Here is a 111,235-nt window from a genome sequence, read left to right on the forward strand (position 1 = left end):
TCAACAACTTATGCAGCAGTTCGCCCGTTTGTTCGGGAGAGTGTGCCCGCCACGATTAAAGAAGCCGTCTGACATTCTTAGTTAATTGCATTCTTACTGATTGAAGCTGTGATTCTTAGCTAACGATGCTAGCTCCACCGCCGCCGACCAACGCCACGCTGGAGGCACTGTGATGGGGGCTGCGCTGGCTGCGCTGGCCCCAACGCGCCGGTTCAAACTGCCCCACCAGACTCAGTACTGATGCGCTGGCCAGCGCTTCTTCATCGCTCATCGCTGGCAGCAAGCCGGCCATGCGCTGCGCCAACATCGACTTACCGGTGCCCGGCGGGCCGACCATCAAGAGGCTGTGCTCGCCGGCCGCAGCGATCTCCAGCGCGCGTTTGGCGCCGGCTTGGCCCTTGATGTCACTGAGATCGGGCTGGGCCGCAGCCTCGACGCGAGCCAAGGGCGAGGCAGTCCTCAGCGATGCATCGCTGCCAGGCTGCAGTGCCGCGACCAGGTCCAGCAGATGGCTGACACTGAGCACCCTGACACCACTCACCAAGGCCGCCTCGGCGGCGCTGGCTTCGGGCAAGATCAGGCAGCGGGTCGATTGCTCCTGGCGCAGCGCCAAACTCATGGCGAGAGCGCCGCGTACCGGCCGCAATTCACCGCCCAAGGACAACTCGCCCGCGCACTCGAAACCCTCAAGCCGGGTCGCGTCGATCTGATCGCTGGCGGCCAGCAGGCCGAGCGCAATGGGCAGATCGAAACGCCCGCCCTCCTTGGGCAATTCGGCGGGTGCGAGGTTGACGATGATGCGTCGATTGTGCGGGAAGCTCAGCCCACTGTTCTGCAGCGCCGCCCGCACCCGCTCGCGAGATTCCTTGACTTCGGTCTCGGCGAGGCCCACCAAAGTGAAGGAAGGAAGCCCGTTCGCCAGATGTACTTCGACGCTGACGGCCGCAGCACTCAAGCCGTCCAAGGCGCGGCTGTGAACGATCGCCAATGACATGGGGCTCTCCCGGACCCCGTGATGCTGGGGCCAGCCTGGCAATTGTGCACGGGAGCGGACGACAAGCGGCGACATGCACAGTGGTGGTGCGCGCACCTGCATGGGGCGTAGCGGATGTCGATCCAACTTGGTGCAATTGGCCTTCAATTGCGGGGCTGTGTGGCCTGTGTGACTTGGCACGAAAGCTGCAAAGGGGGAGTAGGTCCCGTAGAAATTTTGATCCACCCCTTTTCAATCCCAAAGCTAGGAAACCTGCCATGAAGTCGATATTTGCTGTGCTTGCTGTCACGCTGACTCTGGGCGCCACCATGGCTCAGGCCGAAGAAGCGGCAAAGACCGAAGCCGCCCCTGAAGCTGCCGGCCCTCTGTCCTTCAACGTCAGCTTGACCTCGGACTATCGTTACCGGGGCATCTCGCAGTCGCGTCTGAAGCCTGCTTTGCAAGGTGGCGCCGACTATGCGGCTGCCAATGGCTTCTACATCGGCACTTGGGCGTCAACCATCAAGTGGATCAAGGATGCACCCTACAACGGCGGCGCCAATGTCGAAATTGATGTCTACGGCGGCTACAAGACCGAAATCGCCAGTGGACTGACCTTGGATGTGGGCGCGCTGACCTATGTCTACCCAAGCAATGATCTGCCCACCAGCGCCAACACGACCGAAATCTACGGCGCCTTGAGCTACGGTCCGGTGACGGCCAAGTACTCGCACAGCGTGACCAATTTGTTCGGCACGGCCGACAGCAAGGGCAGCGGCTACTTGGATGTATCGGCCACCTTTGACGTTGGCGGCGGCTTCACCGTGGTGCCGCATGTGGGCTACCAGAAGGTCAAGAACAACAGTGCCGGCAGCTACACCGACTATTCGCTGACGCTGAACAAGGACTACGCCGGCTTCACCTTTGGTGCCGCCGTTGTGGGGACTAACACCGATGCCTATGTGGGTGGCCCTGATGCCAAGAACCTGGGCAAAGACAGCCTGGTCGTTTCGGTGAAGAAGACTTTCTGACCGGCTTGCACAAACAATCAACGGAGATAGACATCATGAAATTGATTACCGCCATCATCAAGCCTTTCAAGCTTGATGAAGTTCGCGAAGCCCTCAGCGCCATTGGCGTGCAGGGCCTGACCGTCACCGAGGTGAAGGGCTTTGGGCGCCAAAAAGGCCATACCGAGCTGTACCGCGGCGCCGAATATGTGGTGGACTTTCTGCCCAAAGTGAAGATCGAAGCTGCCGTTGATGACGCTGTGGTCGAGCAGGTGATCGAGGCCATCGAATCTGCCGCCCGCACCGGCAAGATCGGCGACGGCAAGATTTTTGTCTCGCCGCTGGACCAAGTGGTGCGAATCCGCACCGGCGAGACCGGCAACGAAGCCCTCTGACGCAAATTCCCGTGGAGAAAAAGATATGAAAAAACTTCTCGCCTGCCTCGCTCTGGCCGCTGCGGTGCTCGCACCTGCTGCCTGGGCTCAACAAGATACGGCTGCATCGGCCGCCACGGTGAGCGCTGCGGTGCCCGCCGCTTCGGCCGTAGCTATGCCTGCGGCGCCAGCGGATGCGGCATCAGCACCTGCTGAAGCCGCTTCTGCCGCAGTGGCCCCAGCCCCTGTCCCCAACAAGGGTGACACCAGCTGGATGCTGCTGTCCACGCTCTTGGTCATCATGATGACGATTCCGGGCCTGGCCTTGTTCTACGGCGGCCTGGTGCGTAGCAAGAATATGCTGTCGGTGCTGATGCAAGTGATGGTCGCCTTCTCGATGATCGTCGTGCTGTGGGTGCTGTACGGCTATAGCTTTGCATTCACCGAGGGCAATGCCTTCGTCGGCGGCACCGACCGCCTGTTCATGAAGGGCATTTGGGACAACGCGGCCGGCACCTTCGCCAATGCGGCGACCTTCAGCAAGGGCGTGGTTATTCCCGAGATTGTCTTCGCCGCATTCCAGGCTACGTTTGCCGGCATCACCGCTTGCTTGATCATTGGCGCCTTCGCCGAGCGCATCAAGTTCTCGGCGGCACTGATGTTCCTCGCCTTGTGGTTCACGTTCAGCTACCTGCCGGTCGCGCACATGGTCTGGTTCTGGATGGGCCCTGACGCTTACACGGCCGCCGGTGTGGTGGATGAGATGAATGCCAAGGCCGGCTTCCTCTGGCAAATGGGCGCGCTGGACTTCGCCGGCGGTACGGTGGTGCACATCAATGCGGCGGTGGCCGGCCTGGTCGGTGCCTACATGATCGGCAAGCGTGTCGGCTACGGCAAGGAGGCCTTCACGCCGCATAGCTTGACGCTGACCATGGTCGGTGCATCCTTGCTGTGGGTCGGCTGGTTTGGTTTCAACGCCGGTTCCGCCTTGGAAGCCAACGGCTTCGCCGCGCTGGCCTTCATCAACACGCTGGTGGCTGCGGCTGCTGCCGTATTGGCCTGGTGCCTGGGTGAAGCGCTGCTCAAGGGCAAGGCCTCGATGCTGGGCGCGGCTTCTGGTGCGGTAGCGGGCTTGGTGGCTGTGACGCCGGCAGCCGGCAACGTCGGCATCGGCGGCGCGCTGGTGATCGGTTTCATTGGCGGCTTTGCCTGCCTGTGGGGCGTGACGGGCTTGAAGAAACTGCTCGGCGCGGATGACTCTTTGGATGTGTTCGGTGTTCACGGCGTGGGCGGCATCGTCGGCGCTTTGCTGACCGGTGTCTTCAACTCACCCGCCTTGGGTGGCCCGAGCCTGGTGGGTGACTGGGTCACGGTCACGATGGTGACGCAAGAGGCGTTCTCGATCGCCGGCCAAGTTTGGATTCAGGCCAAGGCCGTTGGCTTGACCGTGATCTGGTCGGCCGTGGTCTCTTTGGTGGCTTACAAGCTGGTTGATCTGGTGATCGGCCTGCGCGTGACGGAAGAAGAGGAGCGCGAAGGTCTGGACATCAGCTCGCATGGCGAGACCGCGTATCACAAGTAAAAACTAGGAGAAGGCGGCGCGGCCTGATTGAGGTTGCGCTGCTCAAGCAAAAGGCTGCCCTCGGGCAGCCTTTTTTTGTTGCCGCGCCCACAGGCTAGCTGCGTTCAGCGGGCGCCTCCGGTTTGGGCCTGGCCTTGAGCAGGACCTCGGTCAGCTCCAACAACTTGGCCGGGCTGAAGGGCTTGGGCAAAAAGAAATTGGCGCCGGCCGCCAAGGACTTGGCTTTTGTCTGCTGCGCCGCGTCGGCGGTCAGCATCACGATCAAGGTGTGTGCGAGGGCCGGATCTTTGCGGATCTGTGCGCACACCTCGATACCGTCCAAGCCGCCCGGCATCATCACATCCAAGTAGACCAAGTCCGGATGGACGGTGCGCGCCAACTCCAGACCCAAGGCGCCATTGGGCGCTTCATAGAGCGTGTGCCCACTGTCCTCCAAGGCCCAGCGAACCAAACGACGGATGTCGGCGTGATCTTCAACGACGAGTATTTTTGACATCAGATGGCGGACCCTAGAAGCAATGACCCTAAGCATAGACTTGTTCGGCCGGCCTTGGTTTTCAGAACAACGGCCCCATATCGACTTGTCTCTAGAATCAATCAACCCAGCTCCGAGTACACCCATGGTTCCCCACCTGATTACCGCACTGACCGGCCCGATCAATGAGTTGGAACAACGCGTGCTGGAGTCCATGCCGGCGATTGAGCGTTGGTTCAGACTCGAATGGATGGAACATACGCCGCCCTTCTACAGCTCGGTGGATTTGCGCAATGCCGGCTATAAATTGGCGCCGGTCGACACCAATCTGTTTCCGGCGGGTTTCAATAACCTGACGCAAGACATGTTGCCTTTGTCGGTGCAAGCGGCGATGGCGGCGATCGAGAAAATCTGCCCCGAGGCCAAGAATCTGCTCTTGATTCCGGAAAGCGCCACCCGCAATAGTTTTTATTTGAGCAATATCGCGACGCTCAAACGCATCTTTACCCAGGCTGGCCTGAATGTTCGGCTGGGTTCGCTGGACCCCAACATCACCGAGTCGACCACGTTGAACCTAGCTGATGGCAGCACCTTGATGTTGGAGCCCTTGGTCCGCAATCGCGGCCGCCTGGGGCTGAAAGACTTCGATCCCTGCACCGTGCTGCTCAACAATGAGTTGACCCATGGTGTGCCGCGCGTGCTTGAGCATTTGCATGAGCAGTATCTGTTGCCGCCCTTGCATGCCGGTTGGACCGTGCGCCGCAAGAGTCAGCATTTCAAAGCCTATGAAGAAGTGGCCAAGAAGTTCTCCAAGCTCTTGGGCATGGACCATTGGTTGATCAATCCTCTGACGGTGGCGGTGGCGGGTGAGGATCTGCGCACGGGCGTCGGCCTGGAGGCGCTGCAGACGCAGGTCGATGCGGTCTTGAGCAAGACGCGGCGCAAGTACAAGGAATACGGCATCCAAGAGAAGCCGTTTGTGGTGATCAAACCAGACGCAGGTTCGCATGGCGCGAGCATCATCACCGTGCGCGATGCCAAAGAGCTAAGCGGCAGAATCAGCGGCTTGCAGCTCGCCGAGCAGCCGATGCAACTGTTGGTGCAAGAAGGCGTGGTTACGCACGAGCGGGTCAATGATGCAGTGGCCGAGCCGGTGGTCTACATGATGGACCGCTATGTCGTGGGGGGCTTCTACCGCGTGCATGCTGACCGGGGTGTCGATGAAAACCTCAACGCACCCGGCGCCAGCTATGTGCCTTTGGCATTTGCGCAGGCCTCTCAATTGCCACGTTTGGGTGAAAAGCCCGGCTCAAGCGGTCCGAATCGCTTTTATATGTATGGGGTGATCGCGCGCCTGGGCGCGGTGGCGGCCAGCTATGAGTTGGAAGTGACCGACCCTGAGGCTGAGGTTTACGCTTGAGACGCTTTGCCCAGACAGCTTCAGCGTCGATTTGACGCGGTGCAGCAAAGTGAGCGCAGAATAGCGCTTTTGGCTTGGCGGCGCAGAGCGCGCGGCAACACCACGTGAGTTCTTCCACTACTGCTCCTTCGGCGGGCCATTCGCCCACGGCCATGGCCGGCCTGACCCTCGGCGCGCTGGGCGTCGTCTACGGCGACATTGGCACCAGCCCACTTTATGCACTGAAGGAAGTCTTCCATGGTGGTCATGTAGCGCCGACGCCGGACAACATCCTCGGCGTGCTCTCGCTGCTGTTCTGGACCATGACCATCATCGTCTCGGTCAAGTATGTGCTGCTGATCCTGCGAGCCGACAACAACGGCGAGGGCGGCTTGATCGCAATGCTGGCCTTGGCCACCAATGCTGTCAACGATCAGCCCAAGCTGCGCCGAACCTTGATGCTGGTGGGCTTGTTTGGCACGGCGATTTTCTATGGCGACGCGGTCATCACGCCGGCCATGACGGTGCTGGGCGCCGTCGAAGGCATCGATGTCTATGCGCCACAACTGCATGACCTGATCCTGCCCTTGACGCTGATCGTGTTGGTGGGCCTGTTCGCTGTGCAGCGCCTGGGTACCGGCGGCATCGGCAAGGCCTTCGGCCCTGTCATGTTGGCTTGGTTCGGCAGCTTGGTGCTGCTGGGCCTGCCTCACATTCTCGACAACCCCCATGTGCTGGTGGCCATCAACCCGGCTTATGCGCTGGCGTTTTGTCTGGAGCATCGTTGGGTCGCCTTTGTGGCTTTGGGCGCGGTTGTGCTGGTGGTGACCGGTGGCGAGGCGCTGTATGCCGACCTGGGTCACTTCGGCAAAAAGCCTATCCGCATGGCCTGGTTCAATATCGTCATGCCGGCGCTGGTGATCAACTATTTTGGCCAAGGTGCCATGCTCCTGGATCACCCGGAAGGCATTCAGAATCCCTTCTTCATGCTGGCGCCGGCCTGGGCGGAAATCCCGCTGTTTTTACTGGCCACGGCGGCTGCCGTGGTGGCCTCGCAGGCCTTGATCACGGCCGCTTTTTCGGTCACCAAGCAGGCGGTGCAAATGGGCATCTTGCCGCGCATGCGCATCTTGCACACCTCCGAGCGCGATACCGGCCAGATCTATGTGCCCTTCGTGAACTGGGGTCTGTTTGTCTTCATCATCCTGGCGGTGGTCTTGTTCGGTTCCAGCAGCAAGCTGGCCGGCGCTTACGGTATTGCGGTCACAATCGACATGACCATCACGACGGTGATGACCTTCTTCGTCATTCGCTATGGCTGGAAATACCCGCTGGCCTTGTGCTTGGCCGCGACCGGCTTCTTCTTCGTCATCGACCTGACCTTCCTGGCCTCGAACATGCTCAAGCTGGTCGCGGGAGGCTGGTTCCCGCTGATGATTGGCATCGGCATGTTCACCTTGATGCTGACCTGGAAGCAGGGCCGGCGTCTGCTCAGCAGCAAGCTGCGTGAGGATGCGATCGATCTGAAGAGTTTTCTCGACGCGGTGTTCCTGAGTCCGCCGGTGCGGGTCGAGGGCACGGCCGTGTTCTTGTCGGCCGAGGCCGGCGTGACGCCCAATGCGCTGCTGCACAATTTGAAGCACAACAAGGTGCTGCATGAGCAGAACCTGTTTGTGACGGTCAAGCACCATGAAGTGCCTTGGGTCGGCTTTGATAAGCGCGTGCAAGTGGAGGCCTTGGGCAATCAATGCTGGGCGGTGAGCCTGCATTTCGGCTTCAAGAACGAGCCCGATGTGCCCGACGCGCTGCGCCTGCTGGAGCAAAACGGCGTCGTCTTGGAAGACATGGAGACCAGCTACTTCCTGTCGCGCGACATCGTCATTCCCACCATTGGCAATGGCGGCATGGCGATGTGGCGCGAAAAGCTCTTCGCCAGCATGCACCGCAACGCGGCTGCGGCGGCCGACTTCTTGCATCTGCCGACCAACCGGATCGTGGAGTTGGGCTCCAAGGTCGAAATCTAGGCGCCGCCTGGGGCGGTCAGTTCAGCTACATCAGCGCCTCGCTGCTGCTGAGCCCATGGGCGGCCAAGTGGACGACGCTGCCCGGCGGTATCAAACTCCAGCCGTCTTGCTCGTCGGCCAGCGGCTCCGAGGCCACCACCAAGCCGCTGCGGTCGTCATGGCGTAAATACAGCGTCGGCGCGCGCTGGTCGCTGGAGAAGCGAAACGCGTGCACCTGCTGGCCATCGGCCAAGGCGCCGGCAAAGCGCAGCGGTTCATGAATGTTCAAGACATGCATCATCGCCAGCGTCTCGTTGAGGATTTGGCTGACCGCCTGCGTGACGGTTTGACCGGCCTCAATGCGCGCGATGATCAGCAAGAACAGGAGTTCGGAGTCGGTGGCGCCACGCCGCTCGGCATAGAGATGATCCGGCAGACGCGCCTCCATCGCGCGGCGAATTTGTCCGTAACCGCCAATCTGACCGTTGTGCATGAACAGATAGGGGCCATAGCGAAACGGGTGGCAGTTCTGCCTTGCGATGCCGGTGCCGGTGGCGGCGCGCACATGGGCGAAGAACAGATGCGAGCGCACATTGCTGCACAGCGCCAGCAGGTTCTCGTCTGACCAGGCCGGCATCACCTCGCGGTAAATCCCGGGTGAGGTCAGCTCGCCATACCAGCCCACGCCGAAACCATCGCCATTGGTGACGGCCTTGGCCTGATCGGCCCGCAAGGATTGGCGCACCAGCGAATGTTGCGGTTTGCACACCAGCTCATCCAAGAAAATCGAAGGCCCCAGATAGGCGAGAAATCTACACATCGGCGCAAGTTCCTTTCAATCTCTAGCGCTCAAACCCAGCGGTGCGGCTCTCGCCTGCGCCACATCGTCCGTGCAGCTATGCTGTGCGCATGCAGCGCTGCCTCAATGATCTCTCAGTCTCAAGCATGGTGGCCGGTTTTGTGGCGGTCTTGGTCGGTTTCACCAGTTCGGTGGCAATTATTTTTCAGGCCGCACAAGCGCTGGGCGCCACAGCGGCTCAAACCAGCAGCTGGATCTGGGCTTTGGGCCTGGGCATGGGGGTCACGAGTCTGGGCTTGTCGTACTGGACCCGACAGCCGATTTTGACCGCGTGGTCAACCCCGGGCGCTGCCTTGATCGCCGCCACTGCGGGCGTTTCCATGCCCGAGGCCATCGGCGCATTTTTGCTGAGCTCCGGTCTGATCTTGTTGTTTGGGCTGACCGGTTGGTTCGAGCGCTTGATGGACCGCATCCCTCTGGCCGTGGCCGCCGCCTTGCTGGCCGGTGTACTGGCACGCTTCGGCCTTGACGCGGTGCTGGCGGTCAAGTCGGCGCCGACCTTGGTCTTGCTGATGGCCGGCGCCTACCTCTTGGGCAAGCGCTGCTGGCCGCGCTATGCGGTGCCGGGCGTATTGCTCGCCGGCATGGCGCTTGCCTTTGGGCAGGGGCGGGTTCAGATGGCAGCCGTTGACTGGGCTTGGGCGCAGCCGGTCTGGACCGCTCCGAGTTTCAGCCTCGCTGCCTTGATGGGTGTGGCCATCCCCTTGTTCTTGGTCACCATGGCCTCGCAGAATTTGCCCGGCGTGGCGGTGCAGCGCGCAGCCGGCTACCGCACACCTGTTTCTGCCACCTTGGCCGTGACCGGCTTCACCGGCCTGTTGCTGGCCCCTTTTGGCGGCTTTGCCTTCAACCTCGCGGCCATCACGGCGGCGATCTGCAACGGCCCCGAGGCGCACGCTGACCCCGCGCGGCGCTACACCGCAGCCATGTCGGCCGGTCTTGTGTACATTGCCGTGGGTCTGGCCGGCGGCGCGGTCGTCGGGCTGCTGGTCGCCTTTCCGCGCGAGTTGGTGGCGGCGGTGGCGGGCTTGGCTTTGATCTCCACCATCGCCGGCGGCTTGGCCACCGCCTTGAAGGAAGAAAAACACCGCGACGCGGCCTGCCTGACTTTTTTGGTGACCTTGTCCGGCCTCCAGGTAGCCGGCATCGGTTCGGCCTTTTGGGGCGCCGCTGCGGGTGGCCTGGCCTTGTCCGTGCATCAATTGCGTTCGAAATAAGAGGAATGATTGTTATGAAACTGCTCTTCGTTGCCGACCCCTTGGCTTCCTTCAAAACCTATAAGGACAGCACTTTTGCCATGATGCGCGAGGCGGCCAAGCGCGGGTATCAGCTCTGGACCTGCGAGGTGCAGGACTTGATCTGGCGCTCGGGCGGGCGCGTGATGGCACAGCAGGCCCGCGCGATCACCTTGACCGGAGATGCGCACAACTGGTTCACCGAAACCGAGCGTGCGGATCTGGTCGTGGCCGAGGTCGATGCGGTCTTGATGCGCAAAGACCCGCCCTTTGACAGCGAGTTTTTCTACGCCACCCATCTGCTGGAACAGGCTGAACGGGAAGGCGCGCGCGTCTTCAACAAGCCGCAGGCGCTGCGCGACCATCCCGAGAAGCTGGCCCTGATGCAGTTTCCGCAATACTGCCCGCCGACCTTGGTGACGCGCAGCGAGGCGGCGATCCGCGCTTTCCACGCCGAGCATGGCGACATCATCCTCAAGCCGCTGGACGGCATGGGCGGCACCGGCATCTTCCGTGTCGGGGCCGATGGCATGAACCTTGGCGCCATCATCGAGACCCTCAACAAGGGCGGCGCCGAGACCGTCATGGTGCAGCGTTACTTACCCGCCATCAAAGACGGCGACAAGCGCGTGCTGGTGATCGGCGGCGTGCCGGTGCCCTTTTGCCTTGCGCGCATTCCGCAGGGCGGCGAGGTGCGTGGCAACTTGGCGGCCGGCGGCAAGGGCGTGGCCCGGCCCATCAGTGAGCGCGACCGCGAGATCGCCGAAAGCGTTGGCCCCATGCTGGCCGCGCGCGGCCTCTTGCTGGTCGGCCTGGATGTGATCGGTGACAGCCTCACCGAGGTCAACGTCACCAGCCCGACCTGCTTCCAGGAAATCACCGACCAGACCGGCTTTGATGTGGCGAAGATGTTTGTCGGCGCCTTGGAGAAAGCGCTGCAACATGCATGACTGTGTGCTGATCTGCCTCGCGCAAAAGGACTAGGTCGGGGACACCCTGTCTCGCTTTGGGGTTTGGGCTTTGGGCTTTGCGCGTTGAGGGGTCGCAGCGTGGAGTCGATGGATGACTGGGTACCAAAATATTCGCACGACGATTTGAGCTAGCTGGTGTCGGCCCATAGCCGATGTAGATCCAGACAAACCCTAATTTGGTATTAGGGGGGTGATCAGCTATCCCCCCCTAAACAAGGGGGGATTAAATCGGATTTGATTGACGTGTCAGCTTGTGTGAGCTTGGCCAAAGTGGAAAGATCAGTGCAAGCACAAAGGTCTTGTGTGACACACCGCTCAGGAGTCCAGCCATGACAAGTTCCGCGAAGAAGTCCCTAGCCAAGCATGCATTCAAGTCGTTTGCAATCGGTTTGACTTTGTTTCCTTTGTTGGCTGCAGCGCAAGCTCAGAAAGCTGCGGCACCGACACCAAGTCTGGCTGGACCGTCCTTGGTCGAATCCTCCAGAGGTGCTTTGTTCACTGGTAACGGCTACAAGCCGAATAGTGCTGTGTCGGTTTCTCTGCGCAGTCCCTCGGGTGTTGAATCGCATGTGTCGACCGTGGTGGCGGCTGATGGTTCGATCAGCTATCGGGTTGATTCACCGCTACCTGGTACTTATGGCCTGAAGGTTCTCGACTCGGGTGGCAAGGCGCTGTCGAGCACCGAATTTCATGTCGTGCGGTAAATACAGGGCTGAGTTGCAATAGGCCCAAAGGGCACACAGCGGGTCCCAAATTGAAAGCTTGGTAGCTGCGTAATTAGCCTGCATGTGCTTGGGTTCATTGCCATCTTTACTCATGCATTTGGTCTCTTGCTTTCGGCTGGATTGAAACTCAAATGAGACTTTTCAGCCCAGTTTGCGGTTTGTTGAACCCGTTGTTGCGCTCGCCAAGCAGCCCATACGGGATTGCCTTTGTTCAACAAGCGCATCGGTCAACAACTGAAAGCTGGCTTAAAAAATGGAGCGAATTCATGTCATTGAAGTCTAAATTGAGCGCCGCCGTTGCTGTCACCTCCTCGCGCTCGACCCTTTGCAGTGGTTTCGAGCCCAATCGACCGGGTGCAGGGGTTTTGCTCGTCATTGGGGGACTGGCTCGGCGCCTGCTGTGGTGCCTTTTGCCATTGGCGGCGGCAGCGACGGCGCAGGCGTCTGACATCGTGTTCACGTCAAACCGCGAAGGCGGCATCTTTCAGTTGTACCGAATGGCCGAAGACGGCAGTAGCGTCAAACGCGCAACCGCTGAGGCGATGGAGGCCCAGCAATTTGACCTGTCACCTGACCGCAAAAAGGCTGTGTTCGTCTCTGTGCGTGCAGGGCAACCGGATTTGTATATTGCCGATCTGCGCACCGGGCAAGTGACCCAGTTGACAAACGATGCGGCAATGGAGGCCACACCGATCTGGTCCCCAGACGGCAAGAGCGTCGCCTACCAGTCGTATCTCAGTAGACGCCCAGCGCTCTACATCATCAATGTAGATGGCACAGGACATCGCAAGCTTACTGATGAGAAGGGCGAGGAGTCGATGCCGGCGTTCTCTCCAGACGGACGCAAGCTTGCGTATGTCGTCACGATGGGTCGGCGTCAGGCGCAAATTCGCACGGTCGATCTGGAGAGCGGCAAATCCACAGTCATTGGCGCGGAGCCGTCGGTAGGCCTTGAGAGTGGGCCGCGCTGGTCCCCGGATGGCAGTCACTTGGTTTACGTCATGCTGAAAGACGATGTGACCCATATCTACACGATGCGGGCTGATGGGTCCGAGCGCCGTGCGCTCACCACCGGCGAGGATAAAAACAACGAACCAAACTGGTCGGTTGATGGCCGACAAATAGTTTTCTTGTCCATACGCAAACCATCGAATCGACAGGCTATTTACGCAATGAGCGAGGACGGCTCTCGGCAGCGTGAGTTGGTGGGTGGCCCCGAAGAGCATATGTTGGCTCGATGGACACCGGATCACAGAAGCTTGTACTTCATGCGATTCCACCGTGGGGCCGGGCAGATTTTTGTTGCATCTGCCGATGGTTCTGACATCCGCAAAGTGTCGAGCGGCTCGGGCTATGACGCCGAATTCGCCTTTGTGAGTGACGCAAACAAGGCGCCAACATTTGCGGCGCGTTGATCCCGGCGGTACGCCGTTGGTCTTTATATTGGCTCACTTACTCTAAGGAATAGGCATCATGAAGAACGAACGCCAAACCCAGTCGAGATCCGGTAGGAAAGAGAAGTTGATTGTGATGGCTTGTGTTGCCTTGTGCTCCGGCACAGCATTGGCCGCAAGCAAGACCTATACATTGGATGCCGATTTTTCATTGGGCATTCTGGAAAACCTGAACTACACGGCGGTCAGCAATCAACTCCAGGTCAATCTGGTTGGCGCTGGATCAAAATACATTTTTGTCGCCAACCACAATGAAGACACGGTGTCTAAGTTCGACACCGAGCTGAACAAGGAAGTTGCGCGCTACCGCACCTTTGCCGGCACCGGCAATGGCGGCGGCAACCCCTCGCGGATCGCCATCGACGTGGATGGCAACGCCTATGTCCTGAACCGCGAACCCGGCCACAATAATCCGCCTCAGCTGCTGAAGATACTGGTCGACACAGCCGTTGACCGCAATAGCAATGGCATCATCGAGACATCAACCGATCTGAATAACGACGGCATTATTTCGGGCGCCGAAATTTTGCCCTTCACGGCCAATAACGATGCCGGCGATGCGGTTTTCGCCGATGAACGCATCGCATGGGCCAAGCGCTTGCCCGCAGGCACGAGCTTTGGACGTTCGCTCTGTATTGCGCCTGACGGCAAGATCTGGGCCGGTGTTTGGAATCAGGCGCGGTATTACCGGATTGATCCCAGCAACGGCAATGTGATTCCGCTTGCGAATGGCAGTCCTTTTGTGCAGATGACAGCTTGGAATCCCTACGGTTGCACCGTAGACAAGAACGGCATTCTTTGGAGCGCAACACTTTCGCAGCGATTGGGTAGGGTAGACACCGCAACCGGAGCCGTCAGTCATTTCGATGGGCCTGGCAGTACCTACGGTATTTCTCAGGGTGGTGGAAAGGTGTTTCAGGCCAACACGAGTGGAAGCACGTTTCACGTATTCGACCCCTCCACCAATACATTTGCTAGCCCTGCGGCCTTGAGCTTCGGCAGCTACGGCATCGCCGTGGATGGCGCCGGCAATGTCTTGTCCAGTAACCCGAATGGTGGTGTTGCCAAGCATTCTCCGACCGGGACCTTGCTGTGGCAGCGCGGAGCGCAAGCGGGTACATCTTTCCCATTCGGGGTCATGATCGATGGCAACAATGACGTCTGGGTGATGAACCTGAATACCAACAATATGTCCAAGTACAAGGGTACCGACGGCACGCCATTGGGCTTGTTTCCGACCGGAGCTTATCCCTATGTATACACCGATGGTTCCGGTTTGACGACCAAGAACACCACCAACAACAAACAGGGGACTTGGACGGTCGTTTACGACAGTGCCGCTGCTGGCACACAGTGGGGCAAGGTCAACTGGAGCGACTTTGTGCCCGGCGGTGCGAGTGTGGAGGTGTCTACGCGTGCGGCCGATACGCAAGCCGCGCTTGATCTGCAGGCCTACATGCCTGTGACGAAAAACACCAGCTTCGCTGCTGCGGGCCGTTTTATTCAGGTGCGCACTCGTATGGTCAATAACACCAACAATGAGTCGCCGATTCTGTTTGATCTGACCATCAACAGCAAAGTTCTGGTCTGCGATGTCGACGGTGACGGCGACATCGATACGGCCGACCTCGGTTTGATCCGAGCCGGCGTCGGGCTAGTGCCGGTCGCAAATGACCCGCGCGATGCAAACGGCGACGGCAAGATCACCATCAACGATGTGCGTGCCTGCACCCTCAAATGCACCAAGGCCGCTTGTGCGCCTTGAGTGAAGCTGACTTTCGAGCGCTCAACTTTTACTTAGGATTCAAGATGAAGAAATTTATTGCAAATTCCCTTGTCGCCGTCAGCGCGGTGTTGGGTGCGGGTTCGGCCATTGCCTCGCCCATAGTTGTCAGCTTCGCAAGCTCGGCTCTCAATCAACATATCAATGTTGGTGAGACGGTCACCATTGATGTCAACATCAGCGGCCTTGGAGCCGAAGTGCTGTCTGGCTACGATCTGAATTTTCTCTACAACGGATCTATCTTGAACTGGCTTTCAACGGACGAAAGCTCGGTACTTTCTCAGTTGGGCGCGTCGCCATTCGTTTTGAATGATCCATTCGCCGCAGGCAATCTGGGCATGTTCGCTTCTGCAACGGTCGGCGATGCAACGCTTTTAAACGATCAGGCCGATGACTTCTTGCTCTTCCGTTTCAAGTTGACCGGCAGTGCCGATGGGGTAACGTCATTCGGCCTGGGTGGAAATTTGGACAATGAGCGCAACTTTACGGGACTGCAATTTGGTACGCTGAACGTCGATGTTGGCGGCCTTTGCGTTGCGGTTGGTACTGGCCAATGCGAAGTGCCTGAACCTAGGTCCTACGCACTTGTTGGCTTGGCCATGTTTGCTGCATTTGCCCCCACTGCAATGCGCCGCCGCAAGGCCAAGTAGATTTGCAGGTTTGATGTGAAAAAGGCCGCGCCCTACAGCGCGGCCTTTTTGCTGTGCAAGCGCAGGATATTTTTAAGTGGGGAGGGCGGCAAATTCTCGCTCAGCTTCTGTGCATCGCCGGACCGATGCCTTGGCCTGTTTGGGCTGGCTATTCCGGATATGCTGCGCAACGAAATCACCGTCAAGAAAAGGACATCCATGATCAAGACTCGTGCCGCCGTTGCCTGGAAAGCTGGCGCCCCATTGACGATTGAAGAGGTGCAACTCGACGGCCCGCGAGCCGGCGAGGTCTTGGTCGAGGTCAAGGCGACCGGCATCTGTCACACCGACTATTACACGCTGTCCGGCGCCGACCCGGAAGGCATCTTCCCGGCCATTCTCGGGCACGAGGGTGCCGGCATCGTGCTCGAAGTCGGCGAGGGCGTCACTTGGCTCAAGCCCGGTGACCATGTGATCCCGCTCTACACGCCGGAATGCCGGCAGTGCAAGTTTTGCCTCTCGCGCAAGACCAATCTTTGCCAGGCGATCCGCTCGACGCAAGGGCGCGGCTTGATGCCTGACGCGACCTCGCGCTTCTCCATCGACGGTCAGCCGATCTTTCATTACATGGGAACCTCGACCTTCTCGAACCACATCGTTGTGCCCGGCATTGCGCTGGCCAAGATCCGCGAGGATGCGCCTTTTGACAAGGTTTGCTATATCGGCTGTGGCGTTACCACCGGGGTCGGCGCGGTGCTGTTCACGGCCAAGGTCGAGGCCGGCGCCAATGTGGTGGTGTTTGGCCTCGGCGGTATCGGCCTGAACGTGATCCAGGGCGCAAAAATGGTGGGCGCTGACAAGATCATCGGCGTCGATCTGAACCCGGCTCGCGAGGCAATGGCGCGCAAATTCGGCATGACGCACTTCATCAACCCGAAGAACGTCGCCAACGTGGTGGACGAGATCGTGCAGTTGACCGATGGCGGCGCCGACTACAGCTTCGAGTGCATCGGCAATACCAAGGTCATGCGTGACGCATTGGAATGCACGCACAAGGGCTGGGGCCGCTCCATCATCATCGGCGTGGCCGAGGCGGGGGCCGAGATCAGCACCCGGCCGTTCCAACTGGTGACCGGGCGCAAATGGGAGGGCTCGGCCTTCGGCGGCGCGCGTGGCCGCACCGATGTGCCGCGCATCGTCGATTGGTATATGGACGGCAAGCTCAATATCGACGACCTGATCACCCACAAGCTGCCGCTTGAGCGCATCAATGAAGGCTTCGAGTTGATGAAGCGCGGAGAGTCGATCCGCGCGGTGGTGGAGTTCTGAGCATGTTGGACGGGCTTGAGTTGCTGTCGGAACATGGCTGCTTTGGCGGCCGGCAGCGTTTTTACCGCCATGCTTCGGCCCAGATTTGTTCGCCCATGCGCTTTGGCTTGTTTGTGCCGCCTCAGCCGCGCGCCTTGCTGGTCTACCTTGCTGGCCTGACTTGCAACGAGGAAACCTTTGCGATCAAGGCCGGTGCGCAGCGGCTGGCTGCCGAGTTGGGCCTGGCCTTGTTGACACCCGACACCAGCCCGCGCGGCCTTGGTGTGGCGGGTGAGGCGGACAGCTGGGACTTTGGCGTCGGTGCTGGCTTTTACCTCGACGCCAGCGAGCAACCCTGGGCCAGTCATTGGCGCATGGAAAGCTATCTGTTGCATGAACTGCTGCCCGGTGTGCAACAGGAACTTGGGTTGACAGCGCAAAGCACCGGCCTGTTCGGGCACTCCATGGGCGGCCACGGCGCCTTGACGCTGGCGCTGCGCCATCCCGGTGCGTTCCGCTCGGTGTCGGCCTTTGCGCCTGTCTGTGCGCCGCTGCAATGCCCCTGGGGGCAAAAAGCCTTCGCCGGCTATCTGGGTGCGAATCATGCGGCCCATGCCGCTCATGATGCCAGTGCCCTTATGCTGACCCAGACCCGCCCACCATTCGAGGCCGCCATTTTGATTGACCAAGGGCTGGACGACCCCTTTTTGGCGACCCAGCTGCTGCCCGAGGCCTTCGAGGCGGCTTGCCTGGTCGCCGGGCAAAACCTGACCCTGCGGCGGCACGCAGGTTTCGATCATGGCTATTACTTCATCACCAGCTTTGTGAACGATCATCTTCGCCACCACGCGGCGCAATTGCTTGCCTGAGCTGGCGCTCGACTTCGGCGCTGGCCAGGAATTTGGTCATGCATTCATCGCGCAGCGCGGGGTAGCTGAACGCTTGACCGTTTCCGTGATGCAGCTGCATTAGCAGAATTAGCTGGTCATCGACTGCCAGTTTCCCGCCTTTCACGGCGCCCTCAGCGGTGCACTCTTGGGCAAGTACATCTCGCCCAAGCCTTCCACACTCAAGAGTCACGTGTCACTCTTGGCTTGCCTGGACGCAGCGTGGTGGTGCTGCTGAAGAGCCTGCGCAGAATCACGTCCAGGGTCAAGCGGGTATTCATGCGCACCCGGCAAGCTCTCGCGGAAGCCGAAGAAGCCGCAGGGCGGGCCCGGTGGAAGGGCGATGTGAGTCGAGTGTTCCTTGCTTGCAATTGCTAACAATTGCGCCGTCAACAGGCTGAACCTAACACCCGTTGTGCATGGGCCAGGCGACTGAGAGCAGCAAAGTACAAAGAAGTCGTGAGCTGCTTCAGCGCTGGATGGCAAGACCTTGATTGGAGTTCTGAGATGACCAAGTTTTCTGTGGCTGCTACGACTGTCGTTGGTGCTGTGATTGCTGTTTTCGCCGCTCAAGCGAGCATGGCTCAGGACAAGGCTGCTGTGGCCACACATGCCGCTGCTCCTGCTGCTGTGAGTGCGGCAACTCCTGCTGCGACGCCAGCGACAGCGGCGGCTGTGACGGGTGCTGCAACTGCGAACAAAGCCACACATGCCAAGCCAGAAGTCAATAAATCTGTAGTCAAGGCAGAAGCCGCTGCCAGCGCGCCGGTGACGCCGGCGCAGCCTGCCGCAACCGCTGTTGCCGCCGTGGCCAAGCCCACAGGAGCGCCGAAGAAGTAATCGTTTAGGCAGACGGGCCTGCAATCAAAAAAAGGGGTGATGCCAGGCATCACCCCTTTTGCCGTTCAAGCGAGCGTCAAGCTTGCTTTTGCTTGCGGCGCAAGGCCAAGGCGCCCAGGCCCAGGGCCATCAGCGCGTAGCTTGTTGGCTCGGGCACGGCGGCGGTGATGTTCAACGTATCGATGCCCATATAGTCCGAGTTATCGCCAGCAGGGCCACCGTTGTCAACGAAGTAACGGAAGGCCAGTGCGCCATTGGTGGTGCCGGCCAGGCCGCTCAGTGTGACGCTGTATTTGGTCCACTCTTCAGGGTAGGTGCTGAGATCCAGATCAGGGTTGACGCTGACCAGCAAGGTGGTGAAGCTGCCCACATCGGAGGCAGAGCTGCCGACGTTGGTGCCGCCGGCAGCGCTGAAGCGCAGCTCCAGGCGGTCAGGGTAGATCGAATCGGTGATAGTGCGAGTGTAGAAGCTGATCTGGTCGCCGTTGTGAAAGCTCATTGTTGGCAGGATCAGCCAATTGCTGATGGTGCCTGCGCCGGCGGTGCTGTTGTAGTTGGCGGCCGCATAGGAATTGGCGGCACCGGCTTGGGCGGCAAAAGTAGTGGGCGTTGGATTGCCTTGAAACCAAGTCGTCGAGCCAACCGGATCGCTATTGTTCTGAATGGTCCAGGCTCCGGGGATGCCGGCGTCAAAGCCCTGGCTGTAGTCGGCATGAGCGCTACCGGCAAAGGCCAGCGCCAAAGCCGAAACGATTGCTGGCACGCTGGCCTTGGCAAACAAAGAAGTTGAAGTCATTTTTGCATTCCTTCTGAAGCAGATCCGCAAGGATCAAGTTTGGCTTGCGCCGGTTAAGTGAAGCGGGCCGGGCTGATCGGCCGGATCGGGCATTTTGTTGTGCACCCCATCTTGCTCACCGCATAGCTGGTTTGTACCGGCGGTGGCTATGTGACGAATCCGTGAAACCCCGCACACCCCCCTCATATGCGGGCCCCGGATATTCCCGGGGGTCATGTCTTGCGGAGCTTGCCAAAGCCCGGGGTTAAACCCGCATTTCCGCGACTTCTCGCCAGTCAACGACAATGGCGGGCTATGGCAGTCCTATCTATTTCCAACGCCCATCTCGCTTACGGCCATGTTGCCTTGCTCGATGGTGCTTCGTTCTCGCTCGAAATGGGTGAGCGTGTCGGCCTGATTGGCCGCAACGGCACCGGCAAATCGTCGCTGCTGAAAGTCCTCGCTCAGATGGAGAAGCTCGATGACGGCCTGCTGCAGTTGCAGCAAGGCCTGACCAGCGTCTATGTGCCCCAAGAGCCCATCATGGACCCCGAGGCAACGATTTTCGACGCCGTGGCTGAGGGCGTGGCCGAGGCCAAGGCCTTGCGCGCACGCTACGAGATCCATGATCCCGAGGATGACCTCGAGTGGGTGGCCGAGCGTATCGAGCATATCGGTGCCTGGAACTGGGAGCAGCGGGTCGAGGAGTCGCTGCAGCGCCTGGGTCTGGACGGCTCGCGTCTGATCGGCTCGCTCTCGGGTGGTTTGAAGAAGCGCGTGGCGCTGGGCCGCGCGCTGGTCGCTCAGCCCGATGTCTTGCTGCTTGACGAGCCGACCAACCATCTGGACTTGGACGCGATCACCTGGCTGGAGGAGTTGCTGAACAACTTCAAGGGCTCCTTGCTCCTGATCACCCATGACCGCAGTTTCTTGGACAACGTGGCCAACCGCATCGTCGAGTTGGACCGCGGCCAGCTGCGCAACTATCCCGGCAACTTCGCCGCCTTCACCGCCGCCAAGCTCTATGAGCTGGAGAACGAGGCGCTTTACAACGCCCGCTTCGACAAGATTCTGGCGCAAGAAGAGGTCTGGATCCGCAAGGGTGTCGAGGCCCGCCGCACCCGCAGCGTGGCGCGGATTCAGCGTCTGGAGACGATGCGCTTGGCGCATGCTTCGCGCCGCGATGTGCAGGGCAAGGTCAAGTTAGACATCGACACCGGCGGCGCCAGTGGCAAGATCGTGGCCGAGCTGGAAGACGTTTGCAAGAGCTATGGCGACCGCATGATCGTGCGCGACTTCACCGCCACGATCCTGCGCGGCGACAAGGTCGGCCTGGTCGGTGCCAACGGCGCTGGCAAGACGACGCTGCTGAAAATGATTCTGGGCCAGCTGGCGCCGGACAGCGGCACGGTCAATATGGGTTCCAAGATCAACGTCGCTTACTTTGACCAGATGCGCGATGTGCTGGATCTGGAGGCGACGCTGGCCGACACCATCAGCCCCGGCAGCGAATGGATCGAGATCGGCAACCAGCGCAAGCATGTGAAGAGTTACCTCGGCGACTTCTTGTTCTCGCCGGCGCGTGCCAATTCGCCGGTCAAGAGCCTGTCCGGTGGCGAGCGCAACCGCCTGCTGCTGGCGCGTTTGTTCGCAAGGCCCGCCAATGTGCTGGTGCTGGACGAGCCAACCAATGACCTCGATATCGAAACCCTGGAGCTGCTCGAAGAGCTGCTGGCCGACTATGACGGCACGGTCTTCCTGGTCAGCCATGACAGGCGCTTCCTGGACAACGTCGTCACGTCGACGATCGTCAACGAGGGCGATGGCCGCTGGCGCGAGTACGAAGGTGGCGTGCAGGACTGGCTGGTGCAAAGCAAGCGGGCCGCCGCCATCAACGAGCAAAAGGCCAAGCAAGCACCTGCGCCCGCAGCTGCTCCGGCGCCGGCCGCAGCGCCGGCACCCGTGGTGGCCAGCAAGAAGAAGCTCAGCTACAAAGAGCAGCGTGAGCTCGATGAGTTGCCGGCCAAGGTGGCCGCACTCGAAGCCGAGCAAGTGCAGATCAATGCGCTGCTGAATGGCGCCGAGCTGTACTCGCAAGGCGCGGCGCGGATTGCGGAAGTGACCGAGCGCGGCGGCCAGATCGACACCGAATTGCTGGCGCTGATGGAACGCTGGGAAGCTCTGGACGCGAAGTGAGCACAGCAGACGCGGCCGGAATGCTGCAGGCCGAGTGGCTGGCGCTGCAAGCCAACTACGAGCAATACGAGCGCGCTGCCTTGGGCGTCAAGTTGTTGGCGGTGCTGCTTTGCGCCCTGGCTTTCGGTATGCCTTGGCTCTGGGTCTTGATGCTGGTTCTGTGGTTGCAAGAAGCGATCTTCAAGACCTTTCAGGCGCGCTTGGGCGAGCGCTTGTTGCGGGTCGAGGCGCTGCTGCGTGATGCTGCCGCCCAGCCCGCGCAAGCGATGCAGTTGCACAGCGAGTGGTTGGGCTCCCGGCCACGCGGCAAGGCCTTGCTGGGCGAATATGCGCGCAGTGCTTTGCGGCCGACCGTGGCCTTGCCCTATCCGGTCTTGGCGGTGCTGAGCGCGCTCTCTTAGAGCTGCACCGTCACGCTACTCAGCCCGGCAAAGCTGACCGTAACGCGGTCGCCGGGATGCAGGCCTTGCTGAACCAGCCAGGCCCCGGTCGTCACCACGCTGCCTGCCGGCAGGCTCGCACCATGCCTTGTCGCATGTTTGAACCATGCCGATAAACCCCAGGCGGGGTCGCCCAAGCTATGGCCGCCGACGCAGTGCAGCGCGGGTCCGTCGTTGACACGCAACTCGCAAGCCTGCTGCGACCAATCGCGCACTTGATAAGGCAGCCACTCGCCCAGTGCCAGGGCGCCATGCGAGAGAAAGTCGGCTTGGCGCAGCAAGGCGGGCGCTTCACCCGCTTCCTGCCAGCGCGAGGCCACCAGCTCCACCGACACAGCCATGCCGTCGATGCAGTCGCGGGCATCCGCGAGGCTCAAGCCCGCCGCCAAGGCGGGTGTGACTTCGCGGCCCAGGCGCAAGGCGATCTCGGCTTCGACGCCGGGCTTGTATAACTGCAGGTCACTGAAATTGGCCGGGCTGGGGCGCACGCCGGCCGGATCCAGTGGCGCGTGCGTCAGCGTCACTTGTCGCGAGGCGCCGCCGCTCTTCCAAAATTGTGGGCGGCCCGGTTCTAACCAGCCCAAGACCTGCGCAACCGCTTGTTGAGCCGCGTAGGCAGCGGCCTCATCGGGCACGGTGCCCAGCCAGTCGGCGGCGGTGATGCGCTGTTTTTGCTGCCAAGCTGTGCTGAGGGCCTGACTCAAATCGCGCTTCAGCATGATGTCTTCAAATCCTGGTCAATTTGGATGCGGGGATCAGCGCCTGATTGCCAGACAGTTGCACCACCAATTCCCCGTGGCTGACGACCACCACCTTGACGGTTTCGGTCTTGTCCAAGTATTTGACCTTGTCACCCACCTTCAGACTCGGGATCACCGGCAAGACAATCTTCGGCGGCACGCGGCCGGCAGGCTGCCCGGCTTTCATCGCGGTGCTCAGGCGCGCGTGCAACTCGGGGCGCTCCTTGGCCAGTGCTTCGAGAGCTTGCAGCATGGTGGACTTCAGTTCCGCCGCGGTAAAGGGCTTGCGCAGCAGAAAGTTGGAACCTGCTTCTATGGCATCGGCCTCATGTTGCGGCGTGACCTCAAAGCTCAGCAGCGCCAAGCGGCAACCGGGCTTGACCTCATTCAAGCGCTCATGCAGGGCAATGCCTGTCATCGCGGCCTTCGGGAACCAGTCGGTGATCAGGAAATCGGGCTTGAAATCCAGTCCTATGGCCAAGCCTGCCTCGGGGTCGCCGGCGCAGCGAATGCTATCGGCCGGTAAACCAAAGCCTTCCAGCAATTGGCGTGCAAAGGTTTGAACGCCGGCAAGGCCATCTACCACTAGAAATCGAAGTTCGGCGGACATGGGCAAGGCAACGGAGGCTGGCTGGTGAAGAGGGTCTGATGGTAACGGCTTGTTCAGACCGCTGCTGAGCGTAGCGTCTGCAAACGTCGCCAAAACTGTGCATCTTGCGCGGTGGCGAAGTTGATGCGCATCAGCGTGCTGCTTTGGCGGCTGGCGCTGAACAGCATGCCGGGCGCGGTCAGCCAGCCCTCATCCATCATGATTTGCGCCAGCTTTTCGGTGTCCATGCCCACATCCACCCAGCCAAACAGACCTTGTGGCGGCGCCACGAAGCGGCAGCCCGCTGCCTCGGCCAGCTTCATGCTGCGCTGGCGGGCGGCGTCCAGCAGGGTCAAGACCCGTTCGGCATGACGGCGCAATTGCCCTTGTTCCAGGCAGTGGGCGACGGCCCTCTCAAGCAAGGGGCTGGTGGTCAGGCTGCTCAGCAGTTTCAAATTGGTGAGCTTGTCGACCCAGGCCGGGCTGGCAGCCAGGTAGCCGACCCGCCAGGCCGGCGTCAGAATTTTAGAAAACCCGGACACGTAGATGGTGCGGCGCAGACCGTCCAGCGCCGACAAGCGCGGCGCATGGTTGGGCGCCAAGAAGGCGTAAGTGTCGTCTTCGACGATCTGGAAGTCGCCTTGTTCGGCCAGCTTGAGAATTTGGTGTGCATTGGCCAGCGACAAGCTGTTGCCGGTCGGGTTGTGCAGCACCGACACCGTCACATACATGCGCGGGCGATGCTGCTCGATCAGGCGCTCCATCACGGCCAGGTCTGGCCCGTTCGCGCCGCGTGGCACCGGCAGCAAGCGCATGCCGGCGTGTGTCAGGCGGGCAAACTCGATCGCCCAGCCAGGGTCATCCACCAAGACCGCATCGCCGGGTTGCAGCACGGTGCGGGTGATCAAGTCCAGCGCATGAGTGGCGCCCACGGTGGTGACGATCTGCTCGGGTGGGCAGGGGATGCCCAGATCGGCAAGGCGCAGGCCCAAGGCCTTGCGCAGCCGGGCATCGCCGGCCGGCTCGCCATAGTGCAGGGCCAGTTCCTCGCTGCCGCTGCCGGCTTTCAGCACTTGGCGCATCGCGCCTTGCAGCATGGGCAGATCCAGCCACTCGGCGGGCAGGGTGCCGAGGCCCGGCGCGCGCTTGGCGTCGGCCTGAAACATGCCGCGTATCAGCGCGGTGGCGTCAACCGGCACGGGCTGCTGGGGCTGCGCCTTGGCTTGCCATGTGCTCGTGCTGACGTGCTTGTCGCGCACAAAAAAGCCGCGCTGCTTGCGTGCTTCCAGCAGACCGCCGGCCAGCAGTTGGTCATAGGCGGCCACCACTGTATAGGGGCTGACGCCATGGTGGCGCGCGCATTCACGCACCGAGGGCAGGCGAGCGCCGGGCAAGAGCAGGCGCTGCTGGATGCGCTCGGCAAAGCGTTGCGCTAATTGCTGCGCCAAGGGTTGGCTGGCCTTGCGCGTGAGAGGGCTGGCGGGGCTGCCTTCTGTGTTGGTCATTTTGCCGATACAGATTGATGAATTGACTGTCAAAGTGTACTGCAGCTGTATTGGTTTGCGGCTGCATACTGAAACCCTGATTTGAGAGTTTTGGAGCCCCCTGCCATGTTGATCTTGCCGACCTTGCCGACCTTGTTGGGCGTGATGAGCTTTGCCATGGTCACCTCAATCACGCCCGGCCCCAACAATATGATGTTGCTGGCCTCGGGCGTTAACTACGGTTTCAAAAAGACGCTGCCGCATATTGCCGGCATCAGCATCGGCTTGATGGTCTTGTTGCTGGCGGCCGGCTTGGGGCTGGGGGCCTTGTTGCAGCAGTGGCCGCAGCTCTATCTGGGGCTCAAGCTGGTCGGCGTCAGCTATATGGTGTGGCTGGCCTGGAAGCTCTGGCATGCCGAGGCGCCATCCGAGCCCGGCCTCGATCAAACCAGCCCAGCAGCGGCGGGTTTGATGGGCTTTTGGGGTGCGGCGGCGTTTCAGTGGGTCAACCCCAAGGCTTGGATGATTGCGATCGGCGCGGTGGCGGGCTTCACGGCGCCGGATGGCGGTTTTTCGGCGATGCTGAGCCTGGCCCTGGTCTGTGCGCTGGTCAATGCGCCTTGCGTGGGCCTGTGGGCCTTGGCCGGCGCCAAGCTGAGCCGCTTCCTGGCTGAGCCCTCGCGCCGGCGGGCCTTCAATGCGCTGATGGCCTTGTTATTGCTGGCCAGTATCTGGCCGATGTTGGGAGCTTGAGAGATGAGGACCTTGGGGATTCTGGGCGGCATGAGTTGGGAATCGACCGCACATCTATACAAGCTGCTGAACCGGGACGTGGCCGCCAGGCTCGGCGGCCTGCACAGCGCCGATCTGCTCTTGCGCAGCGTTGACTTTGCCGAAATCGAGGCGCTGCAGCGCGCCGGCGACTGGGCCGCAGCCGGCCAAATGCTGGGCGAGGCCGGGCGCGGGCTGAAGGCGGCCGGTGCCCAGGGCCTGTTGATCGCCACCAACACCATGCACAAGGTGGCCGACGAGGTGGAGCGCCTGAGTGGCCTGCCCTTGATTCACATCGTTGATGCGACGGCCGCTGCCTTGAAGGCCGCCGGCGTCAAACGGGCCGGTTTGTTGGCTACCCGCTACACGATGGAGCAAGATTTTTACCGGGGCCGCATGCAGGATAGGCATGGGATAGAACTCCTCGTGCCCGAACAAGCGGACCGCGACGAGGTTCACCGCGTGATCTTTGAGGAACTGTGCCGAGGTCAAGTTCTGGAAGGCTCTCGCGCTCGCTACCAGCGTATCGTCGGCGAGATGGGAGTCGCCGGCGCTGAAGGCGTGATCCTCGGCTGCACCGAAATCTGCTTGTTGCTGGACCCCTGCGCCGGCAGCCAAACGCCTTTGTTCGACGGCACCGCCTTGCATGCCAAGGCGGCGGTCGATTGGATGTTGGGTGGTACAACGTCGGCTTAGCCGGCAATTTTCAGCCGCAAACATCAAGCGAGACACCCATGAGCTCAGTCTGGACCCAAGCGCGGCGCGCCGCGCGCATGAACCCCTCGATCATTCGAGAAATCCTCAAGGTCACCGAAAAGCCCGGCATCTTGTCGATGGCCGGTGGCCTGCCCTCGGCGGACACTTTCCCGGTTGCCGAATTGAAGGCCGCCTGCGACAAGGTCTTGAGCGAGAACCCCAAAGAAGCGCTGCAATATGCGGCCAGCGAAGGCTTTGCGCCGCTGCGCGAATGGGTGGCGCAGCGGGTCACAAGCTTGGGCATGCAGGTCGCGCCCGACCAAGTGCTGATCACCAGCGGCTCGCAGCAAGGCCTGGATTTGGTCGGCAAGATTCTGTGCGATGCAGGCGCACCGGTGGCCGTCGAGACCCCCACCTATCTGGGTGCGCTGCAGGCCTTCACGCCTTACGAGCCCATCTTCACCAGCCTGGACAGCGACGAGCAGGGCGTCGACCCGGCCGCCATTGCCCGGCTGCCGCACGATGCCCCCGGCACGCGCTTCGCCTATTTACTGCCCAATTATCAAAATCCGACCGGCCGGGTGATGAGCTTGGAGCGGCGCCAAGAAGCGGTTGCTGCGGCCAAGGCTGCTGGTGTGCCCATCGTTGAAGACAACCCCTACGGCGACCTTTGGTTTGACGAGCCGCCGCTGCCATCGCTGGCCTCGATGTGGCCCGAAGGTGTGATCTATCTGGGCTCCTTCAGCAAGGTCTTGACGCCGGGCTTTCGCCTGGGCTTCATGATCGCGCCGCCCGAGTTGTATCCCAAGCTCTTGCAGGCCAAGCAAGCGGCCGACTTGCACACACCGGGCTTCAATCAGCGCGTTGTTTACGAGGTGGTGCGCAACGGTTTCCTGGACGAGCATGTGCCCAAGATCCGCGCCCGTTACAAGGCCAACCGCGACGCGATGGCCGAGGGGCTCAAACAACATCTGCCGCCGGGCTGCGAATGGCAAACGCCAAAGGGCGGCATGTTCTTCTGGATCCGCCTGCCCGAGGGCTTGAACGCGATGGACTTGCTGCCCAAGGCGGTTGACGCGGGCATCGCCTTTGTGCCCGGCGCGGCCTTCTATGCCCATACGCCGGACCCGCGCGCGATGCGTTTGTCCTTCGTGACCTTGACGCCGCCGCAGATCGAAGAGGGCGTTGCCATACTCGGTCGGGTCTTGCGGGCTGCACTGGATGATATCGGTGCCGAATCAGCGCCATGAGTTTGCAGACCAGACGATTCGCGCAGGTTGATGTTTTTACCGCCATGCCCTTGTTGGGCAATCCCTTGGCGGTGGTGATAGACGCCGAGGGACTGAGTGACGCGGCGATGGCCAGCTTTGCCCGTTGGACCAATTTGTCGGAAACGACGTTTTTGTTGCCGCCGACCGACCCTCAAGCCGATTACCGCGTGCGTATCTTCACGCCCGGAGGCGAACTGCCCTTTGCCGGTCATCCGACGCTGGGTTCGGCGCACTGCTGGCTGGCGGCTGGCGGTGTGCCACGCAACAAGGGCGAGTTGCTGCAGCAATGCGGTATCGGCCTGGTGCGCATCAAGCGCGTGGTTGAACGCAGCGGCAAGGAGCGACTCGCCTTTGCTGCACCGCCGCTGCGCCGAGGTGGCCCGGTGTCGGCCGCGCTGCATGAGCAGGTCTTGCGCTCGCTGCGTTTGGCCGCCGAAGAGGTGCTCGATGTGGTGTGGGTGGACAACGGCCCACCCTGGATCGCGGCCCGGCTGAAGAGCGCCGAGGCGGTCTTGGCCTTAACGCCAGACTTCAACGCCATGGCCGGCATCGAACTCGGCGTCATCGGCGCCTACCCGAGTGGCTCTAAACAGCAGTTCGAGGTGCGCGCCTTTGTGCCTGGCATGGGTGTGCCCGAGGATCCGGTCACAGGCAGCTTGAATGCCGGCCTGGCGCTGTGGATGCTGGAAGCCGGCTTGTGCAGCGACAACTATGTGGTGGCGCAGGGCAAGATGCTGGGCCGCGCGGGCCGCATCCATGTTCAGCGCAGTGGTGCCGACGTCTGGATAGGCGGTGACGTAACGCCGATGGTCAACGGAGAAGTACGACTGTGAATTTGGCGTTCGACCATCTGGTGATTGGCGCTGCCAGCTTGGCCGAGGGCGAAGCCTGGTGCGAGGCGACCTTGGGGGTGAGGCCTGTTGGCGGCGGCAAGCATGGCTTGATGGGGACGCATAACCGTTTGCTGAATATGAGTGGGCCGGCCTTCCCGCGCTGTTATCTGGAGATCATCGCCATCGATCCGGATGCCCCGCCGCCTGGGCGGGCGCGCTGGTTCGATCTCGATTCGCCGGCTTTGCAAGAGCGTTTGCGGGTCGAGGGGCCAGGGCTGATTCATTGGGTGGCCAGGGTTGACGGCGATCTGGACGCGCAACTGAATCATTGGCGTGAGCAGGGCGTTGATGCGGGCGAGGCGGTCGCGGCCTCGCGCATGACGCCGGCCGGCGAGCTGCGCTGGCGTATCGCTTTGCGGCGTGACGGCAAGCGGCTCTCGAAAGGTGCTTTGCCTTTGCTGATCGAGTGGGGCGAGGTGCATCCGGCAGATGGGCTAGCCGGCGCGACCGTGAACCTGTGCAAATTCGAGCTGAGCTTGCCGCAGCCGGCGCTGCTGGCGGGTTTGCTTGTCGAGACCGGAGAGGCGCATGTGCACGCTCAGCTGCAGACGCCATTGGGGCTTGTTTCGCTGCAATTGATGACTTAAAGGTTGAACAACGATGGCGCAAACCGAAGAGCTGTTTCGAGAGGACTCCACCTTGCGCGAATGTGCAGCCAGACTGCTGCGCATCGATGAGCGCGGCCTGCTGCTGGATCGGACGGTGTTTTATCCCTTGGGTGGCGGGCAGGCTGGCGATGCGGGCGAGCTGCTCTTGGCCGATGGCCGAGTGATCGCCATTGCCGACACCCGCAAGGGCAAGGGAGAGGGCGCTGAGGGCGAAATCTTGCACCTGCCGGCACCCGGTCAGGAAGCCTTGCTGGCCGGCCTGCAGGCGGTGCTTGCTGTGACGGCCCGCCTGGACTGGCAGCGCCGCCATGCCTTGATGCGCTTTCATTCGGCCACCCATCTGCTGTGCGCGCTGGTGCCGCATCCGGTTGATGGTTGCTCAATTACGCCGAGTTATGCGCGGCTGGACTTCCATATGACCGAGGCTTTGGGCAAGGAAGAGTTGACGGCGGGGCTGGCCCGCTTGGTCGCCGGTGCGCACACTGTCAGCCATAGCTGGATCAGCGAAGCCGAGCTGGATGCCAACCCGGGTCTGGTTCGCAGCATGAGTGTGCAGCCGCCGCGTGGCATGGGGCGGGTGCGGGTCTTGAACATCGAGGGCGTGGACCTGCAGCCTTGTGGCGGCACCCATGTTGGCAATACCGCCGAAATCGGACCTGTCATTGTCACCAAGATTGAGAAGAAATCGGCCTCGACCCGCAGGGTCGTGCTGGGCTTTGCCCAGCCATGCGAAGCATGAAGGCCGGCTTCGTCGGGGAACACTCATTTCGGCTGAGCCGAAGTGGGTGGTCACCAGAATAGTCAAAAGGTTACCTCGACCCGCAGGGTCGTGCTGGGCTTTGCCCAGCCATGCGAAGCATGAAGGCCGGCTTCGTCGGGGAACACTCATTTCGGCTGAGCCGAAGTGGGTGGTCACCAGAATAGTCAAAAGGTTACCTCGACCCGCAGGGTCGTGCTGGGCTTTGCCCAGCCATGCGAAGCATGAAGGCCGGCTTCGTCGGGGAACACTCATTTCGGCTGAGCCGAAGTGGGTGGTCACCAGAGTAGTCAAAAGGTTACCTCGACCCGCGTGGGCTGAGGCCGCGCACGTGGCGCCGGAAGGCGGCGCGTGGCTGCGGAGGGCTCAGTCGCAGGCTGAAGGCGTTTCGTTATTTACTAGCCACTCCTAACATCATGAAAATTCTTGGTAAAGCCACGTCCATCAACGTCCGCAAGGTGCTCTGGACTTGCACCGAACTTGGCCTCGACTTTGAGCGTGAGGATTGGGGCTCTGGCTTCCAGGCGACCGACGCGCCCGAGTTCCTGGCCTTGAACCCGAATGCGATGGTGCCGGTCTTGATCGACGGCGACTTTGTGTTGTGGGAGTCCAACAGCATTTGCCGTTACTTGGCGGCGCGCGAGCAGCGCCTTGATTTGCTGCCGTCGGCGCCGCGCGAGCGCGCCATCGTCGAGCAATGGATGGACTGGCAGGCCGGCGAATTCAATAACGCTTGGCGCTATGCCTTCATGAGCTTGGTGCGGCAAAGTCCGGCGCATCAGGATGCAGGGCTTTTGGCAGCCGGCGTCGCGAATTGGAATCGCCATGTCGAAATCCTGGCGCAGCGCCTGAGCCAGACCGGCGCCTACGTGGCGGGCGACAAATTCAGCCTGGCCGATGTGGTCTTGGGCCTGTCGGCGCAGCGCTGGTTGATGGCGCCCTTGGATGGGCATGGTCGCCCCGAGTTGCCGGCCATTGCCGACTACTGCGCTCGTTTGGCAGAGCGACCGGGTTTCTTGCAGCATGGCCGCAACGGCATGCCCTGAACCCGGCCGGACGATAGGCGCCTAAATCACTCGTTACGGAAGTTGTCGTGGCAGGCCTTGCAGGTCTTGCCGGTATTGCCGACTGCTGCCTTCAGGGTGTCCAGATTGTTCGCCTTGGCGGCGGCCACGAGCTTGACGGTCTCGGCCTGCAGCGCCTTGGCGCCTTCATCAAACTTGGCGCGCTCGGTCCAGACGCTGGCCTTGGGCGTGCCCTTGTCCGTGCCATGCGTGCCTTCCGGAAAGGCAGAGAAAGGCAGCGCAGCCAGAGCCGCCACGACCTCAGCGTTGGCTGTGGCTGCAGCGCCATCAAACGGGACCTTGCCCTGCGCCATCGCGGCAATGCGACCGAAATGGGTGCCCATCACCGTGAAGGCGGCCTTGCGATATTTGACGGCGTCTTCAGGTTTGGCGAACTGCGCGTGAGCGGGCAGGGCGGCGCAAAGGCCTGTCAGGCAGGTCACGGCGATCAGGATTGTTCTCTTCATGCTGGCTTCCTTGGGTTGCTGTTTGGCGATGGGGTCTGGCCGGCAGGCTTGTGCCTATGGCCCGCTGCAGTGTAGACAGCATCCCTGATCTTTGCAGCCCGTGTTTCATGCGTTATCGTTGTCGGCAACAAACGGAGTGACTATGCGCAATGAATTGCTCAGGCCGGTGCGAATCTGGGATTTGCCGACGCGTTTGTTTCATTGGGCTTTGGTGCTCTGTGTGCTGGGCTCGGTGATCAGTGCCAAGGTTGGCGGCAATGCCATGGTCTGGCATATGCGGCTGGGCTACGCGGTGCTGGCGCTGGTGGCTTTCCGGATTCTGTGGGGCGTGGTCGGCGGGCGCTGGTCGCGTTTCAGCAGCTTTGTCTATTCACCTGCGGCGCTGCTGCGCTACTTGCGCGGGCGCCCCAAGGATGATGATCATTTCGAGGTGGGCCACAACCCGCTGGGCGCCTTTTCGGTGCTGGCCATGCTGGCTTGGCTGCTGGTGCAGGTGGGCTCCGGCCTCATCGCCGACGACGAAATTGCCAGCACCGGCCCGCTGATTCGCTTTGTATCGGGCGAGCTCAGTCTGGCCTGGACCTCGTATCACAAGAGCTACGGTCAGTGGGGTTTGTTCGTTTTGGTCGGCCTGCATGTGGCGGCGATCGCCTTTTACCGCTTGCGCCATCGCAACGATCTGATCGGGCCGATGTTCAGTGGCGACAAGCAATTGCCCACAGCCGTGCCGGCGGCGACCGACAGTTTGGCGACGCGACTGTTCGCCCTGACTCTGCTGGGAGCCTGCATTGCGGCGGTCTATTTGCTGGTCAGCCTGGAAACGGTTTGATGGAATTGGCATGAGTACACTGCAGCCTGCTGTCAACCTTGTTTCATGAATAGCCCTGATATTTCACTCATCACGCCCGCTTCGGCCGACGATTGGGAATCGACCCGTCAGATCCTGCGCGACTATGCCGCCAGCCTTGACATTGATTTGTGCTTTCAGGACTTCGAGGCCGAACTGCAATGTCTGCCGGGTCAATATGAAGCGCCCGGGGGCATCATGCTCTTGGCGTTGGTGGACGGTCAGGTCGCAGGCTGCGGTGGCTTTCGGCCGCTGCTCGATGTGGATTACGCCAATGCCTGTGAAATGAAGCGCCTGTTTGTGCGGCCGGCATTTCGGCGCTTCGGTTTGGGGCGTTTGCTGGCGCAAGGCTTGATCGACGCGGCCACCCAGGCCGGCTACTCGGCCATGCTGTTGGATACGCTGGACGATATGGAATCGGCCCGCGGCTTGTACGAGAGTCTGGGTTTCGAGTCGGTGCCGCCCTACTACTTCAACCCAATTCCGGGCGCACATTATTTGAAGGTCGATTTGGATTGATTGCGGTTTGAGTTGAGTTACGTCGAGTTACGGCCTTAGCATCGCGGTTTGCGCACCTCATCGCGCCGCCAGATCAATTTGCCAAGATGAATGCTTCAGACTCAGCGCTCTACCAGATCGGGGCCGCCGGCCCGGCCGTTGCCGCCTTGGGCGAATCGCCGCTTTGGAGCGTCGCTGAGCAATGCCTTTTTTACGTCGATATTCCAAGGCGCCAGGTTTTGCGGCTGGATCCGGCCAGCGGCGAGTTGCGCCATTGGCAATTGGACAGCGAGCCTGGCTGCATTGCCTTGCTTGAGGGCGGCGGCTTGGCGGTGGCGCAGCGCAATGGCCTGTGGCGTCTGGACACGCAGACCGGCGAACACCATCAACTGGCGGCAGCTCCGTTTGACAGTGCAAAGCAGCGCTTCAATGACGGCAAGCCGGATGCGCAGGGCCGTTTCTGGATTGGCACCATTGATGACGCGCGCGCCCCTAACGCTGGTCTGTATCGTTATGCCAACGGTGGCTTTGAATCCGTGGCCGGTGGCATCGTGACTTCCAACGGTGTGGCCTGGAGTCCGGATCAGCGCCGTATGTATTGGTCCGACACCAAGGCGCATGAAATCTATGTCCTGGACTTTGACGCCGCAGCCGGCACGATTGCTGAGCGCCAGCTGTTCGCCAAGTTCGCCCCGCGTGCGGCCGGTGAGACCTTGGATCAATATGGTGGCCGCCCGGACGGCGCCGCCGTGGATGTCGAGGGTTGCTACTGGGTGGCGATGTTTGAAGGCCAGCGCCTGCTGAGGCTGTCGCCCGAGGGCCAGGTCTTGCGTGAGCTGCGCCTCCCGGTGCGCTGCCCGACCATGCCCACTTTTGGAGGTGCTAACCTGCGCACGCTCTACATCACCACCGCCAGCGAGGGCCGCTCAGTCGAGGAATTGGCGGCCCAGCCTCTGGCCGGCTGTGTGCTGGAAGTGCGCGTTGAGGTGGCCGGCTTGCCGGCCAATTCACTCAAACTCTGAGCTCGGCCCGCCTTTCCCATGCCGGAAGTCACGGCGCCATCCTGAGCCTTTGCTGAGGCTCTTGTCGGAAACCTACGGGTTTCCACATATAATCATTGGGTTTTGCCGACATTCATCAGACGTTTATGACCAGACCAGTGCGAGCGGAAAGATCCAAAGTCTCTCCGGCCGGCGCTGATTGGGATGAGCAAAAAGATGCGTGGGGCGATGTCAAAGAGGATGAGGCCGAGGAGTTGCCTTTCAAGACCCTGACGCAGGAACAAGCGCAGGCCTTGAGGCTGAAGCACCCGCCGATTTCGGTTTGGCGAATTGTCGGGATTCAGGTCTTGGTGGGTTTGGCGATTGCCTTGCTTGCTTATCTGTTGACTGGTGAAGGCAAAACAGCGTGGTCCGCTCTTTGGGGTGTGGCTGCGGTGGTTTTTCCCAATGCCTTGATGGCGTGGGGGATGACCGGGCTCTTCAGGGGAATGCCAGCTGCTGCAGTGCTGGGGTTTATGTTCTGGGAGCTGATCAAGATCATGACGGCTGTTGCCATTTTGGCGGTGGCAGCGGTTTGGGTGTCGGATTTGAATTGGCTGGCGATGCTGGCGGGTTTGGTCGGATGCTTGAAAGTTAATTGGATGGCTCTGCTTTGGCAGGGTCGGACGAGTCAAGTTAAGTAAATACGCAGGACGGAAACTAACGATGGCAGCCGAAGAACATGGCCTAGCGCAAGGGCCCAACGCTGGGGAATACATCCAGCATCACCTGCAGCATATGCAGATGAATTTCAAGGGTGAACTGGTCAAGCAGACCAGCATCGTTGATTTCAGCTTGTTCAATCTGGATTCGCTGATTTACGCCTTGGTTCTGGGCGTTTTGGGTTGCTTTGTCTTGTGGCGCGCTGCGCGCAAGGCGACTTCCGGCGTTCCCGGCCGCTTCCAGGCTGCGGTCGAAATCCTGTCCGAAATGGTCGAAAACCAGGCCAAGGGCGTGATCCACAATGCCGCCAGCCGCAAGGTGATCGGCCCCTTGGCGCTGACCGTGTTTGTCTGGATTTTCCTGATGAACTTCATGGATATGTTGCCGGTCGATCTGCTGCCGACCCTGTGGGCCAAGATCTTCGGCTCCATGGGTCACGACCCACATCACGCCTATCTGCGTGTGGTGCCAACGGCTGACTTGTCGACCACCTTGGGCTTGTCGACCAGCGTGCTGATCATGTGCTTTTTCTACAGCATCAAGATCAAGGGCATTGGCGGCTGGACGCATGAGCTGCTGGCCGCGCCCTTTGGCGACAAATGGTTCTTGTATCCGATCAACTTCCTGATGCAGCTGATCGAGTTCGCTGCCAAGACCGTCTCGCACGGCATGCGGTTGTTCGGCAATATGTTTGCGGGTGAGCTGGTGTTCATGCTGATCGCGCTGATGGGTGGCGTCTGGGCCTGGGAGTTGAACCCGCTGTCGGGTGGCTTCTGGCTGGGTCTGGGCCATTTGGTGGCTGGTACGGTGTGGACGCTGTTCCACATCCTGATCATCACCTTGCAGGCCTTCATCTTCATGATGCTGACCTTGATCTACACGGGCCAGGCGCACGATCAGCATTGATCGGCGACCGAACGTCGGATAGTTCTTTTCTTTCTTTTCCTTTTCTTTTTACCTACCTTTCCTTCTGGAGCAAATCATGGAAAACATTCTCGGTCTCGTAGCACTGGCTTGCGGTCTCATCGTTGGTCTGGGCGCATTGGGCGCTTCTATCGGTATCGCCTTGATGGGCGGCAAGTTCCTGGAAGCTTCGGCTCGCCAGCCTGAACTGATGAACGAACTGCAAACCAAGATGTTCATCTTGGCTGGTCTGATCGACGCTGCGTTCCTGATTGGTGTGGCTATCGCTCTGCTGTTCGCATTCGCCAAGCCTTTCGCCATCTAATTAATTGATGCGCCAACCGTTCACGGTTGAAAGGATAGCTCTGTGAATATCAACGCAACACTGTTCCTGCAAGCGATCGTTTTTGCGATCCTTGTATGGTTCACCATGCGCTTCATCTGGCCTCCAATGATGAAGGCCTTGGATGAGCGCGCCGCAAAAATCGCCGAAGGTCTGGCTGCGGCCGACAAGGCCAAGTCTGAGTTGGCCAACGCCAACAAGAAGGTCGACGAGCAACTGGCGCTGACCCGCGGCGAAACCACCAAGCTGCTGGCTGACGCTGAAAAGCGTGCCGCAGCGATCGTGGCGGCTGCGGCCGGCCAAGCCGAAGAGAAGGCCGCCAAGATCGTGGCCGACGCTCAGGTGGAAGCTGAAGCCCTGTCCACGCGTGCCCGCGAGGTCTTGCGCGAGCAAGTCGCCGCGCTGGCCGTCAAGGGCGCCGAGCAAATTCTGCAGCGCGAGGTCAACGCCTCTGTGCACGCCGAGTTGCTGGGTCGCTTGAAGACGGAGCTGTAAGCATGGCCGAGCTCGCAACCATTGCACGACCTTACGCTGAAGCGCTCTACCAAGTAGCGGCCAAGCATGACGTCAAGGCTTGGGGCTTGCAGCTCGATGCCTTGGCCCAAGTGGCCGGAGCGCCCGAGCTGCTTGCGTTTGCTGATCATCCCAAGGCCACGGCCGAGCAGGTTTACGCGGTCACCGCGCAAACCGCCAAGCTCGATCTGGCCGAAGGCGTGCAGAACTTTCTGCGCACGGTCATCGCGAACGGTCGCTTGAGCGCTTTGCCCGCCGTGGTCCAGCAATTCCATGTCTTGGCCAATGCCGCAGCGGGTGTCGCGGACGCTTTGATCTACAGCGCTTATCCCCTTGATGCAGCCCAATTGGCCGACGTCATGGTGTCGCTGGAGAAGCGTTTCGCACGCAAGCTCGATGCACAAGTCGTCGTGGAGCCGTCACTGATTGGCGGCATTCGGGTGGTGGTTGGCGATGAGGTGCTGGACACCTCGGTCAAATACCGTCTGGAACGCATGAAAGTAGCGCTCACGGCCTGATAAGGCCTTGAGCGCAATTTCACCCTTCATTCATCCCTGTGCCGACCGCTCTGGAAACCGAGCGCAGGCCAGCTGGGAGCTATAGCAATGAATCTGAATCCTGCTGAAATTTCCGAATTGATCAAGAGCCGCATCGAGGGCCTTGGCACTTCGACGGACGTCCGCAACCAGGGCACCGTGGTGTCTGTGTCCGACGGCATCGTCCGCATCCACGGTTTGTCCGAGGTGATGCAAGGCGAAATGCTGGAGTTCCCGGCTGCTGCTGACGGCAGCCAGACCTTCGGCCTGGCGCTGAACCTCGAGCGCGACTCGGTCGGCGCCGTGATTTTGGGTGCCTACGAGCACATCTCCGAAGGCGACACCGTCAAGTGCACGGGCCGTATTCTGGAAGTGCCGGTCGGCCCTGAGTTGATTGGCCGTGTGGTCAATGCCTTGGGTCACCCCATCGACGGCAAGGGCCCGATCAACGCCAAGATGACGGACGTGATCGAGAAGGTCGCTCCAGGCGTGATCGCCCGTAAGTCGGTTGATCAGCCTATGCAGACCGGCCTGAAGTCGATTGACTCGATGGTGCCGGTTGGCCGTGGTCAGCGCGAGCTGATCATTGGTGACCGCCAGACCGGTAAGACGGCTGTTGCGATCGACGCCATCATCAACCAGAAGGGTCAGAACATGACCTGCGTCTACGTTGCGATCGGCCAGAAGGCTTCGTCGATCAAGAACGTGGTGCGCGCTCTGGAAGCCAACGGCGCGATGGCTTACACCATCGTCGTGGCGGCCTCGGCCTCCGAATCGGCGGCGATGCAGTACGTCTCGGCCTACTCCGGCTGCACGATGGGCGAGTACTTCCGCGACCGCGGTCAAGACGCGCTGATCGTCTATGACGATCTGTCCAAGCAAGCCGTGGCCTACCGTCAGGTGTCGCTGCTGCTGCGCCGTCCACCAGGCCGTGAAGCTTATCCTGGCGACGTGTTCTATCTCCACAGCCGTCTGCTGGAGCGTGCCGCTCGCGTGAACGCCGACTATGTCGAAGCCTTCACCAAGGGCGAAGTGAAGGGCAAGACCGGTTCTTTGACCGCACTGCCAATCATTGAAACGCAAGCCGGTGACGTGTCTGCTTTCGTGCCAACCAACGTGATTTCGATCACCGACGGCCAGATCTTCTTGGAGACCTCGCTGTTCAACGCTGGTATCCGCCCTGCGATCAACGCCGGTATTTCGGTGTCGCGAGTCGGTGGCGCTGCGCAAACCAAGTTGGTCAAGAACCTGTCCGGCGGTATCCGTACCGACCTGGCCCAGTACCGTGAATTGGCTGCGTTCGCGCAGTTCGCCTCCGACCTGGACGAGTCCACCCGCAAGCAGCTGGACCGTGGTGCCCGCGTGACCGAGTTGCTCAAGCAAGCTCAGTACTCGCCGCAAACCATCAGCTTGATGGGCGCGACGCTGTACGCGGTCAACAAGGGTTTCATGGACAGCCTGCCCGTGAACAAGGTTCTGGCTTTCGAGTCGGGTCTGCATCAATTCCTGAAAACCAGCCACGCCGCTCTGTTGGCCAAGCTGGAAGCCGACAAGGCCATGGACAAGGATGCCGAAGCCGAATTGAACGCTGCAATCACCGCGTTCAAGAAATCTTTCGCTTAATGCCCATGACGGGGCGGATCAGTCACTGAACCGCCCCATCTGAACAGGAGAAATCATGGCATCAAGCAAAGAAATTCGCGGCAAGATCAAGTCGGTCGAAGGCACCAAGAAGATCACCAAGGCCATGGAAATGGTCTCGGTCTCGAAGATGCGCAAGGCCCAGGAACGTATGCGTGCGGGTCGCCCTTACAGCGAGAAGATCGGCAACATCGCCGCCAATCTCGCCCAGGCTAACCCCGAGTACAAGCATGCTTTCTTGACCGCCAACCCGGGCGCCAAAGTGGCCGGCTTTGTGGTGGTGACGACGGACAAAGGCCTTTGCGGCGGTTTGAACACCAACTTGTTGCGTGCGACCACGACCAAGCTGAAAGATCTTGAAGCTGCCGGTCAAAAAGCCGAAGTCGTTGCCATCGGCAACAAGGGCTTGGGCTTCATGAACCGTATTGGCGCCAAGGTCGTCGCTCACGTGACGCATCTGGGTGACAAGCCGCATATCGAGAAGCTGGTCGGCCCGGTCAAGGTTTTGCTCGACGCATATGCCGAAGGTCGTCTCAGCGCCGTTTACCTCTGCTACACCCAATTCATCAACACGATGAAGCAGGAAACCGTCATCAAGCAGTTGCTGCCTTTGACGACCGATAGCATGAAGACGGCCAATGCCGATGGCTCCCCAGCTCACGCTTGGGACTATCTGTACGAGCCCGACGCGGCAGCGGTGATTGACGAGCTGTTGGTGCGTTATGCCGAAGCGCTGGTCTATCAAGCCGTGGCAGAAAATATGGCGTCCGAGCAATCGGCACGCATGGTGGCGATGAAGGCCGCAACCGACAACGCCGGCACCTTGATTGGTGAGCTGAAGCTGGTCTATAACAAGACTCGCCAGGCAGCCATCACCAAGGAGTTGAGTGAAATCGTCAGCGGCGCAGCAGCCGTAGGCTGATGAGTCGGTGGCGATTCAGAGAAGGCTAACTTTCGCTCGCGAAAGTTAAGTGAGCGGAAGCGAACGGCCGAAACTAAATTGTCAGCGGCCAGTCGCCAAACCATACGCAACGAATACTGATTGTTTTAAGGAATCGATATGTCGAACACTCAAACCAACCCGGTTGGCAAGATCGTTCAGTGCATTGGCGCCGTGGTGGACGTGGAATTCCCACGCAGCCAGATGCCCAAGATCTATGACGCGCTGAAGATGAACGGTAGCACCCTGACTCTGGAAGTTCAGCAGCAGCTGGGCGACGGAATCGTGCGCACCATCGCTTTGGGATCGTCCGACGGCCTGCGCCGCGGCACCGAAGTTTTCAACACCGGTGAGAACATTCAAGTTCCAGTCGGCAAGGCGACCCTGGGTCGCATCATGGACGTGCTGGGCGCGCCCATCGACGAGCGCGGCCCCGTGGCAGCGACGCAAGTCGCCTCCATCCACCGCGCTGCGCCTGCTTACGACGAGCTGAGCCCGTCGCAAGAGCTGCTGGAAACCGGCATCAAGGTGATTGACTTGATCTGCCCGTTCGCCAAGGGCGGCAAGGTGGGTCTGTTCGGTGGTGCCGGTGTGGGCAAGACCGTGAACATGATGGAACTCATCAACAACATCGCCAAGGCCCACAGTGGTCTGTCGGTGTTTGCGGGTGTGGGCGAGCGGACTCGTGAAGGTAACGACTTCTATCACGAGATGGCCGATTCCGGCGTGGTGAACCTCGAGAACCTGGAAGATTCCAAGGTCGCGATGGTTTACGGCCAGATGAACGAGCCTCCAGGCAACCGTCTGCGCGTGGCCTTGACCGGTCTGACGATCGCCGAGTCCTTCCGTGACGAAGGCAAGGATGTGCTGTTCTTCGTGGACAACATCTATCGCTACACCTTGGCCGGTACCGAAGTGTCCGCGCTGCTGGGTCGTATGCCTTCCGCCGTGGGTTACCAGCCAACGCTGGCCGAAGAAATGGGCCGCTTGCAAGAGCGGATCACTTCGACCAAGGTCGGCTCGATCACTTCCATCCAGGCCGTTTACGTGCCAGCGGATGACTTGACCGACCCATCGCCTGCGACGACTTTCGCCCACTTGGATTCCACCGTGGTGCTGTCGCGTGACATCGCTTCGCTGGGTATCTACCCCGCCGTGGACCCGCTCGACTCGACCTCGCGTCAGCTGGACCCGAACGTGGTCGGCGAAGAGCATTACCTGACCGCCCGTGGCGTTCAGCAAGTGCTGCAGCGCTACAAGGAACTGCGCGACATTATTGCGATTCTGGGTATGGACGAGCTGTCGCCTGAAGACAAGCTGTCGGTGTCCCGCGCTCGCAAGATCCAGCGTTTCCTGTCGCAGCCTTTCCACGTGGCCGAGGTTTTCACCGGCTCGCCTGGCAAGTATGTGCCTTTGAAGGAAACCATCCGCGGCTTCAAGATGATTGTTGCCGGCGAATGCGATCACCTGCCAGAGCAGGCCTTCTACATGGTCGGCACCATCGACGAAGCGTTTGAAAAGGCGAAGAAGCTGGGCTGATCAAAGCGGGGAGATCAAGACCTCCCCGATTCAGCACAGTTCTCCACCTCAACGCTAAGGAAGATTCAAGATGGCAACCATCCATGTCGATGTGGTCTCCGCCGAAGAGCAGATCTTCTCCGGCGAAGCCAAGTTTGTTGCACTGCCGGGTGAAAGCGGTGAGTTGGGCATCTTGCCTAACCACGCGCCGCTGATCACCCGCATCAAGCCGGGTGCCGTGCGCATCCAGCGCGCCGACAATGGCCAGGAAGAGTTTGTCTTCGTGGCTGGCGGCTTGCTGGAAGTGCAACCGGGCCGCGTCACCGTTCTGGCCGACACCGCGATTCGCGGCAAGGACCTGGACGAAGCCAAGGCCGTTGAAGCCAAGGCTCTGGCCGAAGAAGCGATGAAGAATGCCAAGAGCGATATCGACTTTGCCAAGGCGCAAGGCGAGTTCGCTGCGATGGCCGCTCAAATCGCTGCGCTGCGCAAGTTCCGCAAAAACTGATAGTTCCGAGCTTCGCTGCTCGAGCTTTCAACGCCCGCCGACGCAAGTTGGGCGGGCGTTTTTCATAGACAACACTAAGTTGAACGCCATGTCCAAGCCCCTTGCCCTTTCCCGTGTTCATGGCATGGACGCCATCGAACTTGTCGCCCCCGATGGCGCTCGCGCCACCGTCTTGTTGCATGGCGGCCACTTGGTGTCTTGGCAGCCGACCGGCGCCGAAGAGCAGCTTTATATGTCGCCCAAGTCCGAATTCGCCTCGGGCCAGGCGATTCGCGGCGGGGTGCCGGTGATATTTCCGCAGTTCGCAGCGCGTGGCCCCTTGCAGCGCCACGGTTTTGCACGCACCAAGCCTTGGGCGCTGGTGATGGCCGAGCAGGGCAAGGATGATGCGCTGGCCGTGCTGCGCCTCAGCGATGATGCGGCGACACGTATGTTCTGGCCGCACGCTTTCGAGCTGGAGCTGAGCGTGCGCATCAGCGGGCGCGAAATCCAGATTGAGCTGGCTTGCGAGAACAAGGGCGAAGAGGCGTTCGAGTTCACCGCTGCGCTGCACAGTTACTTGCGTGTCGCCGATATCGACTCGACCAGCTTGCAAGGCCTGACCGCGATGCGCTACTGGGATTCAGTTGACGAGATGGAGAAGGTCCAGCGGGTGGACCTGTTGCTGCCTGGCGGCCAAATTGATCGCATCTACCACCGCGTGCGTGAGAACCTGACGCTCAGGGAGAGCTTGGCGACGACTGAGCGGCGCCTGCAGATTGCGCAACAAGGCTTTGAAGATGCGGTGGTCTGGAACCCGGGCGCCGAGAAATGCGCCGCCCTGGCCGATATGCCGGCCGATGGTTATAAGCAGATGTTGTGTGTCGAGGCGGCGGCGATCGAGACGCCTTTGCGCTTGGGCGCAGGCGAAAGCTGGGCCGGAATGCAAACACTGACCTTGCTCTGACAGACTCGGCTTGGCCTGCAGGCCTTGCAGGGCTTAAGCTGCTGTCTTGCAAAGCGGGAGCGACCAAGATGGCAAGCAAGACGAAAGAGACAAAGACCAACAGCGGCAAGTCCGACAAGCTCAGCAAGAGCGACTACCTCGAGCAACTGGCGCCCTTGCACCTGGAACTCAACGCGATGGCGAGGTGGGTGCTGCAAAAGGGACAGCGCGTGGTGGTGCTGGTCGAGGGGCGAGACACTGCCGGCAAAGGCGGGGTGATCTCGGCCATTTCCGAGACCCTCAACCCGCGCCAATGCCGCACCGTGGCCTTGGGCAAGCCGAGCGACCGTGAACGCGGCGAATGGTACTTTCAGCGCTATGTGCCCTATCTGCCGGCGGCCGGCGAAATCGCGCTGTTTGACCGGAGCTGGTACAACCGCGCCGGTGTAGAGACGGTGATGGGTTTTTGCACGCCGGCCCAAACGGCCGCGTTCCTGAAGCAAGCGCCGGTGTTCGAAAAGATGCTGGTGGATGATGGCGTGTTGCTGTTCAAGTATTGGCTGACGGTCGACCAGGAACAGCAGGAGCTGCGCTTCACTGAACGCTTGGCCGACCCGCTGAAACGCTGGAAGTTGTCGGCCATCGATCTGGAGGCGCGGCGCCTGTACAAGCAATACGGCGCGGCGCGCGATGTGATGCTGAATGCCACTCACACGCGTCAGGCGCCTTGGGCGCTGGTGGACTTCAATGACCAGCGGCGCGGTCGGCTGGCCTTGATCCGTCACCTCTTGAAGCATTTGCCGGATGTCACCGTGCCACAGCCCAAGCTGAAATTCGGGCCCTTAGGCCATAAGCCGTTGCTCGAGCAATTCGGCAGCAAGCACAGGCCGATCAATTAGGGCCTGAGTAAGCTGGCTAGAGAATCACCACCGCATCTGCCAATTCATTTGGATTGCTTTGCCCGGGCGCCAGGGAAAACTCGGCCTGCAGCAAGGCATCCACGGCATCGACGGCCGCCCTCAATCCTTGCTCGAATTGGCCCAGGCGCAGATGGCCGCGTAGGCTCTCAACAATGGCAGCCCATTGAGCCTCGCCGACCCGCGCATTGAGTCCGCGGTCGGCGACGATCTCAATTGCCTGATCGGCCAGCAGCAAGTAAATCAGCACGCCGTTGTTCGCTTCGGTGTCCCAGACGCGCAGCTTGCCGAACAGCGTCACCGCGCGTTGCCGGGCGCTCAGCCTTTTGCTCAGATAGGAGAGCGGCAGGCCAGCCTCCACGCAGATGCAAATTTCACCGCTATGCCTCGCCTCGCTGGCGCGCACCGCCGCTTCCAGGCCGGCGATTGCCATGGCCGGTAGTGCTCGGGCCAAGTCGGCTTGATCAGTCCAACGGTGCTTGAGCAAACGACTCAAAAGGGGTTTCGGCTGTTTTTGCTGCTGAGGCATTACCAATCTCCCGAGGCGCCGCCGCCACCAAAATCGCCGCCGCCACCGGAAGAGAAACCACCCCCCCCGCCACCGCCGCCGCCAAAGCCGCCTCCACCACCGCCGCCCCAGATCACCGGGCCACTTGAGCCACCACCGCGCCGTCCAATACCGCGACCTGAACCGACGCCCATCACGCCGACGAGAATCATCGACGCGATACCGGCCAGGCCGGCCACCAGCAAGCTGGACATCAAAAACCAACCCAGCGCGCCGGCTGCGCCGCCGGTCAGCAGGCTGCCCAGCTTGCGGCCGAAGATGCCGATCAGAATGCCGCCCAGTACCGGCACACCGATGAAGAACAGCGCGCCCAGCTCTTCGAAGCTGAAGCCATTGCTCCGCTGACCCTGGCCGCCCTGTTTTTTCGGCGCCGGCAATTCTTCGCCGCGTATGCGCATCGCCAACTGGTCAACGGCCAAATTCAGGCCACCCGCATAGTCATTCTTCTTGAAGGCCGGCGTGATGGCGTTTTGAATGATCTGCCGCGCCGCCAGGTCGGGCACCGCGCCCTCCAGCGTCTTGGCCACCTCAATGCGTACCTTGCGGTCGTTCTTGGCGACCAGCAGCAGCAGGCCGTCGCCGACGTCCTTGCGTCCGATCTTCCAGGTGTCGCCGACTCGCTGCGCATAGGACGTGATGTCCTCCGGCGCCACCGTCGGCACGATCAGAATCACCAACTGCGAACCAGCCTCGGCCTCAAAAGCGGCCAGCTTGGCACTCAGCGCCGCTTGCTGCTCCGCGCTGAGCGTGCCGGTCTGGTCGATCACGCGCGCCGTCAGTGGCGGCACTTTCACTTCTTCTTGCGCCCATGCCGGCAAGCACAGGCACAAGAAACCAAGGACCAGCAGCAGGCGACGCAACATCTCAGTCGGCCTTATTTGGCGGCCGGCTTGTCAAAGCTGACTGTCGGTGCCACCTTGATCGCGGCTTCGTTCTCAACCGTGAAGTTGGGCTTGACCTTGTAGCCCATCACCATCGCGGTCAGGTTGTTGGGGAAGCTGCGGGCGTGGGTGTTGTACTCGGTCACTGTCTTGATGTAGCGATTGCGCGCCACGGTGATGCGGTTTTCCGTGCCTTCCAGTTGCACGCGCAGGTCTTGGAAGCCCTGATTGGCTTTCAAGTTAGGGTAGTTCTCGGTGATCATCATCAAGCGGCTCAAGGCGCTGGACACCTCGCCCTGCGCGGCCTGGAACTTCTTCATCGCCTCGGGGTCATTGGCCAGCTCGGGCGTGACCTGGATGCTGGTCGCCTTGGCGCGCGCTTCGACCACCTTGGTCAGCGTCTCTTGCTCGAAATTGGCCTCACCCTTGACGGTGTTGACGATATTCGGGATCAGGTCGGCGCGGCGCTGGTACTGATTCAAGACCTCGGACCAGCCTGCGTTCACCTGCTCGTCCAGGCTCTGGAACTGGTTATAGCCGCAGCCGGACAGCGTTAGCGCGCTTGCCAACAGGGTGGCGGCAATGGCGCCACGTTTGAGCAATGATGAAAACATTTTGGAATCCTCCGGTCGGTGATTGGAACCACCCCTCAGGTGGTGTCGCCCTGATCAGAATCAAGATCGGGCGCAGTATCGCAGCGTCTTTACGGTGCTGCAAAGAAACTCGTTACTTCCCCATCAGCCGCGCACCGACTCAGAAGTTTTCCCGCACCCGCAGATAGCTTGCAAACTTTGGCAGGCCGGTCGAAGTCAGATCACGGTAACGATAAGTCACCACAGTACCAATCGGTGGAGGATTGGCACGCTCCGCGTCGGAAAAGCCCGTGCCGAGACGAAAGCGCCGACCCTCGGGCGTCTCCAGCAGCAAGGCCCCCATCCTGCCCGCATGGCGTCCCTTGCCGGGAAGGTGGCCGACGACGGTCGCCTCGGTATCCAGCATCGGTTTGAGTTTCAGCAGCACGTCGCTGCGACCGGTCACGTAAGCTGCGTCGGCCCGGTGCAGCACCAGCCCTTCGGCACCGAGCTTGACGAGCTCTTTGAGTTTGGCCGCAAGCGCCTGACGGTCGGCGACGCGAAATTGGGCTATCGGCTGCAGCCAGGGGACGCCACCATTGATATTGGCCTTGCTGATAGGCGCTTGCATCAGTGCGAGGCGCTCGCTAAAGCTGCCGGGCGCATCCGGCATTTCAAAAATCATGTACTTCACCTGTCGCCATTCCTCATCGATGGGCACATCCTTGCGCACGATGGCCGAGAGCTTGTCGAAGCTCTGTCGCGCAATCCACAGCTCGCCATCCAGTGGTACCGGCGGCAGCGCATCGGTGAACCATTTCGGCGCGTGCACTGGGTTGCCGCTGCGATGACGCAAGGTCTTGCCATCCCATACCCCGCGCACGCCATCCAGCTTTTCGCTGATCCAATAGTCGGCGGGGTCTATGCCTGCGTGAAAAACATTGGCGAGAAGGATGTTGCTGTCGGCGGCCAGCGCTGGCCGGCCATGGTGCAGCAGCAAAAGACCGAATACCGAGGCGGCGAGCAAGCGGCGTCTGTGCATAACAAACCTCCAATGGGCCACCGGCTAGCGTACTGCTGTATTGATTGACCGCAAAGGCTTTAGCGTCAGATCAAGGGCTGCAGATCCAAAAGTAGGCGCGCCGCATCGGATAATCCTCGCACTATGCATGCACCTCTTCAGAACGACACCTTTTTGCGCGCTTGTCTGCGCCAGCCCACCGACTACACCCCCGTCTGGCTGATGCGTCAGGCCGGGCGCTACTTGCCCGAGTACCGCGCTACCCGCGCCAAGGCCGGCAGCTTTATGGGCCTGGCCACCAACCGCGACTACGCCACCGAAGTGACGCTGCAGCCGCTGGAGCGCTACGACCTCGACGCCGCCATCCTGTTCAGCGACATCCTGACCGTGCCCGATGCGATGGGTTTAGGACTTTCCTTCCAGCTCGGCGAAGGCCCCAAGTTCGCAAAAGTCGTGCGTGACGAGGCCGCCGTCAATGAGCTGGCGGTGCCGGACATGGAGAAGCTGCGCTATGTGTTTGATGCGGTCACATCGATCCGCAAGGCGCTCAATGGCCGTGTGCCCTTGATCGGCTTTTCGGGCAGTCCCTGGACGCTGGCCTGCTATATGGTGGAAGGCGGCGGCTCGGACGATTACCGCCAGGTCAAGAGCCTGATGTATGCGCGCCCCGACCTGATGCACCGCATCCTTACTATCAACGCCGATGCAGTAGCCGCTTACCTGAACGCACAGATCGAAGCCGGCGCTCAGGCCGTGATGCTGTTCGACAGCTGGGGTGGCGTGCTGGCCGACGGCATGTTCCAGCGCTTCAGTCTCGACTATTCGCGCCGTGTGCTGGCGCAAGTGAAGACTGAACATGAGGGCGTGCGCATCCCGCGCATCTTGTTCACCAAGGGCGGCGCGCTCTGGTTGGATGAGATCGCCGATGCCGGCGCCGACGCGGTGGGTCTGGACTGGACGGCCAATCTTGGCAAAGCGCGCGCCCAAGTTGGCGGTCGGGTCGCCCTGCAAGGCAATCTGGACCCGAACGTCTTGTTTGCCCCGCCCGACGCGGTGCGCGAGCAGGTGCGTGCGGTGCTGGACAGCTTTGGTAACCCACGTCGCGCCGACGGCACTTGGGACGGTCATGTGTTCAATTTGGGACATGGCATCAGCCAATTCACTCCGCCCGAAATAGTTTCGGTGCTGGTGGATGAGGTGCATGCGCACTCACGCCGCATACGGGCTTGATTCGGCCCCGGGCTGGCGCAACCCGAGGCCAGTTATTTGGCTGATTGAATGTGAAGTGAGCACTCAGGCTAGAGACTTATCCCCAGTTTGGGGCGAGCGAGCCGGCAAGAGTTTTTATATTGCGCTGCAGCTAAGTGTTTTCCCGATTGCGGTCTAAGTGCTTGATTTATAAGAAACTGTCCCGGTCCTTTATTGAGCAGGCGTCGATCGGGCTTGGCAGTAACAGCTTGGGTAAAAACCTACTCTTAGAACTTTCCCCACAAAGTTATCCACAGAATTTGTGGATTCGCCCGTGAGCCCTTTGGAATCATGCACTTAAGCGCAAATCTTCAATTAAAGCCTGAATCGGTGCGAGCCAGGCCATATGGTTGACGCAGGGCCAGTGCTGGCTATGGCGCCGCTCGGAACTGGCTTGGCGCGGGTCAAAGTGGCGGTTGACACGCCTCAGTACAGCGGTATCAGCGGGCCGCTCGACTATCTGGCGCCGTCAGTGCTGGCGCCGGGTAGTTTGGTGCGGGTACCCTTGGGTAAACGGGAATTACTGGGTATTGTTTGGCCTCCCGCCGCCAAGGCCGAGCCCTTGGAGGAGTATGCCGACCCCAGCAAACTACGCGCCATCCTGGCCGTTCTGGAGGGTTTGCCGCCTTTGAGTCCGGCTTGGTGTCGGCTACTGGAATTTGCCGCCGCTTATTACCAGCGCGCTGTCGGCGAAGTGGCCTTGTCGGTATTGCCACCGCAATTGCGTGAGTTAGACAGTCAGCAGTTGCAATTGCGCCTCAAGCGCATGCGCAAATGGGTGGCTGAGCAGCAAGCGACGACCGCTCTGGAGCCCGTGCAACCGATCTTGAGTCCGGCTCAGGCCGAGGTGTTGGCCGAGTTGGATGTGATGCTGGGCGAAGCCACGGCCTTAGCCACAACAAAGGCTGCGCCACCGCCCGTTTTGCTTTACGGCGTGACCGGCAGCGGCAAGACCGAGGTCTATCTGCGCGCCGCCGAGCATGCGCTGACGCAAGGCCGCCAAGTGTTGGTGCTGGTGCCCGAGATCAACCTGACGCCGCAATTGGAGGCGCGCTTTGCCGAGCGTTTTGGCGGCCGCGTGCTGGTCTCGCTGCACAGCGGCCTGACGCCGGCGCAGCGCCTGCGCAACTGGCTGGCCGCACATCAGGGGCAGGCGGATCTGGTGCTGGGCACGCGCTTGGCGGTGTTTGCGTCCATGCCCAGGCTGGGGCTGATCGTCGTCGACGAGGAGCATGACCCGTCCTACAAGCAGCAGGACGGTGCGCGCTATTCGGCCCGTGACCTGGCTGTCTACCGCGCGCATCTGGAGAAGATCCCGGTGATTCTGGGCTCGGCAACGCCGTCGCTTGAAAGTTGGCAAAAAGCCGATGAGGGTCGATACAAGCGTTTGGCCCTGCCCGAGCGCATAGGCGGTGGTGCGCTGCCACGCGTGCGCCTGTTCGATATGCGCTTGATGCCGCTCAGCAAAGGCGTCACGACGGCGCTGACTCGGCCGCTGCTGGACGCCTTGCGCCTGCGCCTGGAGCGCGGCGAGCAAAGCCTGATCTTTTTGAACCGGCGCGGCTATGCGCCGGTGCTGCATTGCAGCGAATGCAATTGGAAAAGCGACTGCCCGCATTGCAGCGCCTGGCGCGTGTTTCACAAGGGTGATCGCACGCTGCGCTGCCACCATTGCGGCTTCAGCGAGCGCGTGCCCGCGGCCTGCCCAACCTGCGGCAACCAGGACATCGCACCTTTGGGTCGCGGCACCGAGCGCCTGGAGGAGCAGTTACTCGAGCAGTTGCCCGGCGCGCGAGTGCTGCGCATCGATGCCGATTCGACCAAGCTCAAGGGCGAGTTGGAGACGCATATGGCCGCCGTCCACGCAGGTGAGGTCGACATCGTCGTCGGCACCCAGATGATCACCAAGGGCCATGACTTCCGCCGCATCACTTTTGTGGCGGCCGTCAATCCGGACGGCGCCTTGTTCAGCAGCGACTTCCGCGCACCCGAGCGCCTGTTTGCGCTGCTGATGCAGGCCGGCGGGCGTGCCGGCCGCGACGCGGAACAAGCGGCGCGCAGCGAGATGTGGGTGCAGACCTGGCACCCCGAGCATGCGCTGTACAAGGCCTTGGCCAAACATGACTTCGAGGATTTCGCCAAAAGCCAGCTGGCCGAGCGAGAGTCGGCCGGTCTGCCGCCGTTTGCGCATTTGGCGATGTTGCGGGCCGAGGCGCGCACACCCGAAGTCGCCAAGGCTTTTCTGGATGCCGCCGCGCGTTGGGCTCAAGCCTTGCAGAAAACGCATGTACAGGTGGCCGAGGTCCTGATCTACCCCTGCATCCCGATGAGCGTGGCCCGCATCGCCAATGTCGAGCGCATGCAGATGCTGGTCGAGGCCCCCAGCCGCAGCGCCTTGCAGCGTCTGCTATGGCTGTGGAACCCCGAACTGCATGCGCTCAAGCGCGAGCACAAAGGGCTGATGCGCTGGGCGATCGACGTCGACCCGCTGGCTATTTAGCCGGCAGTTTGTCTGGAAGCTATGCGGGTAAAGCCGGGCTTATGAGGCGCCAGAGCTCGGTCATACTCGGGCAGACGCAATGAACTTGAGTGCGAGCAGCTCAAGAGTTATGGCTGGACCTATACCGCATGAATTTCCCGGATTCCGCCAATTCCAAACCACCCATACGCCGCACGGCGAGTCGATCGGTTGATTTTGAGTCGCGCGCTGCCATAGAGAGTTACATCGACGGACTCAATCAGCGCGCCCCGGTGGCCCACCGCGATATCAAATCCTGGGGGCCGGCCAGCACGCCTAGCTTGCAGCTGACGGTGCTGCCTATGGCTGCCGCCGGACAGGTGAGCGAGCAGATCTTTCTGACCGAGCCTCAGAACAGCTTCGTCTTGGACGTGCGCTCACAGCCCAAGGCGGCGGCAGGCTCGCCCTATTTGGTGGGCTTGGTGCTGTCCGGTTCCGTCAGCCTGACGCAGGCCGGCGGTGAATTTGTCGCGCACGCGGGTGAAGGCCTCATCATCAGTCCTGCCGAGGTGGAGCGCGCTCAATTTTCGGCGAATTCGCATTTCATCGAGTTCGCCGTGCCCCGGGACAATTTGCTGCGCCTGGGGTCCGAATTGGCGCCCGGCGAGGTGTCCGGCGCGCCGGAGTTCACGACCATGCTGGCACCGACGCTGGCGCAAAGGATGCTCTTCATGGCCCGACAGGCGGCCCGCCTGCTGCAAAGCAGCGAGTCGACGCCTGCGACCCTGCCGATGTTCGAGCGCTGGAAGGAGATGATCGCGCTGACCTTGCTGCATGAACAGCAAGCCGGGCGATCTCAGCCGCTGCCCGCGGCCGCCATGAAACCGCGCAGCCTGAGCCGCGCCCTCGACTACATCGACGCCAACGCACAGTGCGACATCCTGCTGTCCGACATTGCAGCGGCGGCCTGCGTCAGCGTCAGCAGCTTGTTGCGTCACTTCAATGAGCATATGGGCCAGTCGCCGATGGCGTTCTTGCGTCAGGTGAGGCTGGACCGCGCGCGCGCCGAACTGCGCCGGGGCGACGCAGGCTTGATCCGCGATCTGGCGCTGCGCTGGGGTTTTCAAAGCGCCGGCAAGTTCAGCCAGGCTTATCAGCGCCGCTTTGGTGAGCGGCCTAGCGAAGGCCGCAAAGCCGGTCGTTGAAGCGACGGGCATAGCCCGAAATCGTCAGGCGCTTCCCGCAATCTCCGATCTGCGGCGGCCTGCTCCAAAACCCTCTGTCGGCTGCTTTTGCCTGCCGGTAAGGTTTGCTGCGTACCGCGTCCCTAAGGTCGTTCGGACCCGGCACGAGCTGCAAATCAAACTATCCAACATCGAGCGAGCAAGCAAGCATGAAAACATTCAGTCTGACAATTCTGGGCCTGAGCGCCCTGGCCTTGGTGCCGGCCGCGCAGGCCGCCGCGCCCAGTTACGCCATCGTTGATCTCGGCGTGATCGGCAGTGGGGAGTTCTCCCAGGCCTTCGGCGCGTCCCGCAATGGCAGCATTGTGGTCGGGCGCTCATCCGATAGCCATGACCAAGCTTTCAGCTGGACATCACAGGGCGGCATGGTCGCCCTGCCCAATCTGGCAGGGCGCAATTTCGCCTCAGCCAATGCCGTCAATAACGCCGGCATCGCCGTCGGTGTTTCTTCGACCACCTGGTTTGGCAGCGACCCATTGCCGGTCATTTGGAAGCAGGGCGCGGTCGCAACGCTGGCCATGCCTCAAGGCTACAGTTCCGGCTGGGCCTACAGCGTCAACGCCTCAGGCGTCGCTGTCGGCGCCGTCGGATCTGGCAACTTTGAGCGTGCCGCCCTGTTTGGCCCGAATGGCAGTTCTTTGATCACCGCGACCGCAGCCAATGGCGCCTGGATGAGCACCGCCTTCGGAATCAATGATGCCGGCCTGGTCGTTGGCATCGGCGTTGACCCGGACAATCTGGCCCTGAATGTTGGCCTGGTCTACAACTCGGTGACCGGTGTCATGAGCACGGTCGGGGCTTTGCCGGGCAATACCTCCGCGATCAACTTCGGCCTCAGCAATAGTGGCTATGTCGTGGGCGGCAGCGGCCTGTACCAAGCCTCGGGCAGCCCCTTCAGGTGGTCGGCGTCGGAAGGCATGGTGGAGATCGGCCTGCCACCTGACACCAGCTCAGGTTCTGCCAGTGCGGTCAATACCCAGGGCTGGGTCGTGGGAAATGCCGGCGGGCTGTATTCGGTGCCCTTCTTGTACGCCGACGGTGTGACCTATTCTTTGCAGAGCCTCTTGCCAGTTGGCAACGACTGGGACTTCAGCACCAACACCAGCGCATCGGCAATGTCCATTGCCGATGACGGCAGCATCGTGGGCACCGCCGTGCACGCGGGGCTCACGCATGCCTATCAAATGACGCTGATTTCCAGCGTGCCCGAGCCCGAGAGCTGGGCGCTGATGTCAGGCGGACTGGGCCTGTTGGGCGCCCTGGCACGTCGTCGCCGGCGAGCTCGGGGCGCCTGATCGTCTGCTGAGTGCCGACCTAGACTTTGCGCCGACGGGCGGCAGCGCCTACCAACCCCAAGCCGCTCAGCAGCAAGGCGTAGCTGCTTGGTTCCGGCACGGCGGCGATGCTGCCCAGGGTCAGGTCATTCGCCGCCACCCAGCTGGCGCCGCCAATGGGCTGCACGGTGCTGACCTGGAAAGCCTCCAGTCGGCTGCTCGAGACAAAGCCGAAGAAGCTGCCCGGCGCGGTGTTGTCCACCAAGATCAGCTCCTCAACGCCGTCGGCGTCCAGCACATTCAAGCGGATGGTCTGGCCGGGCAGATAGGCGCCGTTCGCATCGGTGCCGAAGAAGAAGCCTCCGACCGCATTGACCTTGTCGGAGAAATAGCCAAAAGTCAGGTAGTCGCTGGCCTTGTCGGTAGACAGCCAGGCGTCGCTGCCGCTGCCGGCGCTGTAGAGCAGCGAATCTTCGCCCTCCTCGGCCACCGACCAGGCTACATAGCGGTGCTCGCCAGCCGTGCGCTCCACATAGCCCGGCCCCTGGGCCCAAAAGGGCAAGTCATCGAAGCGGTCGACCGCCTGGGCCGAGATGGCGGCCAGGTAGGCTGCCTGCGAGTTGTAGAAAGTGATCTCGGCTTGCGCGCTGCCAACGCTGCAGCTGAGCAGGGCGGCCAGGGCCAAAGCGGGAGCCAAAGCGGGTGCCAAAGCTGGAGCCAGAGCGGAGCCGGTGAAGTAGTTGTGTAGTTTGTTTGTCATGGTGTAGTTCTCCGGATTGGGTTTCAATTGATCTCGCAGCGGCCCAAGCGCGCGCCGCCCTTGACCTTGGCGGCAGCTTGCGCCGGGAAGGCCACCAAGTTGTTGGCGCCGCCTTCGCAGACATAGACCTGCTTCATGTCGACATGCCAAGTCATCTGCAGGCCGGTCACGCCGCCGACCAGGGTGTTGCCGGGGCCGTTGATGGCGATCGGGTTTTCCATGCCGTACTTCTCGGCCTCGACCACGCCCTGCTTGCGGAAGAAGTCATTCAGGCTGATCCAGCCCAGGTCCTCTGCCCACATAAAGCCGGCGATGCTGGTGAAGAAGCTGCCGACGCGGGCGATGATGACGCGGCCGTCATCGCTGATGCCATTGAGCTGCTGTTCCGGCACGCCGTAATTGGCCTCGACCCAGGCCGCACCTTCGACCTTGCAGTGGTCGATGCCGTCCCAACTCGGGAAGGGGAAGTCGATGCAGTACTTGGGCGCGTTGATGCTGCGGAAAGCGCTCGGACCCGTACCCTGTGTCGGGTTCCACAGCAGCACGCCGCGCTCGGTCGCCAGCGGCACGCGCAAGCCATCGTTGCTGACCAGATCGGCCACATAAGCGCCGGTCAAGGCGGTCAGGTCGATAGGCGCGCCTTCCTTGATCCAGGCATAGGCGTTCTCGCCATTGCCCTGGCCGACCACCACGCCGCCATCGGCGGATACGCCGGCCGCGCGTATCCAGGGCATCCAATCCATATTCAAGCCGTCCAGCCGCAGCGCTCGGCCGCCTTTGTCGGCCGTCCACAGATAAGGCACCACGCCCAGGGTGCCGAGCTGCGAATTGAATTCACCGCAACTGCCGTCCGCGTTTTCATAGGTGCTGAAGCCGACAGCGGCGCTGCCCTTGCGGTTCATGCCCCAACCTACGCTGCTGATATGCCCGCCCCAGCTGTCGCAGTGATTGCTCAAGGCGCCCAGTGGCGTCAGCGCGTGGGTCTGGTAGTTCCACAAAGCCATCTGCTTGAGGGTGAAGGGGTTGCCGTCCGGGTCCCACTGAGTCTCGCCGTCAAAATTGGCCTCCACCAGCATCTGGCGGCCATCGCCGGTGATGGTGCTCAGTGCCGAGGCCAGCAGGTCCAATTCCTGCGGCAGCAGGCGCGGGCCGGTCTGGGCGTCCCAGACGAAGGGCGTGTCTTGGCCGACCACGCCGCCGGCGCGTTGGCCGTCGTCCGACAGGCTGGTCAGGTAGCCGGCGGTCAGAAAGCTGTATTGCACGCCGTCGGTGTGGCCATTGAAGATCAAGTTGGCGGTCTTGGTGACGCCGGCCTCGGCCTTGATGGCACCGGCCAAGCAGGGCGTATCGGCGTGTGGGTCATTCGACTCGCCTTCGTTCCAATATTCTGGCTGCGACATCATCATGGTCGGCTGGGTCGGGTAGCCGCCGCGGCTGATCTCCTCGGTATAAATCTTGTAAATCTCGCCGGCCTTCAGGTTGTTGATGCGAAAGCGCCCATCCGGGCCGATCTGGCCTTGGGTCTGGTCGCCCGACATCACCGAGATCGCGTCGCCCAGTGGATCCTTGACGTTGCGCGCAATGATGTTGATGCCGCTGTAGCCGGTGCGCCCGTCCTTCAGCGTCAGCGTGCCGGCGATGGAGCCGGTCTTGCTGAAATAGTCGGCCGAAGGGTAGAGGTTGGAGATGCCGGCGATATCGTCCGCGCGGTCCACCGTGCTCATCTCGTAGCCGGCCGAGCGACCCTTGGCGACATTGTGCGAGTCGATGAAGGGGAACATCGTCTCGATATGCTTGGGGTCGATGTGGCTGGCGTTCGGGCCCTTGAGCCAATGGTGAACCGGCGCCACACAGCCGGCCACGCCGGGGTAGAGGTCGCCGCCATAGCCGGGCATGCTCATATAGGCGAGCTGACCATTGGTCTGCGAATGCGACAGATTGATGGCATGGCCGAACTCATGCGTGAAGATGCCGGCATAACGCGCACCATCGACGTCGGCCGGCGGTTGGCTGCGCTGGCCCGCTGGTGGCGCCTCGTGGTCGACCATCCAACCATTCATCACGGCGGTGGCTTTGACGATGGTATCGGGGTAGCCGTCGCCGTCGCGGTCTTCGGCAATCTCGGGCATCGCGATACCCAAGACTTGGTCGCGCGGCACGCCGAAAAACTCCTCCAACACGCGGCCGTCCACGTCATAGATCACATAGAAGCCGCCCTCGTTGTAGTGGCCGTAGACCAGGCTGGCGGTCGCGCCATCGTTGACGTCAACGCCGATGCTCGGCACTTGACTGAAGGGCGTGAACTTGGCCGGGTCGGTCTCGGCGCGCCAGGTCGAGCTGGCCACCGAACTCCATTGCTTCAGGCCAAAGGCGGTGATCTTGTTGGCCTGCGCTTCGCTCAGGAAGACCGTGCCATCGTTCTTGCGGCTGAAGGCGCCAATGTCGGTGTAGACCTTGATCGCGCCTTGGGAGGTGTCCCAGCGCAGCGGCTGCAGATTGGCCGGGTTGTTGTTGAGCAAGAGCGGGCCGGCGGCTTGGGCGCCGGTGACAAGCGCCAAGGCGCAGGCGGCCAGGGCGGAGAGTTTGAAATGGGTTTTCATCAGCGCATCACTCCGGTGGCGATCCAGTTGTTCTTGACCGCGCGGCTGACCAAGCCTTGCAGCACATTGATGTCGACAGCGCCCGAGTTCTTGCTCAGCATGCTGGCTTCGGACGCGCGCAAGGCACCACGCGTGAGTACCTGCACACCGTCGAACAGGCCGGCGTTGTTGAAGCTGTTGGCGGCCTTGCTGCCATTGATGCTCAGCTTGCCTTGGGTCAGGCCGACCGGCGTGCTGAGGCCGGTCTTGGCGGCGGGCTTGTTCATGAAAGTCATCACGCGCTCACCCACGACCCAGGTCGGCATGCCCTCGATCTTGGCCGGCAGCAGGTAGCGGCCGTCGGCCATTTTGCGGGCCTTCAGGAGGCCGAACTGGCGGAAGGTGTAGCTGCTCTTGGGGGCCAGGTCTTGCTTCGCGCTGCCGGCGACCTTGAGCGTTACTTCGGTATAGGGCACGCCATCCTGGATGCCGTCTTTGACAGCCGTTACTTCGCCGCTGACGATCAGCTCGGCCTTGGCAATCATCTGGCTGAGGTTTTGAGGTGGTAGCTGGGTTGCTTGGGCCTGCGGCAGCAGGTTCGCCGCACTCAAGGCCAGCGCGCTGGCGAGCAGGCGCCGTCTGGGTGAACTGAAGAGGGGCTTGGACAGTTTCATCGTGGGTGACTCCGGTAGAAAAAAGACTTGTTGGCAACGGGCTTGACCTTATCGAGTCGGCCCAGCCGGATCACCCCCCGCCGCGGGTGGAAAGCAGCGCTCACGCCTCAGGAAAACCCTGCGCGCTTGTTTCACCATGCTTCCCCCCTGCATGGAGGTAACGCAGGGTTTGTACGCAGTCTTGCGGCCCGGATCTGCCAGCAAGTCACCCTAGACTCGGGTCATGAAGTACCTGGTGAGTGAGCAAGAACTGAGAGGCTTGGAGCTGGCGTTGGATGCAGCTGTTGGTGCGGCGCGCCTGCCGGCTTTGCTGGCCTTGGCCTGGCAGCTGCGCCAACGCGACAGCCAGCGCGCACTCGGGCTGCTGGCTGAAATGAAGCGGCGCTTGCCGCGCTACCCGCTGCCGGCCGAGGCGCTGAGCCGCTTGATGCTGTGGGCGGCCTTGGTCGAATGCGAAGTGGCCGCGCTGCGCTGCCAACTGGACGAGTCGCAAGCTTGGCTGGATGCGGCCAGGGCCGCTCTTGATCCGGCTGCTGACGGCCAGGCCGCCGGTGATGCTTGCATGGCCGAGGCCTGCCTGGCCAAGGCGCTGGGCCAGCGCGACCGCGAATTGCTGGCGCTGGAGCGGGCGCAGGCCTTTTACGCCGGCTGCAGCGACCCCCAGCGTATTGGACTGGCGCAAGGGCTATTGCGCTGCGAACGCGGGGTCACACAGATTCGGCCCGCCAAAGCCGGCGAGACCGTCGCCGATGCCTTGGCTGACGGCGGGCCTCTGGCGAGCATGGCGCCAGCCGATGCTTGTACCGATGCCGCCACGGAGGCCGTCAATGCTGCCGCGCAGGCCTATGCCTTGTGCATGCGTGCACCTGCCGAAGCCGCCGCCCTGTTCACGCGCGCCGCGCAGTTGTGCCTCGACTTGGGGCTGGTCAGGTTCTCTTGCATCCTCAGCATGAACGCCAGCAACTGCAAGCTGGAGTTGGGGGATCTTGAGCAAGCCTCGCAGTGCTTTGAGGCGGCGGCGGAGCGGGCGCGCAATACGGGCTGGCCGCAGTTGATGGGCATGACCCAAACCCAGGTGGGCCGCGTCTTGCGTTTGCTGGGCCGGGGTCAGGAGAGTTTGCAGGTGCTCAATCAAGCCTTGGTGCAACTGCGGGTCGCCCCCGCTGGCCTGGCGACCGCTTTTGCTTGCAGTGAGCTGGCATTCACACTGACGGAAGTGGAGCGGCCCTTGGACTCGATCGAGGTGATGAAAGAAGCGATCCGCCTGTACCGGCTGTGGGGGTCTCACGTCAACTTGGCGCTGGCCTCGGCCCGCCAGGCGCGTGCCTTGGCTTCTGTCGGGCGTATCAGCGAGGCCTTGGTCGAACTAGAGGAGGCGCAGACTTTGGTGGCGCAGCATGGTTATGCGGCGCTCACGGTCGACATCAACGAAGCCCTGGCCGAAGTGCATCGCCGCAGCAAGCAGCCGCCGCCGCCGGGCATGACGGCGCCGACCGCCACCATTCATTACGCCCAATGTGCCTTGAATCAGGGTATGGACATCCAGGGCTGGAAGCCGCCGCCGGCCTTGCTGGACTATCTGGCCGACGCTTGGGCCGATGCCGACCATATGGCGCAAGCCTATTCCTACTCGCGCATGGCGCGACTGGCCGACCAGCAAGACCGCGCGCTGAAACTGAACGATCCCCGTGCAATGCTGCAGTTATTGGGCTACCACCGCTTGAGTGCCGCTACTGGCATGCAGGAGTCAGGGGAGTCGACCTTGCTTGCGGCAAGCGAGCCCGTGGCGCAGCAGAGCGCCGAGCTGCTGTCGGCCAAGGAACAGGCCGTGCTCCAATTGCTGGCGCGCAACTATTCGAACAAGGAAATCGCCCAGTCCTTGGGCGTCAGCGCCGAGACCATCAAATGGCGCTTGAAGGGCGTGTTCTCCAAACTGGAAGCCGGCTCACGCAAGCATGCGGTCATCCGCGCGCGCACCTTGGGGCTGTTGGCAGCAAACGTTTGAAATCAAAGTCATGAATCTTTTGCACGCGGCACTCTTGTGTCTTCATTTGCTGGCTGCCGCCTTGTGGGTCGGCGGCATGGCGACGATGGTGTTGGCGGTGCGGCCGGCCGCAATACAGGTGCTGGAGGCGCCGCCGCTGCGTTTGCAGCTACTCGGCGCGACGCTGGCGCGTTTCTTCACTTTGGTGCAGATTGCCATCGTCGTGCTGTTGGCGACCGGCCTGCTGATGTTGGCATTGCTGGGCGGGCGGGCGCATTGGAGCGTGCACGCAATGGCTGCTCTCGGTCTGTTGATGATGGCCTTGTTCGCGCACATCCGCTGGGCGCTTTACCCGCGCCTGCAACGCGCGCTGGCTGAGCAGGCCTGGCCCTTGGCTGCTGCTGCACTCAACCGCATTCGTCAGTTTGTGAACATCAATCTGGCCTTGGGCGGCCTGGTGTTTGCGCTTGCCGTTTTGGGACGCGCCTGGTGACCGAGGCCGGCACAGCTCAAGCCTGTTTGCGCCGACTCTTGCGGTATTCCGCCGGGGCAAGCCCGGTCTTGTCTTTGAAGACCTTGTAAAAGCTGTTGCGGTTGTTGAAGCCGGCGCGGTAGGCGATGTCGGCCACGGTCAGCGTGGGCGTGCCTGGGCTGTCCAGCATCTGCAACGCTTCTTGGTAGCGCAGCTCATTGAGGTAGTCGTAAAAGCTGCTGCCCAGATGCAGATTGAGCAGCTCTGACAATTGATGCGAGCTCACGCCCAGCAAGGCGGCCAGTTTGGCCAGCGACATCGCCTCGTCTTGATGGGGCTTGTGTAGCAGGACGATTTGTTGCAATTGCGCGCTCAGTTCGCGTGCGGCCGTTGGGGACAGCTCCACCGCGCGGACGGCGGGCATAGCTGCATCGAGCGGGGCTTGGGTAACGATGTTGTTTTCGGCCGGCCTGCTGAGCGGCGTTGCCAGCCCCTCCTCGTTCTGCCCTTCGGTCTGCCGAATGAAGATCTCGGGCTGGTAGACCGCAAACAAGGCGATCAGATTGACATACAGCGCCAACACCATGGCCGAACCCTGCAGCAGCGCTTGGGGCGGCAGCCTGCCCAGGATGATCAAGGCGTAAATCATCAAATCGAAGCAAGTGGCGGCGAACAAGCCCAGGGCCAGATACAGCAACCAGTAGTAACTGCTGTTGCGATGGTCTTGCAGCAAATGCTGCAGCTTGCTTTTGTGACGACGCAGCAGCCAAAGGCAATAGCCGCAATAACTCAGCACCTGCAGAAGCAAGAGCCACACCAAGCTCGGCTCGCCCAGCCAGTTGGCGCCGTTCAATGCGCCGGTGAAGCTCAGCCCCAGGGGCAAGAAGTGCAGCGCGGTGCGCCGCGCCGAAGCCGGCGCCAGCAGCAAGGCCTGGCGCAGACTGATCAGCATCAAGGGACCCCAGGCCCAAGTCAATTGATAGCGCAAGGCTTCCAGCCAAGGCAAGGGCGCGCCGCCGCGCGCCAGGCTCAAATAGGCGTGCAGCGGCGGCAGCATCAAGAGCGCCACGAAGGCGGCCATGGTGAGCCGGCCGCGCCGCTCGCCGCGTCGGCTCAACAACAAGGTCAGCAGCGTCCAGCAGCCCAGGCTGAAGGAAAACAAGCACCAGGCTTTCTGGATTTCGACGTAATCACTCATGGACGGGCGGCGGCGTTTGACCTCTTGTTTGCTGTGATTTCAGCGCGGGAATGTATCGAAGGTACCCGAGAACTGGATCAGGCCGTTGTAGAAATTCTGGTACCAGCTTCCCGAGTTGGGTGTCTTGAAGGTGTAGACCATGGTGTAGGGCAGCGTGAAGGAGTCGCTGGTCTGGATGGTTTCTTCCACCGCCGTGTTGGCCGACAAGCGCTTGTAGCTGTATGTACCTTTGGAATTGATATTGCCCGGCCCGAAACCCTGGAAGGTCAAAGTGCCGTCTTGCGCATAGGTCTGCAGCACCAGGCCAGCGGATGGGTAGACGCCCGGCGGCAATTGCGGGGCGACGGCCGACTTGATGATCAGCGCCACATGCAAGCCGGCATTGCTGGCTGGCGCCAGCAGTTGAGATGCGCTTGGCTGGCTGGGTGTGGCCGTGAAGTGGCCGCTGAGCACCTGATTGCCGTTGCTCAGTGTCTGTACCCAAGTGCCACTGAGCGCCGAGTCAAAGCTGTAGCTGGTGGTGGAGTGCAACTGGCCGCCGGCCTCGACCGAGCGATCCTCCAAGGTGTTGGGGCCCCGGTGGCTCAGCTGATAGCTACCGCTGGCCACCCGGTGACCGGTGCCGCCGGCGCCTTGTGAGGTCCACTGGCCGCGCGGCAGGTAGCGCTTGACGATCGCACCTTGGTTGGGCACACCGCTGGCGCCTGCGGGCAGCACTTTTTCGATCTGCAGGTTCAGATCCATGCCGCTCAGGCCAGCTCGGGACAAGGCTTCATGGGCGGACATGGCCTCATCGGCCCGCGCCGAAGTGGCGGGCAAAGCTGTGCCGAGCAGGAGCAGGCCGAGGGACAGAATGGCGGGCAGCGCCCGTCGCGGCATCGAAAACAGGGTTTGAACTGACATGATGGTTTGAGCTTGAAGTAGATGGAAGGGCGGTATCACTACCGATCTTGCTCCGCCGCCTGCGGGGTTAAAGCCCGGCCGGGGAGAAGACGCTGCCATCTTGCTGGGCGCCATTGGCGCGGCTGTGTGTCTCGACCGAAGATGACAAATTCAGCCGCAAATTCGGCAGCCAATAGCCCAAGCCGGTGGGCTGGCGGGCGGACGAAACTGGCGGCCGGGGCATTGGCCGGCCCGTAACTCAGTGGCAATAGGTGTCGCTATTGAGGCGCTCGACCGCCCACCAAAGGCCTTCGCCGATGTCGTGGCGCTCGGCGTTAAAAGGCGGCTCACTGCCTTTCAGACCTACCCACAAGATGCCGCACTCATGATCCAAATCCGCTGGCACCCAGGGGCTGAGCGTGTATTGGCCGTCGATCAGCACCAGCGGCCGCTCGGGCAAGCGCAAGGCCAGCACGCTGGCCAATCGTTGCGGGCCGGCAATGATATGGATGTCGCCACCCAAAAGTTTGCGCGCTGCGGGGCCGATCTGATCGGCCACGTATTGCGAGGCGAAGGTGCGCGAACGATCTTGATTGAGCACATGATCGCTGTGCTTTGAGGAGATCAGCAGGCAAGCGATGCCCAGCATTTGCACCAGCACAAATCCCAGCAGCGCATCGCGCAGGCGAATCGCCTGCCAGCGTCGGCCACTCAGCTGCGCCATCAAGGCCGCGCAGGTCAAGGGCATGAAGGCGCTGCCCCAGTTTAGATGCATGCTGCCTCGCAAACTCATGGCGATCAGCGGCATCAGGACCAGCGGCAGCAGCCCCCAGTTGGTCAAAAACCAGCGCGCCGATGCTTCGCGCGCGACCGCTTGTGGGGAGTCTTCCGCCGCAGATGGGGCGCCGGCGCCTTTGTGGCTGCGCCAAAGCAGGCCGGCGCCCAGAATCAAGGCACCCGCCATCTGTGTGAATTGATTGCCAATCCAGCGCAGCGCGCCGACCGCGCATTGAGGCAAGGACAAGGCCGAAGCCATGCCGTTTTGCCGCAAATAGGTCAGTGGCTGCAGATCGTGGGTGATCAACCAATAGACATGTGGGCTGAATACCAGCAGCGCCACCGCAATGGCGGCGATCAGGCCACGGCGGTGCAAGCGGTCGCGCCATCCCTGGTGCTGCGCCCAGACCGCCAGCACGGAAGCGCCGGCCAAAGCAACTTCGTACTTGGCCAGGGCGCCCAGCCCGAGCAGCAGGCCCAAGGCGATCCAGGCCCGCCAACTCCGGTGGGCAAAGGCTCGCCAGCAACAGGCCGCAGCCGCCGCGACGCACAAAAGCAAAGCGACGTCATGGTTGAAATAGGACAGGCGCTGCGTGTAGAAGCCTATGCACAACGTGCCCAGCAGTGCCAGATTGGCGCGCTGCTTGCCCAGCAGTTCTTGCACTAGGCGGTGGCTGCACAACAGGGCCAAGCCGGTCACCGCGCCGGCGGCAAGATAGCTGACCCATTCATGCAGGCCGAGCAGTTGCACCAGCGGCCACAGCAGGGCTGTAGGCAGCGGCGGATGTTTGTAATAGCCCCACTCGAGCGAGCGCACCCAGCTCAGTTGCTCGGCGTTGTCCACCGGGGGCGAGCTGCTGCTGAGCCACAAGAGTGTCAGCCAGGTCAAGGCCCAGAGCGCCAGCCAGGCCGCCACTGGGACGGCCCGCAAGCGCTGCGCCAAGGCTGTGCTGGAGCGCGTGAATGGGTCGAGAAGGCTGTAGGTTTTGCTCAAGATGGGGCAATCCGGCCGGGCGCGCAGGATGTTTGGCTGGTCACTAAGGGGACTGAGAGACGAAGGGCGTGGTCAACGCTTGCTTGACAGTCACCCGTCACGGCGATCGAAATTCAATCTGCCCTTGACCAAACCTGAGTAAAGCTGGCTAGAAAGCTATCCACCTATGCAAGGCCTGGACCTTCCTGAGCGTGGATGGGTGATTTTACGAGGCGCACCAGCAAGGTGCCGCAGTGAATACCCAGCCTCGAATGGCCAAGTGGCGCAGTCTTACCGAAATGCGGACATTGTTGCGTCCGGTCTTGGCCTGTCTTGCCTTGCCTCCATGACAGTCGATTGATCCATCTCAACGCACCTGGACTTGCCACACCTGTGTCGCAGTTGCGATGGCATGATGCCGCCATCCCTAGAGGTTTTCCCTTATGTCATCTGAACACAAGCGCTCAAGGCCCGATCGAATTCCTTTAGAAGGCAGCCATCGACCTTGGCTTTACTTGCTGGGCTTGATCTTGCTGCTGCGCCTGCTGACCTTGGCCAGCCTCCCGCTGACCGATCACACCGAGGCCCGTTACGCCGAGATCGCGCGCCTGATGCTGCAGTTGCAAGATTGGATCAGCCCCCACATCACGCCCTCGGAAGTGTTCTGGGCCAAGCCACCCTTGTCGACTTGGTCGCAGGCGCTGTCCATGACTGTATTCGGCGTCAGTCCCTGGGCGGCCCGCCTTCCCGCCGTACTTTGGAGTTCCGTTGCCTTGGGCGCTGCGGGCTGGATGCTCAAGGGCAGCTTGAGCCGGCTGCAGACGCTGGTCGTTTTGGTGGCGCTGGCGCTGAGCCCCTTGTTCTTCATTGCGGCGGGGGCGGTGATGACCGATGCCACGCTGGCCGCCACGACGCTATTCGTGCAGGCAGCCTGGTGGCGGGTCTTGCGCTCGCACAGCGCGCCCGAGCGTTTGCGCGTGGCGCGCTGGCTGGGTTTCGGGGTGGGCTTGGCGCTGTTGACCAAGGGGCCGGCCGCCGTAGTCTTGACCTTGTTGCCGATCTTTATGCACGCTGCCTGGCGGCGGCATTGGCCGTCCATTCGGGCGGTGGCGAGTGATCCTTGGGTGTGGTTGATCTGTCTGGGCGTGGCGCTGCCCTGGTATGTGGTGGCCGAACTCAAGACGCCCGGCTTTATCGAGTATTTCGTCTTGGGCGAGCATGTGATGCGCTTCTTGCAGCCCGGCTGGAGCGGTGACCTCTATGGCTTCGCGCATGCGCAGCCGCTGGGCATCATCTGGCCCTATACCTTTGTCGCTGCCTTGCCGGCGGCCTTGATCTTGTTGCTGCGCCTGCCCTATTTGCGCATCCGCCAAGGCGCCGGCGCTTTGCGCGCGCAGTTCCAGCAAGTGAATAACGGCTTGGACCTTGCCTGCTATGCGCTGTGCATTGCTCTCGCACCGCTGCTGCTGTTTTCGGCCGCTAGAAATCTGATTTGGACCTACGCGATGACAGCATTGCCGGGCCTGGCAATTCTCGCCGTGATGGCCTGCCCGCAAGCCTGGTTTCAACGTGCCATCAGTTGGGGCCTGGGTCTGGCTTTGCTGCTGCTGTATGGCTGGGCCTTTGTTTTCAAGCTGCCGCAAGAGGCGGCCAAGCATTCCGACCTGCCCCTGATATCGGCCTACACCCAAGCTTGTGGCGCGCAAGACTGCCGCTTGAGCTATGCGAGCAAGCCCGACTACTCGGCCTACTTCTATTCTGCCGGGCGGCTCTATACCGGCATGCCGGGGCAGGCCTCGGCTCCCGCTTTCAAAGTCATTCATCTGGAGAAAAATTCTCCGCTGCGGGCCGGCGCCCTGGCCTGCAATAACGAACAATGCCTGTTGCGTGATTCCGATCGCGTCGCCGAAAATTCTGCCCACCCAGCGCATTGACTCAATTGACTACAAACACCTCCGTCGGTCCAGTCAGGTCACCGCAGCCCTTGCTGCGCGAGCGGCCCGGATTGTTGTCCGTCGTTTTGCCGGCCTTCAATGAAGCTCTCAATTTGGTCGTGTTATTGCCCGAACTTAACCGAGTCATGGCCGACCAGGCCGAGCAGCTGGAGTTGCTCGTCGTCGATGATGGCAGCAGTGATGACACCGCCTTGGTGGTGCAAAGCTTGATTCAGCAGGGTTTGCCGTTGCGCTTGCTGCGTTTGTCGCGCAACTTCGGCAAGGAAGCCGCGCTATGTGCAGGGCTGGACACGGCGGATGGTGATGTGGTCCTCATCATGGACGCTGACGGCCAGCACCCGATCGCAACAGCGCTGCAAATGATCGACGAGTGGCGCCATGGCTTTGACGTGGTGTACGGCGTGCAAAAAGGGCGCAGCGAGACGCAGTCCTTGGCCAGGCGCAGTTGCACCCGGCTGTTCTATTGGCTGATCCACCATGGTTCGCGCATCAATATGCCGCCCAACGCCGGCGACTTCCGCCTGCTCGACCGGCGAGTGGTGCTGGCGTTGCGCACGCTGCCCGAACGGGCCCGCTATATGAAGGGGCTGTTCGCCTGGGTCGGCTTCAAGGCACATGCGATTGAATATGTGCCGCACAGCCGCGAGCATGGTGTGTCCAGCTATGGGCTGCTGCAACTGCTGTCGTTTGCCTTGGTCGGGTTGACCGCCTTCACAAAAATGCCGCTGCGCCTGGTGTCCGTGCTGGGGCTGCTGGTGTCGGTCTTGTCCTTGGTCTTTGGCGCGTGGGTCGTACTTGAAAAGACCTTGTTCGGCCAACCGGTCTCGGGCTTCACCACCTTGGCGGCGTCGATCACCTTCTTGGCCGGTGTGCAGCTGCTTTGCCTGGGCATCATTGCCGAATATCTGGGGCGGGTGTTTGACGAGGTCAAGCATCGCCCGATCTATCTGCTGCAAGACCTGACCCCGCCGATGTCTGGGGGCGGGGGTGAGCAAGGTGAAGGCGGGACATGAGTTCCTTGCTTTGGTTCGGCCTGGTGGGCGCCAGCGCCGCAGCCGTGCATCTCAGCGTGGTCTGGTTGCTGGTTTCGAAGTGTCAGATGGCAGCCTTGTTGGCCAATGTGCTGGGATTCGTGCTGGCCTTTGGCGTCAGCTTTGTCGGCCACCATCGTTTGAGCTTCGGCGCGCAGCAAGCCAGGGCGCTGCAGGCGTTGCCGCGCTTTGCCTTGGTTGCGCTGCTGGGCTTTGCAGTCAATGAGCTGCTTTATGCCTTACTCTTGGCGGCCGGCCTCGACTACCGCTTGGCGCTGTTTTTGGTCTTGTTGGCGGTGGCGGCGATGACCTGGATGCTGAGCCGCTTTTGGGCATTTCGCTCGACTCGAACGCCCCCCCGAACATGAAACGAATCCAGATCTGTGCCGATGACTACGGTTTTGATACGGCGATCAGCCAAGGAATTTTGGAATGCGTCGATGCCGGCCGCATCAGCGCGACCGGCTGCATGGTCTTGTCGCCTGCCTGGCCAGATTGGGCGCCGGCGCTGCGCGAGCGCCACGGTCTGGCCGACTATGGCCTGCACCTGGATCTGAACGAATTCGCCCCCTATGCCCAAGGCCGCAGTCTGTCCGGCTGGATCGCCATCAGCTACCAGCGTCGATTGGATGTGACGGCGCTCAGCACCTGGGTGAATCAGCAGCTGGACGCTTTTGAGTCGGCCATGTTCGCAGCGCCCGCCTTCGTGGATGGCCACCAGCACCTGCATCAATTGCCGCTGGTTCGTGATGCCTTGCTGGCCGCTGTGAATCGGCGCTATGGGAAAAGCTGCGCCTTGCGATCAACGCGCGCCCTGTGCTGGCGCGGTAGCAAGGCGCGCGTGATAGCGGCTTTGGGGGAAGACGCTTTGCGGCGAGGAGCTCGAGCAGGGGGCCTGCACATGAACAGCGACTTCGCCGGGGTCTACGACTTTTCACCGGCCGCCGACTACGCCCAGTTGATGACTGCCTGGCTCACGAGCTTGGCCGATGGCGGCCTGCTGATGACTCATCCGGGGCGAAGCGGTGGCACCGAAACCCGGCCAGATGCCATCCGCCCAGCGCGCGCACGTGAGCGCGCCTTCTGGCTCAGCGCCGAGGCTGGCGAGATGCTGGCCAGCCTCGGCGTGCAGCTCGGGCTTTGCGAGGACTGGCCGCTTGCTTAAGTCTGCTGAACCACCCGCATGTCCGGTCCGTTGCCGCTGAAGCGGTCCAGCGCCAGATAGATCACCGGCGTGATGTAGAGCGTCACCGCCTGCGACAGGATCAGCCCGCCGACCACCGCCAGGCCCAGCGGCTGGCGCAATTCAGCCCCGGCGCCCAGGCCCAGCGCGATCGGCAAAGCCCCCATCAAGGCCGCCAGCGTCGTCATCAGGATGGGCCGGAAACGCAGAATGCAGGCCTCGCGGATCGCTTGTTCGGGTGTCATGCCGCCATGGCGCTGCGCTTCGAGTGCGAAGTCGATCATCATGATGGCGTTCTTCTTGACGATGCCGATCAGCATCAGGATGCCGATGGTGGCGATCAGGGTCAGGTCCATGCCGAAGATTTGCAGGGTTAGCAAGGCGCCGACCGCCGCCGAGGGCAGGCCGGCCAGAATCGTCAGCGGGTGGATGAAGCTCTCGTACAAGACGCCCAAGAGCACATAGATCACCGCGACGGCCAGGCCTATCAGCAGCAGTTGACCGCCTTGCGAATCCTGGAACACCGCCGCATCACCGCCATAGCTGGTAATGATGCTGGCCGGCAGTTGCAGCTGCTTGACATAGCCATCAAGCTTGGCGGTCGCGTCACCGAGTGGCACATCGGGCGCCAGATTGAAGGCCAGCGTGATGGCCTGCAACTGGCCTTGGTGGTTGATCGAGGTCGGCCCCAGGCCGCGCTGCACAGTGGCAAAGGCCGTCAACGGCACCAAGGCGCCGCCTTTGCCGCGCAGCTGGATCTTGGCGAAGGCATCTTCGGTCTGGCGCTCGCTGTCATTGGCCTCCATGATCACCTGATAGGTATTGCTCTCGGCGTAGATGCTGGAGACCTGGCGTTCTCCGAAGGCGTCGTACAGCGCGCTGCGCAGGTCTTGCATCTGCACGCCCAGCACGCCGGCGCGTTCGCGGTCGATGATCAAATTGGCCTGCAGACCGCGCAGCTGCGAGTCGCTGGTGACGTCGCGGAACAGCGGGTCGGCGCGCAGCTTCTCCTGCAGCTTGCCGGCCCAAAGATTCAAGTCGGCGGCGGCCACCGATTGCAGCGTGTACTGATAGCGACTCTTGCTTTGGCGCCCGCCCAATTGCAGGTTCTGCACCGGGCGCAAATAGACGGCCAGCCCCGGCACCGCACGCAAGTCTTTGCGCAGGCTCTCCAGCACGGCCTTCATCGGCGGGCGCTGGTCGCGTGGCTTCAAGTTGATGAACATGCGGCCGCTGTTGCCGGCATTGCCGCCGCCCCCACCGCCGCCGACCGCCGCAGACACGCTGGCGACGGCCGGGTGATCCTTGACGATGGCCGCCGCGCGCTCCTGCAAGACCGTCATCGCGTTGAAGGAAATATCCTCGGCCGCCTCGGTGCTGGCCTGGATCTGGCCGATATCTTCTTCGGGGAAAAAGCCCTTGGGGATGGCGATATAGAGCCAGATGGTGGCCGCGAAGCTGGCCACGGCCACGCCCAGCACCCAATTGCGATGCTTCAAGGCCAGATCCAGGCTGCGGGTGTAGCTGTCCAGCACGGCGTTGAAAGCGCGCTCGAAGCTGCGGCCCAAGGCGCTTTCTTCATGTTCAGCATGGGGCTTGAGGAAGCGGCTGCACAACATGGGCACCAGGCTCAGCGACACCCCGGCCGAGACCAGGATGGAGAGGCCGACGATGACCGCGAACTCGTGGAACAGCAGGCCGATCACGCCCGGCATGAAGAAGATAGGGATCAAGACCGCGACCAGCGAAATCGAGATCGAAACAATCGTGAAGGCCATTTCGCGTGCGCCCCGTACCGCCGCCGAAAAAGGCTCCATACCGTCTTCGATATGACGGTGAATGTTCTCCAGCATCACGATTGCATCGTCCACCACCAGGCCGACGGCCAGCGTGATGCCCAGCAGCGAAATATTGTCCAGGCTGTAACCCAGCGCGTACAAGAGGGTCAGCGCGCCAATCAGCGAGATCGGCAGCGACAGCGTCGGGATCAGCGTCGCCACCGCGCGGCGCAGGAACAAGAAGATCACCAGCACCACCAAGGTGACGGTCAAGGCCAGCGTGAAGTACACGTCGTGCAGCGACTCGCGCACCGATACCGATCTGTCGTTGAAGGTTGTCATCTGCACCGAGGCCGGCAACTGCGCCGCAAAGCGCGGCAGCATGGCCTTCACCGCATCGACCACCTTGACCGTGTTGGCGTCCGGCTGGCGCTGCACGGCCAGCACGATGGAGCGCTCGCCGTTGAAATTGGAAAAAGACTTGGTGGTCTCGAAGCTGTCTTGCACCTCGGCCACATCGCGCAAAAAGATGGGCGCGCCGTTGCGGCTGGCCACCACAATGCCGCCGAACTCCTTGGCATTGCGTAACTGCTTGTTCGCCTGGATGGTGAGGGTCTGGCGGTTGCCGTCCAGCACGCCGACCGGCGTGTTGGCATTGGCGCCGCGAATCGCCGTCTGTAGCTCTTCCAGCGTGATATTGCGCTGGCCGAGCAAATCGTTGTTGACCTTGATGCGCACGGCAAAGCGCTTTTGCCCATAGATGGCAACCTGCGCGACGCCGTCTATGGTGGATAGGCTGGGCGTCAGCAGGTTCTCGGCGAAGTCATTCAGCTCCGACAGATTGATGGCCGGCGAAGTCAGCGCGATCAGCAGCACCGGCGCATCGGCCGGGTTGACCTTGCGATAGCTGGGTGGCGAGGTCATCTCGGTTGGCAGCGAGCGCAGGGCGCGGAACAGCGCCGCCTGCACATCCACCGCCGCCGCATCGATATTGCGCGAAGACTCGAACTCCAGCGTCAAGGAGGTGCTGCCCAGAATGCTGGTGCTTGAGATCGTCGCCAGGCCGGCAATGGTGGAGAACTGCTTTTCCAGCGGCAAGGCCACCGAGGACGCCATGGTCTCTGGCGAAGCGCCGGGCAGCGAGGCCTGCACATTGATAACCGGCGTGTTGTAAGAAGGCAGCGCCGCGACTGGGATCTTGCTCCAAGCCGCCAGCCCGGCAATGATGAGGGCCAGGTTCAGCAGCACGGTCATGACCGGGCGGCGGATGAAAAGCTCGGTAATACTCATGTGCCGGATGCCGCTGAAGCTGCACGTTTTGGTGCTGCGGGGTTCAAGGCGGCGGCTTGCTCCTTCACCGCCGTGCCGGGTCGCAGATTCTGCTTGCCGTCCAGCACCACCTTGTCGCCGGGCTTGATCCCTTCAACGACGGCCATCTCGCCGAAGCTATGGCGAATCTGCACCGGCAGCTGCTGGGCCAGCTTGTCGGCGTCGACGACAAAGACCGAGCGCTCATTGCCGCGCTGAATGATGGCGGCGACCGGGATTACGGTCGCGTCCTTGATGACGCGCAGCTGCAGGCGCACGCGCACATACTGGCCGGGCCAGAGCAGTTGCTGCTCATTGTCGAACTCGGCCTTGGCCTTGATGGTGCCGCTGGCGGCATCGACCAAGTTGTCGACGAAGCTGATGCGGCCTTGCGGGGGGGGCGCGGCCTCTTCGCCTTTGGCGGCTTTCATCCCGGCGCGCGCGCCGGGCATCAGCACTTGCGCCATCAAGGGCTCAGCCTTGGTATTGCGCGTCGCTTGCAACAAGGCGCTCAGCTGCGTTTCGGGCAAGGTGAAACCGACCGCAATCGGGTTGATCTGCGCGATGCTGACCAAGGGCAGGGCGGTCGAGTTGGCCTGCACCAAGCTGCCGGCCACCACATTCACATTGCCGGCGCGGCCGGCCATCGGCGAGCGAATTTCGTTGTAGCTGAGCGCCACTTGCGCGGCCTGCACGGCGGCTTCGTCCAGTTGCAGCAGCGAGCGTTGCGCCTCCAAATTGCTCAAAGCGGTGTCGACGGCACTTTGAGCCACGAAGTTCTGCGCCCGCAATTCGACCGCGCGCTGATGCTGGCGCTGCAGGTCGGCCAGGTTGCTGCGGTCACGCGCCAGTTGGGCGCGGGCCTTGTCCAGGTCGGCGCGGGCTGCGCGATCGTCAAAGCGGAACAGCAAGTCGCCCTTGCGCACGGTCTGACCGTCTTTGATCAACACGTCTTTGACGATGCTGGTGGTCTGCGCGCGGATGTCCAGCAGATTCAGGGCCGCGACGGTACCGCTGGCCTCTAAAGTAACCGGCACATCCTGTTTGAGGGCGCTGAAGACGCCGACCGTCTGTGGGCCGCCTTTGGGGGCAGCCGATGCCGCCTGTGCCGGCGCGGCGCCCGACGCGCTTTCAGGCCCAGTAGCGCGAGTTTGCTGACGCCAGATCCACCAGCCCCCAGAGGCGAGCAGGGCAGCGACGATCAGGGCAAGGGACGACTTGCGAAGCATGGATCCAACTTTCTTGTTTGACGGGGTGCGACCCTGGGGCGCAAGTGCAGAGCTTAATGGATAGGCTTGACATCAAGGCGCTGGGCAAGGGCTGGCTAAGATGCGCGATCTTTGCCATCCGACCCGCGCTATGTCTTCGATTGTCTTCGCCCTGCACAAAGACCACGTTCACCGTTTCAGCAAACTGCCTGCCCCGCGCCTGTTGCTGATCAAGGGCCAGGGCATCGAAGGTGACGCGCATTGCGGCGAGACGGTGCAGCACCGCTCGCGCGTGGCGGTGGACCCGACCCAAGCCAATCTGCGCCAGGTGCATCTGCTTCAGGCGGAGCTGTTTGACGAGCTGGCCGGTCGCGGCCTGAGTGTCGCGCCGGGTCAGATGGGCGAGAACATCACGACCCGGGGCATCGATCTGTTGAGCCTGCCGCAAGGCACCAAGCTGATGATCGGCGCCGAGGCCGTCGTCGAGCTGACCGGCTTGCGCAACCCCTGCGGGCAGATCGAAAACTTCTTGCCCGGCCTCTTGGCCGCCGTGTTGGACCGCGGCCTCGAGGGCCAACTGATCCGAAAAGCCGGCGTGATGGGCATCGTGCTGGCGGGCGGCGAAGTCAAGCCCGCGGATCAAATCCGGATCGAGTTACCGCTGGGTGAACAGCGGCCGCTCGAGCGGGTTTAACCTAGGCTCAGCGGACCTGATTCAAGGCGGCAGCCAAACGCGCGCCGGCCCTGGCGTTGTTTTTCACCAGCGCGATATTGGTGGCCAGGCTGCGGCCCACGGTCAAGGCCTTGATGCGCGCCAGCAAGAAAGGTGTGACTGCCTTGCCTTGAATGCCTTGCTCGCTTGCTTCCAACAAGGCCTGTGCGGTGATGCGCTCAATCTCCTCGCGCGGCATCGCCTCTTCGGCTGGCACTGGGTTGCTGATCACCACACCGCCCGCCAGTCCCAAGGCCCATTTCGTACGCAAAAAGGCGGCCTGCTCAGCGGCCGAGTCGAGGCGGAAGTCCGCCTTGAAGCCGCTGTCCGGCGTGTAGAAGGCGGCGAAGTTGGCCTGGCCTATGCTGAGCACCGGCACGCCCTGCGTCTCCAGGTATTCCAGCGTCAGGCCAATGTCCAGGATCGACTTGGCGCCGGCGCAGACCACTGCCACCGATGTTTGTGCCAGCTCCTGCAGGTCGGCCGAGATATCGAAGGAAGTCTCGGCTCCCCGGTGCACGCCGCCGATGCCGCCGGTAACGAAGACGTGGATGTCGGCCAGCGCCGCGCAGATCATCGTCGCGGCCACGGTCGTGGCGCCGATCCTGTGCGTGCTCAGCACATAGGGCAGGTCGCGGCGGCTGACCTTCATCGCGTCGGGCGATTGGCCCAGCAGCTCCAGTTCATCGTTGGAGAGTCCGATGCGAATCTTGCCGTCCAGCACCGCGATGGTGGCCGGCACGGCGCCGCCGGCGCGGATGATGGCCTCGACCTCGCGCGCCGTCTGCACATTCTGAGGGTACGGCATGCCGTGCGAAATGATGGTGCTCTCCAGCGCCACGATGGGCGCCCCGGCAGCGCGGGCGGCGGCCACTTCGGCCGAGAAACACAGGAATTCGGAGGCGTTTTTCATAGGGTTTGTAACAGCGCAGGGCTGAGTTCGGGTGAGACAGTGCGCTCGGATTGCAGCGTCAGTCGGGCCAGGCTGATGCCTAATCGGCAGGCGCCGGCCAGGTCCTCGGGCGCCTGGCTTAAGCCCGCGCAGACCCCGGCGGCAAAAGCGTCACCGGCGCCGGTCACGTCCACGACCTTGGCGCGTTTGGGTTTGAGGGATTGCAGCGCCTCGCCGGCCGTGCCAAACCAAAGGGCATCGGCGCCTTGCGTGACGATCAGGCGGCGCAGGCCGCGCGCGCTCAGGCGCTGGTGGGCCAGCGCGAGATCGGCGTCGCGGTCGATGGCGATGCCGGCGCAGGCCGCCAGCTCATCGCGGTTCAGCATCAGCAGGCTCAGACCACGCAGATCAAGCGGCAGGCGCGTCATCTTCGGTGCCGACACCGCCACCGCGGCCAGCGCTGGGCTGCCCTCGGCTAGGGCCTCAAGCAGCAGTTGTTGAATGCTTTCGGTGGGCAGGTTGAGGTCGATCAGAAGCAGCCCGGCTTGCGCGCGCTGTGACGCACATTGCCGCAAGAAGTCCGGCGTCATGCGCTCACACAAGTCCATTTGAGCCAGGCCCAATGCCAGGCTGCCGTCGGGATTCAATACCGCCGTGTAGCTGCCGGTCGGCGCGTCGGCGGCGATCAGGCTGGCGCTGCAGTCCACGCCCAAACTGTTCGCCTGCGCCAAGAGCGCGCGCCCGGCGGCGTCTTCGCCGAAGGCGCTCAACAGATGCACGGGCAGGCCCAGTCGGGCCAGGTTCTCGGCCACATTGCGCGCCACGCCGCCGGGGCTTTCGCTTGAAACTGCCGGGTTGGAATTGCCCATCTGCAAGCTGGCCAGGCTGCGCAGCTTGCGGTCGATATTGCTGCCGCCAATGCAGACGATGGGGCGGCGCTGCGGCATGACATAGGCGCGGCCGAGGATGCGCCGCTCGCGCGTCAGTGCGGCGATATGTCCGGCGACGGCCGAGCGCGACAGGCCCAAGCGCTCGGCCAGATCTTGCTGGCTGATGAAGGGGTTGTGCTGAACCAGGCCCAGCAACTGCTCTTTTTTAGAGTCCATCGGCGCATCATAAGACAAATGTCCTCTTTATTAAACACTTGTCTTGAGGGCCGATCAAGGTGCAATCGATGCGGCGCGCAGCTTCAGGCCCACCGCCTGCGTCATCGTTTGCAGTTTGGGATTGATGGCCGGGCCGCTGTCTTCGGCGACTTTTTCGCCCAAGCTTCGCTCGAGTTCCGGCGCCAGCTTCTCGAACTTCTTCTTCACCGGCGACTCCAGCAGCGCAATGATCTGGCGCAACTCCTCGTCGGTGAACTGCTGCAGCAGCACGGGGCTCAGCGTCGGTTTGAGCAGGCGCTGCGCGCTCTGGCGCGCCAAGGGCGTGGCCTCATCGACATAGGTCTGCACGTCGACGCTGATGTCCTTGAGCGTGCGGTCGCGCTTCTCGGCGCTGACGCGGCCCTGCAGCGCGATGCGGGCCTGCTCCATCGCGCTGGCCGCCGGGCGCTGCACCATCACCACCGCCACATCATCGACATGCCAGAGCGTCAGCAGCTTGTCGACCAGCGGCTGGCGGGGGTCGGTGCTGGCTTGGGCCTGGGCCGCGCCGCACAAGAAGCTGGCGCACAAGGTGAGGGCGGTCAGGCCAAGGGTTTGCTTGAGAGTTTTCATGGTGAAGTAGGCAACAAGGGGCTCAGAAATCATGGGACATCGTCACGCCGGCATAGCGGATGCGGATGCCGCCATTGATGTCCAGGCCGGCATAGGGGTTGTAAATGACGTTGAAAAAGTTATTGCAGTTGAGCTTGCAGCTGGTGTTGGCCGGCAGGTCGAACTTGCCATGCGCATAACTGGCGGCCACATCGAAGCGGGTGCCGCCTTTGGTCGTGTAGCCCAGGCCCAGGCTGTTGATGGCCAGGTCCGGCATCGGCGCGATCAGGTCCAGCGCCGAGCGCGGAATCGAGCTCTTGCGCGGCTCGTAGCCGGCGCGCACGACGATGCTTTTGCCCACGCTCAACTCCATGCCGTAGCCAAAATGGACCGGGCTTTTGTAGTCCCTGGGAATGATCAGCTTGCTGGCATCGGCCTGGCCGAACAGGCGCGCCATTTGCAGCAACGCGATCTGCTGGTCGAACTGGAAGGTCATCTTGTCCCAGCGCTTCCAGTTGGTCCAGTTGGCGTCGATATTGAACTGCAAAAAGGACAAGGGCTTGACCTTGATGCCGACCTGCGCATGCTCGGGGAAAGGCAGCACCAAGGTCACATTGCCGCTTTGCACCTCGGGGATGGAGGTCGGCATGCCGAACGTGGCCGCAAGAATTGGCCCCTGCAGACTGTTGTACAAACCTTCGACGAACTTGCGCAGCATGGGCTCGGCGCTGAAAGTGAAGCGCCCCGTCATTGCGGTCTTGGAGCCGAACTGGTAGCTGGCGCCAAAAGCGAACCAGTCCTTGGGTTCCCACAGCATGCCGATATTGAGCGTCGGGTCGACCGGCGCGGTCAGCTCAAAGTCCATATTGCCGGCCTTGCCAAATGGCCGCACACGCCCTTCTTTGCCGCCGCCGCAGAGGCCGAAGGCCAAGGTATCGAGCGGGTTGCCGTTGTCGCCGCACCAGGCGTCTTGCAGCTTGCCGATGGTGCCGAGTAACTCATTGGGCATGCGCATATCGGTGTTGAGCGCAAAGCCCTGGTGCGCGATCGGCACGCCCAGGCCGAAGCTCAGAGAGTCGCTGAACTTGTAGGCGGCGGTGGGCGACAAATAGACCAGGCGCTGAATCACCACTTTGCGGCCGTCAAAGCGCGCTGGGTCATTGGGGTCCTTGGTGCGGTCAATGCCCACCGCCATTGGCACATAGGAGGCGGTGGCGAAAGTCCATTTCGACTCGGCCTCGTGAAAGGCCAGGCCCAGGCCGGCGCCGATCGCGCTGGGCATGGGCACGGGCACCGGGCCGTAGATGGGCAGGAACAGCGAACTGCGCACGTTGTCGCCGGTGTGGGTATTGTTGAGCGGGTCTTCCTTGAAGCCGCCGATGTCAAAGCCCTCCGGCTGATGAAAGCTGGCATAGGGCTTGATGCTGGCACCGAAGATCGAATCCTGCTTGCGGTCGTGCTTGATCCGGGTCAGACCGGCCGGGTTGAAATGGATGGCGTCAATGCCCGGCGGATCGGCCACCACCGCATTGCCCAAAGACATGGCTACGACGCTGGCGCCGAGGTTGTCGGTCAAGGCAGCCTGACCGGGCTTGGCCAGCACCAAGACCAAGACGAGCGCGAACAGTTTGCTGGGCCGACAAGGGCCCACCCTAACGCTGATCATGCTCGGCTCAGAAATTCAGCGGGATATTGCAACCCAAGGTGAAGGCCGGCGCATCCGGCCCCAGGCCGACGCCGACCGACACATTGACGGTCGTCTGTGGCGAGGCGCGCACCCCCAGGCCAAAGCTCAGCAGGCCCGAGGTCTGGGTGGAGGTATCACTGGTCTTGCCGTCGGCCAGGATCAGCCTGGTCTTGGCCGAGATGGTTTCCTGGAAGGACACCGTGGTCGAGACCTTGTAGGACAGCGCATAGGCAAAGCCCATGCCGAAGCCGAAGCTGGCGCCCGGGTCGACGCCGGTCAGCGTGGCGCTGTTCAACTGCTGGCTCAGATGGCGCACCGGCGCGCCCAGCGTCAGCGAGACCGAACCGAACAAGGCCACTGGGTCCATCACCTTGGAGGTGTTGGCACCCAGGGTCAGCGCGGTGAAGCCCGAGCCGGTGCTCAAGCCCTGGCCGGCGGTGACCTTGAAGGGGCTGCGTCCGGTCGGCAGGCGCAGCGAGGTGGAGGTCGTGAAGGAGGGCATGTCGCGGCTCAAGGCCAGTGGCTGCCAGCGCATGCCGAGGCTGATGTCGCCGAAGCCATTGCTCATGCCGGAGTAGGTCTCCGACTCGGAAAACTTGCTGACCAGGGGCACGACGACATTGGCGGTCATGTTGTCGCGCAGGCCGTAGTCGGCCGAGAAGCTGTTGGTGACGGTGTGCGAGCGGGTGTTCTGGATGCTGAACAGCGTCAGCGTCGAATCGGCGAACCTGGCGTTGATCTGCTGCGCGCCGATATAGGCATAGCCGAAGTCATAGGTCAGGGCCATCTTGCCCTTGCGGATCAGCGAATACTGCTTGTCCTGCGCACTCAGTGCGGCTTTGAGAATGGCGGTCTGGTCGGTGTCGCTGTCTTGCTTGGCCAAGGCCTCGCGGGCGGCGTCTTTGCTGTCGGTACTTTGGGCTTGGGCGGGTGCGTGGGCAGCGGAGAGCAAAAGCACAGCGATGGAGACGATACGGGTGGGGGAAGAGAGCAGGGATTTCATGGTCAGCGTCGGAGATTGAAAATGCCAAAGTTGGCTTGGACCGCGTTGCGCAAGGCTTCGCTGTTGTCCGGCAGGGGAAGACTGGCGTGGCGGCGCACCAGGTCGTCATCGATGACGCCCAGTTCTTCGTCGCCAATCGCCAGCAGGGAAAGGGTCTTCTGGCCCTGGGCTTTGCCCGGGGTCAGTAGAAATAAGGTGTTGCGGTCCCAGAGTTCTTCGAATTCCTGGGTCGAGAAGACGATGTGGCCCATCGCCGGGTCGGCCAAAAAGACGCGGCCATTGCGGATGCCGCGCAAGACCACGAAGTGTTTGAAGCCGGCATAGTCGATCGGCACGATGGCCGGCTGGTTCAACTCAGTCAGGTCCTTCATGGAGGCGCGAAAACCGGCACCCTCGGCGCCCAGGCTGACGACATAGCGCTTCATGTCCAAGAGCGAGAAGCCGCGCCGCTCGATGATCTTGTCGCGCTCGCCGAAGGCCAGCATGCCTTCCATCGCTTGCTGCTCATTGACCTTGATGCCGAGATAGTTGTTGATCACGGTCACCAGCGCGGCCGAGCCGCAGCTGTAGTCATAGGCCTGGTGGACGATGTTGCGGAATTTGATTTCCGACAGCGGCTCAATCTGCACCGACAGCGGCGACACGCCGCCACCCACTTGCGCCATTGGCAAAGCGATCCGGTCCTCCGGCTGGTCTTGGAACGGATGTTGGGTATTCACCGTCGCGCCGCCAATCAACGCCGCCACCGCGCCGAGCAAAATCATCCACATATCAGTAACCTCAAAATCTTCATGCTTACTTGGCCCAGAGCAAGACCTGACCCTGCATTTGCACCGTGCCGTTCAACTGGATCTGACCCAGGCTGGCCGCGATCGGCGCCAGCGGATCGCTTTGCACGGCTATCGCCTTGACGCCGAAGTCCTTGAAGCCCACAAAGGTCGGCAGCGTCAGCTGAATCACGTCACCGATCTCCGCCGGCCCGGCCACGGCCTGCAGCGTCAGGCCCAGCAAGTCCAGCGTGCCGCTGAGTTTGTGCAGCAGCAAATAGCTGGTGTTGCCGCCGACCTGAAACCCCAGGCTGACGCGGTTCTCGGACGTGGCACCGGTGTTGAGCTCCAAATGGGCGTTCAAGACAATGCCGCCCCGCCCCGACACGCCGCCCAGCTCCTCATCGCTCAAGGGATTGGCGGCCTGAACGCCAAGTGGCAGCAGGCAGGCTGTGTGTAAAACGAGGCCAAGCAGAAAACGAGTATTCATCGCTCAGGGTCCCGTCTTCAGCCGTATATCGAGGTACTGGATTTGCATGCTGCCGATACGGCTGCTGCCCAGATCAAGGCTGGGGCCGACATCGCTTTTGAAAGCGATGTTGTCAATCAGCAAACTGCCGGTCGGCGCCTGACCTTGGCTGGGCCAGGCCAGATTCAGATGCAGGAAGCCGCCGCTCTCGGGGCTGCTGATGGCGTTGAGCAACAGCGGCTGGCGGTCCAGATCGGCGATGCGCCAGAGGCTGCTGCCGAGTTGGCCGTCGGCCGTCGCTGCGGCCAGGTGGATGCCGCGCAGGCTGAATTGCTCGGCCGCACCGGGGCTGTCAAACAGCGCCGTGTCGGCACGCCCGCGCGGACGCAGCAGCAGGGCGCCCACGTCCAGGCGCAGGCCCAGGCCGAAGGCAATGCCCTGCTCATTCGGGTCGGCGCTGGGCGCCAGGCTCAAGCTGCCGCCATAGCTGCGCAGGTCTTGCAGCAGCAGTGCGCCGGCATTGAAGTTCGGCGCCGCGCTATTGTTCTTGTCGATCAGGCTCAGGTCGGCGGCAAACTGCCAGCTCAAGGCTCCGTTGAGATTGAGCGGCTCGCTCAGCACGACCCGGTCCGGCATGCCGACGGCCGGCGCCTTGATCAGGCTGAGCTGATAGGGGTCGGAGAAGGTGGCGGCGAGATCGTCCGAGCGCGACAGCGCAAAGTTGGACAGCGCCAGGCCGGAGCCGTCCGCCGCGCCCAGTCGCAGCGTCAGCGGGCCTTGCAGCGCAAAGCCGCGCAGATTGAATGCAAAGCCGTCACGGCCCTGGACACGGGCCAACTCGTCATCGGAGATCGGCGTCAGCGCCAGGGCCGCCGATGCAAATGCCAGCCCAACAAACGCCAACAGAGCCCGGCTGGCTCTGGTGTTTTGCTTCGGCGTCAGGGCGTGCATGAGACTCAACCACCCGGCTTGACGAGTTGCAGCGGCAAATTGGGGGGCAGGACGGCGTTCAGATTGCCGGCGCTGAGCTTGTCGCGCCAGTTCATCCAGATGCCGGCCTGCGCCAGATCGGGTGCGGCCATGCCGGCCACGGCCGCCGGGAACTGCACTGCACTTTTCAGCACCGCCAAAAAGAGATCGCGGCTGGGCCCGGCCGCGTCGCCGGCCTGCAGGCTGCCAATCTGCGCCAGGCTGAAGGGGCAGGCTGCGACCGCGCAAGTGCTGCCGTCCCAGCGCTTGCCGCCCAGCGGGTCTTGACGCGAGTCGAGGATATTGGCGCTTTGGCTGTCGGCAATCGCCAGCGAGCCGCTGAGGGTCTTGGCGTTCAGGCCGAAGGCGCCGCTGACGCCCTCGAAGCCCAGGCGCATGCCGACGATTTCACGCTCACCGGCAGCGCTGGCCGGGCGGTAAACCAGTTCGAAGTAAGGGTTGCTCAGGGCGACGGTGCGCTGCGCATCGCCCAGATCGCTGCGGCCAAATTGCAGCCGCGCGATGTCGATATCGGCGCCGCTGCCATTGCGCGGGGCATAGTTGTATTCGCCCAGGCGCAGATTGGAGAAATTGGCGCTCAGCTTCAGATCGGCGTTCAGCGTCAGGCGCGAAAAGTCCAAGCCGTTCGAGCTGGTGTTGCTGATGGCGACCATCGCCTGACCCCAGACGCGCGCCAACTCGGCGTCCGGCAGCGGCGCCAATTGGGCTTGCGCGGCGGCGCTGCCGAGCAGCGTCAGCCAGAGCAGCACACTTCGAATGCTGGCGGGCCGGATGCTCATCATCACCGCGCCCACATCCAGATTTTCGAGCCTTGCAGATCGATATTGGTGAAGGCAAAGCTGCCGAAGGAGGCGCTGCTATTGCCCATGGTCACCGAGCCTATGGCCAGGCTGGGGCTCAGCCTGTGGTCGAGCCCGGCATTGGGCAGCGCGAACTGGATCACATCGCTTCGGCCGTCGTAGGTGCCGCTGCTCAGCAAGCGGCTGATGCCGGCCGCACCGTCGGCGCCGTAAGCAGCCATCGAGTTACTCATCGCCGTGCCGAAGCTGGCCGAGTTCAGCAGGTCCACCGTCATCACGAACATGCCGCGCAGCGTGATGTTGTTGAAGGAGATGCTGCCGCCATCGGGGTTGGCGGCACTTTTGTTGCTGTAGCTGAACGAGCCGATTTTGATGTCCAGGTCGGCTGCCAGCGTGACGCCGTCGCGGCCGTGCACCTCGGCCAGGTCCGCGTCATCCAGGCTGCTCATAGCGCGCGCCGCATTGCTCAGCAAGAGCAGCGCGAAGGCGACGAGCATCAGCAGATGGCAGCGGGGCATGTGAATTTGGTGTTAGGTCAATTCAGTCTTTAGAAAAATTCGGCCCGGCAAACAGTCGCCGGGCCGAACATTTCTGCTTTCCTAATTGCTTAGGAAAATTTCAAGTCAAGCAGTGACTCAATGTGCCCAGATCCAGAACTTGGAGCCTTGCAGGTCCATGTTGTTGATGGCGATGCTGCCGAAGGACTTGTTGCCCACGCTATTGCCCAGGGTGATGCCGGCGACGGTGACGCTTGGGCTCAGCTTGGAATCCAGCTTGGCGTTAGGGAAGGCGAACTGAACGATGTCGCTGGCGCCGTCATAGATGGCCGCGCCGGTTTGTGCGCCGAAAGTGTCAAAGCTGGCCGAGGTCAGTGCCTTCAGTTGACCAGCGACTGCAACGCCACCTGCGGTTGTGCCTGCGCCAGGAGGAACGCCGGCTGCCAATGACTTGCCGCTGTCCGCATCGGCTTGGTTGAAGCCCATGTGGGTCGCAATGGAATCAGCCACATTGCTGACGAAGGCACCCTTGTTCAGGATGTCCAAGGTCATCACGAACATGCCCTTGATGCCGATGTTGTTGAAGGAGACCGAACCGCCGTTGGTGTCCGTGTCGGTGTACTTGAACGAACCGATATTGATGTTCAGGTCACCGGCGATCGAGACACCGTCCTGGCCGCTGACTTGCGCCAAGGCGCCGTCATCAATAGCGGTCATGGCGGAAGCCGACAGGGAAGCGGCGAGCAGAGCTGCGACGGCGGAAAGTTTGAATGCGTTCATTTGAATATCTCCAGAATTGATTAATTGATTAATTGAATGATTGAAAAACTGCTTTGAAACTTCTCTCTTGCACGCGCCGCCCATGGTCTCTAGTCACGGGTTTGGCTCATTGCAGCGCGGGTGCTTGTGGGCTCTCTGGCTGCGCCGAGTTGTCTGCGGCGTGGACGAATGATGCGGATTAGTTGGCAAAAACTAGTGACTTTGCGAGCCATGCTCTTGGCTTTGCGTGCCCTCCGTTCGGTGGGGAGGAGGAACCATTAGAGGGTTTCTATGCTGTCTCAATCATCAGTTAGGGGCGCGCACTTGCGCTTCAGACGGGGCTGCGCAGACGGCTCGGCGAATGGCCAAACCAGCGTTTGCAAGCGCGGTAGAAATTGCTCGGATCGGCGAATCCCAGCGCGAAGCTCATCTCGGTGGCGGTGATGCAGCCGCGGTTCAAATAGCGCGCGGCCAACTCGCGGCGGGTCTCGTCCAGCAGCTTGTTGAAGCTGGTGCTTTCTTCCAGCAAGCGGCGCTGCAGCGTGCGCTCGCTCATATGCAGTTGCGCGGCAATGGTCTCGCGCTTGGGGTCGCCCTTGGACAGTTCCTGGGTCAGCAATTGCCGCACCCGCACCTGGATGCTGCCACCGCGTTGCAGCATCGCCTGGCTGGCGCTGCGCTCACACAGCGCCGCGACGCTGGCATTGGCCGTGGGGATGGGGGTGCGCAGGTCGGCGCTGTCAAAGACGATGCAAAAATGTTCTGCGTTGAATTCGAGTTCGCAGCCAAAGACCTCGATCCAGCGCCCGAGTTCAAGCGGGGCCGCAAAGGGGTAGCTGATTCTGAGTGGCCGCACCCGCCGGGCGGTGGCCCAGTTGAGCGACTGCAAGACCACATTGGCGATGAAGTCATAGCGCTGCAGCGGGGTGGTCCGCAGGCCTTTGAGGATGTCGACGCGGAGCTGGGTCTGGGCGCCGTCCTGGCTCAATTCCATGCAGACCGCTGGCGACAGCAGGGCCGAAAAACGCAGCAGGTATTGCAGCGCGTCGCCCAGATCATGGGCCGCCAGCACCAGATGCGCCAGCAGGCCAAGCGCAATCAGCGGATGTGCCGGCACACTCAGGCCTATGGCTGCATCGCCGGTACGCGCGGCGGCCAATTCCCAAGCGCCGCTGTAGGCGTCAGACAAGACCCGGGGGTCGGACTCCTCGGGGTCAAGCCCTTGTTGATCAAGCAGGCTCTGCAGACACAGACCGCGCCCGGCAAAGGCCTGCGCCATCGCCTTGTGCCAGCTATTCGTCAGGCCTGCCGCGCCGGCGGGCTTGTACTCCTGTGCGCGCGGTGCCGCCTGCGCTGTATCTTGGCGCTGTGACATCGCTGCGAACTGGCCGGCGTTTTGCATGATTGATTGATCGAAAGAGAGTGTTCGTTGGGCGGAGCCCGCACTCTAGGGGGCAGCCTCATCCTTGTCGCCGTCCATCCGTCTAGGTCGGGGGCTATCCCAAGGGATAGTGCTAGCTGACCGAAGGGATAGGTTGAGGGCGGGGCAGGGCTAGGTGCTGCGAATTTGTGCTTGCAGCTTCGGCGCGACAATGCCGAGCCTCCCGCCTCCTCCTATTTCCAATTGCCCATGCACACCCTGGCTCAATTACGCTCCGGCGAACTCGCCGGCATCAGCCGGCTCGATCTGTCTTGCGGCCTGACCGAGTTGCCGCCCGAAGTCTTCACCCTGGCAGATAGCCTGGAAGTGCTCAATCTATCGGGCAACGCGCTCAGCAGCCTGCCCGCTGATTTGCCGCGTTTGCACAAGCTCAAGGTGCTGTTTTGCGCGGAGAACCGTTTCACCGAAGTACCCGAGGTGCTCGGCGATTGCGCGTCCTTGAGCATGGTTGGCTTCAAATCCAACCAGCTGACGAAGCTGCCCGCCGCGGCCCTGCCGGCCAAGCTGCGCTGGTTGATCCTGACCGATAACGAGTTGCGTGAACTGCCCGGTGAACTGGGCGAGCGGCCGCATCTGCAAAAGCTGGCCTTGGCCGGCAATCAATTGAGCCAGTTGCCGGACTCGATGGTGCAATGCCGGCGCTTAGGCTTGCTGCGCATGTCGGCCAATCGCTTCGAGCAGATCCCGCCCTGGCTGTTGGACTTGCCCAACTTGGCCTGGCTGGCCGTCGGCGGCAACCCCTGGGGCGCGCAGCGCGAGTCACGCGTGCTGGAGCAGTCGGCTTTGCCCGATCTCGATTGGGCGGCGCTGCAGATGGGCGGGCTGCTCGGGCAGGGCGCGTCCGGCGTGATCCATGCGGCGCATTGGCCTGCCGGTCCGGCGGATGGGCGTGAGTTGGCCGTCAAGGTTTTCAAGGGCGAGGTCACCAGCGATGGCTGGCCGCACAGCGAATGGGCGGCCAGTCTGGCGGCCGGCCTGCATCCGCACCTGATCTCGGCCAGCGCGCGCCTGACGGCTCATCCGCTGGGCGCCGAGGGCCTGGTGATGCCGCGCATAGCGCCGGAGTTCAGCACGCTGGCCGGCCCACCCAGCCTGAGCTCCTGTACCCGCGATGTCTACCCGGCCGCAACGCGGATTGACGCTGAGGTCTTGCAGCGCATGGCGAGCGGCGTGGTCGATGCTGCTCGCCACTTGCACCACCAAGGCATCTCGCATGGCGATCTCTATGCGCACAATCTGCTCTGGAACGGCAAAGGCGACATCTGGCTGGGCGACTTCGGCGCCGCCAGCCTCTTGCCCGAGCAGCTCAGCCGGGCCGAGCGGCAGGGCTATGAGCGGCTCGAAGTCTTGGCCTTCGGCCATCTGCTGGAAGAATGGCTGAGCCGCTGCCCGGATGCGCCGCCCGTCGTGCAACAGTTGCAAACAGCTTGTGTGAGCCCTGAGCCGAAAGAGAGGCCGCTGTTTGCGGAAGTGGCCGCCGCGCTGGGCTCAAAAACATGAGTTAGCTGACCCAGCCGCGCTCGCGTGCGATGAACACGGCATGCGTGCGGTTGCGCGCATCCAGCTTGTGGTTGACGTTGCGCAGATGGAACTTGACCGTCGGCTCGGAGATTTGCAAGCTGTTGGCGATCTGCTTATTGGGCATGCCGGCAGACAGGCATTGCAGGATTTGCAATTCACGCGGCGACAAACCGCATTCGCCGCGCGGCGCCGTGACTGCCAGCAGCGCCGTCGCCGCCGGCGCCTCAGCAATGGCCGGCACCGGCATCAAAGCCTGACCATCGGCCGGTCCCAGCACGCGCTCCAGCACCGCCTGCAGACGCGGCGCGGCGCCTGCGCGCAGCGCTTCCAGCATCGCGATCAGGCGCGGGCCTTCTTCCAGATAGCTGGCACGCAGGCCCAACTCGGCCTCGCTCAGCAGCAACTCGCTCAGCAGCAGCCGCGCTTCGGCTTCGCGGCCCAGCTGTTGCAAGGCTTGCGCCTGCAGCAGCCCGAGCTTGAGTTGCCGGCGCCGCCGGCCCAGGTTCCTTGCCTTCACCCGCTTGACCGAGCAGGCCTCCAGTACCTGCTCGGCGCGGCCCTCGCGCAGGCCCAGGCGCAGGCCGGCCAAGGCCTGGTCCTCCACATCATTGATGGGCGTCATGCGGTCGGCGGCAAAGTCCCAGGCCGCCGGCAACAGGCTCAGTCGCTCCGGCGCCATCGGGTGGCCATGATCGAATTGATGCAGCACTTGGTACTGCTGCTCCAGCCGCATCGGCGCCACGATGCGCGCCAGGCCGAGCGAGCGGCCCAGCTCGATGCCGGCATGGATCAATGCCGCGGCTTCCGCATATTGGCCGGCTCGGCACAGCGCGCGCGACAGGATCCGGTGCGTGATGACGATGGCGTCCAAGAAGACCAGCTCACCCGACAAGTCCAGGTATTCGCGCGCCAACACCTCGGCCCGCTCGAACTCGCCCAGCTCGTACAGCGCACCGGCCAAGTAAACGCCCACGTAAGCAGTACTGGCGCTGTGGCGTCCGCTGATGCGGCTCAGCTCGGCCAAGGCCGGCTCCAGCCTGGTCACCACTTCCAGCGCGCGGCCCTGGGCCAGCAAGGTGTAGGTGCTGATGCCGTAACTGAAGGTGGTGCCGTAGACGCTGCCAATGCGTTTGAACAGCGCCAGGCCTCGGTCAGAGCTCTCCAGCGCCGCGTCAAAGCGGTGTGAACAGAGGTCCACATAGGCATGAATGCTGCGAAAGGTCGCCTCGCTCAGCCCGCTCAGGGTCAGGTCTTGATATTGCTTGAGTGCCAACTCGCATTCGCCCAGCCGGTCCATCAAGACCAGCGACAAGGGCCCCAGCATCCGGTACTCGGCCATGCTCTGTACGCTGGGCACTTGTTTGAGTTGCTCGGCCAACTGGCCGGCCAGGCTGTATTCGTAGCTGAAGATATGGATCCAGCACAGCGCGACCTGCAAGTTTGGGTGGCGCTTGAGTACCGGCTCGGGCATTTGCCCCAGCCAATGCCGGCAGCTGCTGATGTGGCCGCGCGCCAGCGCCTGCCAGATATGGTTGATCAGAATGGCGCAGGCTTGCTCATGGTTGCCGGCGGTCAGCGCATGCTCGATGGCCGCATCGGGGTCACCCGACTGCAAGAACCAGTCGGCCGCGCGCTGATGCAGATCGGCCAGCCAATCCGGATAGTCCTCACGCAGCTTGCGTTGCAAGAACTCGGCAAACAGCGGGTGGTAACGAAACTCGGTGCCGGCGGCACCCATGCGCAAGACGAACAGGCTCTGCGCCTCAAGCTGGCGCAAGAGCGTGGCCGCATTGGCGATCTGGCCGACGGCATTGCAGATGCCGGGGCCGAGTTGCTTGACAAAGCTGGTGCGCAGCAAAAAGTTCTTGATCTCTTCCGACTGATCCCAGAACACTTCTTCATACAAGTAGCGGCCAATGTCGGCGGTCTGCTCGCAGAAGTTTTCGATGAAGCCGGGCTTGTCGCCGCGCCCTTTGAGCGCCAGCGCGGCCAGCTGCAGGCCGGCCGGCCAGCCCTCGGTGGCGTGCAGCAAGCGGCGCACACTGGGCGCGTCGAGCTGCAACTGGTGACGCTGGTTCAGAAACAGCTCGGCCTGCTCGAAGTCAAAGCTCAACTCCGCCATGCCGATCTGCAACAGCCGGCCCTGTGCCTTGAGCTTGTACAAGCGCAGCAGCGGCGCGTTGCGCGCGGTGATGAAGAGCTTGCAATGAGGCGGCAAGCGTTCGATCAGCCGCTGCATCAAATCGACCGCGCGGGCCTCGCGCAGATGGTCAAAGTCGTCCAGAAAGATCGCGGTCGGCTGCTGAATGGCGGCGACGGCGTCGAGCACGTCCTGGCCCAGGCGCGAGCCGGTGTAGCGCGCGTCCATCAAGCTTGGCGCTGGCGCGGCCGAATCGCCTGCGTCGGCGGGGGGCGTCGGCAGCGCCGTCTGCAGCAAAGCGCAGAGCCGCTCCACATGGTTGTCGTCGGCGCTCAGTTGCAGCCAGGCGGTGGCGAAGCCTTTGGCCCGCAGGCGCTCGTGCAGGCACAGCATGGCGGTGGTTTTGCCGAAGCCGGCCGGTGCAATCGCCAGCACCAAGGCCACCTCGGCACATTCTTCCAGCCAGGCGCCGAGATTGGGGTTGTCGACCAGATGGCGACTGAGTTGGGGAGCGACGAGAGGGGACATGTGAGAGGGCTGGGAATTGTCCGGTGGTGATGGGGTCTGGCCTGGGCGGCGCCAAGCGTAGCCGATCTTGGGACCGGCGCTACTGCGTGAAAGTCCCGAGACTCAGTGGCTGCACGGTTGGAATCAGCGGCAGGTTTGACGCCGAGCGAAGCTGCGGTTCACGCCTCGGCACTGGCGGTTCGCAACTTGGCCAGTTCGCTCAAACGCTGATGAGCGGGGCTGTCCCAGGCGATCGGCCATTGGTTTTTGGCCTGCAGATAATGGTGGGTAAAGACGTCCAAGTAAGTCTCCAGCGTTTGCGCGGCCAACTCCTCGCCGGCCAGGCTCAGGCATAGCGAGGCGACCTCGCTGGTGCAGAAATGATCATCCCGGCGCGAGCGTCGCAGCTTGTATTGCGAGATCTGCGCCAGCTCCAGGCTGAGCACCGGCAAGGTGTCCAGATAGGGGCTCTTGCGGAACATCTTGCGGGCCTCGCTCCAGGTACCGTCCAGCAAGATGAAGAGCGGGCGCTTGGTAGTCTGCGTTGCGCAAGCGTCAGGCAAGGGCACGCTGTGTACCACCCGTTCAGGCTCAACAAACTCGCCCGGGAACACCACGAAAGGCTGCCACTGTGGGTCCTTCAAAAGTTCCAGCAGCGCCGGGTCGGTCTCGGTGCGGGCCCAGCCGAAAGCAAAGGTATCGGCCACCATATCGGCAATCAGCCAGCCGGTGTTGCTGGGCTTGAGCGGCTCGACATCGGCCATCAAGAGGCAGATGCCGGCGCGTGTCGGCACCGACGGGCGCAGCGCGCACATGCAGTGGCCGATGTTCAGCCGGCAGTCGGCGCAGCGATCGCGCTTGAAGCCGCCACGGGCCAAGAAAGGTTTGCTGCTGCGCGCCAAACGGGCGGCGCGTAAAAGGGAGACGGCGTGGGGCATGGGTGAGTGGGTGAACGGGCGATCTGAGCGCTGACGCGCATGCAGCAGTGCAGGCAGTGTCGCATCTCGCGAACTGCCGCCCGGCCGCTGCCATCCGTTCGAGAACGCACAGACCCGGCCGCGCGGCGGGCTCAGGCTCCAGCTTCCACCTTGTCAGCGAGGTTCACGCACGAGGCGCATCCATGCACGCACACCGCAAGACCCGCCCGGCCGCCAGCCTCAGCCCCTGGCGGCGCCTGCTCCTGCTCTGGCTGCTCGGGCCGCTGCTGTGGCTGCAGGCCCGCCATGTGCGCCGCATCACGCCGCGCATGCCCGAGCCGCCTGGGCAGCGTGCCGGCAGCGCCGGCCAGGGGTCACTGATCCGGCTCTTGGTGGCGGGTGACTCAGGCGCTGCGGGTGTCGGCGCGCCGACGCAGGAGCAAGCGCTCTGTGGCCAACTGGTGCGCCGCCTGAGCCGGCATCACCGAGTCGAGTGGTGCGTGCTGGCGGTCAATGGGCTGGACTCGCCGGGGCTGCACCAACTGCTGCTGGATGCACCCAAGGCGAGCTTCGATGTGGTGGTGCTGTCCATGGGCGCCAATGACGCCACCGCCCTGTGCGCGCCCTTGCTATGGGCGCGCTGGCAGAGTCGTTTGGCCGAACTGATTGCCTTGCGCTTCGCGCCGGCCTTGCTGGTACACAGCGCCGTGCCGCCCATGCATGCTTGCCTGGCATTGCCGCAGCCGCTGCGCTGGTTCATGGGCCGCTGGGCGCAACAGATGAACCTCAGCTTGGCCGCGCTGCTGATCGAAGAAGTGGGGCGCAGCATGCATTGGCATCCCAGCACGACGACCACGGCCGGCATGGCCGCCGATGGTTTCCACCCCAGCCCGGAGGGCTATGCGGTCTGGGCCGAGGGCTTGAGCCAGCATATTCTGGCGGCGCAGATTCCCTCACGGCATTACCCGGACCTCGAGCCCTGCAGCGCAGCGGCTATTGCTCATTGAAAGCCGCTGCGAGCGCGCCGAGCCCAGTAGGTGAGCGGGTGGGAAGCCCCCGCCTTAAGGTCCTCGATTTCCCCCAGCCGGCATCTCGATGAACATCCCAGCTGCAGGAAGCTTCTGCCCTTTGATCCAGTCGGCAGCCACGTCGAACAGCTTCGCGGAATAGGCCATTGCCACACCGTCTGCGGTTTGGATCGGCTCGATCAAGCCATGGTCGGCTCGCGGGAAGAGCACTACGGCGATATTCGGTCGCTGCAGCTGAATCTGGCGCAGGATGGCTTGAGTGCTGGCGTTAGGTGCCTGCCGGTCGCTGCCGCCCAGCAGCCAAAGCTGGCGCGATTTGACCGCCTCGATCACGGGGCGGGGCTCATAGTCGAAGCTCAAGCCCTGCGCCAAGGCGGGGCCCTTGGTCTTGATGTCCTCGGAGCTGAATTTCAAAAAGATGCCGGTGTAGGAGCGTGGCTGTATGGCCTCCAGCCAGGGCGCGCCGGCATGATTGGCTTTGAAAGCATCCAGCGCCGCAAAGCCGTCGCGCAGATTGGAGCGCACGATGTTTTCGGTAATCACTGTCAGCGCCTTGGCCTCGGCCAGCACGGCCGCATCGAAGCTCGCCTCCCGGACTTGCTGCTCCACCAGCGCCCGGTCCTGGGCGATCGGGCCCTCGGCCATGGCGAAGGCAGCAATGACGAAATCCAGCTCGACCAGCGTCGCGGTCAGTGGCGCCACCCAGCCGCCCTGGCTCGCGCCAATCACACCGACTGAGCGGATGTCCGGCGCCAGGCGCCGCGCCGCCTGGACTGCGGCCGCTGTGTCGCGTGCGCGGGCGTGGAAGTCGGACAGCGGGGCGCCAGCGGACGCGCCAGTCCCGCGCTTGTCATACACAAAGACGGCAATACCCCGGCGGGCGAGCTCGTACTGCCAGACGCTGTCATCGGTGGAAGGGTCGTTGTTGGAACCCTCGACCCACACGGCCAGCGACTGAGCGCGGCCACCCGGCGGCAGCACCAGCTTGCCGTGCAGCTTGACGCCGTCGCTGAAGAAGCTTGTTTCTTTCTCGAGCAGGGGCAAACGAAGTGCCTGTTCGGCAAGCTGGCCTTGTTTCATCGCCAAGGTCATCGTGCCGACGCTGCAAGGCTCGAACTTGATCTGTAGGCCCGCAGCGCCGAACGTGCCGTCCTCTGCCTCCTGCAGGTTCCCGAATTGGCCGTTCGAGAGGCTGTATTGCAGGCCGCGCGGCTGGCCACCGAAGCCGGTGATCGTCACCGACCGGCCCGCTGGCAGGGCGTAGACACCCAAGAGGCAGCGCAGTTCGGCATCCAGCCGGGTTTGCGGCAGTGCGTCCAGCGGCGCGACAGCTGCCGTTGCAGCGGTCGTCACAGTTGCCGCAGCAAGGAGCGCCGCAGTAAGAAAGCTCAGCATGTCCAACTCCTGGGTTTTGATCTGGCGAACGAGCGGCTTAAGGCCAGATGGCGAAAACCTCGTTCTCGTGAAGACCCCCATGCTGAGCGCCTGGCTCGATCGACACCAGCCACATGCGACACGCTGCATATTGCCTGGGATCGTCGGTAGAGCAGCGCCAGCGACAATGGCGCAAGGCCGCGCTGGCCCTTGATTTTTCTGCCGGTGGCCGGGCGCGGATCTTGCATATAAGCATTCCATGAATAGTTTGACCCCTTGCACCCCGACAAGTTCGCCCCCCGGCTCGAATTGGCGCGCCGACTTGTCGATTGCTTATGCCTGCGAGCATGGCCGCAGCGTGGCGCGCTATGAACACAGCGGGCCACTGCGCATCCTCAAAAGCCTCTACCCCGAAGGCGAGGCGGTCTGCCATAACGTCTTGGTTCATCCGCCTGGCGGTTTGGTCGGCGGCGACACCCTGGCGGTTTCTTTGCAAGTGGGCGAGGGCGCGCATGGCCTCGTCACCACGCCGGGTGCCACACGCTTTTATCGCAGCGAAGTGGGCGCCGTCGCCACACAGGCGGTGCGCGCCACGCTGGCTGCGGGCGCGCGGCTCGAGTGGCTGCCGCTGGAGGCCTTGGCCTATCCCGGCTGCGAGGCGCGCAACGAGGCCCGTTTTGCGTTGGCGCCGGGGGCCGAGATGATGTGTTGGGACATCACCGCTTTAGGCCTGCCCGCTGCCGGCCAGGCCTTTGATCGCGGGCGCTTCGCTCAGCATTTGGAGGTCGAAGGCGTTTGGCTGGAACAAGGCGTGATTGCGGCCGATGACGCTTTGCTGATGAATGGCCTGCTCGGTTTGGCGGGGCGGCGTTGCCTGGCCACCTTGGTGTTTGCGGCCGGCTCAGGGATTAGTCGCACTCGTCAAGAGCGGGCGCTTGATGCGGTGCGTGAGCTGATCGAGACCCATGCTTTGCGTGAGTTTGCCGGCGTCACCGCGCCCCATGGGCAGGTGCTGGTCTTGCGTGCCTTGAGCGAGTTGACGGAACCTAGCCTGGATCTGCTGCGGCAGGCTTGGGCCCTGTGGCGGCACGAGCTCTGGGGCATGGCGGCCACGCCGCCGCGCCTGTGGTCCATGTGAATGGCGATGTAGACAAGAAACTAAATCGACACGATCTGCCGCACGCCCTTGGCTACCATCTCGCTGCGCGAGCCCTGTGAGATCACTGCGCCGCGCTCCAGCACCAGATAGTCATCGGCCAGCTCTTCGGCAAAGTCGTAATACTGCTCGCACAGCAGCACCGCCATGCGCTGACCGTTCAAGCCATGGTCGGCCAATTGGCGAATGATGCGGCCGATGTCTTTGATGATATTGGGCTGTATGCCTTCGGTCGGCTCATCCAGGATCAGCAACTTCGGGCCGGCCGCCAGCGCTCGCGCGATGGCGAGCTGCTGCTGCTGGCCGCCCGACAGATCGCCGCCGCGCCGCTGCAGCATTTGCTTGAGCACCGGGAACAGCTCAAACAAATGCGGCGGAATCGGCGTGCCACCGGGCAGCGTGGCCAGACCCATGCGCAGGTTTTCTTCCACCGTCAAGCGGGCAAAAATTTCGCGGCCCTGGGGCACATAGCCGATGCCGGCGCGGGCCCGCTCATAGGGAGCCAGCTTGGTGATGTTGCGCCCGTCGAAAAGCACCTCGCCGTTCTTGATCGGCACCAAGCCCATCAGCGACTTCAGCAGCGAGGTCTTGCCCACGCCGTTGCGGCCCAAGAGCACGGTGATGCGGCCGGGGCTGGCGCTCACGCTGACATCGCGCAGGATGTGCGAGCCGCTGTAATACTGATGAATGTTTTTGGCTTGCAGCATGATGCTTCTCTCCTATCTCCCGAGGTAGACCTCGATCACCCGCTCGTCGGCCTGCACCTGCGCCAAAGTGCCCTGGGCCAGCACCGCGCCCTCGCAAAGCACGGTGACGATCTCGGAGATGCGGGCAATGAAGCTCATGTCATGCTCGACGACGATCAGCGAATGCTTGCCCTTCAGCGTCAAAAACAGCTCCGCCGTGCGTTCGGTTTCCTGGTCCGTCATGCCCGCCACCGGCTCGTCCAGCAGCAGCAATTTGGGCTCCTGCATCAAGAGCATGCCGATCTCCAGCCATTGCTTCTGGCCATGGCTGAGCAGGCCGGCCGGGCGCTGCCACTCGTCGCGTAATTGAATCAGCGTCAACACCTCGCCGAGCCGGTCACGCTGCACGCCGCTGAGCCGGTGCCATAGCGCCGACGCTACGCCGCGCGGCGACTTGAGCGCCAGCTCCAGGTTCTCGAACACGCTCAGCGCCTCGAACACCGTCGGCTTTTGGAATTTGCGTCCTATGCCCAGACCGGCGATCTCGGCCTCGCTGTGGCGCAGCAGGTCTATGGTGCTGCCGAAGAAAACTTGCCCGGCGTCGGGGCGGGTCTTGCCGGTGATGATGTCCATCATCGTGGTCTTGCCGGCGCCATTGGGCCCGATGATGCAGCGCAGCTCGCCGGGTGCGATGTCCAGCGACAGCTTGTTGATGGCGCGAAAGCCGTCGAAGGAGACGCTGACGTCTTCCAGGTAGAGGATGCGGCCATGCGCCAGATCCAAGGCGCCGGGCTCATGCACACGCGAATAGCCAGCGTTGCGGCCGCCCGAGCTGCCCTGTTCTTGCACTTCCTTTTTGTGCTGCAGCCGCTCGCTGCCTTGCTCCATCAGATCGGGGGTCATGATGTCTTGCCTTTGGATTTGATTTGCCCGACCAGACCGGCCAAGCCATGCGGCAGGAACAGCGTGACCGCAATGAACAGCGCGCCCAGAAAATACAGCCAAATCTCAGGCGCGCTGACCGTCAACCAGCTCTTGGCGCCGTTGACCAGGAAGGCGCCGACGATGGGGCCCAGCAAGGTGCCGCGCCCGCCGACCGCTGCCCACACCGCGATCTCGATCGAATTGGCCACGCTCATCTCGCTCGGGTTGATGATGCCGACCTGCGGCACATAGAGCGCACCGGCCACGCCGCACATCACGGCAGACAGCGTCCAGATGGCCAGCTTGTAGGCAAACGGCGAGTAGCCGCAGAACATCAGCCGGGATTCGGCGTCACGCACCGCTTGCAGCACGCGGCCGAACTTGCTGCGTGTCAACCAGCGCGCCAGCAAATAGCAGCCCAGCAGCGCCAGGCCGCTCATGACGAACAGCAGCATGCGCATCTGCGGTGTCGCAATCGTCAGGCCGGCAATGCGCTTGAAATCGGTGAAGCCGTTATTGCCGCCGAAGCCGGTCTCGTTGCGGAAGAACAGCAGCATCGCCGCATAGGTCAGCGCCTGCGTGATGATGGAAAAGTAAACGCCCTTGATGCGCGAGCGAAAGGCAAAGAAGCCGAATACAAAAGCCACCAGGCCAGGCACCAGCACGATCAAGATAACGGTGGCCGCGAAGCTGTCGCTCAAAGCCCAATGCCAGGGCAGCGTCTTCCAGTCCAAAAACACCATGAAGTCGGGCAGCGCACTTTGGTATTGCCCGTCGCTGCCGATCTGGCGCATCAGATACATGCCCATCACATAGCCGCCGAGCGCAAAGAACAGGCCGTGGCCCAGGCTCAGGATGCCGGCAAAGCCCCAGATCAGATCCATCGCCAGCGCGCAGATCGCGTAGCACATGAACTTGCCCAGTAGGCCCACCGCATAGTCGCTCAGATGCAAGACCTGACCCTCGGGCACCCAGAGGTTCAGCACAGGGGCCAGCAGGCAGATGATCAGCAGCGCCGTGGCGAAGCTGAGCCAGCCTTTGGGGCTGAGCAGTTGTGAGTGTGGATTCGGTGTCATGTCGAGTGGCTGGACAGATGCTCTTGCTTGCGGTGCGTCACTCATGCTTCAACTGCCCGCCCCTTCACCGCGAAGATGCCTTGCGGGCGCTTCTGGATGAAGATGATGATGAAGATCAGCACAGCGATCTTGGCCAGCACGGCGCCGACATAGCCTTCCAGCAGCTTGTTCAACATCCCCAAGCCCAGTGCCGCGTAGACGGTACCGGCCAACTGCCCGACGCCGCCCAGCACCACCACCATGAAGGCGTCAACGATATAGCTCTGGCCCAGGTCTGGCCCGACATTGCCGACCTGGCTCAAGGCGCAGCCGGCCAGACCCGCGATGCCGGAGCCCAGCGCAAAAGCATAGGTGTCGACGCGGGCGGTGTTGACGCCCATGCAAGAGGCCATAGGCCGGTTCTGCGTCACGCCGCGTACGAACAACCCCAAGCGCGTGCGCTTGATCAGCAGCGTCATGCCGCCCAGCACCAGGCCGGCAAAGAGGATGATCATCAAGCGGTTATAGGGCAGGCTCAGATTCGGCAAGACCTGCCAGCCGCCGCTCATCCAGGCCGGGTTTTCGACGCCGACGTTTTGCGCGCCGAACAGGCTGCGCACGGTCTGCATCAACATCAGGCTCAGGCCCCAGGTCGCCAGCAGCGACTCCAGCGGCCGCCCGTAGAGCCAGCGCAGCACCAGCCGCTCCATCAGCGCACCCACGGCAGCAGCAGCAAGGAAAGCGGCCGGCAGCGCCAGCACCAGGTAATAGTCAAACCAGCTCGGCGGCAACCATTGGCGAAAGGCCAGGTGCACCAGATAGGTGGCGTAGGCGCCGATCATCATCAGCTCGCCATGCGCCATATTGATCACGCCCATCAGCCCGTAGGTGATGGCAAGGCCCAGCGCCACCAGCAACAAGATGCTGCCCAGGCTCAGGCCGGTGAACAAGGCGCCCAGGCGCTCGCCCAGGGCCAGCGTCGATTCCAGGCTGCGCAGCGAATTCTTCAAGGCGCTCTTGACGTCAGGGTCGGTTTCTTCCGCCAGGCGCTGGTTCAAGAGCAATTGGGTGGCCGGGCTGCGCGAGGCACCGAGCAGCTTGGCCGCTAGCAGACGCTGCTCCACGACCGGGCTGAAGGACAGCGCAGCGGCTCTTGCCAGCGTCAATTCTGTACGGACTGCAGCGTCGGCTTCTTTGGCCAGCGCCATGTCCAGCATAGGCAGGTAGTCGATCTTGGCGTCCTGCTGCAAGGACCGAGCAGCAGTCAGTCGCTCAGCAGGAGTCGCCGGCGCGAACAACTGCAAAACGGCCAGCGCTTGATCCAGCTCGCCACGCAGGCGGTTGTTCAGCATCACGTCGTCCAGCGCGGCTGGCGGCTGGGCCAGCACTTGGCCGCTCAGCGCGTCCTGCATCTGGCCCTTCTCGTCAACGATGATCAAAAGTTGGCGGGCGGGGTCCAGCTTCACTTGTTCGGCCTTCATGGCCAGCAGCAGCCTTGTGCTGCGTTCGTCCGGCGTGGCGACGATCGCTTGCAGCACAGCGCTGCGCTCGTCGCCGTCGCCAGTCGCCAGCGCAAGCGCCTGCTGAGGCGTCATCAAGGCCTGTGTGACGCAAGGCCACAAGAGCAGACCACATAACAATGAATTCAGCAGGCGCTTCATACGGCTAGCTCTTCTCTCAATGACTTACTTACTTCTTCACCGGCTCATCGGGCTTGACGTCATTGCCTGCGATGAAGGGGCTCCAAGGCTTGGCCTTGACCGGGGCCGGTGTCTTCCAGACCACATTGAACTGACCGTCGGCCTTGATCTCGCCGATGAACACCGACTTGTGCAGATGGTGGTTCTTCTCATCCATCTTGGAAGTGATGCCGCTCGGTGCGGTGAAGGTCTGGCCGGCCATGGCGGCGATGACCTTGTCCACATCGGTGCTCTTGGCTTTTTCAACCGCCTGCTTCCACATATTGATGCCGATGTAAGTCGCCTCCATCGGGTCATTGGTCAGCGGCCGGTCCTTGTGGCCGGGCAGGTTCTTGGCCTTGGCGTAAGCGGTCCACTTACTGATGAAGTCGGCATTGGCCGGGTTCTTCAGCGACATGAAATAGTTCCAGGCAGCCAAGTGGCCGACCAGTGGTTTCGTGTCCACGCCGCGCAGCTCCTCTTCACCGACCGAGAAGGCCACCACCGGCACATCCTTGGCCTTCAGGCCGGCATTGCCCAGCTCTTTGTAGAAGGGCACGTTGGAGTCGCCATTGATGGTGGACACCACGGCGGTTTTGCCACCGGCCGAGAACTTCTTGATGTCGGCGACGATGGTCTGGTAATCGCTGTGGCCGAACGGGGTGTACTTCTCGTCGATGTCCGAATCCTTCACGCCCTTGCTGTTCAGGTAGGCGCGCAGGATCTTGTTGGTCGTGCGGGGGTAGACATAGTCGGTGCCCAGCAGCACCCAGCGCTTGGCCGCGCCGCCGTCCTTGCTCATCAGGTAGTCCACCGCAGGGATGGCCTGCTGGTTAGGCGCGGCGCCGGTGTAGAACACGTTCTTGCTCAGCTCTTCGCCTTCGTACTGCACCGGGTAGAACAGCAGGCCGTTGAGTTCTTCCAGCACCGGCAGCGCCGATTTGCGCGACACGGAGGTCCAGCAGCCGAAGATCACGGCCACCTTGTCTTGGGTCAGCAGTTGCTTGGTCTTTTCGGCAAACAGCGGCCAGTTAGAGGCCGGGTCCACGACCACGGGCTCGAGCTTTTTGCCCAGCACGCCGCCCTTGGCATTGATCTCGTCGATGGCCATCAAGACGGTGTCCTTGAGGACGGTCTCCGAGATCGCCATCGTGCCGGACAGGCTGTGCAGAACGCCGACCTTGATGGTGTCGGCGGCCTGGACGTTGAGGCCGGTGAAGCTCAGGCCGGCGACGGCGCTGGCGACGGCCAAGGTCTTGAGGGAGAAGTTGCGGCGTTGCATCATGGTCGATGTGCTCCTGGGAAGGGGGTCTGGTCGGTGTTGGGGGGGCAGGCTTGCCGCAATCGATCTCATTGCGGACGTCCCCAATGTAGGCAGCGCTGGCCCAATGGCATATACGGCGAATGGCGTATGCGGGTGGCTGTGTTGCTGTGTTGTTGTGCTGCTGTCCGCTATCCTTCGCTAGCCACAGCTACAGATGAGGAGCCTCGCCATGTCCAGAGAACGAGCCGCCATGCCGCTATCCATTGATCGCGTTGTCGTGATCGACGGGCAAGACCGTTTGACGGTGGGCAAGGACTTGAGCATCCAGGTCGGCAAGAAGCTGCGCATCGAGGCGGGCGATTCGCTGGAGCTGGTGGTGGGCCAGGCGAGCTTGCTGATGAAGAAAGACGGCAGCATCGTCATCAAGGGGCGCAGGCTGAGCTTCGAGGCCAGTGAGGCCGTGGACGTCAAGGCTAGTGGCGATGTGGTGCTTAAGGGCGGGAAGATTTCGGAGAACTGATGGTCTGGTCCAGAGCCAGGCTCGGTGCGAGGGCTGGTTTCGCTTGTATTGCTCTATCGGCACGATGCCGGGAGTTCGTCCCGGCGGCCGACCTCCTTCTCTTGTCTCGCCAAGAGAAGGAGGCAAGAGAAGGCGACCCTGCCGCATGGCCCTACGGGTCCGCTCAGATGCTCAAATTTGCCGGGCCGCGCCCAACTCACTGCGCTACGCTCCGTTCAAACAAGGGGCGCGAAGCCAGTTCTTGAAGTCGCTGCGCGACGCCCGACAAATTCTGCGCTCCTCGCCCATGCAGAAGGGGAATTCACAAGAACACGGCTCGCTGCGCGTCGCCTCGATGGGTGCAGCGCTGCGCGCAGGCACCTCGCAAGTCGACTTTTTTTGGGGTCAGGTTATCCGCTTAAAATGAAAGTAACGACTGCGGCCGGAGCTTCCTTTTTGCCAGCGGGGAAAACATGCATCTAAAGGCGGGAAGGCCTTTATATTTGAGACCTGACCCCGGCCTTTGTTTCCATTTTTCCCTGACTCTCAAGCCTTATGAGAAACGATCGGCCTGCCTCCTGCACCCAGATGGTCTGCTTGTCTGGACTGGTGCCTACGTAGCCCAGAGAGATCGCTTGGTCGCAGGCATGGTCATAGAAGAGCTTCGATGAATTCATCACCGAACGAATCCATTCAGAGCGCAGCGCTCCGGCATCGCTGGATTTGTCATAGACGGCCGCTACTGCTTGCATGAATTGAACAACTGGCGACGGATTGCTTGGCTCCGGCGCTTGAGCGGACTGAAGAGGGTCGGAGCCAATCGGGGGCTTGACAAATAGTGGCGCATTCAACAGCTCCCGGAGTAGTTGATCCATTCCCGTCTCAAATCGATCGTCAGTGGAAAGATCAATGTATAGCTTCGAACCTAGAAAGGTAGGCAATTGAACCGATCCACCTTGGCGAACGATGGGAATGATTCGATTGGAGCCAATCTGCTTAAGCAAATCCGCAGTGACGATCATTTTCTCGTAGCCGACACCTCCGACGCCCGCATTGGCCTTTTCCACATATCGCTCAGTACAGATCATTAAGACACGAGCAGAGCGAGCGATGCTTTGCTCCATGAAATGTGGCAGATCGCCGCCGGGACCTATTTCCCACTGATCAAGAATTGCGTCGATTCCACTTTGGCGAAGTCGAGTGGCTAGTTCTAACACCCATCGCTTGTGTTCCTGGGAGTCGTGCGAGTACGAAACAAAGACAATGGGCGACGTCAAGATGTACTCCAGGTTAGCGTTGATAGTGGCAGTTGCGCCGCGAGCGGCGGCTGGACGCAGAAGGCCCAAAATGAAATGGGGATATGTAGAGACCAGCCGTTGCGAGGCGGCTCAGGGTTAGCTCGCATCGCCGGGAAAGATGATTGGAACTGAAAATTTGATCCGGGAATTCGATGACGACTCACCATGCGAAGCTCCCTGGGAACCCAGCCCCACCGCACCGAGAAAGACACCAATGCCGCCTTTCGTATCGGTTGCCTTGGCCTCTGCAAGTGCAATATCAAACTCGACGCGAGACACCGGTTTGCCATCGTTGTCCGTGACGATCTGGGCTTCCTTGAGGTGCCCATAGACCGCGTTTGAACCAATACTTGCACCGTGCTTTTTACACTCTTCCCTAGCCTCAGCGACACCAGCGACGATCTCGGTTAGTGCTGTTTTGATGAATTCTTGAAGATTCACTGCTTCTCCTTCTGTCGATAGACCTGTATTGGCAAACCCTTCCGGCGTATTTTTGCTGGCAACGTTCGAGCTCAGGGGCAGGAGTCAGCTGGCCGCGAAGCTGGAAATATACAGGCAGCGTAGCGCGGCCAGCTGGCGGAAGGCCACTCGCGCGCTTGGTCAACGTTGAAGCTAACCGTCCTGCAAAAGGCCGGGGTCAGGTCTTGAATCTGAAGGCAAGACTTGACCCTAAAGCCATCGGCTTGCGCGGTGTATGCGCGCAGCGCAGCACCCATCGAGGCGAAGCGCAGCGAGCCGAGTTCTTTTGAGTTCACCCCTTCTGCATGGGCGAGGAGCGCAGAATTTGCCGGGCGTCGCGCAGCGACTTCAAGAACTGACTTCGCGCCCCCTGTCTGAGCGAAGCGGCCGTTAGGGCGCGAAGTGAGTTGGGCGCGGCCCGGCAAATTCGAGCATCCGAGCGGACCCGCAGGGCCATGCGGCAGGGTCGCCTTCTCTTGCCTCCTTCTCTTGGCGAGACAAGAGAAGGAGGTCGGCCGCCGGGACGAACTCCCGGCATCGTGCTCGGCAAGCAAATGAGCCGAAGGCTGTGCATTTTTTCAGTAGGTCCTGCCATCCAAGCCCAAAAGCTGCGCTCAGCACCGCCAACAATCAAGGCGCCGAGATCAATCGATCCACCATGCTCTTGACCGCATGCAACTGCGCCCCACCCCGCACCTGAAAATTCAACCCCGAGTAACCCCACCAATCCCAACACCCCTTGGGGTTCAGCGGCAACTCGGTGGCCACCACTTGCGGATACAACACGATGACCTGATTGGCATCGGCCCAGCGGTTGTAGCCGACCTTGCTGTAGACATCGCTGCCGACCGCCGCCGCACCCTGCTCACAGCCGTGGAACACCACATGCACCGCGCAATGGCTAGATTTGTCGGCAGCACAGGCTTTGGGCAGGTAATAGAAGCCGACATTGTCCAGCCCCGTGTCGGCCGCAGCGAACTCGCGCTGATCAAACGGCCGCACCGTGGACGACAGCGACATAACAGCCGGCTTGAGCGGCCCATAGATTTGACTGAGGATGGCCTTGGCCTGGTCATAGGGCGAGCCCTTCACCTTGCATTGGGCGATGTAGGGCGATTCGGTGACCTTGCAGGCGTTGCCGAAGTCCGGCGAAATGAACGCATGGCCCGAGGGCAAAGTGCTGACAAACGCCAGATTCTTCTTGGCGACGCCGCCGGCGGTGTAGAAGTCTTTGGTGGCCTTCACCACGCTGGGGTGCACCACGGTGTCTTTCTTGCCCCCGTAGACATAGACCTTGAACTTGCTGATGGCAGCGACCGGGTCAATCTGCCCGAATGAGGCAAAGCCCTGGGCGGCTTCCCATGAGACCTCGCCCGACGGCGCCCCGCTCATGCAAGTCAGAATCCCACCCAGATTCACATAGGCACAGTTGTAAGGCCCGCCGGCGACGACCCCGACGCCCATCACGCTGGCCGAATAAGCGGTGCTGTACTGCACCACCATAAAGGCCCCGGAAGACAAGCCAGAGATTGACGTGCGGTCGGCTGCAGCTTGTACCGCCGGCAGGCTGTCTGCCGCCCATGCCGAATGCAGGCCAGTCAATAGCGTGAGGACGCCGAGCCCTATCCGGGCCAAGTTGCTGATGATGATGCGCATGAGGATCTCCCTGGGCAATGTTGCAATGCAGCATAGATGGGCGGCGGTCTGGGCGATATCCCTAAAGCCGACACTGGCGCTGCAGCTGTAAACAGCTCGCCCGCCCCGGGCCAATAGGTTGCGAATGTATTGCAGGCGCAATACACTGCCCCTATGAAAACCGCCGTCATCCCGCAAATCCGCGTTGAACCCGAGCTGCGCGCTGATCTCGAGTCAGTGCTGTTGCAGGGCGAAACCCTGACCGACTTTGTCGAAGCGACCATGCGCAACGCCATCGCCTTCAGACGCGTACAGACGGCCTTCCATGCGCGGGCGCAGGCCGCATCTGAGGAATACCACCAAACAGGTGTCGCCGCGCCGGTAGAGACGGTCTTGGCCAAGCTTCAAGCCAAGCTCGACGCCAAGCGCAAAAAACTCGGCAAAGAGCTGGGCGAAGAACTCACCGGACAGCTCGGCAAATAGTTCAAGCCATGACCTTCACCGTCGCGTTCGCACCCACAGCCGAAGCTGACCTGGAGCGCTTGTTTGACGACTTGCTTGACCAGGCCGAAACCAGCGAACAACTCGACGGCGCTCAAGCGGCTATAGCCGCGATCAGAGCATCAGCGCAGCACGGCTTGGCGCTCACACCGTTCAGCTTTCGCAAGGCGGCCCAGAACCCCGCTCAACGGGAGCTGATCATCCCCTTCGGCAGCACCGGCTACGTGGCGTTGTACGAGATCGTCAGCACATCCAAGGTCGTCGTGCTGGCCATACGCCACCAGCTCGAAGAGGACTACCACTGACCCCGCATAGGGGTGGCGGGGCTACAACTCCCAATGCGGATGCAGCGCCCGAATCCGATTCAAAGCCATCGCGGCAGCCGAAGTCCTGGTCTCGACCCCTAACTTCGAAAAAACCCGCTCCAGGTGCTTCTTGACCGTCGCCGGGCTGGCGCCCAGGATGTCGGCAATATCGCGGTTGATCTTGCCCTTGACGACCCAGTACAACACCTCGGCCTCGCGAGCGGTGAGCTTGAAGTTCAGGCCCATAGCTTCGATGAGGCCCAAGTCCGACACCTCGCGCATCACGATCAGCCAATCGCTGCTTTCGCCGTCGCCGAGGTCCTCCGGCTCAGCGGCGCCAATCTGCTGATGCAGCGCAAAACTCAGGCGGCGCGCACCCAGTTCGGCATAAAAACGCGGCGGCTCGATCTGCTGTTCGCGTGCCGCCGGCACATGGCGACGCAACCAGCCCAGCACCGGCGCCGGCGCAAACACCGGAGAAAACTGGCCGCTCGCGCCGAAATAGGCGGCGAGCAGCTCGCGCGCCAACGGCGTCTGCCACATCAGCCGGCCGTCACTGACCCGCACCGTGATGCTGGCGTAGCCAAAAGCGTCGAGCGCTCGGCGGGTCTGCACGGCGCCCTGCGCCTGGCGTGCGCCGCGCAAATGCACTTGCATGCGCGCCAGCACTTCCTTGGGCTTGATCGGCTTGGTCACGTAGTCGACGCCGCCGGCATCCAGCGCCGCGACCAGATGCTCGGTCTCGGTCAAGCCGGTCATGAAGACGATCGGGATATGCGCCGTGGCGGTGGCGGCCTTCAGACGGCGCGCTACTTCGAAGCCGTCCATGCCCGGCATCATCGCGTCCAGCAAGATGATGTCGGGCAGCGCCTGCGTGGCGCGTTGCAGCGCGGACTCGCCATTGGTGGCGACCAGCACGGTGTAGCCGCTTTCGTCCAAGGCGTCATGCAACATCGCGACGTTGTCCGGCACGTCGTCGACGATCAGCACCAGGTCGCCGCGCTGACGTTCCAGCCAGTCGGGCGCCTTGCTGATGTTGGCAGGCGCCATGCTTTGCTTGGGGGTGATGATGAAGGTGGTGTTGTTGTTCATGCAGGGATCTCCGGCCCCAAGATGGCTGTGATCGCTTCGAATTGGTATTGGCGCGCCAGGCCGCGCAAGCTCTCGACCCAGGCGGCGCTGGCGGCACTTGCGGGCAAGGCGCCGGCGATCAGGTCGAGCTGGGCCTGCACGCCGCGGTAATAGCCCAGGTTCAAGGCTTCGCGCAGCGGCGTCAGTAGCTCGGGGTCAAGTTCCAAGAAGGGCAACTGGCTTGCGCTGATTCGCGCTTGCGCTGGGGGCGTCTCTTCAGTCTCCGCCCTCGTGTTCAGCCACTGCAAATCAAGCCTGCGCCCCAGCCAGTCCAGCAGCTCGGCGTGACGCACGGGCTTGGTGATGAAATCGGCCGGCGTGATGCCAAAAGCGGCGTTGTCCTGGCCTTTCTCAAACGCATTGGCGGAGACGACGGCGATATGGAGCTCGGCGGGCGTGAGCAAGCGCAGGCGGCGAATCGTTTCCCAGCCGTCTATGCCGGGCATGGCCAGATCCATCAAGACCGCGTCGGGCCGCAAGCCGCCGCTCGCGACCAGGTCCAGCGCATCATGTCCGCTGGCGGCGCTGCGCAGCTCGAAGCCCAGCGGCTGCAAGAGCTCGCTCAACAGCTGGCGGTCGGCCGCTTCGTTGTCGACGATCAGGATCAGCCGGCGCGGCCCGGCATAGCCGCGCCGTGGCGCTGCAGTTCTGAGCCGCTCTAACTGATGGGGCGACGCCAAAGCGGGCAAGAACAGCTTGACCCTGAACACCGAGCCCTGGCCGACTTCGCTGCTGGCGCTCAACTCGCCGCCCATCAACTCGGTCAGCATCTTGGCGATGGTCAGGCCCAAGCCAGCGCCAGGTGCGGCGTCGGTGGCGCGCGTGCTGCCGCGCGTGAAGGGCTCAAAAATGCGGCCTAGGGCCTCGCTGCTGAGGCCGGGGCCGCTGTCCTCGATCTCGAACAAGGCGATCTCGCGCGCATGGCGCACCCGCAGCACGACCTGACCCTGGGGTGTGAACTTCAATGCATTGCCGAGCAGATTGATCAGGATTTGGCGCAGGCGCTTTTCATCCGCCCGCACGCTGCTGGGCAGCTCGCCGATGACCTCGAAGCGAAAGATGAGACCTTTGGAGGCCGCTTGCAGCTCGAACATTTCGGCCAGCTCATGCATGGCGTCTTCGAACTGCATCGTGGCCGGTTCCAGTGACAACTTGCCGGCCTCGATGCGGGCCAAATCCAGCGTGCCGTCAATCAGCTGCAGCAGGTGCTCGCCGCTGCGCTTGATCACCTGCACCGCCTGGCGGCGGCGCGGCGGCAACTCGGCATCTTCGGCCATCAGTTGCGCATAGCCGAGGATGCTGTTCAGCGGCGTGCGCAGCTCGTGGCTGATGGCGCTGACATAGCGGCTCTTGGCCTGGTTGGCTTGCTCGGCGCTCAGCTGCGCCTGCTCGGCCGCTTGCTTGGCCCTTTGCAAAGCTTCGTCGGTGCGGGCGTGCGAGGCAATCTCCAGCATCAGCGCCTGGGTCTGGCGATTCGATTCCTCTTGCGCGACTTCGCGGCTCTGGTGCGCCAGCACCAGCCACCAGGCCGCGATGCCGACGCCAAGGCCCAGCAGCAGATAGGCCTTCACAAAGCCGTTGCGCAGGCTTTGCGCGGCTTCTGGCGCGGTATCCATCAAACCGCGCAGCTCCTGGTGATAGAGCAGGCCGAACAGCGCGGCCAGCAGCGGCATCAGCACCGCCATCAAAAGCAGAAAGTGGCCCAGGCCGGTGTCCAGCCAGGGCCAGGTCTTGCGCGGCAGCACCTTGTGCAGCGCCGCCCGCCATTGCGCAGAGAGCTTGGCCTGCGGCTTGCAAAGATCACCGCAGCGCGCGTCCAGCGTGCAGCAGAGTGAGCAGATCGGGCCCTGGTAGGCGGGGCAATGCGCCATGTCCGGGCCTTCATACTCGCGCTCGCAGATGACGCAGCAGCGGGTTTCCAGGCGCCCGTATTTGCCCTGCTCTTGATGATCAGGCCGGCGCGCCAGGTAATAGCGGCCACCGGTGGCCCAGGCAATCAAGGGCGCAGTGACGAAGGCAGTGGCCATCGCGATGACGGCCGAGAAGGCTTGCGCTAGCTCGCCCATCAGGCCCAGATGCGCGCTGACCGAGAGCAGCGAAGCCAGCGCCATCGCGCCGACGCCAACCGGGTTTATGTCGTACAAATGAGCGCGCTTGAACTCGATGCCCGGCGGCGAAAGGCCCAGCGGCTTGTTGATCACCAGATCGGCCACCACGGCCATGATCCAGGCGATCGCCACATTGGCATACAGACCCAGCACCTGGCCCAGCGCCTCGAACACATTCATCTCCATCAGCATGAAGGCGATCAAGGTGTTGAACACCACCCAGACCACGCGGCCGGGGTGGCTGTGGGTCAGTCGGGAAAAAAAGTTACTCCAGGCGAGCGAGCCGGCATAGGCGTTGGTGACATTGATTTTGAGCTGCGAGATCACCACAAACAAGGCGGTGGCCGCGACCGCCCAGCCGTAGCGCGGGAACACATATTCATAGGCCGCCAGATACATCTGATTCGGGTCGACGGCGCGCTCGGGCGGCACCATATGTTGCAGCGCCAGCCAGGCCAAGAGCGCGCCGCCCAGCATCTTGGCCACGCCCAGCAGCACCCAGCCCGGCCCGCCTATCAGCACGGCGGCCCACCAGCGGCGCTTGTCGGCCGGGCTGGCCTTGTCACTCAGGGCCGGCATGAAGCGCAGATAGTCGGCCTGCTCGCCCATTTGCGTGATCAAGGCGATGCCCACCGTCAACGCAGCACCAAAGTGGACCAAACTAAACCCGGAATCGTGCGATTGCGAGCCAGCATGGTGCACAACGCCCGCAAACGCGGCAGGGTCCTTGATCAGCACCACCGCAAAGGGCAGCACCAGCATGAACAGCCACAGCGGCTGGGTGATCAATTGCAGGCGGCTGATGGCCGACACACCGTGGGTGACCAGTGGGATGACTACCAGCGCGCAAATCAGATAGCCCCAGCGCGGCGGGATGTCCAGCGCCAGGTCCAGCGCATAGGCCATCACGGCGGCTTCGAGCGCGAAGAAGATGAAGGTGAAGGACGCGTAGATCAGCGAGGTGAAGGTGGAGCCGATATAGCCAAAGCCCGCGCCGCGGGTCAGCAGATCCATGTCGACGCCGTAGCGCGCGGCGTAGATGCTGATGGGCAGGCCGGCCAGGAAGATGATCAGGCCGGTGGCCAGGATGGCCCAGAAGGCATTGGCCCAGCCGTACTGGACCAGCAAGGTTGCGCCCACGGCCTCCAGGATCAAAAAGGCCGCCGCCCCAAACGCGGTATTGGCGACGCGGAAATTGGACCAGCGCCGAAAGCGCTGCGGCGTATAGCGCAGCGCGTAGTCTTCCAGCGTTTCGCTCGCCACCCAGGCGTTGTAGTCGCGCCGCACCTTGATCACGCGCTGTGGGGCGGCTGCGGCGTTGAGGCTTGTTGCTGGCGGGGTTGTGGGCGGCATAGGCATGGCTGAGGGAGAACCGTGCAGTTTCCGTGCCTGCACAGGGCGGCACGGGCCTTGCTTAGAAGCTCGCATGGAATTGACTCCCCGTGGTCAAGTGCTCCAGCACTTGCGCGCGCTAACTGGAATGGCTTTATGGAATTGACCCCGCGCGAAAAAGACAAACTCCTGATCTTCACCGCCGCCTTGCTGGCCGAGCGCCGCCTGGCGCGTGGGCTCAAGCTCAACTATCCGGAAAGCGTGGCCTTCATCAGCGCTGCGGTGATGGAAGGCGCACGGGATGGCAAGACCGTCGCGCAGCTGATGAGCGAGGGCCGCAATGTGCTGACTCGCGCCGATGTGATGGACGGCATCGCCGAGATGATTCCCGACATCCAGGTCGAGGCAACCTTTCCCGATGGCACCAAGCTGGTGACCGTGCATCAACCAATTGTTTGATCGAGACACCCACCTATGAAACGCATATTTGTCACCGCCCTATCGGCACTCTTGCCCGTATTGGCCGCTTCCCACACCGGCAGCCTTGAGCATGGCCATGATTTCATCAGCGGCTTTATTCATCCGATGACCGGTCCGGACCACCTCGCCGCGATGCTGGCGGTCGGTCTGTGGAGCGGCTTGGCGCTGAGCCGGCCTTGGCATGTGCCGATGGCCTTTGCCTTGATGCTGCTGGCGGGCGCGCTCGTCGGCATGAGTGGTTTGGCGGGGGTTGGGCTGAGCATGGTTGAACCCATGATCGCGGTCTCGGTGTTGGCTCTGGGCCTGCTGGCCGCGCTGCGGCAGCAAATGAGCCTGGGCGCGGCGCTGGTGCTGGTGGGCACGTTTGCGTTTTTCCATGGTGTGGCGCATGGCACCGAACTGGACGGCAGCATCGCCTTGCTGGGTATGGTGCTGGCGACTTGGCTCTTGCACCTGGCCGGCTTGGGGCTAGGCCTGTTGCTGAGGCGCCAAGCGCGGCTACAAGTGGCGCTGAGCCGCGTGCTCGGCGGCGGCATTGCGCTACTCGGACTAGGTCTGCTCGCCCGGATGGTCTAGACCATGACACCCGGTGAACTCTTCACGCCCCCCGGCGAACATCAACTCAACCCCGGCCGGCGCACGCTCAGCCTGGTGGTGCAAAATGCCGGCGACCGGCCCATCCAGGTCGGCTCGCACTATCACTTTGCCGAGACCAATGCGGCGCTGAGCTTCGACCGCGCCGCCGCGCGCGGCATGCGTCTGAACATCGCCTCCGGCTTGGCGGTGCGCTTCGAGCCGGGCCAGCAGCGCACGGTAGAGCTGGTCGATCTGGCCGGCGAGCGCATCGTCTACGGCTTTCGCGGCCTGATCCAGGGAGCTTTGTAATGGCGACGATTGGACGGCGTGCTTATGCCGAGATGTATGGCCCGACCGTCGGTGACCGGCTGCTCCTGGCCGATACCGACTTGATCATCGAGGTCGAACAAGACCTGACCCTGCGCGCGGGAGGTTATGGCGAGGAAGTGAAATTCGGCGGCGGCAAGACCATACGCGACGGCATGGCGCAGTCGCAACGTGGCCGTGGTGATGGGAAGGACGGAGGGGCCGTCGACACGGTGATGACGAACGCGCTGATCCTCGACCACTGGGGCATCGTCAAGGCCGATATCGGCCTCAAAAGCGGCCGCATCGTCGCCATCGGCAAGGCCGGCAACCCCGACACGCAGCCGGGCGTGGACATCATCATCGGCCCAGGCACCGAGATCATTGCCTGCGAAGGGATGATCGTCACCGCCGGCGCCGTCGACACGCATATCCATTTCATCTGCCCGCAGCAGATCGAAGAAGCGCTGGCCAGCGGCGTCACCACCATGCTGGGCGGCGGCACCGGGCCGGCCACCGGCACATTTGCGACCACCTGCACGCCGGGCGCTTGGCATATCGAGCGCATGCTGCAGGCGGCCGATGCGTTCCCGATGAACTTGGGCTTTATGGGCAAGGGCAATGCCAGTCTGCCGCTGGCCCTGCATGAGCAGATAACGGCCGGCGCCATTGGCCTCAAGCTGCATGAAGACTGGGGCACGACGCCGGCGGCCATCGACAACTGCCTGAACGTGGCCGAGGCCACCGACACGCAAGTGGCCATCCACACCGACACGCTCAATGAGAGCGGCTTTGTCGAAGACACGGTGGCGGCGTTCAAGGGCCGCACCATCCACACCTTCCACACCGAGGGGGCCGGTGGTGGCCATGCGCCGGATATTCTGAAGGTGGTCGGCGAAGCGAATGTGCTGCCGTCATCGACCAACCCGACCCGGCCTTACACGATCAACACGCTGGACGAGCATGTCGATATGTTGATGGTCTGCCACCATCTCGACCCCTCGATTGCCGAAGACTTGGCCTTTGCCGAGAGCCGCATCCGCCGCGAGACGATTGCGGCCGAAGACATCTTGCATGACCTGGGTGCCATCAGCATGTTCAGCTCCGACTCGCAGGCCATGGGCCGGGTGGGTGAGGTCATCATCCGCTGCTGGCAGACGGCGCACAAGATGAAGCAGCAACGCGGCGCTTTGCCCGGGGATGGGCCGCAAAACGACAACGCGCGAGTGAAGCGTTATGTCGCCAAGCTGGCGATCAACCCGGCGATTGCTCATGGCATCAGCCATGAGGTCGGCAGCATCGAGGTCGGCAAATGGGCCGATCTGGTGATCTGGAAGCCGGCCTTTTTCGGCGTCAAGCCCAGCTTCATCTTGAAGGGCGGCAGCATCGCGATGGCGGCGATGGGCGACCCCAGCGCCTCGATCCCGACGCCGCAGCCGGTACATTACCGGCCCATGTTCGGCGCTTACGGCGGCGCCCTGGCGCGCGGCTCTTTGACTTTTGTGTCGCAGGCCGCGCTGGCTGCCGGGGTGGGCCAGCGCTATGGCTTGAACAAGACGCTGGCGGCGGTGAAAAACATTCGCGGCATAGGCAAGCGCGACATGATTCATAACGACTATCTGCCGCGCATGGAAGTCGATGCGCAAACCTACGCGGTGCGCGCCGACGGTCTGCTCTTGACCTGCGAGCCCGCAACCTCGCTGCCGATGGCGCAGCGCTATTTCCTGTTCTGACCTCAGTGAATGTTCTTTTTTTCCTATGTCTATCCTTGCTCCCGAACTTTTGATCCGTCTCGACGACTTGAGCGATCCGCGCATCGCCGCTTTTCTTGAGGAGCACATGCAGGATATGCGTGCCGCATCGCCGCCGGAAAGCGTGCATGCGCTCGATCTGGCGGCCCTGCGCAAGCCCGGCATCAGCTTCTGGTCGGCTTGGTTTTTGGACGAGTCAGGTGTTGAGACCTTGGTCGGCACGGCGGCGCTGAAACGTCTGGATGACAGTCATGCCGAGCTGAAGTCCATGCGCACCGCCGCTGCGCTGCGCGGCCGCGGGCTGGCGCGTGCCATGCTCGCTCATGTGCTGAGTCAAGCGCGCCTGCAAGGTTTCAGCCGCCTGAGCCTGGAGACCGGTACGCAGGACTTCTTTGCGCCGGCGCGTGGCCTGTATCAGCGCGAGGGCTTTTTGCCTTGCGCACCGTTTGGCAGTTATGTGGAAGATCCGTATAGCTTCTTCATGAGCATCGAACTGTGAGCGCCGCGATGCTGCAAGTCTCAAAGTTGCTGCCGCAGGGCCAGGGCTTGGCGCCCGTGCTGCTCAAGCGCGCCGCCGAGTTGGTGCTGGACTGGGATGCGCGGCAAAAAAGCCGCATCCAGGCGACGGACAGCCTGGGGCGTGAGCTGGGTATCTTTTTGCCACGCGGCACGCAGCTGCGCGGCGGCGATGTGCTGGTGGCCGAAGACGGCAGCCTCATTCGCGTGCTCGCTGCGCCGCAAGCGCTCTTGCGCATCAGCGCCTGCAGCAGCCATGGCTCGCCTTTCGATCTGACCCGCGCGGCCTACCACCTGGGCAATCGCCATGTGCCGATTGAGCTGCGGCCCGACTACCTACAAATTGAGCCCGACCATGTGCTGGCCGCCATGTTGCGCGCTCAGCATCTGACGGTCACCGAAGTGGACGCGCCCTTCGAGCCTCAAGGTGGGGCTTATGGAGCTGGACATGGGGCCGGGCACGGGCACGGGCATGACCACGACCATGCGCATGCCCACGACCACGGCCATAGCCACACATGAGTGCGCTGCTGCAACTGATCTGGCTGGCCTCGCCCGCGCTGCCGATTGGTGGTTTTTCTTATTCCGAGGGCCTGGAGTCGGCGATCGAGCATGGCCTGGTGCGCGACGAGGCTTCGGCCGCCGAATGGCTGTCGCAGCAATTGGCACTGACGCAGACGCGCGGCGACTTGGCCCTGGCTGCGCGCGCGCTGCCGGCCTGGCGCGAAGGCGATCTGCCCGCCTTGAAGGTACTGAATGACTGGGTGCTGCAGACCCGCGAGACGGCCGAAATGCGCCTGCAGACCGAGCAAATGGGGCGCTCACTCTTGGACTGGCTGCGCAATCACCACACCGCCAGCTCCGAGCAGATCGCGCAATGCCAGGCCCTGGGTCAGCCGACCTATCCGCTGGTGATGGCCTTGGCGCTCGCCGGCAGCGGCGCCGCGCTGGCCGATGGCTTGCTGGCCTATGCCTTTGGCTGGGCGGAGAACATGGTGGGTGCTGCGATCAAGTCGGTGCCGCTGGGCCAGAGCGCCGGTCAGCGCATGCTGGCCCGCTTGGCGGCCGAAATCCCCGCCGCCGTGGCGCAGGCGATGGCGCTGGCCGAGCGTGATCAGCGTCAGGCTTTTTCTCCGATGCTGGCGATTTTGTCGGCGCGCCATGAAACCCAATACTCACGTCTATTCCGATCATGAGCTCAGCACTTCACCACATCCCCCATCGCACCAAGAAGCTGCCGCCGCTGCGGGTCGGCATCGGCGGCCCGGTCGGCTCGGGCAAGACCACCTTGTTGG

107 protein-coding genes and 1 pseudogene (1 of these 108 cut by a window edge) are annotated in these 111,235 nt (G+C 62.3%); 63 read left to right on the forward strand and 45 right to left on the reverse strand.

Translation table 11 applies throughout. The features are described from left to right. Window positions 1–136: 136 nt before the first annotated feature. Window positions 137–994 (reverse strand): annotated as a pseudogene (locus tag LNV09_RS03295) (YifB family Mg chelatase-like AAA ATPase); the annotation flags it as partial. 257 nt (window positions 995–1,251) lie between these two features. On the opposite strand from LNV09_RS03295, the gene LNV09_RS03300 reads away from it, so the two are divergent. Genes LNV09_RS03300 through amt form a run of 3 tightly spaced genes read left to right on the forward strand, consistent with a single transcriptional unit; the run spans window position 1,252 to window position 3,939 of the window. Next, window positions 1,252–2,004, forward strand: coding sequence for a TorF family putative porin (locus LNV09_RS03300; protein WP_263555635.1), 753 nt, complete (start codon window positions 1,252–1,254; stop codon window positions 2,002–2,004). Between the two features lie 35 nt (window positions 2,005–2,039). Continuing rightward, complete coding sequence (glnK, locus tag LNV09_RS03305) at window positions 2,040–2,378, forward strand: P-II family nitrogen regulator (protein WP_263555636.1); 339 nt, start codon at window positions 2,040–2,042, stop codon at window positions 2,376–2,378. A gap of 25 nt (window positions 2,379–2,403) precedes the next feature. Beyond that, entirely contained in the window at window positions 2,404–3,939 is a 1,536-nt protein-coding gene (amt, locus tag LNV09_RS03310) for an ammonium transporter (RefSeq protein WP_263555637.1), read from the forward strand. A 94-nt stretch (window positions 3,940–4,033) separates the two neighbouring features. Here amt and LNV09_RS03315 read toward each other — a convergent pair whose 3' ends face one another. Beyond that, complete coding sequence (locus tag LNV09_RS03315) at window positions 4,034–4,435, reverse strand: response regulator transcription factor (protein ID WP_263555638.1); 402 nt, start codon at window positions 4,433–4,435, stop codon at window positions 4,034–4,036. A 124-nt stretch (window positions 4,436–4,559) separates the two neighbouring features. On the opposite strand from LNV09_RS03315, the gene gshA reads away from it, so the two are divergent. Together gshA and LNV09_RS03325 are read left to right on the forward strand one after the other, a co-directional pair. Beyond that, a complete protein-coding gene (gene gshA / locus LNV09_RS03320) occupies window positions 4,560–5,834 on the forward strand; it encodes a glutamate--cysteine ligase (RefSeq protein ID WP_263555639.1) in 1,275 nt (424 codons plus the stop codon). 152 nt (window positions 5,835–5,986) lie between these two features. Further along, on the forward strand, window positions 5,987–7,837 hold the full coding sequence (locus LNV09_RS03325; protein WP_263555789.1) for a potassium transporter Kup: 1,851 nt from the start codon (window positions 5,987–5,989) through the stop codon (window positions 7,835–7,837). A 25-nt stretch (window positions 7,838–7,862) separates the two neighbouring features. Here the strand turns inward: LNV09_RS03325 and LNV09_RS03330 are convergent, their stop codons facing one another. Next, complete coding sequence (locus LNV09_RS03330; RefSeq protein WP_263555640.1) at window positions 7,863–8,636, reverse strand: class II glutamine amidotransferase; 774 nt, start codon at window positions 8,634–8,636, stop codon at window positions 7,863–7,865. An 89-nt stretch (window positions 8,637–8,725) separates the two neighbouring features. Here LNV09_RS03330 and LNV09_RS03335 point away from each other — a divergent pair, with 89 nt between their 5' ends. The 9 genes from LNV09_RS03335 to LNV09_RS03375 all read left to right on the forward strand — a co-directional run bounded on the left by LNV09_RS03335 (window position 8,726) and on the right by LNV09_RS03375 (window position 18,507). Beyond that, window positions 8,726–9,892 carry a benzoate/H(+) symporter BenE family transporter gene (locus LNV09_RS03335; RefSeq protein ID WP_263555641.1) on the forward strand — a complete coding sequence of 389 codons (1,167 nt, stop codon included), beginning with the start codon at window positions 8,726–8,728 and terminating at the stop codon, window positions 9,890–9,892. A 14-nt stretch (window positions 9,893–9,906) separates the two neighbouring features. After that, a complete protein-coding gene (gene gshB, locus LNV09_RS03340) occupies window positions 9,907–10,860 on the forward strand; it encodes a glutathione synthase (protein WP_263555642.1) in 954 nt (317 codons plus the stop codon). A 350-nt stretch (window positions 10,861–11,210) separates the two neighbouring features. Beyond that, window positions 11,211–11,585, forward strand: coding sequence for a hypothetical protein (locus LNV09_RS03345; protein WP_263555643.1), 375 nt, complete (start codon window positions 11,211–11,213; stop codon window positions 11,583–11,585). Window positions 11,586–11,737: 152 nt separating this feature from the next. Further along, on the forward strand, window positions 11,738–13,021 hold the full coding sequence (locus LNV09_RS03350) for a TolB family protein (protein WP_263555644.1): 1,284 nt from the start codon (window positions 11,738–11,740) through the stop codon (window positions 13,019–13,021). 58 nt (window positions 13,022–13,079) lie between these two features. Beyond that, a complete protein-coding gene (locus tag LNV09_RS03355; protein WP_263555645.1) occupies window positions 13,080–14,825 on the forward strand; it encodes a hypothetical protein in 1,746 nt (581 codons plus the stop codon). A 44-nt stretch (window positions 14,826–14,869) separates the two neighbouring features. Continuing rightward, window positions 14,870–15,493 carry a hypothetical protein gene (locus tag LNV09_RS03360; RefSeq protein ID WP_263555646.1) on the forward strand — a complete coding sequence of 208 codons (624 nt, stop codon included), beginning with the start codon at window positions 14,870–14,872 and terminating at the stop codon, window positions 15,491–15,493. Between the two features lie 201 nt (window positions 15,494–15,694). After that, the gene (locus tag LNV09_RS03365) at window positions 15,695–16,801 is read left to right on the forward strand and encodes an S-(hydroxymethyl)glutathione dehydrogenase/class III alcohol dehydrogenase (protein ID WP_263555790.1); all 1,107 of its coding nucleotides are present in this window, start codon (window positions 15,695–15,697) and stop codon (window positions 16,799–16,801) included. Window positions 16,802–16,803: 2 nt separating this feature from the next. Further along, window positions 16,804–17,649 (forward strand): S-formylglutathione hydrolase, encoded by an 846-nt coding sequence (fghA, locus tag LNV09_RS03370; protein ID WP_263555647.1) that lies wholly within the window; start codon window positions 16,804–16,806, stop codon window positions 17,647–17,649. Window positions 17,650–18,174: 525 nt separating this feature from the next. Further along, entirely contained in the window at window positions 18,175–18,507 is a 333-nt protein-coding gene (locus LNV09_RS03375) for a hypothetical protein (protein WP_263555648.1), read from the forward strand. Window positions 18,508–18,583: 76 nt separating this feature from the next. Here LNV09_RS03375 and LNV09_RS03380 read toward each other — a convergent pair whose 3' ends face one another. Continuing rightward, window positions 18,584–19,303, reverse strand: a complete 720-nt coding sequence (locus LNV09_RS03380; protein WP_263555649.1) for a choice-of-anchor J family PEP-CTERM protein — start codon at window positions 19,301–19,303, stop codon at window positions 18,584–18,586. A 294-nt stretch (window positions 19,304–19,597) separates the two neighbouring features. Between LNV09_RS03380 and LNV09_RS03385 the strand changes: the two genes are divergently transcribed. Together LNV09_RS03385 and LNV09_RS03390 are read left to right on the forward strand one after the other, a co-directional pair. Then, entirely contained in the window at window positions 19,598–21,478 is a 1,881-nt protein-coding gene (locus LNV09_RS03385) for an ATP-binding cassette domain-containing protein (RefSeq protein WP_263555650.1), read from the forward strand. Next, a complete protein-coding gene (locus tag LNV09_RS03390; protein WP_263555651.1) occupies window positions 21,475–21,879 on the forward strand; it encodes a hypothetical protein in 405 nt (134 codons plus the stop codon). Before LNV09_RS03385 ends, LNV09_RS03390 begins: the two co-directional genes overlap by 4 nt. On the opposite strand, the gene LNV09_RS03395 is transcribed toward LNV09_RS03390, so the two are convergent. Genes LNV09_RS03395 through LNV09_RS03405 form a run of 3 tightly spaced genes read right to left on the reverse strand, consistent with a single transcriptional unit; the run spans window position 21,876 to window position 24,752 of the window. Further along, complete coding sequence (locus LNV09_RS03395; protein WP_263555652.1) at window positions 21,876–22,637, reverse strand: fumarylacetoacetate hydrolase family protein; 762 nt, start codon at window positions 22,635–22,637, stop codon at window positions 21,876–21,878. The two genes, LNV09_RS03390 and LNV09_RS03395, sit on opposite strands and share 4 nt — an antisense overlap. A gap of 7 nt (window positions 22,638–22,644) precedes the next feature. After that, window positions 22,645–23,268: a response regulator gene (locus LNV09_RS03400; RefSeq protein ID WP_263555653.1), complete on the reverse strand. Its 624-nt coding sequence runs from the start codon at window positions 23,266–23,268 to the stop codon at window positions 22,645–22,647. A gap of 53 nt (window positions 23,269–23,321) precedes the next feature. Further along, window positions 23,322–24,752, reverse strand: coding sequence for an aminotransferase-like domain-containing protein (locus LNV09_RS03405; protein ID WP_263555654.1), 1,431 nt, complete (start codon window positions 24,750–24,752; stop codon window positions 23,322–23,324). Between the two features lie 105 nt (window positions 24,753–24,857). Here LNV09_RS03405 and LNV09_RS03410 point away from each other — a divergent pair, with 105 nt between their 5' ends. The 7 genes from LNV09_RS03410 to LNV09_RS03440 all read left to right on the forward strand — a co-directional run bounded on the left by LNV09_RS03410 (window position 24,858) and on the right by LNV09_RS03440 (window position 30,773). Continuing rightward, window positions 24,858–25,484, forward strand: coding sequence for a LysE family translocator (locus LNV09_RS03410; protein WP_263555655.1), 627 nt, complete (start codon window positions 24,858–24,860; stop codon window positions 25,482–25,484). A gap of 3 nt (window positions 25,485–25,487) precedes the next feature. Next, window positions 25,488–26,198: an aspartate/glutamate racemase family protein gene (locus LNV09_RS03415; protein WP_263555656.1), complete on the forward strand. Its 711-nt coding sequence runs from the start codon at window positions 25,488–25,490 to the stop codon at window positions 26,196–26,198. Window positions 26,199–26,236: 38 nt separating this feature from the next. Next, on the forward strand, window positions 26,237–27,448 hold the full coding sequence (locus tag LNV09_RS03420; protein ID WP_263555657.1) for an aminotransferase-like domain-containing protein: 1,212 nt from the start codon (window positions 26,237–26,239) through the stop codon (window positions 27,446–27,448). A 2-nt stretch (window positions 27,449–27,450) separates the two neighbouring features. After that, window positions 27,451–28,302, forward strand: coding sequence for a PhzF family protein (locus LNV09_RS03425; RefSeq protein WP_263555791.1), 852 nt, complete (start codon window positions 27,451–27,453; stop codon window positions 28,300–28,302). Beyond that, the gene (locus LNV09_RS03430; protein WP_263555658.1) at window positions 28,299–28,949 is read left to right on the forward strand and encodes a VOC family protein; all 651 of its coding nucleotides are present in this window, start codon (window positions 28,299–28,301) and stop codon (window positions 28,947–28,949) included. The genes LNV09_RS03425 and LNV09_RS03430 overlap by 4 nt, the downstream gene beginning before the upstream one ends. Window positions 28,950–28,962: 13 nt before the next feature. Next, window positions 28,963–29,709: an alanyl-tRNA editing protein gene (locus LNV09_RS03435; RefSeq protein ID WP_263555659.1), complete on the forward strand. Its 747-nt coding sequence runs from the start codon at window positions 28,963–28,965 to the stop codon at window positions 29,707–29,709. A 431-nt stretch (window positions 29,710–30,140) separates the two neighbouring features. Continuing rightward, window positions 30,141–30,773: a glutathione S-transferase family protein gene (locus LNV09_RS03440; RefSeq protein ID WP_263555792.1), complete on the forward strand. Its 633-nt coding sequence runs from the start codon at window positions 30,141–30,143 to the stop codon at window positions 30,771–30,773. A 26-nt stretch (window positions 30,774–30,799) separates the two neighbouring features. On the opposite strand, the gene LNV09_RS03445 is transcribed toward LNV09_RS03440, so the two are convergent. After that, entirely contained in the window at window positions 30,800–31,258 is a 459-nt protein-coding gene (locus LNV09_RS03445; RefSeq protein ID WP_263555660.1) for a c-type cytochrome, read from the reverse strand. 142 nt (window positions 31,259–31,400) lie between these two features. Here LNV09_RS03445 and LNV09_RS03450 point away from each other — a divergent pair, with 142 nt between their 5' ends. The 14 genes from LNV09_RS03450 (at window position 31,401) to ppk2 (ending at window position 43,032) form a co-directional block, all read left to right on the forward strand. After that, complete coding sequence (locus LNV09_RS03450) at window positions 31,401–32,087, forward strand: cytochrome b/b6 domain-containing protein (protein ID WP_263555661.1); 687 nt, start codon at window positions 31,401–31,403, stop codon at window positions 32,085–32,087. 45 nt (window positions 32,088–32,132) lie between these two features. Further along, window positions 32,133–32,624 carry a GNAT family N-acetyltransferase gene (locus tag LNV09_RS03455; protein WP_263555662.1) on the forward strand — a complete coding sequence of 164 codons (492 nt, stop codon included), beginning with the start codon at window positions 32,133–32,135 and terminating at the stop codon, window positions 32,622–32,624. Between the two features lie 86 nt (window positions 32,625–32,710). Beyond that, window positions 32,711–33,625, forward strand: a complete 915-nt coding sequence (locus LNV09_RS03460; protein WP_263555663.1) for an SMP-30/gluconolactonase/LRE family protein — start codon at window positions 32,711–32,713, stop codon at window positions 33,623–33,625. Between the two features lie 95 nt (window positions 33,626–33,720). After that, window positions 33,721–34,287 (forward strand): ATP synthase subunit I, encoded by a 567-nt coding sequence (locus tag LNV09_RS03465; RefSeq protein ID WP_263555664.1) that lies wholly within the window; start codon window positions 33,721–33,723, stop codon window positions 34,285–34,287. 22 nt (window positions 34,288–34,309) lie between these two features. Next, on the forward strand, window positions 34,310–35,212 hold the full coding sequence (gene atpB, locus LNV09_RS03470) for a F0F1 ATP synthase subunit A (protein ID WP_263555665.1): 903 nt from the start codon (window positions 34,310–34,312) through the stop codon (window positions 35,210–35,212). Between the two features lie 76 nt (window positions 35,213–35,288). Beyond that, window positions 35,289–35,534 carry a F0F1 ATP synthase subunit C gene (gene atpE, locus LNV09_RS03475; protein ID WP_263532376.1) on the forward strand — a complete coding sequence of 82 codons (246 nt, stop codon included), beginning with the start codon at window positions 35,289–35,291 and terminating at the stop codon, window positions 35,532–35,534. A gap of 42 nt (window positions 35,535–35,576) precedes the next feature. Beyond that, the gene (locus tag LNV09_RS03480; RefSeq protein WP_263555666.1) at window positions 35,577–36,047 is read left to right on the forward strand and encodes a F0F1 ATP synthase subunit B; all 471 of its coding nucleotides are present in this window, start codon (window positions 35,577–35,579) and stop codon (window positions 36,045–36,047) included. 2 nt (window positions 36,048–36,049) lie between these two features. Continuing rightward, window positions 36,050–36,583: a F0F1 ATP synthase subunit delta gene (locus tag LNV09_RS03485; protein WP_263555667.1), complete on the forward strand. Its 534-nt coding sequence runs from the start codon at window positions 36,050–36,052 to the stop codon at window positions 36,581–36,583. A gap of 87 nt (window positions 36,584–36,670) precedes the next feature. Then, window positions 36,671–38,224: a F0F1 ATP synthase subunit alpha gene (atpA, locus tag LNV09_RS03490; protein ID WP_263555668.1), complete on the forward strand. Its 1,554-nt coding sequence runs from the start codon at window positions 36,671–36,673 to the stop codon at window positions 38,222–38,224. Window positions 38,225–38,279: 55 nt separating this feature from the next. Then, complete coding sequence (gene atpG / locus LNV09_RS03495) at window positions 38,280–39,164, forward strand: F0F1 ATP synthase subunit gamma (protein ID WP_263555669.1); 885 nt, start codon at window positions 38,280–38,282, stop codon at window positions 39,162–39,164. Window positions 39,165–39,296: 132 nt separating this feature from the next. After that, complete coding sequence (gene atpD / locus LNV09_RS03500; protein ID WP_411969212.1) at window positions 39,297–40,721, forward strand: F0F1 ATP synthase subunit beta; 1,425 nt, start codon at window positions 39,297–39,299, stop codon at window positions 40,719–40,721. A gap of 70 nt (window positions 40,722–40,791) precedes the next feature. Then, the gene (locus tag LNV09_RS03505; protein WP_263555671.1) at window positions 40,792–41,208 is read left to right on the forward strand and encodes a F0F1 ATP synthase subunit epsilon; all 417 of its coding nucleotides are present in this window, start codon (window positions 40,792–40,794) and stop codon (window positions 41,206–41,208) included. Window positions 41,209–41,296: 88 nt separating this feature from the next. Further along, complete coding sequence (locus tag LNV09_RS03510) at window positions 41,297–42,154, forward strand: D-hexose-6-phosphate mutarotase (protein ID WP_263555672.1); 858 nt, start codon at window positions 41,297–41,299, stop codon at window positions 42,152–42,154. 68 nt (window positions 42,155–42,222) lie between these two features. Continuing rightward, window positions 42,223–43,032, forward strand: coding sequence for a polyphosphate kinase 2 (gene ppk2 / locus LNV09_RS03515; protein ID WP_263555673.1), 810 nt, complete (start codon window positions 42,223–42,225; stop codon window positions 43,030–43,032). Window positions 43,033–43,048: 16 nt separating this feature from the next. On the opposite strand, the gene LNV09_RS03520 is transcribed toward ppk2, so the two are convergent. The 4 genes from LNV09_RS03520 to LNV09_RS03535 form a co-directional block, all read right to left on the reverse strand. Then, entirely contained in the window at window positions 43,049–43,579 is a 531-nt protein-coding gene (locus LNV09_RS03520) for a TPM domain-containing protein (protein ID WP_263555674.1), read from the reverse strand. Continuing rightward, window positions 43,579–44,481, reverse strand: coding sequence for a TPM domain-containing protein (locus LNV09_RS03525; protein WP_263555675.1), 903 nt, complete (start codon window positions 44,479–44,481; stop codon window positions 43,579–43,581). Before LNV09_RS03525 ends, LNV09_RS03520 begins: the two co-directional genes overlap by 1 nt. 11 nt (window positions 44,482–44,492) lie before the next feature. Further along, window positions 44,493–45,113 (reverse strand): LemA family protein, encoded by a 621-nt coding sequence (locus LNV09_RS03530; protein ID WP_263555676.1) that lies wholly within the window; start codon window positions 45,111–45,113, stop codon window positions 44,493–44,495. 139 nt (window positions 45,114–45,252) lie between these two features. Beyond that, window positions 45,253–46,113 carry a DNA ligase gene (locus tag LNV09_RS03535; RefSeq protein ID WP_263555677.1) on the reverse strand — a complete coding sequence of 287 codons (861 nt, stop codon included), beginning with the start codon at window positions 46,111–46,113 and terminating at the stop codon, window positions 45,253–45,255. A 123-nt stretch (window positions 46,114–46,236) separates the two neighbouring features. Here LNV09_RS03535 and hemE point away from each other — a divergent pair, with 123 nt between their 5' ends. From hemE to LNV09_RS03555, 4 genes are all read left to right on the forward strand, one after another. Continuing rightward, a complete protein-coding gene (hemE, locus tag LNV09_RS03540; protein ID WP_263555678.1) occupies window positions 46,237–47,322 on the forward strand; it encodes a uroporphyrinogen decarboxylase in 1,086 nt (361 codons plus the stop codon). A gap of 364 nt (window positions 47,323–47,686) precedes the next feature. Beyond that, the gene (locus LNV09_RS03545) at window positions 47,687–49,840 is read left to right on the forward strand and encodes a primosomal protein N' (protein ID WP_263555679.1); all 2,154 of its coding nucleotides are present in this window, start codon (window positions 47,687–47,689) and stop codon (window positions 49,838–49,840) included. Window positions 49,841–49,968: 128 nt separating this feature from the next. Beyond that, complete coding sequence (locus tag LNV09_RS03550; RefSeq protein WP_263555680.1) at window positions 49,969–51,003, forward strand: AraC family transcriptional regulator; 1,035 nt, start codon at window positions 49,969–49,971, stop codon at window positions 51,001–51,003. Window positions 51,004–51,191: 188 nt separating this feature from the next. Continuing rightward, window positions 51,192–52,337: a PEP-CTERM sorting domain-containing protein gene (locus tag LNV09_RS03555; RefSeq protein ID WP_263555681.1), complete on the forward strand. Its 1,146-nt coding sequence runs from the start codon at window positions 51,192–51,194 to the stop codon at window positions 52,335–52,337. 19 nt (window positions 52,338–52,356) lie between these two features. Here LNV09_RS03555 and LNV09_RS03560 read toward each other — a convergent pair whose 3' ends face one another. Genes LNV09_RS03560 through LNV09_RS03570 form a run of 3 tightly spaced genes read right to left on the reverse strand, consistent with a single transcriptional unit; the run spans window position 52,357 to window position 56,329 of the window. After that, the gene (locus tag LNV09_RS03560) at window positions 52,357–53,076 is read right to left on the reverse strand and encodes a PEP-CTERM sorting domain-containing protein (RefSeq protein ID WP_263555682.1); all 720 of its coding nucleotides are present in this window, start codon (window positions 53,074–53,076) and stop codon (window positions 52,357–52,359) included. Window positions 53,077–53,099: 23 nt separating this feature from the next. Then, window positions 53,100–55,676, reverse strand: coding sequence for a zinc metalloprotease (locus tag LNV09_RS03565; protein WP_263555683.1), 2,577 nt, complete (start codon window positions 55,674–55,676; stop codon window positions 53,100–53,102). Then, on the reverse strand, window positions 55,676–56,329 hold the full coding sequence (locus LNV09_RS03570; RefSeq protein WP_263555684.1) for a hypothetical protein: 654 nt from the start codon (window positions 56,327–56,329) through the stop codon (window positions 55,676–55,678). Before LNV09_RS03570 ends, LNV09_RS03565 begins: the two co-directional genes overlap by 1 nt. A gap of 223 nt (window positions 56,330–56,552) precedes the next feature. Between LNV09_RS03570 and LNV09_RS03575 the strand changes: the two genes are divergently transcribed. Beyond that, window positions 56,553–58,334: a helix-turn-helix transcriptional regulator gene (locus LNV09_RS03575; RefSeq protein ID WP_263555685.1), complete on the forward strand. Its 1,782-nt coding sequence runs from the start codon at window positions 56,553–56,555 to the stop codon at window positions 58,332–58,334. 10 nt (window positions 58,335–58,344) lie between these two features. Next, window positions 58,345–58,806 carry a CopD family protein gene (locus tag LNV09_RS03580; protein ID WP_263555686.1) on the forward strand — a complete coding sequence of 154 codons (462 nt, stop codon included), beginning with the start codon at window positions 58,345–58,347 and terminating at the stop codon, window positions 58,804–58,806. Between the two features lie 16 nt (window positions 58,807–58,822). Here LNV09_RS03580 and LNV09_RS03585 read toward each other — a convergent pair whose 3' ends face one another. The 3 genes from LNV09_RS03585 to LNV09_RS03595 all read right to left on the reverse strand — a co-directional run bounded on the left by LNV09_RS03585 (window position 58,823) and on the right by LNV09_RS03595 (window position 62,636). After that, a complete protein-coding gene (locus tag LNV09_RS03585; protein WP_263555687.1) occupies window positions 58,823–59,983 on the reverse strand; it encodes a helix-turn-helix domain-containing protein in 1,161 nt (386 codons plus the stop codon). Between the two features lie 39 nt (window positions 59,984–60,022). Then, entirely contained in the window at window positions 60,023–60,886 is an 864-nt protein-coding gene (locus LNV09_RS03590) for a hypothetical protein (RefSeq protein WP_263555688.1), read from the reverse strand. 238 nt (window positions 60,887–61,124) lie between these two features. After that, window positions 61,125–62,636: a glycosyltransferase family 39 protein gene (locus LNV09_RS03595; RefSeq protein WP_263555689.1), complete on the reverse strand. Its 1,512-nt coding sequence runs from the start codon at window positions 62,634–62,636 to the stop codon at window positions 61,125–61,127. A gap of 422 nt (window positions 62,637–63,058) precedes the next feature. Between LNV09_RS03595 and LNV09_RS03600 the strand changes: the two genes are divergently transcribed. Genes LNV09_RS03600 through LNV09_RS03615 form a run of 4 tightly spaced genes read left to right on the forward strand, consistent with a single transcriptional unit; the run spans window position 63,059 to window position 66,766 of the window. Next, entirely contained in the window at window positions 63,059–64,549 is a 1,491-nt protein-coding gene (locus LNV09_RS03600) for an ArnT family glycosyltransferase (RefSeq protein WP_263555690.1), read from the forward strand. 5 nt (window positions 64,550–64,554) lie between these two features. Then, window positions 64,555–65,583 carry a glycosyltransferase family 2 protein gene (locus tag LNV09_RS03605; protein WP_263555691.1) on the forward strand — a complete coding sequence of 343 codons (1,029 nt, stop codon included), beginning with the start codon at window positions 64,555–64,557 and terminating at the stop codon, window positions 65,581–65,583. After that, entirely contained in the window at window positions 65,580–65,969 is a 390-nt protein-coding gene (locus LNV09_RS03610; RefSeq protein WP_263555692.1) for a GtrA family protein, read from the forward strand. Before LNV09_RS03605 ends, LNV09_RS03610 begins: the two co-directional genes overlap by 4 nt. Further along, complete coding sequence (locus LNV09_RS03615) at window positions 65,966–66,766, forward strand: ChbG/HpnK family deacetylase (RefSeq protein ID WP_263555693.1); 801 nt, start codon at window positions 65,966–65,968, stop codon at window positions 66,764–66,766. Before LNV09_RS03610 ends, LNV09_RS03615 begins: the two co-directional genes overlap by 4 nt. Here LNV09_RS03615 and LNV09_RS03620 read toward each other — a convergent pair. After that, window positions 66,763–69,852 carry an efflux RND transporter permease subunit gene (locus LNV09_RS03620; protein ID WP_263555694.1) on the reverse strand — a complete coding sequence of 1,030 codons (3,090 nt, stop codon included), beginning with the start codon at window positions 69,850–69,852 and terminating at the stop codon, window positions 66,763–66,765. The genes LNV09_RS03615 and LNV09_RS03620 overlap by 4 nt on opposite strands. Continuing rightward, the gene (locus tag LNV09_RS03625; RefSeq protein WP_263555695.1) at window positions 69,849–71,099 is read right to left on the reverse strand and encodes an efflux RND transporter periplasmic adaptor subunit; all 1,251 of its coding nucleotides are present in this window, start codon (window positions 71,097–71,099) and stop codon (window positions 69,849–69,851) included. The genes LNV09_RS03620 and LNV09_RS03625 overlap by 4 nt, the downstream gene beginning before the upstream one ends. 130 nt (window positions 71,100–71,229) lie before the next feature. On the opposite strand from LNV09_RS03625, the gene LNV09_RS03630 reads away from it, so the two are divergent. Continuing rightward, the gene (locus tag LNV09_RS03630) at window positions 71,230–71,772 is read left to right on the forward strand and encodes an MOSC domain-containing protein (protein WP_263555696.1); all 543 of its coding nucleotides are present in this window, start codon (window positions 71,230–71,232) and stop codon (window positions 71,770–71,772) included. 7 nt (window positions 71,773–71,779) lie between these two features. Here LNV09_RS03630 and LNV09_RS03635 read toward each other — a convergent pair whose 3' ends face one another. The 12 genes from LNV09_RS03635 to LNV09_RS03690 form a co-directional block, all read right to left on the reverse strand. Further along, window positions 71,780–72,703, reverse strand: coding sequence for a pseudouridine-5'-phosphate glycosidase (locus LNV09_RS03635; protein WP_263555697.1), 924 nt, complete (start codon window positions 72,701–72,703; stop codon window positions 71,780–71,782). After that, window positions 72,700–73,788 carry a carbohydrate kinase gene (locus LNV09_RS03640; RefSeq protein ID WP_263555698.1) on the reverse strand — a complete coding sequence of 363 codons (1,089 nt, stop codon included), beginning with the start codon at window positions 73,786–73,788 and terminating at the stop codon, window positions 72,700–72,702. The genes LNV09_RS03635 and LNV09_RS03640 overlap by 4 nt, the downstream gene beginning before the upstream one ends. Before the next feature lie 54 nt (window positions 73,789–73,842). Then, window positions 73,843–74,400, reverse strand: a complete 558-nt coding sequence (locus LNV09_RS03645) for a DUF2059 domain-containing protein (protein WP_263555699.1) — start codon at window positions 74,398–74,400, stop codon at window positions 73,843–73,845. 22 nt (window positions 74,401–74,422) lie between these two features. Beyond that, entirely contained in the window at window positions 74,423–76,045 is a 1,623-nt protein-coding gene (locus LNV09_RS03650; RefSeq protein ID WP_263555700.1) for an OmpP1/FadL family transporter, read from the reverse strand. A gap of 7 nt (window positions 76,046–76,052) precedes the next feature. After that, the gene (locus LNV09_RS03655) at window positions 76,053–77,069 is read right to left on the reverse strand and encodes a transporter (protein WP_263555701.1); all 1,017 of its coding nucleotides are present in this window, start codon (window positions 77,067–77,069) and stop codon (window positions 76,053–76,055) included. A gap of 2 nt (window positions 77,070–77,071) precedes the next feature. After that, window positions 77,072–77,839, reverse strand: coding sequence for a C39 family peptidase (locus tag LNV09_RS03660; protein WP_263555702.1), 768 nt, complete (start codon window positions 77,837–77,839; stop codon window positions 77,072–77,074). Window positions 77,840–77,864: 25 nt separating this feature from the next. Further along, window positions 77,865–78,326: a hypothetical protein gene (locus tag LNV09_RS03665; RefSeq protein ID WP_263555703.1), complete on the reverse strand. Its 462-nt coding sequence runs from the start codon at window positions 78,324–78,326 to the stop codon at window positions 77,865–77,867. Between the two features lie 3 nt (window positions 78,327–78,329). Beyond that, window positions 78,330–79,256: a hypothetical protein gene (locus tag LNV09_RS03670; protein ID WP_263555704.1), complete on the reverse strand. Its 927-nt coding sequence runs from the start codon at window positions 79,254–79,256 to the stop codon at window positions 78,330–78,332. A 5-nt stretch (window positions 79,257–79,261) separates the two neighbouring features. Beyond that, a complete protein-coding gene (locus LNV09_RS03675; protein WP_263555705.1) occupies window positions 79,262–80,074 on the reverse strand; it encodes a hypothetical protein in 813 nt (270 codons plus the stop codon). Window positions 80,075–80,076: 2 nt separating this feature from the next. Beyond that, entirely contained in the window at window positions 80,077–80,613 is a 537-nt protein-coding gene (locus LNV09_RS03680) for a DUF6160 family protein (protein WP_263555706.1), read from the reverse strand. 117 nt (window positions 80,614–80,730) lie between these two features. Then, window positions 80,731–81,372 (reverse strand): DUF6160 family protein, encoded by a 642-nt coding sequence (locus LNV09_RS03685; protein WP_263555707.1) that lies wholly within the window; start codon window positions 81,370–81,372, stop codon window positions 80,731–80,733. Window positions 81,373–81,682: 310 nt separating this feature from the next. Then, a complete protein-coding gene (locus LNV09_RS03690) occupies window positions 81,683–82,753 on the reverse strand; it encodes an AraC family transcriptional regulator (RefSeq protein WP_263555708.1) in 1,071 nt (356 codons plus the stop codon). Between the two features lie 228 nt (window positions 82,754–82,981). Here LNV09_RS03690 and LNV09_RS03695 point away from each other — a divergent pair, with 228 nt between their 5' ends. Further along, the gene (locus tag LNV09_RS03695) at window positions 82,982–84,292 is read left to right on the forward strand and encodes a leucine-rich repeat-containing protein kinase family protein (RefSeq protein ID WP_263555709.1); all 1,311 of its coding nucleotides are present in this window, start codon (window positions 82,982–82,984) and stop codon (window positions 84,290–84,292) included. Window position 84,293: 1 nt separating this feature from the next. Here the strand turns inward: LNV09_RS03695 and LNV09_RS03700 are convergent, their stop codons facing one another. Then, entirely contained in the window at window positions 84,294–86,981 is a 2,688-nt protein-coding gene (locus tag LNV09_RS03700; RefSeq protein ID WP_263555710.1) for a winged helix-turn-helix domain-containing protein, read from the reverse strand. Window positions 86,982–87,139: 158 nt separating this feature from the next. Then, window positions 87,140–87,898 (reverse strand): tRNA-uridine aminocarboxypropyltransferase, encoded by a 759-nt coding sequence (locus tag LNV09_RS03705; RefSeq protein ID WP_263555711.1) that lies wholly within the window; start codon window positions 87,896–87,898, stop codon window positions 87,140–87,142. 182 nt (window positions 87,899–88,080) lie between these two features. Here LNV09_RS03705 and LNV09_RS03710 point away from each other — a divergent pair, with 182 nt between their 5' ends. Further along, window positions 88,081–88,884 (forward strand): SGNH/GDSL hydrolase family protein, encoded by an 804-nt coding sequence (locus LNV09_RS03710; RefSeq protein WP_263555712.1) that lies wholly within the window; start codon window positions 88,081–88,083, stop codon window positions 88,882–88,884. A 54-nt stretch (window positions 88,885–88,938) separates the two neighbouring features. Here the strand turns inward: LNV09_RS03710 and LNV09_RS03715 are convergent, their stop codons facing one another. Then, window positions 88,939–90,300, reverse strand: coding sequence for an alpha/beta hydrolase family protein (locus tag LNV09_RS03715; RefSeq protein WP_263555713.1), 1,362 nt, complete (start codon window positions 90,298–90,300; stop codon window positions 88,939–88,941). A gap of 238 nt (window positions 90,301–90,538) precedes the next feature. On the opposite strand from LNV09_RS03715, the gene LNV09_RS03720 reads away from it, so the two are divergent. Then, window positions 90,539–91,417 (forward strand): urease accessory protein UreD, encoded by an 879-nt coding sequence (locus tag LNV09_RS03720; RefSeq protein ID WP_263555714.1) that lies wholly within the window; start codon window positions 90,539–90,541, stop codon window positions 91,415–91,417. 20 nt (window positions 91,418–91,437) lie between these two features. Here the strand turns inward: LNV09_RS03720 and urtE are convergent, their stop codons facing one another. The 5 genes from urtE to urtA are packed head-to-tail and all read right to left on the reverse strand — an operon-like array spanning window position 91,438 to window position 97,061. Then, window positions 91,438–92,142, reverse strand: a complete 705-nt coding sequence (gene urtE / locus LNV09_RS03725; RefSeq protein ID WP_263555715.1) for an urea ABC transporter ATP-binding subunit UrtE — start codon at window positions 92,140–92,142, stop codon at window positions 91,438–91,440. A 12-nt stretch (window positions 92,143–92,154) separates the two neighbouring features. Continuing rightward, window positions 92,155–93,024: an urea ABC transporter ATP-binding protein UrtD gene (gene urtD, locus LNV09_RS03730; protein WP_263555716.1), complete on the reverse strand. Its 870-nt coding sequence runs from the start codon at window positions 93,022–93,024 to the stop codon at window positions 92,155–92,157. Further along, on the reverse strand, window positions 93,021–94,121 hold the full coding sequence (gene urtC, locus LNV09_RS03735; RefSeq protein WP_411969213.1) for an urea ABC transporter permease subunit UrtC: 1,101 nt from the start codon (window positions 94,119–94,121) through the stop codon (window positions 93,021–93,023). The genes urtD and urtC overlap by 4 nt, the downstream gene beginning before the upstream one ends. 41 nt (window positions 94,122–94,162) lie before the next feature. Beyond that, window positions 94,163–95,761 carry an urea ABC transporter permease subunit UrtB gene (gene urtB / locus LNV09_RS03740; protein ID WP_411969201.1) on the reverse strand — a complete coding sequence of 533 codons (1,599 nt, stop codon included), beginning with the start codon at window positions 95,759–95,761 and terminating at the stop codon, window positions 94,163–94,165. A 28-nt stretch (window positions 95,762–95,789) separates the two neighbouring features. Continuing rightward, window positions 95,790–97,061 (reverse strand): urea ABC transporter substrate-binding protein, encoded by a 1,272-nt coding sequence (urtA, locus tag LNV09_RS03745; RefSeq protein ID WP_263555794.1) that lies wholly within the window; start codon window positions 97,059–97,061, stop codon window positions 95,790–95,792. Between the two features lie 211 nt (window positions 97,062–97,272). Here urtA and LNV09_RS03750 point away from each other — a divergent pair, with 211 nt between their 5' ends. Continuing rightward, entirely contained in the window at window positions 97,273–97,563 is a 291-nt protein-coding gene (locus tag LNV09_RS03750) for a hypothetical protein (protein WP_263555718.1), read from the forward strand. Between the two features lie 241 nt (window positions 97,564–97,804). Continuing rightward, on the forward strand, window positions 97,805–97,969 hold the full coding sequence (locus tag LNV09_RS03755; protein ID WP_263555719.1) for a hypothetical protein: 165 nt from the start codon (window positions 97,805–97,807) through the stop codon (window positions 97,967–97,969). A 70-nt stretch (window positions 97,970–98,039) separates the two neighbouring features. On the opposite strand, the gene LNV09_RS03760 is transcribed toward LNV09_RS03755, so the two are convergent. The 3 genes from LNV09_RS03760 to LNV09_RS03770 all read right to left on the reverse strand — a co-directional run bounded on the left by LNV09_RS03760 (window position 98,040) and on the right by LNV09_RS03770 (window position 100,955). Next, the gene (locus tag LNV09_RS03760; protein ID WP_263555720.1) at window positions 98,040–98,819 is read right to left on the reverse strand and encodes a toll/interleukin-1 receptor domain-containing protein; all 780 of its coding nucleotides are present in this window, start codon (window positions 98,817–98,819) and stop codon (window positions 98,040–98,042) included. 117 nt (window positions 98,820–98,936) lie between these two features. After that, the gene (locus LNV09_RS03765) at window positions 98,937–99,281 is read right to left on the reverse strand and encodes a hypothetical protein (protein ID WP_263555721.1); all 345 of its coding nucleotides are present in this window, start codon (window positions 99,279–99,281) and stop codon (window positions 98,937–98,939) included. 648 nt (window positions 99,282–99,929) lie between these two features. Beyond that, entirely contained in the window at window positions 99,930–100,955 is a 1,026-nt protein-coding gene (locus LNV09_RS03770; RefSeq protein WP_263555722.1) for an extracellular catalytic domain type 2 short-chain-length polyhydroxyalkanoate depolymerase, read from the reverse strand. Between the two features lie 153 nt (window positions 100,956–101,108). Here LNV09_RS03770 and LNV09_RS03775 point away from each other — a divergent pair, with 153 nt between their 5' ends. Both LNV09_RS03775 and LNV09_RS03780 read left to right on the forward strand, forming a co-directional pair. Then, window positions 101,109–101,417: a YlcI/YnfO family protein gene (locus LNV09_RS03775; RefSeq protein WP_263555723.1), complete on the forward strand. Its 309-nt coding sequence runs from the start codon at window positions 101,109–101,111 to the stop codon at window positions 101,415–101,417. A gap of 8 nt (window positions 101,418–101,425) precedes the next feature. Further along, complete coding sequence (locus tag LNV09_RS03780; protein WP_263555724.1) at window positions 101,426–101,740, forward strand: type II toxin-antitoxin system RelE/ParE family toxin; 315 nt, start codon at window positions 101,426–101,428, stop codon at window positions 101,738–101,740. 21 nt (window positions 101,741–101,761) lie between these two features. On the opposite strand, the gene LNV09_RS03785 is transcribed toward LNV09_RS03780, so the two are convergent. After that, window positions 101,762–102,790, reverse strand: a complete 1,029-nt coding sequence (locus LNV09_RS03785; RefSeq protein WP_263555795.1) for a response regulator transcription factor — start codon at window positions 102,788–102,790, stop codon at window positions 101,762–101,764. Between the two features lie 38 nt (window positions 102,791–102,828). Further along, on the reverse strand, window positions 102,829–106,338 hold the full coding sequence (locus LNV09_RS03790; RefSeq protein WP_411969202.1) for a hybrid sensor histidine kinase/response regulator: 3,510 nt from the start codon (window positions 106,336–106,338) through the stop codon (window positions 102,829–102,831). Between the two features lie 129 nt (window positions 106,339–106,467). On the opposite strand from LNV09_RS03790, the gene LNV09_RS03795 reads away from it, so the two are divergent. The 8 genes in view from LNV09_RS03795 to ureG are tightly spaced (at most 25 nt apart) and all read left to right on the forward strand, a layout consistent with a single transcriptional unit that may run on beyond the window. After that, window positions 106,468–106,770 (forward strand): urease subunit gamma, encoded by a 303-nt coding sequence (locus LNV09_RS03795; RefSeq protein ID WP_263532323.1) that lies wholly within the window; start codon window positions 106,468–106,470, stop codon window positions 106,768–106,770. Between the two features lie 15 nt (window positions 106,771–106,785). Next, window positions 106,786–107,367: a HupE/UreJ family protein gene (locus LNV09_RS03800; RefSeq protein WP_263555725.1), complete on the forward strand. Its 582-nt coding sequence runs from the start codon at window positions 106,786–106,788 to the stop codon at window positions 107,365–107,367. 3 nt (window positions 107,368–107,370) lie between these two features. Further along, window positions 107,371–107,676, forward strand: coding sequence for an urease subunit beta (locus LNV09_RS03805; protein ID WP_263532943.1), 306 nt, complete (start codon window positions 107,371–107,373; stop codon window positions 107,674–107,676). Then, on the forward strand, window positions 107,676–109,406 hold the full coding sequence (gene ureC / locus LNV09_RS03810) for an urease subunit alpha (protein WP_263555726.1): 1,731 nt from the start codon (window positions 107,676–107,678) through the stop codon (window positions 109,404–109,406). Before LNV09_RS03805 ends, ureC begins: the two co-directional genes overlap by 1 nt. A 25-nt stretch (window positions 109,407–109,431) precedes the next feature. Continuing rightward, window positions 109,432–109,923, forward strand: a complete 492-nt coding sequence (locus LNV09_RS03815; RefSeq protein WP_263555727.1) for a GNAT family N-acetyltransferase — start codon at window positions 109,432–109,434, stop codon at window positions 109,921–109,923. A gap of 8 nt (window positions 109,924–109,931) precedes the next feature. Next, on the forward strand, window positions 109,932–110,462 hold the full coding sequence (gene ureE, locus LNV09_RS03820) for an urease accessory protein UreE (RefSeq protein ID WP_263555728.1): 531 nt from the start codon (window positions 109,932–109,934) through the stop codon (window positions 110,460–110,462). Further along, a complete protein-coding gene (locus LNV09_RS03825) occupies window positions 110,459–111,136 on the forward strand; it encodes an urease accessory protein UreF (RefSeq protein ID WP_263555729.1) in 678 nt (225 codons plus the stop codon). Before ureE ends, LNV09_RS03825 begins: the two co-directional genes overlap by 4 nt. Next, window positions 111,133–111,235: the beginning of an urease accessory protein UreG gene (gene ureG, locus LNV09_RS03830; RefSeq protein WP_263555730.1), read on the forward strand. It continues 542 nt past the right edge of the window; 103 of the gene's 645 nt are visible here — the first part of the coding sequence; it begins with the start codon at window positions 111,133–111,135; its stop codon lies beyond the right edge, outside the window. Before LNV09_RS03825 ends, ureG begins: the two co-directional genes overlap by 4 nt.

It is taken from the genome of Paucibacter sp. B2R-40, from assembly GCF_025717555.1.
GTDB lineage: Bacteria > Pseudomonadota > Gammaproteobacteria > Burkholderiales > Burkholderiaceae_C > Paucibacter_A.

What these genes read in the sequence shown, in the direction of transcription:
- LNV09_RS03300 (WP_263555635.1), top strand. Translation starts at nt 1,252, where the DNA reads ATGAAGTCGATATTTGCTGTGCTTGCTGTCACGCTGACTCTGGGCGCC.
- glnK (WP_263555636.1), top strand. Translation starts at nt 2,040, where the DNA reads ATGAAATTGATTACCGCCATCATCAAGCCTTTCAAGCTTGATGAAGTT.
- amt (WP_263555637.1), top strand. Translation starts at nt 2,404, where the DNA reads ATGAAAAAACTTCTCGCCTGCCTCGCTCTGGCCGCTGCGGTGCTCGCA.
- LNV09_RS03315 (WP_263555638.1), bottom strand. Translation starts at nt 4,435, where the DNA reads ATGTCAAAAATACTCGTCGTTGAAGATCACGCCGACATCCGTCGTTTG.
- gshA (WP_263555639.1), top strand. Translation starts at nt 4,560, where the DNA reads ATGGTTCCCCACCTGATTACCGCACTGACCGGCCCGATCAATGAGTTG.
- LNV09_RS03325 (WP_263555789.1), top strand. Translation starts at nt 5,987, where the DNA reads ATGGCCGGCCTGACCCTCGGCGCGCTGGGCGTCGTCTACGGCGACATT.
- LNV09_RS03330 (WP_263555640.1), bottom strand. Translation starts at nt 8,636, where the DNA reads ATGTGTAGATTTCTCGCCTATCTGGGGCCTTCGATTTTCTTGGATGAG.
- LNV09_RS03335 (WP_263555641.1), top strand. Translation starts at nt 8,726, where the DNA reads ATGCAGCGCTGCCTCAATGATCTCTCAGTCTCAAGCATGGTGGCCGGT.
- gshB (WP_263555642.1), top strand. Translation starts at nt 9,907, where the DNA reads ATGAAACTGCTCTTCGTTGCCGACCCCTTGGCTTCCTTCAAAACCTAT.
- LNV09_RS03345 (WP_263555643.1), top strand. Translation starts at nt 11,211, where the DNA reads ATGACAAGTTCCGCGAAGAAGTCCCTAGCCAAGCATGCATTCAAGTCG.
- LNV09_RS03350 (WP_263555644.1), top strand. Translation starts at nt 11,738, where the DNA reads ATGAGACTTTTCAGCCCAGTTTGCGGTTTGTTGAACCCGTTGTTGCGC.
- LNV09_RS03355 (WP_263555645.1), top strand. Translation starts at nt 13,080, where the DNA reads ATGAAGAACGAACGCCAAACCCAGTCGAGATCCGGTAGGAAAGAGAAG.
- LNV09_RS03360 (WP_263555646.1), top strand. Translation starts at nt 14,870, where the DNA reads ATGAAGAAATTTATTGCAAATTCCCTTGTCGCCGTCAGCGCGGTGTTG.
- fghA (WP_263555647.1), top strand. Translation starts at nt 16,804, where the DNA reads ATGTTGGACGGGCTTGAGTTGCTGTCGGAACATGGCTGCTTTGGCGGC.
- LNV09_RS03375 (WP_263555648.1), top strand. Translation starts at nt 18,175, where the DNA reads ATGACCAAGTTTTCTGTGGCTGCTACGACTGTCGTTGGTGCTGTGATT.
- LNV09_RS03380 (WP_263555649.1), bottom strand. Translation starts at nt 19,303, where the DNA reads ATGACTTCAACTTCTTTGTTTGCCAAGGCCAGCGTGCCAGCAATCGTT.
- LNV09_RS03385 (WP_263555650.1), top strand. Translation starts at nt 19,598, where the DNA reads ATGGCAGTCCTATCTATTTCCAACGCCCATCTCGCTTACGGCCATGTT.
- LNV09_RS03395 (WP_263555652.1), bottom strand. Translation starts at nt 22,637, where the DNA reads ATGCTGAAGCGCGATTTGAGTCAGGCCCTCAGCACAGCTTGGCAGCAA.
- LNV09_RS03400 (WP_263555653.1), bottom strand. Translation starts at nt 23,268, where the DNA reads ATGTCCGCCGAACTTCGATTTCTAGTGGTAGATGGCCTTGCCGGCGTT.
- LNV09_RS03405 (WP_263555654.1), bottom strand. Translation starts at nt 24,752, where the DNA reads ATGACCAACACAGAAGGCAGCCCCGCCAGCCCTCTCACGCGCAAGGCC.
- LNV09_RS03410 (WP_263555655.1), top strand. Translation starts at nt 24,858, where the DNA reads ATGTTGATCTTGCCGACCTTGCCGACCTTGTTGGGCGTGATGAGCTTT.
- LNV09_RS03415 (WP_263555656.1), top strand. Translation starts at nt 25,488, where the DNA reads ATGAGGACCTTGGGGATTCTGGGCGGCATGAGTTGGGAATCGACCGCA.
- LNV09_RS03420 (WP_263555657.1), top strand. Translation starts at nt 26,237, where the DNA reads ATGAGCTCAGTCTGGACCCAAGCGCGGCGCGCCGCGCGCATGAACCCC.
- LNV09_RS03435 (WP_263555659.1), top strand. Translation starts at nt 28,963, where the DNA reads ATGGCGCAAACCGAAGAGCTGTTTCGAGAGGACTCCACCTTGCGCGAA.
- LNV09_RS03445 (WP_263555660.1), bottom strand. Translation starts at nt 31,258, where the DNA reads ATGAAGAGAACAATCCTGATCGCCGTGACCTGCCTGACAGGCCTTTGC.
- LNV09_RS03450 (WP_263555661.1), top strand. Translation starts at nt 31,401, where the DNA reads ATGCGCAATGAATTGCTCAGGCCGGTGCGAATCTGGGATTTGCCGACG.
- LNV09_RS03455 (WP_263555662.1), top strand. Translation starts at nt 32,133, where the DNA reads ATGAATAGCCCTGATATTTCACTCATCACGCCCGCTTCGGCCGACGAT.
- LNV09_RS03460 (WP_263555663.1), top strand. Translation starts at nt 32,711, where the DNA reads ATGAATGCTTCAGACTCAGCGCTCTACCAGATCGGGGCCGCCGGCCCG.
- atpB (WP_263555665.1), top strand. Translation starts at nt 34,310, where the DNA reads ATGGCAGCCGAAGAACATGGCCTAGCGCAAGGGCCCAACGCTGGGGAA.
- atpE (WP_263532376.1), top strand. Translation starts at nt 35,289, where the DNA reads ATGGAAAACATTCTCGGTCTCGTAGCACTGGCTTGCGGTCTCATCGTT.
- LNV09_RS03485 (WP_263555667.1), top strand. Translation starts at nt 36,050, where the DNA reads ATGGCCGAGCTCGCAACCATTGCACGACCTTACGCTGAAGCGCTCTAC.
- atpA (WP_263555668.1), top strand. Translation starts at nt 36,671, where the DNA reads ATGAATCTGAATCCTGCTGAAATTTCCGAATTGATCAAGAGCCGCATC.
- atpG (WP_263555669.1), top strand. Translation starts at nt 38,280, where the DNA reads ATGGCATCAAGCAAAGAAATTCGCGGCAAGATCAAGTCGGTCGAAGGC.
- LNV09_RS03505 (WP_263555671.1), top strand. Translation starts at nt 40,792, where the DNA reads ATGGCAACCATCCATGTCGATGTGGTCTCCGCCGAAGAGCAGATCTTC.
- LNV09_RS03510 (WP_263555672.1), top strand. Translation starts at nt 41,297, where the DNA reads ATGTCCAAGCCCCTTGCCCTTTCCCGTGTTCATGGCATGGACGCCATC.
- ppk2 (WP_263555673.1), top strand. Translation starts at nt 42,223, where the DNA reads ATGGCAAGCAAGACGAAAGAGACAAAGACCAACAGCGGCAAGTCCGAC.
- LNV09_RS03520 (WP_263555674.1), bottom strand. Translation starts at nt 43,579, where the DNA reads ATGCCTCAGCAGCAAAAACAGCCGAAACCCCTTTTGAGTCGTTTGCTC.
- LNV09_RS03525 (WP_263555675.1), bottom strand. Translation starts at nt 44,481, where the DNA reads ATGTTGCGTCGCCTGCTGCTGGTCCTTGGTTTCTTGTGCCTGTGCTTG.
- LNV09_RS03530 (WP_263555676.1), bottom strand. Translation starts at nt 45,113, where the DNA reads ATGTTTTCATCATTGCTCAAACGTGGCGCCATTGCCGCCACCCTGTTG.
- LNV09_RS03535 (WP_263555677.1), bottom strand. Translation starts at nt 46,113, where the DNA reads ATGCACAGACGCCGCTTGCTCGCCGCCTCGGTATTCGGTCTTTTGCTG.
- hemE (WP_263555678.1), top strand. Translation starts at nt 46,237, where the DNA reads ATGCATGCACCTCTTCAGAACGACACCTTTTTGCGCGCTTGTCTGCGC.
- LNV09_RS03545 (WP_263555679.1), top strand. Translation starts at nt 47,687, where the DNA reads ATGGTTGACGCAGGGCCAGTGCTGGCTATGGCGCCGCTCGGAACTGGC.
- LNV09_RS03550 (WP_263555680.1), top strand. Translation starts at nt 49,969, where the DNA reads ATGAATTTCCCGGATTCCGCCAATTCCAAACCACCCATACGCCGCACG.
- LNV09_RS03555 (WP_263555681.1), top strand. Translation starts at nt 51,192, where the DNA reads ATGAAAACATTCAGTCTGACAATTCTGGGCCTGAGCGCCCTGGCCTTG.
- LNV09_RS03560 (WP_263555682.1), bottom strand. Translation starts at nt 53,076, where the DNA reads ATGACAAACAAACTACACAACTACTTCACCGGCTCCGCTCTGGCTCCA.
- LNV09_RS03565 (WP_263555683.1), bottom strand. Translation starts at nt 55,676, where the DNA reads ATGAAAACCCATTTCAAACTCTCCGCCCTGGCCGCCTGCGCCTTGGCG.
- LNV09_RS03570 (WP_263555684.1), bottom strand. Translation starts at nt 56,329, where the DNA reads ATGAAACTGTCCAAGCCCCTCTTCAGTTCACCCAGACGGCGCCTGCTC.
- LNV09_RS03575 (WP_263555685.1), top strand. Translation starts at nt 56,553, where the DNA reads ATGAAGTACCTGGTGAGTGAGCAAGAACTGAGAGGCTTGGAGCTGGCG.
- LNV09_RS03580 (WP_263555686.1), top strand. Translation starts at nt 58,345, where the DNA reads ATGAATCTTTTGCACGCGGCACTCTTGTGTCTTCATTTGCTGGCTGCC.
- LNV09_RS03585 (WP_263555687.1), bottom strand. Translation starts at nt 59,983, where the DNA reads ATGAGTGATTACGTCGAAATCCAGAAAGCCTGGTGCTTGTTTTCCTTC.
- LNV09_RS03590 (WP_263555688.1), bottom strand. Translation starts at nt 60,886, where the DNA reads ATGTCAGTTCAAACCCTGTTTTCGATGCCGCGACGGGCGCTGCCCGCC.
- LNV09_RS03600 (WP_263555690.1), top strand. Translation starts at nt 63,059, where the DNA reads ATGTCATCTGAACACAAGCGCTCAAGGCCCGATCGAATTCCTTTAGAA.
- LNV09_RS03610 (WP_263555692.1), top strand. Translation starts at nt 65,580, where the DNA reads ATGAGTTCCTTGCTTTGGTTCGGCCTGGTGGGCGCCAGCGCCGCAGCC.
- LNV09_RS03615 (WP_263555693.1), top strand. Translation starts at nt 65,966, where the DNA reads ATGAAACGAATCCAGATCTGTGCCGATGACTACGGTTTTGATACGGCG.
- LNV09_RS03620 (WP_263555694.1), bottom strand. Translation starts at nt 69,852, where the DNA reads ATGAGTATTACCGAGCTTTTCATCCGCCGCCCGGTCATGACCGTGCTG.
- LNV09_RS03625 (WP_263555695.1), bottom strand. Translation starts at nt 71,099, where the DNA reads ATGCTTCGCAAGTCGTCCCTTGCCCTGATCGTCGCTGCCCTGCTCGCC.
- LNV09_RS03630 (WP_263555696.1), top strand. Translation starts at nt 71,230, where the DNA reads ATGTCTTCGATTGTCTTCGCCCTGCACAAAGACCACGTTCACCGTTTC.
- LNV09_RS03635 (WP_263555697.1), bottom strand. Translation starts at nt 72,703, where the DNA reads ATGAAAAACGCCTCCGAATTCCTGTGTTTCTCGGCCGAAGTGGCCGCC.
- LNV09_RS03640 (WP_263555698.1), bottom strand. Translation starts at nt 73,788, where the DNA reads ATGGACTCTAAAAAAGAGCAGTTGCTGGGCCTGGTTCAGCACAACCCC.
- LNV09_RS03645 (WP_263555699.1), bottom strand. Translation starts at nt 74,400, where the DNA reads ATGAAAACTCTCAAGCAAACCCTTGGCCTGACCGCCCTCACCTTGTGC.
- LNV09_RS03650 (WP_263555700.1), bottom strand. Translation starts at nt 76,045, where the DNA reads ATGATCAGCGTTAGGGTGGGCCCTTGTCGGCCCAGCAAACTGTTCGCG.
- LNV09_RS03655 (WP_263555701.1), bottom strand. Translation starts at nt 77,069, where the DNA reads ATGAAATCCCTGCTCTCTTCCCCCACCCGTATCGTCTCCATCGCTGTG.
- LNV09_RS03660 (WP_263555702.1), bottom strand. Translation starts at nt 77,839, where the DNA reads ATGTGGATGATTTTGCTCGGCGCGGTGGCGGCGTTGATTGGCGGCGCG.
- LNV09_RS03665 (WP_263555703.1), bottom strand. Translation starts at nt 78,326, where the DNA reads ATGAATACTCGTTTTCTGCTTGGCCTCGTTTTACACACAGCCTGCCTG.
- LNV09_RS03670 (WP_263555704.1), bottom strand. Translation starts at nt 79,256, where the DNA reads ATGCACGCCCTGACGCCGAAGCAAAACACCAGAGCCAGCCGGGCTCTG.
- LNV09_RS03675 (WP_263555705.1), bottom strand. Translation starts at nt 80,074, where the DNA reads ATGAGCATCCGGCCCGCCAGCATTCGAAGTGTGCTGCTCTGGCTGACG.
- LNV09_RS03680 (WP_263555706.1), bottom strand. Translation starts at nt 80,613, where the DNA reads ATGCCCCGCTGCCATCTGCTGATGCTCGTCGCCTTCGCGCTGCTCTTG.
- LNV09_RS03685 (WP_263555707.1), bottom strand. Translation starts at nt 81,372, where the DNA reads ATGAACGCATTCAAACTTTCCGCCGTCGCAGCTCTGCTCGCCGCTTCC.
- LNV09_RS03690 (WP_263555708.1), bottom strand. Translation starts at nt 82,753, where the DNA reads ATGCAAAACGCCGGCCAGTTCGCAGCGATGTCACAGCGCCAAGATACA.
- LNV09_RS03695 (WP_263555709.1), top strand. Translation starts at nt 82,982, where the DNA reads ATGCACACCCTGGCTCAATTACGCTCCGGCGAACTCGCCGGCATCAGC.
- LNV09_RS03700 (WP_263555710.1), bottom strand. Translation starts at nt 86,981, where the DNA reads ATGTCCCCTCTCGTCGCTCCCCAACTCAGTCGCCATCTGGTCGACAAC.
- LNV09_RS03705 (WP_263555711.1), bottom strand. Translation starts at nt 87,898, where the DNA reads ATGCCCCACGCCGTCTCCCTTTTACGCGCCGCCCGTTTGGCGCGCAGC.
- LNV09_RS03710 (WP_263555712.1), top strand. Translation starts at nt 88,081, where the DNA reads ATGCACGCACACCGCAAGACCCGCCCGGCCGCCAGCCTCAGCCCCTGG.
- LNV09_RS03715 (WP_263555713.1), bottom strand. Translation starts at nt 90,300, where the DNA reads ATGCTGAGCTTTCTTACTGCGGCGCTCCTTGCTGCGGCAACTGTGACG.
- LNV09_RS03720 (WP_263555714.1), top strand. Translation starts at nt 90,539, where the DNA reads ATGAATAGTTTGACCCCTTGCACCCCGACAAGTTCGCCCCCCGGCTCG.
- urtE (WP_263555715.1), bottom strand. Translation starts at nt 92,142, where the DNA reads ATGCTGCAAGCCAAAAACATTCATCAGTATTACAGCGGCTCGCACATC.
- urtD (WP_263555716.1), bottom strand. Translation starts at nt 93,024, where the DNA reads ATGACCCCCGATCTGATGGAGCAAGGCAGCGAGCGGCTGCAGCACAAA.
- urtC (WP_411969213.1), bottom strand. Translation starts at nt 94,121, where the DNA reads ATGACACCGAATCCACACTCACAACTGCTCAGCCCCAAAGGCTGGCTC.
- urtB (WP_411969201.1), bottom strand. Translation starts at nt 95,761, where the DNA reads ATGAAGCGCCTGCTGAATTCATTGTTATGTGGTCTGCTCTTGTGGCCT.
- urtA (WP_263555794.1), bottom strand. Translation starts at nt 97,061, where the DNA reads ATGCAACGCCGCAACTTCTCCCTCAAGACCTTGGCCGTCGCCAGCGCC.
- LNV09_RS03750 (WP_263555718.1), top strand. Translation starts at nt 97,273, where the DNA reads ATGTCCAGAGAACGAGCCGCCATGCCGCTATCCATTGATCGCGTTGTC.
- LNV09_RS03770 (WP_263555722.1), bottom strand. Translation starts at nt 100,955, where the DNA reads ATGCGCATCATCATCAGCAACTTGGCCCGGATAGGGCTCGGCGTCCTC.
- LNV09_RS03775 (WP_263555723.1), top strand. Translation starts at nt 101,109, where the DNA reads ATGAAAACCGCCGTCATCCCGCAAATCCGCGTTGAACCCGAGCTGCGC.
- LNV09_RS03780 (WP_263555724.1), top strand. Translation starts at nt 101,426, where the DNA reads ATGACCTTCACCGTCGCGTTCGCACCCACAGCCGAAGCTGACCTGGAG.
- LNV09_RS03785 (WP_263555795.1), bottom strand. Translation starts at nt 102,790, where the DNA reads ATGGCGCCTGCCAACATCAGCAAGGCGCCCGACTGGCTGGAACGTCAG.
- LNV09_RS03790 (WP_411969202.1), bottom strand. Translation starts at nt 106,338, where the DNA reads ATGCCTATGCCGCCCACAACCCCGCCAGCAACAAGCCTCAACGCCGCA.
- LNV09_RS03795 (WP_263532323.1), top strand. Translation starts at nt 106,468, where the DNA reads ATGGAATTGACCCCGCGCGAAAAAGACAAACTCCTGATCTTCACCGCC.
- LNV09_RS03800 (WP_263555725.1), top strand. Translation starts at nt 106,786, where the DNA reads ATGAAACGCATATTTGTCACCGCCCTATCGGCACTCTTGCCCGTATTG.
- LNV09_RS03805 (WP_263532943.1), top strand. Translation starts at nt 107,371, where the DNA reads ATGACACCCGGTGAACTCTTCACGCCCCCCGGCGAACATCAACTCAAC.
- ureC (WP_263555726.1), top strand. Translation starts at nt 107,676, where the DNA reads ATGGCGACGATTGGACGGCGTGCTTATGCCGAGATGTATGGCCCGACC.
- LNV09_RS03815 (WP_263555727.1), top strand. Translation starts at nt 109,432, where the DNA reads ATGTCTATCCTTGCTCCCGAACTTTTGATCCGTCTCGACGACTTGAGC.
- ureE (WP_263555728.1), top strand. Translation starts at nt 109,932, where the DNA reads ATGCTGCAAGTCTCAAAGTTGCTGCCGCAGGGCCAGGGCTTGGCGCCC.
- LNV09_RS03825 (WP_263555729.1), top strand. Translation starts at nt 110,459, where the DNA reads ATGAGTGCGCTGCTGCAACTGATCTGGCTGGCCTCGCCCGCGCTGCCG.